Raw genomic sequence first — 115,343 nt, forward strand, 5'->3', positions numbered from 1 at the left:
AAAATTTGCAAAGCAATTGCATTGTCAATTTAACGATATACAAAAGCATAAAGAATTTATTATTATGCATGCGAGGGAAAATGCTATACCTTTTAATAAAGAAGTAGAAGAGTTTATGATGAGGATGAAGTTAGAGTCTCACGCATTTTATCGGAATAGTTTATTGTCTATTTATGGTGAAAAGGTTATGCCTTATTTGTTAGATTTAGTCATTATGGTAGAAGGCATATGCCGTGGATATTTAGAACTAATCATTTTACAAGCACCAGAAATTGACTTATCTTATGTTTCTTCTTTTATTTTGAAAAGAGTAGATGATTTAGTAGATGGATTGGTAGAATCTTCGGAAGAACCTGTGTTACATGAAGAAAAGCTTGGAGAATTTCTTTGCAAATCAGAGCTTATTAAGGAGCAGGTTAAGGAACACTTTTTAAAAGAAATTATTGTTTTTAAACGCACATTAGCTGATCAACTAGAAGATGAGGAATTGCTTGTTACATTAGATGTTTTGGAGGCAGAAATGAGATTACAAAATCCAAGGATCCCGGTCATTCAAGGGATGTTATCTAATTTAGAGATATATCCAAATTTAAAAGAATTTCGTTTGAGGCTTATGGGGTATTACAATATAAAAAGGTAACAATGATGGTTTTCATTGTTACCTTTTTTATTATGCATTCACTTTTTCTTTTGTTTGTGTAGTCTCTTCTTGCTCAATATTGATAGTTTCTTTTACGATATAAATCGGACGGTTTTTACTTTCGTCATAAATACGAGCAATATACTGACCAACGATTCCAAGACCAAGTAACTGAATACCACTAAAGAATGTAATAGCAACCATAATAGATGCCCAACCTGTTTGTGTACCGGTGCCAATAATTTTTACAGTAATTGTATATAGTAAGACGATTATTGAAATAAGAACTGATAATAAGCCTAAAGTCATAACGATACGTAACGGTTTTGTTGAAAATGCAATAATGCCATCTGATGCAAATTTAATCATTTTCTTTAATGGATATTTTGTTTCACCAGCAAAGCGCTCATCGCGTTCATATTCAACATACGTTTGACGGAAGCCAACCCAAGACATCATACCGCGGATGAAGCGATTTCGTTCAGTCATTTGATTGAACACATCAGCTACTTTACGATCGATGATTCGGAAATCACCAGTATCTTTTGGGATATCGATATCAGACATGTAGTTTAAGAATTTATAGAAATATTTAGCTGTTAAAAGTTTAAACCAAGTTTCACCTTTACGTTGTTTACGTTTCGCATAAACAACTTCATATCCTTCTTCCCATTTTGCAATAAGTTCAGGAATAACTTCAGGTGGATCTTGTAAGTCTGCATCGATAATTACAATAGCATCACCTTTTGCAGCAGCAATACCAGCTGTAACGGCTATTTGGTGTCCAAAGTTACGTGCGAAATTAACGATTTTTGTACGGTAATCATTTGCTGCAATCTCAGATAAGATTTCCATTGTACGGTCTGTGCTACCGTCGTTTACAAAGACAAACTCGTAATTAATATCATTTTGAAGCATAACGGACTTTAAACGGTTATAACATTCCTGTGCTACTTCTTCCTCGAAGTACATAGGAACTACAACCGAAATTAATTTTTGCATGTTGTATCCTCCGTATTTTTAATAAGTTGTTCAAGTTTAATTAGTAGCCTTTTCGGTTTGGTTGAATGTCCAAATTTTATTAAGGACAAAGTTTATAACCATTCCGACACCAATTGCGAAGATCTGTGCAATTAATGCATTAAAAGTAAGTTTATCTACCAATATAAATAAACATAATGTATTAAAAGCCAATACAATTAAATTTACAGTTAGAAATTTAAAGAACATTGACGTGCTTTTATTATTAGGTTTAAACACCCAATTTTTATTCCAATAGTAGCTATTGGCAACACCAATTAAATAGGCAATGGTATTCGCAATAAGGTAGTTCATCCCGAATTTTAATAATATCCAAAAGCTAATAATTGTAATGAGTGTATTAAAGATCCCTACTAAACCAAACTTTAAGAGTTTCTCCATAATAGTATCCTCAACTTTATAAAATGTATAAATAAAACAGAAATGTAAAAAGGTTATTCGTACATAACAACTATCAATTATATCATAGTTTATGCTAATATGTTATATGTTTTGGGTAGATATCATTTTAGGATATAAAATAAATCTGTTCATAATAAAAATGATTATTTTAAATTGGTATACTAGGAAATATAAAAGCAAATATGGAAATCATGATAATATTAATGTATAGTAGCTGGTAGTGTAATTTTTTAGGAAATATAATGTTTTCCCATATAAATATGTTAAGGAGTGAGTTTTTTTGGAACGTTTTTCTGGATTGTTTTCAACCTTTTCTACACGTGCCATATACGGCATTTATAGCTTTTTCGTTGCAATATTAATTTTTGATTATTTTTCAGATACTCAAAAATATAATTATGTAATGATATTAGTTGGAGTTTTATTATTATGTACAATTGGAAACTTTATACTTAGCAGTGGATCGCTATACCTTGAAAGAGTAAATGAAAAAATATGTTTTTTTGTACTGCTAATTATTTGTGTAGCAGTGAAAACAGCGTGGATTCTTACATATAAGATTGATCCGATTGGTGATTATGAAGCCTTTTTTAATACGGCAAAAGCATTAGGTGACAACTTTGTTATTCATGATAGATATGTTGCATTATTTCCACATATTTTTGGGTATGCTTCATTCTTAAGTATCTTCCTGAAAATATTTGGGGCAAACTTTATGATTCCGCCAATTATTAATGTTGTTTTAACTACAATATCGATGGGATTAATATATTTTATAGCTAGAAGAATTGGTGGAGTGAGAACAGCGATAACAGCAAGTGTTTTATGGATTCTCTTGCCATCACAAACGATGTATAACATGTTTGCACTTTCAGAACCGTTGTATTGTACAATACTGTTATTAGCCTGGGCAATTATGATAATTGTTTATGATAAAATTGAAAATATAACGATTGCAAAGGTTCTTATGTATTCAATTCTAGTAGCTGCATTACTTGTATTAATAAATATGGCAAGACCAATTGCAGCAGTGCCAATTATAGCCCTAGCAATATGGATGTTTATTATAGATACAAAGCATATTGGGAATAAAAAGCTACTTATTAACAAGGTGGCATATGTAGGGGTTATCATTATTGGATACTTAATGATGTCTTCGGCGGTAAATCATTATGTAACATTACGTTTAGGTGAAGAGATAGCAACAGTGCCGGGATACAATATTCATGTAGGATTTAATAAGGGAGCTTCAGGAACATGGAATCCAGGAGATTCAGCATTACTATATCATTATAGTGGTCAACCAGGATGGAGTGCTCAGGACGTTCAAAAGCAAATGCTTGAAGAAGCGAAAAAGAGAATAAAAAACGATGATATAGATTTCGGGAAACTAATGTATGATAAATTTATTATCTTTTTAGGGAACGATGATCAAGCTGTTAAATATGCAGATCCAATTATGGATCATAAAGTACGATATACTATAATTTCTAATGTTTTCTATTACTTTTTACTAGCTACTTCACTGTTCGGGGCGTTAGTAGCTATAAAAAATAAAAATAAATCTTCACTTCTCATTATTTGTTTATACACGATTGGGCTAACAATGGCACAAATGATAGTAGAAGTAGCACCGAGATATCATTATTCGGCTACAATACCTATGATCTTTTTAGCTGCTTTTGGCATTAATCATATTTACAATAAAAAAAGGATATAAATAAAAAGGCATGAGCTCGGTATTGCATCGAGCTCATGCCTTTTTTATTTGGCCTTATCTTATATTTTTGTAGTCTTTCTTTTAGACATGAGACGATAAACTACATATAGTCCAGAACTTTGAATGATTGTAAAGCTAGGGATGATAAAGTATCGATATCTTGTTTGATATTCAATTAAGAAGTGAATCGTTATATAACCAATTATTAATAATAAAAATAGTGTGTAATGTGTGTTATTTTGCTTAGTTAATACGAGATAAAAAGTTGCTAACGTACCAAATAACATAGTTGTAATATATATATATTTATCGTATGTCTTAAGGTCTTCTTGTAAGGTAATCATATCATTCTCTGTGTTACTTAGTGTTGCCAGACTCCATACTGGGGCAGAATCATAATCTGCCCACATAATCGTGAATTTATCACTAAATAAAGATAAAACCTTTTGTGGATCAGCTAGTCGCTCTTGAATCAATTTCTTCTCAACGGCTTCTCGTTCTTTTCCAAGCTCAAAGGACATAACATATTCTACATCTGCTGAAGAATATCCACCTCTTGTTTCGTGATTAAGTCCTACGGTGAATTTCCAGAGAGGATCCCTGTTAGATAGCGGATATTGGGTAATTCCGGCAGATATAAATGAAGAACTTATAATGTAATGAACAAGGTAAAAAATGATGAAAATCCCAGACAATTTTTTTATAGAAGTTAAAATATCCTGTTTTGATTTTCCTAATATACCTTGTAAAAAGACATAAAGAGCTACTGCAATCAAAACTAAAGCGCCAAGTGGACGCATAATATCTCCTAAAGCTAGGGAGATCCCTATAAAAATCCACATATATTTATGGGTTAGGCCTTTTGTAATTAATAAATAAAACCCAAGATAAAATAGGAATGTGGCAATATGTTGATTCGTTAGTAATGAGCTCATTACAACGCTTGGGATATATAATGCATATAGTAATCCAGCCATTCTTCCAGACCATTCATTAAAAACATATGAAGTTATTTTGTAAATTAGCAAGGTTGTTCCTGTGCAATACATTATATTTAAAAGTTTTAGAAGGAAAGGCCCTTCACCGAATAAATTAATAATGAGGGCTTGGTACATTGTAAATCCAAGTTGATAAACCCATGAAGTATAATAGTCATCTTGTGCAAAACTAAAATCGCCTTTAGTAGCTTGAATAGCACTATTGTACATCACTGAAAAATCTGATTCGATAGGAGTTGGAACGTAGAGAACCCAAATTAATCGAACAGAAAAAGCTAAAACAATAAGTGAAACGGTAAATATAAATGTAGACATATATTTATTAGAAATATAGCCAATAAGCAAAAATAGAAGGCCTATTAGAATAATAATCGGGATGATAATAAAGGAATGTGTGTCAGTTTTTTCTTGAATTACGACTATTGATTGCCACGTTATAGCAGCAGAAATAATTAGACATAGTACTAATAAGCACTTTACAAAAAATATATTAAGCTTTAGGGGGAATGTACGTTGCATTACTAAAAACTCCTTATCAAACTGTATGTTTATTTTAAAACGAAATCCCTTTACACGCTAAATAGCAGTGTAAAGGGATGTTTTTTAGGGGATTAAGAATTTTCTTGGGCCCATTTCTCTACATCCCAAGTTTTTGTTATCCACTCTTCATAAAAGTCTGGTTCGTGGCATACAAGAAGAATTGTTCCTTTGTATGCTTTCATCGCTTTTTTCAACTCTTCTTTTGCTGTAACATCAAGGTGGTTTGTTGGCTCATCAAAGAGTAGCCAGTTACTTTCTTCACCCATTAGTTTACATAAACGAACTTTTGCTTGTTCGCCACCGCTTAATTGATTCAGTGGACGAGAGATATGTTCGTTTTTTAAACCGCATTTCGCTAACATTGCACGTACTTGATGCTGGTCTAAGCTAGGGAATGTATTCCAAACATCATCAATGGGTGTTATATTATCAGCTTTTACTTCTTGCTCGAAGTATGATGGGTTTAAGAAGTCACCAAGACTTGTTTTTCCGCTTAATGGTTTAATCTTACCTAAAATCGTTTTTAACAGTGTTGACTTACCGACACCATTACATCCAACAATTGCAATTTTTTCACCACGTTCAATTGTCATTGTTAATTTCGGTAATAACGGATGTGTATATCCAATCTCTACATTTTCCCCTTCGAAGACAAATCGACTACTTGCACGACTTTCTTTAAAGGAGAACTCAGGCTTAATAGCTGTTTCAGGACGATCGATACGTTCCATGCGATCAAGTTGTTTTTGACGGCTCTTTGCACGGCCTGTTGTTGAGTAACGGGCTTTATTTTTTGCAATAAAATCTTCTTGTTTTTTGATAAACTCTCGCTGCTTTTCATAAGCATTGATATGTTGATTTTTATTGATTTCTGCCAGCTCTAAGAATTTTTCATATGTTGCTGTATAACGCGTCATTTTTGTGAATTCTAGATGGAAAATAACATCGACACATTTATTCATAAATTCCGTATCATGGGAAATTAATAGGAATGCATGTGGATATTCTTTTAAATAACTTGTTAACCAATGGATATGTTCAACGTCTAAATAGTTGGTAGGCTCATCTAATAGTAATACTTCTGGTTGCTCAAGTAGTAACTTTGCAAGTAATACTTTTGTACGTTGTCCACCACTTAATGCCGCAACATCACGATCTAGACCAATTGCATCAATTCCAAGGCCGCGCGCTGCTTCTTCAATTTTAATATCTAATAAATAGAAGCCACCTGCTTCAAGGGCATCTTGAATTTCTGCCATTTGTTCAAGAAGTTCCTCTAATTCTTCTGGTGTAGCAGTTCCCATTTTTTCTGCAACTTCATTTAAAGCTTTTTCTTTTTCAAATAAAGGTAAAAATGCATCTGCTAATACGTCACGGATCGTGCGACCAGGTGTTAAAATCGTATGTTGGTCTAAGTAACCGTAATTTGTACCAGGTGTCCATTCTACACGACCTTCGTCATGGATAAGCTGACCAGTAATTATATTCATAAATGTTGATTTACCAACACCGTTTGCTCCGACTAATCCAACGTGTTCTCCTGCGAGTAAGCGCATGGATACATCTCTAAATAATGTACGATCACCAAATGTATGGCCTAATTTTTCAACAGTTAATAAGCTCATAATGTCCTCCGTTCATTTCTAAATAGTGTCTTGAATCATGATACTAAATTCTTGGATATAATGCTATCATTTCAAAAATATATAATGTAACTGACAAGCAAGGTATGCGATTACAAAAGAATGATGGGTTGCTTTGCAAGAAATAAGCGATGCAAGAGAAATAAAAAAACAAGGTGTAACCATTTAATAAAAGTGGTTACACCTTGTTTTTTATTTTAAATATCCACGAACAATACCGCGTAAGCGATTTGCGTGGAATTTACGCTTATCATTAGAAATGTTTTGTGTCATACGGAATGTTGCGGCAGCGACAGCACGTATGAAATAAGGGAATCCATAGTGTAAGCGAATAACCCTACCAAAACCACCAGCATAAGAAATAGCACGTTTTAATGATTGTTCATTAATAATTTCCTCTTTTACAGGATGGTATACGAACAGATCTTTTCTAAATAAACCAGTGTAATTTTGTTTCATCCCACGTAGTACAAAGTCAGTTTCTTCACCAGCTCCATAAATCGTGCCAGAACCAACACCTAAATCTTCATCAAATGTACCTACAGCTTGTACAAATTGTTTTGTGAAGAATAGTGTGAAAGAAGGCCCCATGAATCCATACTTATTATTTAAAATAATGTCTGTATTCGGTGCGTGTATTAAAGAACCTGTACCTTCAACATTTGTAGTGTTTGTCGAGATGAAATGAACATCTTTATTAGAGTTGAAAGTTTCTAATATACTCTCTAAAACATTTGTTTCATAAATACAATCATCATCTGGAAAAGCGATGAAATCACCATCTGCTACTTTTAATCCTGCATTTCGAGCTCTCGATAGCCCTTTAATAGGTGTATAAATGTAGTTAATAGAAAATTTATCTTTATATTCATCAAATAAATCAGAGATTGGCGTATCATTTTGATCTACTACGATAAGTTCAAAGTTTTTGTAAGTTTGTTGTTCAAGTGATTTTAGTAAGTCAAGAATATCATCACGTCTGCCACAAGTAGCCATGATTAAAGAAAATTTCAAGTTTAACAGCTCCTTTTAGAGATTGCGTTTAAGCTTTTTTGAATCGTGCTAATATCTTTTCAAGTAGTGAAAAGAGAATTTCATCCTTTGTTATAAAGAGGATAAGGGCATACGTTAATCCACACGTTATTATGACTAGGATAACTTGTAGTATTTGTCCAGATACGATCATATCAATAACGAATGCTATGGGGACAAATGTTAGGGAATAAAATAGATATTTAAGTTTTTGTATATCAAATAACGTATAATTCACTTTTAATTTCTTTTTCACATAAATATATTCAAATGTGATTAAGAAACAATTCGCAATTGTTGTTGTGAAAATTGCGGTTGTTGGTGTAAGTATATGGAAGAATATTAATGCAATATTGGATGCCAAGTTGATAAATCCACAAATGAATAAAAATCGCACTAAAATGCTTTCTTTCTTTTTCACATAAATAATTTGATTCGATAAAATGGACTCAATACCGACTGTAATCATATAGAAGGCGAAAACAATTAATGTATTACCAGCCTCAGCAAATTGTTGTCCACCGTAAATAACAACAGCTCCATGAGCAATGAGCATTAAACCAATTGCGGCAGGGAATAGGGTAATGAAATATACTTTTGAAATTTTATTTAGTAAAGACTCATATTCCATTTCAGACGCGTTTCCTGATAAATAAGACAGTCTTGGAACGGTTACTTGTACAACACTTAACATAAGTGTATTAATAATCATCATAATTTGAAAAGCCATTACGTAATATGCAACTTCTTCTTTTCCAACATATACCCCTAAAACAAGACGATCTAATTGAGTATATAAAATATTAGCATTTGAAAAAATCAAGACTAATAGTAACGGTTTTAAATGAGGAATAATTGTTAAGTCGGAAAAATCAAATTTCACTTGGCGTTTCACATATATAAAGCTAATAGAGTGGTTTAAAAATGTCGATAATACTAATAAACCAGCATATGTTTTGTAATCGTCAACCCCATGAATGAAAGAGAAAAGAAGTACGACATAGATTAATCGAACGATAACTGTTTTTTTAGTGATGAAGTCATAATTTTCATATGCCTCATTGAACCATTCCACATAAAACATGTTAGATATAAAATTAAAACCGAAAATAAGAAGAACAGGAAATAAACTTTCATGTCCGTATCCAATATAACTAAAGAGCACAAAGCCTGATAAAGCTAAAATACTAGTTGTGAAGTTAATTACATAGAGACTTGTAAATAACTTAGAAACTTTCTTTTTATCGTTTTTAATTAAGCTAATTTCACGTAAACCATATTGATATACACCAAATACGGCGAACACGAAGAAGTAATTGAAAAAAGTTTCAGCAATGTTAACGGTTCCGATTGAATTGGCCCCTAATGTTCGATATGCGTAAGGACCAACTAAAATTGGAAGTATAATATTAAACGTGTTGAGCAGTATTTTATAAAAAATATTTGAAGCAATTGATTTCTGCATAATTTCACCTTTCCATTAAAATAATCCAGTTTTTTTACTAGAGTTAATTCTCTCAATATAATGAAGTGTAAGGTGTTTTCTACACTGTTTACAAATCCTTAAATTGTTTGTTGACCACCCGTATAAGTGTACCCTACATAAACTTTGTAAAGCAACTGTTGATGGGATCGAACCGTATTATAAAGTGAAACTTTAATCAGTGGGGGGTTGTACATTTCCTATTGATTATCAGCCCTCATCAATTGGGCGTTTACGGGCAACGGAGCTCCCGCCTAAAGTCTTTGCTCCACAAGAATTTTGACACGGTAGTTTTACAGCCCGAAAATAGCGGGATAAATGAGATTTTATCAATTAGAAAAAGTTAATAGCGAACGGGTATGTATAAAAATATTACATAATATGTGTGAAAAGGAGTAATGGTTGTATGAAGGTGTGAAATTGTTTATAAAAAATGAGCGAATATGTGATAGCTATTCGCTCAAAAGATGTTTTAATGGTGAAGGCCTATATACTCCAAGGTTTACTTAAAGTTAAAACTTCAGCCATTTCTTTGCTTTTTACACGCCCTTTTTTTCTACTTTCTGCACGCTCAGAACCAGTTGTGTGTAGCCAATGTTCTTCTTCCGTTTCAGGTAGTACTTGTGGGACAGATGAAGGTTTTCCATCTTTTAATGCAACGAATGTAATGAAACATGTTGCAGCTATTCTACGTTCGCCTGCTAATAAATTCTCTGCAATTACTTTTACGAACACTTCCATCGAAGATTTTCCTGTATAACATACGAATGCTTCGTAACAAACAGAATCTGCTTGGTGAATTGGAGTTAAAAAATCAACAGAATCGATAGATGCCGTTACGCAATGTTTACGGCTATGTCTTGCAGCTGCAATTGAAGCGATACTATCAATTTCTGCTAATAATTTTCCTCCGAAAAGTGTTTGATGATTATTTAAATCATTCGGAAAAACACGTGTTGTTTTAATTGCTTTGGATTCTCGCATGAATTTCTTTTCCATATGGTCAGCCCCTATTTTCTGTTTTCAATCAGAATGACATGTATTGTAAGTGGAGTACAAAAAATTAAAAATCAATAGATATTTAATGAAGTAAAGAATTCCAGAAGAGGGTTAGTAAAACTTCTGTATTTGTATTCATGTAACTGAAAGAAAATTTATTACTATATAAAGTGTAGTGTAAAAGAGGATTCGCTTACATTGCAAGTGAAAAAATTAGGACCCTGTATTTGTCATAGAAATTCCCTATCAGCTGTGTACCTATTCATGATAGAATCGTTTTGTTATGAATGGAAATAGAGGTGCAATGGACATATGAATCATATACAAACAAATTTTTCGTCTTTTTTTAGTAAAATAATGATTGGTGCGATGCTCGCATTTTTTGTTTATAGTTGTTGGTCAGCGTTTGAAACAAGTAAACAATTTTTTGGCGACAGTACAACAAGTGTAACAATTGTATTGGTTATTTTTGTTATTCTTATGCTGTTAGTGGCATCGATTTTACAGTATCGTTTTACAGAAAAACAATTTCTTGTTTTTCTTATGAGTACATCTATAATTGTGAGACTTAGTATGGTTCTATTTGTAGACGTTCCGATAATTGGTGATATGAAAGCTATGTTTGAGTCTGCAAAGCAGATTGCAATTGGTAATAACGTAGAGAGCATAGCGCAGTTACCTTTTATTATTTATGAATCAATAATTATTCGTGTATTTGGCGATACAGTATTCGCATTGCAGTTATTTAATATTTTATTTTGCACAGGGACTGCATTTTTCATTTATCGTATTGCAGCAATGATTTTCGGAGAAGAATGCGGCCGTATTGCGTCTGTATTTTACGCTTTATATATTCCGAATATATTTATGAGTTCCTTATTAACATCAGAATCGCTCGCAATATTTTTATTTTATTTGGCTTGCTACATACTTTTATATAAAGGTTTAGATCATCCTTATATGTGGGTACTTTCAGCAATTTTATTTGCATGCAGTAATATGATTTTCCCAATAGGATTATTTCTTCCTATTTTTATTGCTGTATATGTGTTGTTAATTGAACTCTTTCAATCAGCAATGAAGCAAAAAGTACTATTAAAGATGATAGGGATACTTATTCTATTTTATAGTGCTCATTTTGGTGTGAGTTATGGAATTCAGACAATGGGAATGTCACAATATACAATTTCAAATGAGACGTATGTTCAATCTGTTTTAATTGGAAAAAGTAAAAATGAGGAAAAAATAAAAAAGAATCAAAACGTAACAGAGCATGTTGATCAAAAGCTAAAAGAGATTGAAGAAGAAAGATTTAAACTTTTAAAGCCAGTAATTAATCAATTCTCAGGTGAGGGAATACATTCTATTCTATTTAAATGTGAAAAACTTATATATATAGCGGTAACATTATTTATGTCGATAGCTTTATTACACTTTCTTATTAAGAAACAACAAAATGAAGGATATATGTTGTTCGTTTTGTTAATTGGCGGATACGTATTGTTAAGGATCTTTCAAGTAGATATGGCATATTACAATCTTATTGTGCCAGCCTTGTTTATTTTGCAAAGCTTTGGTGTTTATATGAGTTATGTTTATTGTCAAAAAATATTCTTCAGAAAATAAAAAGAATCCAATTTGGATTCTTTTTTTATGGATGGAAGATGAGGACTAAGAGTCAGCAGAGATGAAGAATCTCTACTGACATAAGCTTCACCCTATCTATTCAGTTCTAGTTGTAAACTATCAGCTGTTAGAGCCATTTTTGAGGAATCGTCTTGAATTCCTTTCATTACTTGTGAAATGGTTTCTAACTCATTTTCAATTTTTTTATTCTGTTCTTTCGAGTTAGACATGTCTTTTACAATTTCTTGGAAGTATTGATCTGTTGCAGACATACTATCCGTTCCTTCAGATACGAGGGAGCTAATTTGTTTCACTGAAGAAGAGACACGAACAATTTGTTCATTTGTTTTTTCAACGAGCTTTGTAACGTTGAATATAGATTCTTTCGTTTGCTCTGATAACTTGCGAATTTCTCCAGCTACAACAGAAAAGCCTTTGCCAAATTCCCCAGCACGTGCAGATTCAATAGCAGCATTTAGTGCGAGCAAATTTGTTTGCTCTGCAATTGATTTTACAATGTCTATAATCTCGTTAATTTTGTTAGAAATATCGAGAAGTTCATGAGTATCTGTAATAATCGTTTCCATGTTTTTTTGAATGTATTCCATTCGTTTATTCTGTTGATTTAATTGTTCTTTCCCTTTATTCGCTTTTTCTTCTGATGTTGTAGCTAATGATGTACCTGTTTTGGCAATTTCTACAATAGTTTCAGATTTAGCGGTTAACTGTTGAATAGAAGCACTCGTTTTTTCAGATACAGATGCTAGTTCTGTTGCAATATGCGTAATGGTCATAGCTGTTATTTCTTTTTCTTTTTCATGTTCTTTTTGCATTCTTTCATATTCAGATTCATAAGCCGCAATAACGAGCTCTTGTTCAAGGGTAAATAATTTGTTTATTACGTTTATAGAATAAGAAAAATCGTCAATTGTTGTAATTTTTGTTTGCAAAATCTTCATGATAGAGCGGAATAATTCTTGATAAGCGGCAGTATACCATTTTCTATGTAAACCAATTTGTACATGTCTTTTGGCAATTCTAACACGTTGTTCAATAAAATCTTCGTGCATATCTCCGCTGAATAATTCCTTTATATGTGTTTTTAAAGTTTGCTTTAGTTTTGGAATAGAGCTATAACGTTCAATAATAGTAGTTAAATTAGGCTGCTTTGTAATATTGGCATAGAATTTTTCCGTAATCCAATCAATTTCTTCATAAATAAAGGGCTGTAGTACCTTTACGATTTGTAAATCTTCTTTTGAAATATGTAGCATATCCATTTGAATTTTCAGTTCAGAATTAGTAGGCACGTTAAAAGTGATTTTTTGATCCTTACTTAATTCAAGTATACTGGCGTTTGTTTTATTTGTATGTTTTTTAAAAAAACGAAGCATCGTTCTTCCCCCTGTGTATAAAGCGTTTTCATTTTTGGTTCTAATATAATTATATATTTTTATATACAATTACTCTATATTAGTGTATAGAATAGTATATAAATTAAGAGAATTCTGTGTAGAATTCTCTTAATGGCCTTTATTAATTTTAGCATGTGTTTTAAAGAAAACTGGGAAATGTACATTATATATTACAGTGACAACACGAATAATAAATGTTACTAATAAACAAACATAGAAAGCTAGTACGTGTGCCCCCATTGCATATGTGATTAGGAAACTAATTGCTCCTAAGATAGAAGCGATTGCGTAAATCTCTTTTCGGAATACGTAGGGGATATCTTGAGCGCAAATGTCACGCAAAATACCGCCTCCAATACCTGTAATGACTCCCATTGAAACAACTAAAAATGAGGCGTCAACATGATGTGACATTGCTGCATTTGCACCAATAGCTGTAAAAACACCTAAGCCAACAGCATCAGAAAGCATAATAACGACTTGCAGTTTATTGATACGCTCAAAAAACATACAAGTAAATAATGCTGATAATACGCTTACGAAAAAGTAAATGGGTTTAACAAATGCGACAGGAGGCAGGTTACCGATCATAATATCACGAATAATACCGCCGCCGAGCGCTGTAGCTACAGCTAAACAAAGGACACCGAATAAATCTAAATCTTTTTTTAAACCAACTAATGTACCGGAAATAGCAGCGGCGATAATGCCAAGAAACGTAAATATGTCGATTAATAACATTGCTGTAATCCCTTCCTCCTAAAGATGTTCCAGAGAAAAAATATACACTAAAGTTATGTAAATAACAATGCATTTTCTTTACATGTAGAAAAAAAGAAAAAATGAGGAAAGAAAGCGCTTGAAAATGCAAATATGCTTTTTTCTATAAGGTAAGGCTGGGGAGAAATGTGAGGCGTTTAATTAAAAAATATATGTTATAATAAATATTTGAGATAAGAAAAAAATATTAACAGTATAGATTGAAATTAGGTAATAGTTATGGAGGTTCTAGATGTTAAGCGAAAATAGTAAAAGTAATAAATTTGAAAATTTTCTATTAATCTTTATTTTGTTGCAACCAATTTTAGATTTGCTCACGGCATTCTGTATAATGGTTTTAAAAATTGATACGACCATTGGAGTTATTACACGCTTATTCGTTATGTTCCTAAGCGGGATATATATTTTAATTCAAACGAAGAAACAAGGAAATATAAAATATATATTGTATATAATCTTAGTAGGAATAGTCTTCACCATCGGATTGGTAAATAACAAGCTTACAAAAGATCCTATGGTACTTACAGAGGAAATTAAGTTTATAGCAAAAGCATTATATCCGTTTGTTATGCTTACTTGTTATGTATTTGTATTTAAGTCTTTAAAAGAGAAAAGCCATTCAAATTCAAAAATGCGTGACTATGTTACGTATGCATCGTTAATTATAGGAGTAGTCATGGTAGCTTCGATTACTACTGGAACAGATTATAATAGTTATGAATGGGTAAAGTTAGGATCACGCGGTTGGTTTTATGCAGGTAACGAGCTAGGATCTATTTTAGCCATCATGTGTCCAATTGTTATTTTGTATTCAATTGAAAGAACAAAAAGTATAGGTAAAGCGTACTATTGGATTCCTTCAATTTTAGTTGTTTATTCACTATTTGCAATTGGGACAAAGGTTGGCGTAGGAGCAATCTTTGGATCAATGGCTATCGCAGTTGTTATGTGCTTTATTCAGGCATTTACACAGCGTAAAGATGGAAAGAAACATGCCTATTTATTAAATGGTTTTCTTGCAATAACTGTATTTGTAGGCATATTGGCATATACACCTTTTTCACCGTTTATGAAAAATATGGGATTCCATTTCCAATTAATTGAACAAGAACAGAGTGCGAAAAAGGAAGAGAAAAAGAAGGAGGAAGCTAAAGAGCACAAACCTCCTGTGACAGAGCAAGAAAAAGAGAAAGAAAAAGCAAAAGAAAAAGTAGCGGAGAAGAAAGAAGAAACGCAAGCTCTTATTTTTAGTGGGCGTCAATTATTTGAACAGATGTATAAAGATTTCTATAATGAAGCCCCAATGTCTCAAAAATTATTAGGAATGGGTTATGCTGGTAACTATAAAGAACAGCCGAAATTAATTGAACGTGACTTCCACGATTGGTTCTATTCTTTCGGAATCATAGGGTTCATTTTACTTGTAATTCCATTCTTATACTTTGGTATTAAATTTATTGCATGTATATTTACTAAATTTAAACAAATATTCACAGTGAAATATGCAATGATGATTGCAGCAATACTTCTCGGATTAGGTATCTCATTCATGGCTGGTCATATTTTAATTGCACCTGGAGTGAGTTTCTACTTAGTAATAATCATGGCATATTTAATAGTTGACTTGGAAATTGAATGATAGAAAAATAAAAGCTAGCATATGTTAGCTTTTATTTTGTTATAGTAAATAAAAAGAAAAAATGGGGGATGTAAGAAATGAAAGTGTTGCATATGAATGCTGGTGCAGAAGAAGGTGGGGGGAAAACACATATTATTTCACTTTTATCTCAATTTTCAAAGGAAGAAGTGGAATTAATGGTATTTGAAGAAGGTGCGATTGCTAGAGAGGCGAGAAACCTTGGTATTCAAGTGCATGTTTTTACCCAATCATCTCGGTACGACCTATCAATTCTTTCAAAAATAAAAGCATTTATTAATGAAAATCAATTTGACATTGTGCATACACATGGCGCACGAGCAAATTTCTATCTCTCCCTCTTGAAAAAAGGTATAAAAGCGAAATGGATAATGACCGTCCACAGTGATCCAACTTTGGATTTTATGAAGAGGGGATTAAAAGGATGGGTATTTACGAAGTTAAATTTACGTTCTTTCAGGAAGGTAGATTTATTCTTTGCAATTACGGAAAACTTTAAGAGAAACATAATAAAACTAGGTGTACCAGAAGAGAAGATTTGTACGGTTTATAATGGAATCGAGTATGATAATACTCCAGCAAAACCTTATGATAAAAGTGAATTTGGCATTGATGAAGGAGTATTTACAGCTGTTCAAGTAGCGCGTCTTCATCCTGTTAAAGGTCATGATATTTTATTTGAAGCGTTACAAAAAATTAAAATTCCAAATATAAAGGTGCTCTTGCTTGGTGATGGACCTATAGAAGTAGAATTAAAAGAGATGGTGAAACAAAAGGGCTTAGAGGATAAGGTGATTTTTCTAGGTTTTCGTACAGATTCAAAAGAATTATATGCATCTGCACACATTAATTTGTTAACCTCTTATAGCGAAAGCTTCCCTCTTGTTTTATTAGAGGCGGCTAATCAACGCTTAACATCTATTGCAACAAATGTAGGTGATATGAAAAAGTTAATAGTTGATGATACGTATGGATGGATTGTACCGATTGGTGATGCGGATTCATTAGCAAACGCGTTAGAAAATGCTTATGAAAAATGGTTGAATGGTGAATTAGAAGCGATGGGAAATCGTTTATATACTCATGCATCTACTCATTTCTCGCTAAAGAATTTGTATGAAGATACTTATAATGCATATAAAAAACTTTTACTGAAATAGAGAGGATAGTTAATCATGGAAGTAAAAACGGTTGATATTCTAGGTGTTCCTTTTTCTACAATGACAATGGATGAAACGATCCAATATTTGAAGGGACAACTAGAATTGGAGCGAACTCATACTTTTCAGGTAGTAACAGCAAATCCTGAAATTGTTATGTGTGCAAAAAAGGATGAAACATTCCATAAAACATTATTAAATACAGATTTAATTACACCTGACGGTATTGGAGTTGTAAAAGCAAGTGGTATGTTAGGTACACCTGTAAAGGAACGTGTAGCAGGTTTTGATTTAATGTGTAATCTATTTGCAAAGTTATCAGAGGAGAATAAACCGGTATCTGTTTTCTTACTTGGTGCAAAACCGCATGTTGTACAAGCTGCAGCAGATCATTTAACGAAGACGTATTCAGCTGTATCTATTGTGGGTACACAAGATGGGTACTTTAAACAAGAAGAAGAAGAGAGTATCGTTTCTCACATTCAAGAAGCAAAACCAGATTTATTACTTGTCGCGCTGGGTTTCCCAAGACAAGAGAATTTTATCCAAACTAATAAGCATCGTTTAGAAACGAAGATGGCTGTTGGAGTGGGCGGAAGTTTAGATGTATGGGCTGGAGAGGTAAAACGTGCACCAAAATGGATTCAAGCGATTAACTTAGAGTGGTTTTATAGATTGTGTAGTAATCCAACGCGCTGGCGTCGTCAGTTAGTATTAGCGGAATTTTTAAAAGAAGTCATGCGTTCGAAAAAGTAGCGGAATATCGCTACTTTTTTATTTGGTCATTTTTAATAAAGTGAGGTTTTGCTCATCCACCACTGATGGTTAACCCTCACCAATTGGACGTTTAATGGTAGTTGGTCTTCAATTTAACCTTTTTGTTTCAGCTGAATTTTGAGGTAGGAGTCTTACTGCCCTCAAATAGTGTGATAAGTATTTTACTTTTGGGGAATGATGAAGGAGAATTTTTTGAACGAAAGTATTTTACTTATACAATTCACACATGTAAAATGATGTGTAAAGACAGCTGTGTAAGGAGGACTTCTTGTGGGCAAGGTGAAAGAAATTTCGAAGCGAAAGCTACTTGGTATAGCAGGGCTTGGATGGTTATTTGATGCAATGGATGTTGGAATGCTTTCATTTGTAATGGTAGCACTGCAAAAAGATTGGGGATTAAGTACGCAAGAAATGGGCTGGATAGGCAGCGTTAATTCGATTGGTATGGCAGTCGGAGCGCTCGTTTTTGGAATACTATCAGATAAAATAGGGCGGAAATCAGTCTTTATTATTACATTATTACTATTTTCTATCGGTAGTGGTTTAACTGCTTTAACGACGACACTTGCGATGTTCCTTGTTTTACGATTTTTAATTGGTATGGGGCTTGGCGGAGAGCTTCCAGTTGCATCTACATTAGTATCAGAGAGCGTTGAAGCGCATGAACGTGGCAAAATAGTTGTGCTATTAGAAAGCTTTTGGGCAGGTGGATGGCTAATTGCAGCCCTTATCTCGTATTTTGTTATTCCGAAATATGGTTGGGAAGTTGCAATGGTATTGAGCGCGGTTCCGGCACTATATGCTTTATATTTAAGATGGAATTTACCGGATTCCCCAAAATTTCAAAAGGCTGAAAAAAGACCATCTGTTATCGAAAATGTAAAGTTAGTTTGGTCTGGTGAATATCGTAAGGCAACAATTATGTTATGGATTCTATGGTTTTCTGTTGTCTTTTCTTACTATGGGATGTTCCTTTGGTTACCTAGTGTAATGGTATTAAAAGGATTTAGTTTAATAAAAAGTTTTCAGTACGTACTTATTATGACGTTAGCTCAATTGCCAGGATATTTCACGGCTGCTTGGTTTATTGAACGACTTGGTCGTAAGTTCGTTTTAGTTACGTATTTAATCGGTACAGCATGTAGTGCTTACTTGTTTGGAGTGGCAGAGTCATTAACGATATTAATCGTAGCAGGCATGTTACTATCCTTCTTTAATTTAGGTGCTTGGGGTGCATTATATGCTTATACACCGGAACAGTATCCAACGGTTATTCGTGGTACAGGTGCAGGGATGGCAGCAGCATTCGGTCGTATTGGTGGTATTCTTGGGCCGCTATTAGTAGGATATTTAGTTGCTTCACAGGCTTCACTATCACTAATATTTACGATTTTCTGTGGATCAATTTTAATTGGCGTAGTTGCTGTAATTGTACTTGGGCAAGAAACGAAGCAACGAGAATTAGTATAAGGTGAAAGTTTAATCGGTGAGGGATTTATCCCCACTGATTATTAGCCAGTACCAATTGTGTTTTTGGGGAAGTAACACTCATTTCTTCGCATTCAGTGGGTGTTACTTCCTACAAATAATGGAATGAAAGGGTAGGGGGAACCGTTGTGGTTTCCTTTTTTCTGTTTTTTTAGATAAATAATGGTATAGTAAGAAAAAGGGAATGTTTCTTATAAAAGCGAATGTATACAACAAGACATATGGACAAAAGAATTAGGTGGTTGAAGAAATGAAAATTTTACTGATCATGGAAGAAGCAGAAGAGCGAAGAAGTTTAGCTGAAAAATTTACTGAAAATATAAGGAATGTAGAATGTTTTGAAGCGAATACGGGAACAGAATCATTATTGATCATGAAAAAGCATACACCAGATTTTGTTTTCTTGAATTCAAAATTACTAGATGGAACTGGTTTTGAATATGCGAGTTTATTACGGGAAGTAAATTGTTATACGAAATTGATTTTTATGGGGGAAGATATAGAAGAGTCGATTACGGCATTTCGGTTTCAAGCATTTTATTATTTACTACGCCCATTTCGTGAGGAAGATTTGCAATTCCTTTTATATAGAATGTGTAAAGAGCAAGGCGAGAAAGCAAAGAGTTATTTGCGAAAACTACCGATAGAAGGTCAAGAGGGAATTCGGTATATTTTCCCTGAAGATATTGTATATGTAAGCAAAAATAAGGAAAACAAAACGGTTTCAATTTATACAACAAATAATCAGTATATTTCAACATATACACTTCAAGAGCTGGAAAATAAGCTAAATGTATATGATTTTTTACGTGTGCATAAAAGTTATTTAATTAATATGTCATATGTACAAGAACTAAAACCTTATTATAATGGCACATACAATCTGTATTTAGATAAATATGATGAGCAACCGATTCCAGTTAGTCGTAATTATGTGAAACGACTTCGAAATAAGATTGAATTATAGTAGGTAATGCGAATTTTTTAACATGATAAACTAAAAATCCTTCATGATAAGGAGGATTCAAATTAAATATTCAGAAAATTTAGTACAATCCCACTAAGCGATAGTATTGGGGGGATTGTATGTGAAAACATTGAAGTCGATTTTACTATGGGGAGTTATTGCAGCAGTAGGCGCAAGTGCTTTTGGTGTAATAGCTTTATCACAAGGTGAAACTATTAATGCCGTGTGGCTCTTAGTAGCTGCGGTATGTGTGTATGCAGTTGCTTACCGCTTTTATAGTAAATTTATAGCGAGAAAGGTATTTGGTTTAGATAATAATCGGCAAACGCCAGCCCATACATTAAACGATGGAAAAGATTATGTTCCGACAAATAAGTGGGTATTATTTGGGCACCATTTTGCAGCAATTGCTGGGGCAGGCCCTTTAGTAGGACCGATTTTGGCAGCGCAAATGGGATATTTACCAGGGACAATATGGATTATTGTTGGGGTAGTTGTCGCTGGAGCTGTACAAGATTTTGTGATTTTATTTGCTTCGATGAGACGGAATGGTAAATCTTTAGGAGAAATGATTAAAGATGAGATCGGTCCTGTTACAGGGCTTATTGCAATGATAGGCATTTTAGGCATTATGATTATTTTATTAGCGGTATTAGCATTAGTAGTAGTAAAGGCGCTTGTCGGAAGTCCTTGGGGAATGTTTACAATAGCAGCAACGATTCCTATTGCTATTTTAATGGGAGTGTACATGCGCTACATTAGGCCTGGCCGGGTTGGTGAAGGGTCAGTAATCGGAATTATTCTACTTATACTGTCTCTTATTGGGGGACAGTATGTAGCAGAACATCCAACGCTTGCAAGTATGTTCACGTTTAGCGGTGAAACGATTGCTATTATGCTTATTGTATATGGATTTATCGCATCGGCATTACCAGTTTGGATGCTTTTAGCACCACGTGATTATTTAAGCACATTTTTAAAAGTCGGAACAATTATTGGATTAGCAATTGGTATTTTAATTGTAGCACCAGATTTACAAATGCCAGCAGTTTCGAAATTTATCGATGGAACAGGTCCGGTTTTCTCTGGAAACCTATTCCCGTTCTTATTTATTACAATTGCTTGTGGTGCGGTGTCTGGATTCCATGCTCTCGTTTCATCAGGTACGACACCAAAGATGATTGAACAAGAGGGACACGCACAGCCAATTGGTTATGGGGCAATGTTAATGGAATCATTTGTAGCCGCGATGGCGATGATTGCAGCTTGTGTATTAACACCAGGAACTTATTTTGCGATTAATAGTCCCGCAGCGCTTATCGGTACGGATGTCTCGCAGGCAGCTCAAGTTATTTCCTCATGGGGATTTGCTATTACACCAAATGAACTAAAAGATCTCGCTGTAAACGTTGGAGAGCAAACGATTTTATCACGCACAGGTGGTGCACCAACGTTAGCGATAGGTATGGCGTATATTTTCTCACAAGTAATAGGTGGAACAGCCATGATGGCCTTTTGGTATCATTTTGCAATCCTCTTTGAAGCTCTATTCATTTTAACAACAATTGATGCTGGAACGCGTGTAGGCCGATTTATGATTCAAGATATTTTAGGACATGTATATAAGCCATTTGGGAAAACGGATTCTACATTAGCGAATGTGATAGCTACAACGTTATGCGTATTAGGATGGGGTTATTTCTTATACCAAGGGGTAGTTGATCCGCTTGGTGGAATTAATACATTATGGCCACTCTTCGGTATTGCAAATCAAATGTTAGCAGGTATTGCATTATTACTTGGAACGACAATTTTGTTCAAAATGGGGAAAAAGGCATATGTTTGGGTGACACTTATTCCAACTATCGGATTGCTTATTGTAACGATGACGGCGGGTTATCAAAAGCTATTTCATGAAAATCCTAAAATAGGATTTCTATCTCATGCAAAGGTGTTTCAGGGAGCATTAGATGAGGGAAAAGTGTTAGCACCAGCTAAAAATGTCGCTCAAATGAAACAAATTATTTTCAATGATTATATTGATGCAGCGCTTTGCGGGATTTTTATGATAGTTGTAATCGCTGTATTAATTTCTGCAATTCGAATTTGGATTCAAGTATTAAGAAATAGGCCGATGCCGCTAAAAGAGGCGCCATATATTTCTAGAGATGAAAGTGAGTCGAGGAACTATTATGCTTAAACGACTACGGAAAGTATGGAGACAAAGAAAACACTTTATTAGTTTACTCGTTGGGGTACCAAGTTATGAAACATATGTAGAGCATATGAAAAAGCATCATCCAGAAGAAGAGGTTGTATGTCAAAAACAATTTTTTGCAGAAGTGCAAGAAGCTAGGTTTAATGCAAAGGGTGGAAAGATATCACGGTGTTGTTAATAAAAAGGGCGAATTTTCGTCCTTTTTTATTTTTTGCTGTTTCACGTGGAACAGCAAAAAATAAATAAAAAGCTTTGGGAATTATAGGTATTTCGTATACAATAAAATAAGGAAAGGGATAGATAGAAAAGTAGGGAGATTATTTTATGTTAAGGGACTTATTTGTAAACACAACAATTATTCTTTCCTTTATTTTTGTTGGAGGTCAGCTTTTAAGAGATAAACCGTTAAAAGAAGGGTTCTCTTTTTGGCAGAAATGTGTAGTAGGTATTCTTACTGGAATATTAAGTGTACTGTTGATGCATTTTGGTGTACATATTGAAGATATTATGTTGGATCTACGTTATTTAGCTGTTATTTTGGCAATTATAATTGGAGGTCCGATAGCTAGTAGTATAACAGTTACTATTATATTAATTACCCGATTATTTTTTACTGAGTACTCTTTAGCCTCTGAATTGGCTTGTTATACAATTATATTGATAGGTTTTGGAATTATTTTCATTTGGCGGATGAAAGCTTCTATATTTAAAAGGTGGATCTGGTTTAATGTATATAGTTTATCTATTTTAGCGGTGCCACTTTCTATTTTATTTAAGGATATGTCTATAGTAGCATTATATTTAGTTTGTAGTGGTGTTGCAGCATATATCACATTTATAAGCGCAAATTATGTATTGCAATCCAATGAGTTATTTCAAACGATGAAGCAATACGCAACGATAGATGCACTGACAGGTTTAGGAAACGTAAGACAGTTTGATTTAGAGATGAATCGTCATATTGGTAATAAGCGTATGAAAAATGATTCACTTTGTTTACTACTTATAGATATTGATCACTTTAAGTGTGTAAATGATACGTATGGGCATCCTGCGGGAGATGAAGTATTAAAACAAATGGGACATATTTTACGAGAAGTTTCAATGTTTCCGGATTTGGCTTTTCGAAAGGGTGGGGAAGAGTTCGCGCTTTTGATACCGCAGAAAGGATTAGCTTATGGAATGCGTATGGGGGAACAAGTTCGCACGGCTGTTGAAAACCATCCATTTCAATTGCTAAATGGAACAAAAATAAAAATTACAGTTTCAGTAGGAATTTCAGTGTATGAAGAATCACCAGAGCGATTTATTCAAGCTGCTGATGATGCATTATATTACTCCAAAAGAAATGGTAGAAATCAGGTTAGTTCTGCATCTTAAAGATAAGATGACCAGAAGAGCTTATAAAAAAACACCCACAGAGAAAATATATAAACTCTGTGGGTGTTTTCATTTATATGTTAGACAAGTTCTTTTGATGCAACGAATTTACGATATGCACCGTGATGTGTTGGGCCTACGTATTCGTTGATCTTGAATGAATAACGGATAGCAGCTGTGATAAATTCTTTAGCAGTTTTTACTGCTTCTTTCACAGGTTTTCCTTTTGCAAGTTCTGCTGTAATTGCAGCAGAATATGTGCAACCCGCGCCGTGTGTATTTGTCGTATCAATTTTTTCTGATTCTAGAAGATCGAATGTTTCTCCATCATATAGGACGTCGATTGCAGTTTCCGTACCAAGCTTGCTACCGCCTTTAATTAGGACGTATTTCGCACCTAAAGCGTGGATTTTTTTTGCTGCTTCTTTCATGTCTTCAAGAGAACTAATCTTTACGCCACTTAATTGGTAAGCTTCAAACAAGTTTGGTGTTACAACTAATGCCTTTGGAACAAGAACGTCACGTAAGCAATCGTTCGTTTCAGGATGTAATGCTTCATCAGCACCTTTACATACCATAACAGGGTCCACTACTACATTTTTGAAATTATGTTTTTCGATTGTTTCAGCAACCATTTCAATAATTTCTACTGATCCAAGCATACCTGTTTTTAAAGCATCTACTCCAACACCGTCAATTGTCGTTTCTAATTGTGGTTTTAATGTAGAAGCTGGGATTGGGAATACGTTATGTGCCCAACCGTTATGTGGATCCATCGTTACGATTGTCGTAAGAGATGTCATTCCGTATACACCAAGTTCTTGGAATGTTTTTAAATCTGCTTGTATACCAGCACCGCCACTTGTGTCAGAACCAGCGATAGTAAGTGCTTTATTTAATGTCATTATGAAATCCCCCTCAAGTGATATAATGAAAACTATGCTTTCACCATTATATCAATGTTACGAATAAGTACAAAGTGAAAAGTAGATGATTTACTTTAGGGGCGATTTAAAATCTTGTGTGTAGGAGATTGTGTATGTTTCGAGATAATCGTACAAATGAATTAGTTATATTAAAAGAAATTGCAGAAACACTAAATACATCCAATGATATGTACCATGTACTGCAAGCGGTACTAGAAAAATTGCTCAGTGTAACAGGTCTAACGACAGGCTGGATTTTTCTTGCGGATGAAAATGGAAAATATACGAAGTTGATTGATTACCAGTTACCAGAGGCACTTACATATGAAAACAAACGACCGATGTGTGAAGGTGAGTGTTGGTGTTTACGTGGCTTTGTGGATGGAAAATTAGAGCGAGCGGTTAATATTATTGAATGTAAAAGAATTAATAATGCGATTGAATATAATTGGGGAGATACAGAAGGGATCCTTCATCATGCTACGGTTCCTGTAAAAGCTGGAGGAGAAAAATTTGGTGTTTTAAATGTAGCAAGCCCAGGTAAAACACATTTTTCAGAAGAAGAATTAGTATTGCTCCAATCAGTTGCTTTCCAAATTGGGACGGCCTTAAAGCGAACAAAATTATATGAAAATGAAAAGCGACGAGCACATTATTATGTGAAATTGGAGCGGTTTATTCAAGCTTTAAAAACGATTCATAAGTTTAATGTATTACCTGAAAAAGTGGTAAATCACGTAGGTGAAGTATTTCAGTGGAATCAAGTGGCATTTTTTATTAGGGAAGAAGTAGAGTTATCTTTGCGGGCTTCTTATGGTCAGAAAGAGTTACAAGAGGTTGTAAAAGAAGCGGCAAAGAATGCGTTAGAACAAGGTGAGTCAGCTCTATTAAAACATGTAAATGGAGCTGTTATTGCTACGCCAATACATATTCAAAATCATATATTTGGTGTTTTATGTGTTAGTTTAAATAATGGAGAATTTGATGTTAATACAATAGATGTAATTCAAGCATTATCGAACCACGTTTCATTAATAATAGAGAATTTGAGATTAAACGAACAGCGCCGGGAACTCGTACGAATGGAAGAAAGAAACCGATTAGCGAGGGATTTACATGATTCTGTTTCACAAAAATTATTTTCATTAACCTTTATGACAAAAGGTGCCGAGGCGGTTTTAAAAGGTCAAAATGAAAAGGTAGACCAATCTTTGCATGAGATACGTGAGTTATCGCAAGGTGCTTTAAAAGAAATGAGGACGTTAATTTGGCAACTACGTCCAGCGGGATTAGAGAAAGGACTATTACCAGCTTTAAAACAATATGGTGAAAGTTTGGGATTGAAAATTCGGGAACAAGTTACAGGTGTTCGTGATTTGCCACGCGTAGTAGAGGAAGCGCTATGGCGAATTGGACAAGAAGCTTTAAATAACGTAAGTAAACATGCGAATGTCAGAGAAGCGGCGATTTATTTCAAAGTGACGGAGAAGAATGTATCATTAGAAATAGTCGATCAAGGAAACGGCTTTGTAGAAAAGGATATAAAAGAGAAGAAATCACTCGGTATGACTACGATGCGCGAAAGAGTAGAATTAGTCGGTGGAACAATTAAAATTGTAAGTGATAAGAAAAGAACAATTGTAAAAGTAAATGTACCATTATGATGTGAAAATGAGGGAAGTTTGTGAAAATAAAAGTATTGTTAGTTGATGATCATACAGTTGTTTTAAAAGGATTAGCATTTTTCTTAAGTACACAGGAAGATTTAGCGTTAGTTGGAGAAGCAAATAATGGAAAAGAAGCGTTAGTGAAAGTAGGGGAGACGAATCCTGATGTTGTATTAATGGATTTATATATGCCCGAAATGGATGGTGTCGAGGCGACGGCGTGCATCAAAAAAGAATATCCAAATGTGAAAGTAATTGTATTAACTAGCTTTTCTGATCAGGCGCATGTTTTACCAGCGTTAAGGGCGGGGGCAAGTGGGTATATTTTAAAAGATGTAGAACCGGATCAGCTTGTTGAAGCTATTCGAAGCGCATATAAAGGTAATATTCAATTACATCCAGATATAGCAAATACTCTTCTCTCTCAAACATTACCTGTGGAAGAAAAGGAAGAAGAACCTTCTATTCAAGTGGATGTGCTAACGGCGAGAGAAAATGAAGTGTTGCAGCTATTAGCGAAAGGAATGAGTAATAAAGAGATCGCTTCTGTTTTAGTTATTACAGAAAAAACGGTAAAAGCTCATGTAAGTAGTATTTTGAGTAAGTTGAATTTATCTGATCGCACGCAAGCAGCATTATATGCAGTGAAAAATGGAATTGTATAAGACAAAAGTCGTAAGACCTAGTTCGCCTTTAGAAGGTGGACTTTTTTTATGGAAAAATACGTCTATGTGAGGACGAAATTGTCTTGATATAAAGATAAAATATGTTTGTAAGCAACAAAACAACAATTACAAGGGATACCTTTTTTGAAAGCATATAACAACAGAAGAGTGAGTACTAGGAGGAAAAACAATGGCAACAGTTTTATTTGTAAAAGCAAACAACCGCCCAGCGGAACAAGCAGTTAGTGTGAAATTATACGAGGCATTTTTAGCAAACTATAAAGAAGCACATCCAAATGATACAGTAGTAGAACTTGATTTATATAAAGAAGAATTACCATATGTAGGCGTAGATATGATTAATGGTACATTCAAAGCAGGTAAAGGATTTGATTTAACTGAAGAGGAAGCAAAAGCAGTAGCAGTTGCTGATAAGTATTTAAATCAATTTTTAGAAGCTGATAAAGTCGTTTTCGGTTTCCCATTATGGAACTTAACGATTCCAGCAGTGCTACACACATATATTGATTATTTAAACCGAGCTGGCAAAACGTTTAAATATACGCCAGAAGGTCCAGTTGGTCTAATTGGAGATAAGAAGATTGCATTATTAAACGCGCGCGGCGGCGTATATTCTGAAGGTCCAGCAGCTGAAGTAGAAATGGCTGTTAAATATGTAGCAAGCATGATGGGCTTCTTCGGTGCAACAAATATGGAAACAGTAGTTATTGAAGGACATAACCAATTCCCAGATAAAGCAGAAGAAATCATTACAGCTGGTCTTGAAGAAGCAGCTAAAGTGGCAAGTAAATTTTAATTGAAAATAGAATCGTCACTCGAAAAAAGTAGCATTAACAGGTAAACGTTAATGCTACTTTTTTTATATTTTAAGTTCATCAGACAGTTTTTCTAATTGAATTCGATCTTGTATATAATAGGTTCTTCCGTCTTTTTTTAAGTAATTTTGCTGGCAAAACTGGTTTAATACATATAACAGATGGCGGTAGCTGACATTTAAGTATTCCGAAGCCTCGGTATGTTTTTCTGTATAACTGTTATTTTGTTCTGTTAATAGAATAAACGCCGCTAATCGATTTTCGAACGGATAACTATTGTTTTTGGCGTAACTTTCTGTTCGAGTAATTGTTTTTTCACCGATAAATTTGCATAGTTTCTGTAGAAAGATAGCATCTTGCAACAAAAGATGCTGACAATCTTTAAGAGGAAGCGCTAAGCACATACAATCTTCAATCACTTCCACCGTTTTCGTAACGGATTCAACGCCAATTAACCCTAATTCTCCAATGAACGAAGGTGCTTGAATAAAGTTAATTAAGGAGACCTTCCCGTTTTTGTGATTCATATATATTTTCGCTTTTCCGGAAATTAAGTAATAAAGATAAGGAACATCAACGCCTTCATTACATATCCTTTCTCTCTTTTGAAAGGAATGTAGTTCAGCATACGGTAAGACATTAAATGAAAAAAGAGTATGGACGTTGTAAGTTTGCATGTAATGAGAGATTTCTTCGCTATTTTTGCTGACTTTCATATTTTCACCTCATGTTTAGTATGAGATATCTCCTATTATGTTTACAAGAAGGAATGATACGATTTACGTAAATTTGTTTTTGTAGGAAAGAGAGTGTGAAGAGCTTATGAAAAAATATAAAACATTGCTATTTGATGTAGATGATACATTGTTAGATTTTCAGAAGGCGGAGAAAATGGCGTTACGTATGCTGTTTGAAGAGAAAGGGATTCCTCTAACTAGCGAGGTTGAAGGGCACTATAAAAAAATTAATAAAAGTCTTTGGGATGCTTTTGAGGAAGGTGAAATGAACCGTGATGAAGTTGTAAATACGCGGTTTTCAATTTTGTTTAAAGAGTACGGGGAAGAAGTAGATGGAGTATTATTCGAAAATAATTATCGTAGCTACTTAGAAGAAGGAGACCAACTTATGCAAGGTGCGTTTGAATTTATAAGTCAAATTCAAAGTGAGTACGATTTATATATAGTGACAAACGGTATTTCTAAGACACAAGATAAACGTTTACGTAATGCAGGATTACATGCCTTGTTTAAAGATATTTTCGTTTCTGAAGATACGGGATTCCAAAAGCCGATGAAAGAGTATTTTGATTATGTTTTTGAACGAATTCCTAATTTTTCCCCTGAAGAAGGGCTCATTATTGGGGATTCGTTAAGTGCTGATATGAAAGGTGGATATGTAGCGGAAATTGATACTTGTTGGTTTAATCCAGAAAAGAAATCAAATAATAGCGAGATTGTGCCAACATATGAAGTACAAAATTTTGAAGAGTTATACGCGTTATTGAAGCAACGTGTGTAATAAAAATAGGCAGTGGAACTTTTGTCCCTACTGCCTATTTTTATTCGTTTGTAGCTTCGTTATTTTTAGGAAGTGGAAATGTATTACCAATCGCTGCGGCTCCAAGCATCGGTAATAGTAAATTGAGGGGGAAAAACATGAGTAATAGTAATGTTATAGCAATTGGTTTTCTTAATGCATAGCTTGAAATTGCTGTCGTGACGATGGCTACCGAAGCGATTGGATCTATCGGGATAATGGAAGCTATAGCATATCCGATACTAGATCCAGCAAATATGATTGGGAAAATATGTCCGCCGCGCCAACCTGTATTTAAACAAACGGCAGTAATACATAATTTTAAAATCCCTGAAAGAAGTAGTACCCAGAAGGATAAATGGCTCCATTCAACGACTAAATCTTTTAATTGATGTTCTCCTGAGAATAATGTGTACGGGAGAAAAGTTCCTGTAATTCCTAATAAAATACCACCGATAATTCCAAGTGATAGTTTGTATTCCCTGAAGGGATGGATTAATTTCTCTAATGTGAATTCAAATTTGAAATAAAAGAATCCAACTATAGCGCCAATACTAGCAAGTGGGAGAAAGGCAATCCATTCATTAAAAGAAAGAGAACCTTCTCCGAAATCAACGATAAAGGATCCGCGATTATCGAATTTACTAAGTAATAAATAAATGGAAAAACCAGCGAAAGTAGTAGCTAAATATACAATTGCTTTTTTTCCTTTAGAAAATTCGTTAATTTGCTCACCCTCATTTTCATTTGGAGCTAAATAACCGAATAATGGCGCGTTAAAAATTACACTTAAAGTAGCGCCAATTCCAACCTCTGTTAGTTCATTCATTCCTTTTAAGGCAAATGTAAAGCGATCCCCTACCCATGTACAAAGTCCACCGATAATTCCAACAAGTGCTGCTTCGGGACCTAAGCTAGCTCCAAATATTAAAACGATAATCGCAGTTAAAGTAGCTTTATGTACAAAACGGTATTCAATTCTACCAGTTTTTTTATATTCACCCATCACTTCCGGCATAAGACGTGGATATATGCCGAAGTATTTTTGGGTTAAACCAACGAGAATACCACCGATAGTTGTTACACAAATAGTGTAATACGGGGGAGAAGAGAAAATAGTAGGTAAGTATCCCCAAATAAAGTGAATGCCGATATTTATTGTAACTAAAAATAGCCAGACTGTAGCTCCTACTATAGAGCCTAAAAGAATGCCGTATAGGACGAGTATATAGTGCATGTCCTTTGTGTTTGTCATGTTATACCTCCGTTATGTAAGTTTTAATGTCGAAAGGAGTGAACTACTCACCACTTAACGTCCTTACGGACTGTTTGAAGTGGGAGCTTCTTGGGAAGTAGATACTTTTATTAGCTATCTATATTTACCAAGCTATAAGGGTAGTACCTACCCCTAAAGAAAATACCAATTACATGGCTAATTTTAGTAAGTTTATACTTGCGTTTACATCTCTATCATGATGGCTATTGCATTCAGGGCAAGTCCACTCTCTAAGGCTTAGATTCTTGACTTCCTTATTTTTATAACCACAGCAAGAACACAATTGGCTACTCGCATAATTCTTAGGTGCGATTATCAAATCGCGACCTTTCCATATTGCTTTATAGTCAAGATGCTCTCTGAATTTAGCCCAAGATACTTCACTGATTGCTTTTGCTAATTTGTGATTTTTTTGCATGTTCTTCACTTTCAAGTTCTCAATCACAATTACTTGGTTTTCGTTTGTGATTTCATTGCTTATCTTGTGAAGAAAATCATTGCGTTGATTCGCAATCTTCTCATGGAGTCTTGCAACTTGTAACCTGGCCTTGTTTCTATTGTTTGAACCTTTCTTTTTACGCGACAAAGAGCGCTGCAGAAGAGCTAATCTTCTTTCGGCTTTTCTCAACCATTTAGGGTTCTCATATTTCTTGCCATTAGACAATATTGCAAAGTCTTTTAGCCCAACATCAATACCAACTTTTGTATCAACTTTAGGAAACAATTGCTCATTTTCTTCTACTAAAATCGATACAAAGTATTTACCAGTAGGTGTTTGAGACACTGTAGTAGACTTAATTAATCCAAAGAATTGCCTGTGCTGTTTAATCTTTACCAAGGTCTTTAGTTTTGGCAGCTTAATATAGCCACTCTCAATGTAAACCGTGCCTTTTTGGTTATTTGTTGTATAACTACGATGGTTATCCTTTTTACTTTTGAATTTCGGGAATCCAACAGATTTATCACGAAAAAAGTTAGCGTATGCTTTATTCAAATTCATTTGAGCATTCGCCAATGCAAGACTATCAACTTCCTTTAGGAATGGAAATTCAGCCTTATATTGTGCAGGCGTGGGATATTTAACAGATTTATCAAGTTTATCCTGTGATTCTTGATAAGATTTGATTCTCGCTGCAAGCATCTTGTTGTTCTTTATTTGGATAGATACGATATTTGTATGATTTTAACATTGCCTACACTTCACTTTTCCCTTGATTTTCAATATATTTCTTTACTACATCCATCGGCGAACCACCCGTAGTAATCAAGCAAAAGCTTCTTGACCAAAACATTTCTTTCGAAAGTTTCTTTCTCACATGGGGAAAGTCTCTCTTGATTAGTCGAGAGCTTGCACTTTTATAAGCATTAATGAACTTTGTCATTTCTGTATTCGGATGTGCCTTGAATAAGATATGTACATGGTCTACATCATGATTCCATTAAATATGCTCCTGTGAAATGAAATGAATATATATAGTATCTTTTTGAGAGGTTGGCTTATTCAATATATTGAGGTCTCGTGAGAATTTGAAATGTATACAGGTAAACTATTTACTTAATTTTATATAGTAATCGAGGGTTTTAAAAGGTCTTTTTCAAATGAATATGGAATATATTTCTTTTGTTATGCATGTCAAATTCTTTGTGTTTAATTTAGAACATTCAGAAAAACTAATTGACATCAGGAAATTATTGCTATAAAATCAACGGTAATTGCATAGTCTTATCAAGAAAAGGTGGAGGGACAGGCCCGATGAAACCTTGGCAACAGCCGTATAACGGAATTGTGCCAAATCCTGCAGGTAATAAATCCTGAGAGATAAGAAAGAGCCTTTAGAGCGTGTTTTCAAACTGCTCCTTTCTTGTTTTCAGGAAAGGAGCAGTTTTTTATTTTGTATAAAAGAAAGGAGAATGAGAGATGGGAGAATCATGGGGAAAAGGAACAATTTGTGTGCAAGGTGGCTATACACCAAAGAATGGTGAACCGCGTGTTTTGCCACTTTATCAAAGTACAACGTATAAATACGATACTTCAGATGATTTAGCAGCGTTATTTAATTTAGAGGCAGAAGGATATATATATACGCGTATTGGAAATCCTACTTTAGCTGCATTTGAGCAAAAGTTAGCGGATTTAGAGGGTGGTGTAGGAGCTGTTGCAACGGCTTCTGGGCAGGCTGCTATTATGCTTGCTGTTTTAAATATTTGTAGTAGCGGAGACCACTTGCTTTGTTCTTCCACAGTTTATGGCGGAACGTTTAATTTATTTGGAGTGAGTTTGCGTAAGCTTGGTATTGACGTTACGTTCTTTAATCCGAATTTAAGTGCTGATGAAATTGTGGCCCTTGCTAATGATAAGACGAAACTTGTTTATGCAGAGTCTTTAGGAAATCCAGCGATGAACGTTTTAAATTTCAAAGAATTTTCAGATGCAGCGAAAGAGTTAGAAGTACCTTTTATCGTGGATAATACATTAGCAACTCCTTATTTATGCCAAGCATTCGAACATGGAGCAAATATTATCGTTCATTCTACGACGAAATATATTGATGGTCATGCAAGCTCTTTAGGCGGCATTGTCATTGACGGAGGGAACTTTGATTGGACAAATGGGAAATATCCTGAACTTGTTGAACCGGATCCAAGTTATCACGGCGTAAGTTACGTTCAAAATTTTGGTGCAGCAGCTTATATTGTGAAGGCGCGTGTTCAATTATTAAGAGACTACGGAAACTGTATGAGCCCATTCAATGCGTATATTAGCAATATCGGCTTAGAAACGCTGCATTTAAGAATGGAGCGTCATAGTGAAAATGCTCTCGCAGTTGCTAAGTGGCTTGCTAACCATGAACGTATTGAATGGGTGAATTATCCGGGATTAGATAGTAATGAAAATTACTCGTTAGCACAAACGTATTTGAAAAAAGGTGCTAGTGGTGTTTTAACATTCGGCATTAAGGGCGGATTAGAAGCAGCGAAAGAATTTATCGCAAATGTAAAACTAGCAACTCTCGTAACGCATGTAGCGGATGCACGAACTTGTGTTATACATCCTGCTAGCACAACGCATAGACAATTAAGTGCTGAAGATCAGCGTCTAGCTGGCGTTACATCAGATTTAATTCGTTTATCGGTTGGTATAGAAGATGTTTCTGATATTATTGCAGATTTAGAAGCAGCGCTAGTCGGAGGCAAAGAACATGCCGATCATAATTGATAGAGATTTACCAGCTCGCAAAGTGTTGCAGAAGGAAAATATTTTTGTAATGACGAAGGAGCGAGCAGAAACACAAGATATCCGGGCATTGAAAATTGCTATCTTAAATTTAATGCCTACAAAGCAAGAAACAGAAGCGCAATTACTTCGTTTAATTGGCAACACACCGTTGCAATTAGATGTTCACTTACTTCATATGGAATCACATTTGTCTCGCAATGTAGCGCAGGACCATTTAACGAGTTTCTATAAAACATTTCGTGATATTGAGAATGAGAAATTTGATGGACTTATTATTACAGGAGCACCAGTTGAAACTCTTTCTTTTGAAGAGGTAGATTATTGGGAAGAACTTAAACGTATTATGGAGTATTCAAAAAAGAATGTAACATCTACGCTTCATATTTGCTGGGGGGCACAGGCTGGCTTGTATCATCATTATGGTGTTCCAAAGTATCCTCTTAAGGAAAAAATGTTCGGTGTATTTGAACATGAAGTTCGTGAGCAACATGTGAAATTGTTACAAGGGTTTGATGAATTGTTTTTTGCCCCGCATTCTCGTCATACAGAAGTACGAGAGAGTGATATTAGAGAGGTGACAGACTTAACATTATTAGCAAATTCTGAGGAAGCAGGTGTTCACCTTGTCATTGGGCAAGAAGGAAGGCAAGTGTTTGCGCTCGGGCATAGTGAATATAGTTGTGATACGTTAAAGCAAGAATACGAACGGGATCGTGACAAAGGGTTAAATATTGATGTGCCGAAAAATTATTTTAAGCATAATAATCCAGATGAGAAACCACTTGTAAGGTGGAGAAGCCATGGGAATCTATTATTCTCTAATTGGCTGAATTATTACGTGTATCAAGAAACCCCTTATGTATTATAAAAAAAGATTGTGTAACACGTGGAAACGTTTTCTTTGCAAAGTTTAACTTATATTTTTCCGAATGTTCAAAAAACATTGTTTTTCAGATTTTTTACTCATATAATTTCATCTAAACACAATTTTTGAGGGGTGGACAGTATTATGAAAGAAATTCAAGTTGGTTTATTAGGTCTTGGGACAGTTGGTAGCGGTGTAGTTCGTATCATTACAGATCATCAAGAGCGACTTATCCACCAAGTAGGTTGTCCTGTAAAAGTAACGAAAGTACTAGTACAAAATATTGAAAAAGAGAGAGAAGTAGAGGTAACTTCTACTCTATTAACACAAGATGCAAATGAAATTTTAGATAATCCAAATATTGACGTTGTCATCGAAGTGATGGGTGGCATTGATGATGCAAAAGCATATATTTTGCAAGCCTTACAGAGCGGAAAGCATGTTGTGACTGCCAATAAAGATTTAATGGCGTTACATGGGGCAGAACTCTTAGCGGTAGCAAAAGATAATAAAGCAGATTTGTTTTATGAAGCAAGTGTAGCCGGAGGGATTCCGATTTTACGAAGTATCGTAGAAGGACTTTCTTCAGATCTTATTACGAAAGTAATGGGAATTGTAAATGGAACGACAAATTTTATTTTGACGAAAATGTCAGATGAAGGGAGAGCATATAACGACGTGTTAAAAGAAGCCCAACAACTTGGATTTGCAGAAGCAGATCCAACATCAGATGTGGAAGGTTTAGATGCAGCGAGAAAAATGACGATTTTGGCTACCCTTGGTTTTTCTACAAATGTAGAGCTTGGAGATGTGAAGGTAAAAGGGATTACTTCTATTACAGAAGAAGATATTGAATACAGTAAGAGTTTAGGATACACGATTAAATTAATCGGTCTTGCGAAGCGAGATGGTGAAAAATTAGAGGTGACGGTTGAACCGACACTACTTCCAAATACACATCCTCTTGCGGCCGTACAAAACGAATATAACGCTGTATATGTGTATGGTGAAGCGGTCGGAGAAACGATGTTTTATGGACCAGGTGCAGGAAGTTTACCGACAGCAACAGCTGTTGTTTCAGATTTAGTAGCTGTAATGCAAAATATTAGATTAGGTGTAAACGGAAATAGTGCGGTATCCCCGCAGTATAAAAAAGTATTAAAAGAGCGAGACGAAATTGTTGTGAAGAAATTTTTAAGACTTCATGTAAAAGATGAAATTGGTGTATTTGCAAAAATTACTTCATTATTCTCTGAGCGTGGCGTTAGCTTTGAAAAGATTATTCAAATGCCGCTTGAAGAGAAAGGGAAGGCTGAAATTGTAATTGTGACGCATCGTGCGTCTCTTGCTGATTATGATTATATTCTACATACGTTGCAAGGGTATGAAGAAATAGATTGTTTGAAAGCAAATTACCGAATTGAAGGGGATGCTAAGTAGCATCTCGTATCATAAAACAGAAAGGGCCTATTAAGCAGCTTGCTTAATAGGCTCTTTTCTATTTAAAATCTTTGTACCAATTTGAATAAATGCTTGAATAATCCAGCCTGTTGTAAAAGATAAGATAATTGTTCCAAAATAGATAGGTCCATCTAATAAAAAGCTTAACGTTAAAAATAAGAACGCTAGCGAAATTTCGGTTCTTCTAAATGTCCATTTCTTTTTCTCAGCAACCGTTAAAACGAAAGCTTCTTGAGGTGCTGCGCAAAGATTTGTAGAGACGTAAAGACCAATACCGGCTCCAACGAATAGATTTCCGCAAATAAGTGTTATATATTTTGGAAGAGAACGGATAGCGTCCATAATAGTTGTAATGGAACCAATCCAATCAACAAAAAGAGAAATAAGAACCATCGTTACAATTGTACCAATCGTTATTTGTTTTTTATTCCAAAAGAGTACGATAAGGGTAAACGCAAAGTTAATCATGAAAATCCAAAAACCGATACTAATCCCGAAATTTTGATATAGTGCAATAAAGAAGGAATCATAAGGGCTAAGTCCAAAGGAAGTAATTGTCGTCATCATATTAATGCCGATGGCGAGAATGAGTAGACCGCCAATAAAAAATATATATTCTAATTTGAGTCGAAGCATAGTTGTATATCCTTTCAAAAAGTATTTGCTAGGAAAGGATATATTGTGGAAAGCTTACCAGGTCAAGGGAGAATTTTTTGCAGGGAAGGGGAAAATGAGATGACGAATATAAGGAAGATTGCTGAGCTTGCTGGGGTATCTGTTTCAACTGTTTCACGTGTACTAAATAATCACCCATATGTGAATGAACAGAAACGAAAAGAAATTTTAGCAATTATAGAAGAATTAAATTATACGCAAAATGTGAATGCAATTCATTTAGTGAAAGGAAAAACGAATGTCATTGGTGTTTTATTACCGCACGTAAATGATCAATATTATAGCGCTATTATAGAGGGAATATCAAAGGAAACAGCAAAGAATAATTATAATATGATGCTTTGTCAGACGAATTATAGTGAGGAAAGAGAATTAGAAATTTTAAATATGTTAAAAATGAAAAAGCTTGATGGAGTTATTATATGTTCGCGGGCAAATAGTAAGGAAAAGCTTGAAGAATATACGAAATTTGGCCCAATTGTTATGTGCGAAGAAATTGACTCGAATTTCATTTCGAGTGTGCATATTGATTACTATAAAGTGTTTTCGCGCGGGATGAAGGGCTTAATAGATGCGGGCCATACAAGTATTGGTTATTGCATTGGAAGAAGTAATAGTATTAATAGTCAGAGAAGAAAACAAGCATATGAAGATTCACTTCAAGCAATTGCTGTAACACCGATAGAGGCCTGGAAGTTTAAAGGCTGTTTTACAGTGGAAGATGGGCGTAATGTAATTAGGGAATGGGCCCATATGTCATTAAAACCAACAGCGTTTCTTGTATCTTGCAACCATATTGCGGCGGGAATGGTAACGGAAGCGAAAAAACAAGGCATTCGTATTCCAGAAGATATTACAATTATCGGTTGTGATGATCAAGATGTGGCAGATATTTTAGGCATTACGACGATTTCATATTGTAGTAAAAATGTTGGCGCAACGGCATTTGAATTATTATATGAAAAGATTAATGATGAGCAAATAGATGTAAAGCACGTAGAGTTATTACCAGAACTAGTACATAGAGAAACAACATACTAGATAAGGTGTGAAAATCGCTTTTCAAAATTGCGTTTGGTATAATTATGGACAATCTATGAGGGCTAAAAGGGGTTTTGATATGAGATCAAAAGTAGTAAAAGTAATTCTACTCATTACAATTGCATCTTTCTGTTTATTTGCATATGGCTTTGTTTCAGGTGTAAATGATGTATTAAATCCAGAAGCTTCAAATTTAATTAAAAAGACCGATGTAGTGGCAAAAGAGAAAAAGAAAACGGGAACGTTACAAATCGTTAGTTTAGGTGATTCATTAACACGCGGTGTTGGTGATAAAGAAGGAATTGGCTATATTGGACGGATGAAAGAAGATTTACAAAAAGATTATAAGCAAAAGGTTGCTTTAACGAATTTAGCTGTTAGTGGAGCGAAAATGCCTGACTTATTAAAACAAATGGAGAGTAGTGGCGCTCAATATTCAATTAAGCAAGCGGATGTAATCGTTTTAACGATTGGAGGAAATGATTTATTTCCAGGGTGGGAATCGCTTGGAAAGATAGATTTAGAAACATATCGTCCTGATACGGAAACATTCCAGAATGAAGCGAAGAAAATTATAGAAGAAATTCGTAAGTTAAATACAGATAGCCCTATTTTTTGGCTAGGTTTATATAATCCTTTTGAAGATGTAGAAGATTTAAAAGGGTCTTCAAACATTGTTGTAGACTGGAATGCATCTTTAGAAAAATTGGCGATAAATAATAAAAATGTGTATATTACACCGACATTTGATTTATTCCAAAACCGTGGGAAAGATTTATTATACTCCGATCATTTCCATCCAAATGAAATAGGATATACATATATGGCGGACCGATTAGTTCAAAATGTTGCGAGTAAATTAAAACTAGAACAAGGAGGGGTAAAATGACGACGATACTTTCCGTACGAGACGTGAAGAAGGTAATTGGAAAGAAGACAATTGTAGAGAATATTTCCTTTGATGTAAAACAAGGAGAAGTGTTTGGCTTCCTAGGACCGAATGGCGCCGGAAAAACGACTACCATTCGAATGTTAGTTGGATTGATTAAAGAAACAGAAGGTACGATTTCTATCGGCGGTTATTCTATTAAGGAAAATTTCAGAGAAGCGATGCGTCAAATTGGGAGTATCGTTGAAAACCCAGAACTGTACACATATTTAACGGGATGGGAAAATTTAAAACAATTTGCCCGTATGTTAGGCGGTATATCAGATGAACGTATTATCGAAATTGCTCAAATGGTTCATTTGGATGAAAGAATTCACGATAAGGTAAAAACATACTCACTCGGTATGAAACAGCGTCTTGGCATTGCGCAAGCGCTTCTTGGAAATCCAAAATTGCTCATATTAGATGAGCCAACAAACGGTTTAGACCCAGCTGGAATTAGAGAACTTAGGGAATTTATACATAAGCTTGTGAAAGAGGAAAATATGAGTGTGTTTATTTCTAGTCATTTGCTAAGCGAAGTACAAATGATATGTGATCGGGTTGCGATTATTCATAAAGGAAAAATGATAACAGTTGCCAAGGTTGAAGAGTTAATTAAAACAGCAAGTGATCGTGTAGAATGGATTGTTACACCGATTTCTAAGGCGAAAAATATGCTAGAAGATGCTGAGGAAGTAAGAGAAGTGAGTATAGAAGGTAATCGATTACTATGCCGCATGGATATTGTATCTATAAGTAGTTGGAATAAACGTTTTGTAGAAAACGAGATAGATGTGCATAGCGTTAAGGAGCTTGTATTTACGCTAGAAGATTTATTTATTGAACTCACAAGGGGTGAGCAGCATGCGTGAATTTGCGAATCTAGTCTTAAATGAATCGGAAAAAATTTATCGTAAGAAACGTATTTTTGTTGTCATGCTTATTTTAGCAATCTTGATCCCACTTTTCGTGTATGCGCAGTATCGTGAAGTAGAAACGACACAAAAAAGGCTCGGTACGACGGATTGGAAAGTTTCATTACAACAACAAATTGTTGATTCTCAAAACCGCTTGAACAATTCTAGACTACCAGAAGAATGGCGTGATTGGCTAAAGGTAAGAGTGGAGCAGCAACAATATTATTTAGATCATGATATTAACCCGATGGCACCGGGCGCACCCACTTTTGTAAGGGCGTTTATTGAGCAAGGAATTACATTGTTTATTCCGCTTCTCGTAATGATTGTCGCTATCGATATTGTTTCAGGAGAGCGAAGTGATGGAACGATGAAGATGCTACTTACACGGCCGATTCGGCGCTGGAAAATACTTCTTAGTAAGTACGTGACGATGTTATTTTTCATTTCACTCATACTGCTTCTTGTCGGTTTGTTTGCTTACATATTATCTGGGCTTGTATTTGGATACTCGGGATGGAATTTGCCTGTTTTAACTGGGTTTGTTATTGATAAGGAAACGTTAAATACGAATTTTGTACACCTTATTCCGCAGTGGCAATACGTCTTGATGGCGTATGGGTTAGCTTGGTTTGTTGCTATCGTTGTCGGAACTATATCATTTATGGTTTCTGTTTTAATTCGAAATACACCAGCCGGTATGGGCGTTATGTTAGCCGCATTAATCGCAGGTGGCATTTTAAGCTCGTTTGCAACATCTTGGGAGGGTGCGAAATATATTTTTAGTGTGAATTTATCATTAACAGATTATCTATCAGGAAAATTACCTGCATTACAAGGCTTATCGATGGGGTTCTCTTTAATGAATTTAACGGTATGGGCAGTTGTGTCCCTTATTATTTCGTTTGTAGTATTTACAAAACAGGATATGGTGAATTAATTGGACGGGAAGTGAAAGCATGAAAAATGTTTTAAAAAATGATTGGGAGCCATTATTGGCACCAGAATTTGAGAAAGAATATTATCGTAAGCTGGCTGATTTTTTGAAAGAAGAGTACAGTACACATGTTGTTTATCCAAGGATAGAGGATATTTTTAGCGCTCTAGAGTATACAAGTTATGAAAATACAAAGGTCGTTATTTTAGGGCAAGATCCATATCATGGACCGGATCAAGCACATGGTTTAAGCTTTTCAGTACAGCCTGGTATTAAAACACCGCCGTCCTTGCTAAATATGTATAAAGAACTTCGAGATGAATATGGCTATGAAATCCCGAATAACGGTTATTTAGTAAAGTGGGCAGAGCAAGGAGTTTTATTATTAAATACTGTACTAACAGTTCGACAAAGTGAAGCGAATTCTCATAAAGGGAAAGGATGGGAGCATTTCACAGATCGCGTAATTGAGCTATTAAATGAACGTGAAAAGCCAGTTATTTTCATATTGTGGGGACGTCATGCACAGGCGAAGAAAAAGTTAATTACGAATACGAAGCATCATATTATCGAGTCTGTACATCCGAGCCCATTATCGGCAAGACGTGGTTTCTTTGGTAGTAAGCCATACTCTAAAGTAAATACGATTTTAGCTAATATGGGCGAGAGAGAAATTGATTGGGAAATTCCAAATTTGTAAATAAAAAAGGTAGTTAACAGTCGTTAACTACCTTTTTGTTATTATTGTTGTTCGTTCTTTAATTTTGCATCTAGTACAAACGTACCGAATGGGATAACTGATGAAACAAATGCCCCAAGTGCCCATGCAATTGATTTGCGGTGTACGATTGTTACTTGAATTACCGCAAAGATGAATAGAATAAATAAAACACCATGAGCCATACCTGTAATTTTAACGGCTGTTGCAAATCCTGCAAAATATTTTAATGGCATTGCTACAAATAATAGTAATAGGAAAGAAATCCCCTCAATTAAGCCGATTGCTCTTAATCGTCCGATTGGTGTAGATAACATGAAGTAGCCTCCTTTAATGTATGCTTGTATATAGTAAATTTGTATTCTTTTTCAAAATAAAATAGTCTATTTTGTTCCATTATATACAAAAAGAAAGTTTACACTACGAGAATAGTGCAAAGTTCAAAATATAGTCACAAAAGCATGAGAATTTAAATAAAAACTTATTTGAAGTGTTTGACTTCAAATAAGTTTTGTGAGTGAAAATATTAAACAAGTGCTTCTTTTTTTAGTACGAACTTCTCTACAACTTTTGCAACGCCATCGTTCATATTTGTATCTGTTACGTAGTTTGCAATTTCTTTAATATCATCGGGTGCATTGCCCATTGCAACACCAAGACCGGCGAATTCGATCATTGCCTGATCGTTATAGCTATCGCCCATTGCGATAACTTCTTCGCGCTTAATGCCAAGTTTTTGAATCAGTTTGTTTAAGCTTGTTCCTTTTGTAACACCGGCTTCAGTAAATTCTAAGAAGAATGGTTTAGAACGCATAACACTTAATTGGCCTTCTAGTTGTTTTTGTAGTTTCTTTTCTACTACAACAAGTCGTTCAGCTTCTTTGTTCATTAATACTTTTACTACAGGCTCTTTAACAGCATTTTTAAAGTCATCTACTACAACAATTGGCATACCAGTAATATCGCCCTCAATTTCAGTATAAGGATTATTTTCTTCTGTTACGATATCATCGCCAATATAAGTATGAATCCATACATCTTCAGTCTTACTAATTTCAAATAGGTTGTGAACGATTTCAGGAGATAGCGTACTACTAAAGATTTCTTCGCTTGTTTTACAGTTAATAATTTTTGCGCCATTAAAAGATAGAATGAAACTACCGTATTCTTCTAAACGAAGTTCTTTCGCTACATTGCGCATACCAAACGTTGGACGTCCAGAAGCAAGTACAACTTTTACACCTTGCTCTTGTGCAGTCATTAGAGCCACTTTCGTACGAGGTGAAATGGTATGGTCGTCACGTAATAAAGTATCATCTAAGTCTAAAACAATCATTTTATAAGTCATATTGAAAATTCCTCTCTTTGTTGAAATAGAAATAAAGTTTTATGAAGATATTGGGGAATATATAGTAAGACATCGAACTTCTTTATGTGAAGCTAGGAGAAGTTCTGTATTTTTAGTATAAATTATCACGAGCACGTTGCCCATGATAATTTATACTGCTAATGCCAGATCGATGAGAGCTAATCATTAGTAAAGATGAATAGCTCTCATTGATTAAAGTTTAACTTTATCATTATCGTAACAACTCTAAAGATAGAGTGCAATAATGGAAGTTTTCCAATTTACGATGGTTGTTTTTCTGTAGAACGAGAAAATAGTATTTCTAGCAAAATTGCCATTACAGATCCAAGAACAAGACCGTTACTTAAAAACGATGCTAGAAACGGCGGGAGTGTAGAAAATGCTCCTGCTGGAACAAACATAACCCCGACTCCTGTAAAGATCGAAAGACCCGCTACTTTAAATAATCGTTCTTTATCCTGTACTGTTTCGTATTCGCGAAAGGCAAGACCAATCATGCTTGCAAATACAGGGTAAATGGCAGCATATCCGACTGCGACAGGTATCGCCGCAAAGAATGAAGTAATCTTTGGGAATATACTAACGAAAATAATAAAGCTTGACCCTAACATAAATGGGAGTCGTTTATAAATATTAGTCGTTGCGATAAATCCTGCTGATCCAGAAATCGCGACAGGTCCAATAGCTGAAAAAAGGCCTCCTAGCAATTGATTTATTCCTGTTATAATACCGGCTTGTTTGAAACGATCTGGTGCTGCATTCTTTTCATACTTAGAGACAATCCTTTGCACAACGCGAATACTTGCTAACATATTTGTTAGAAGTAATAGTGTAACGAAAACTACCGTAATTGCCATGTTCCATTCAATACGAGGCATTCCGAAAACAAATAGAGACGGAAAACGGATTATATCTGTCACAGGCGTTACTGGATTTGATAATCCGAAGCATGCGAATAATATCCAGCCGCAGACGATACTGAAAAGAACGGAATATTGTCCAATAATAGGTAGCTTCATGATGAAAAAGGATAGTAAAATAACAATGAGTGAAAGAATAAATACGTCAGCTTGTACCTCGGTATGTTGTCCGTCAAGACCGAACATTCCCTTTAAGAAGGACCCGCTAAGTTGCGCGACGAGAAGAAATAAATATGTTCCAATTACTGTCGGTGTAAAATAGCGCACTAGTTTATCGATGAGTCCAAAAACACTAAGAATAATACAAATGATACCACTTAATAGGAAGGCGTACTGAAGTACTTTAAGCGTTTCGTTGCTGGATCCAAATAATACGACACCTAAACTTGCATAAAGAGAGAAAATGCCCCACCAAAGGCCTGCAGGACCTTCTTGAATAGGAAGTTTATGCCCAAATATAGCTTGCAGTAGGCCGGCAAAGCCAAGAACAAATAATGTTCTTTGTACGAATGCAATAGCTTCAGCGCCATCGAGACCATAATTAGTTGCGACGCTAATTGGTACAATAAGGCTCCCAGCTAAAATAAATAGCGCCCATTGTAAGGCGGAAAGAAATGTTTTCATTATATCAACCTCTTTCATAGATTCCGTATCTAGTATATATGTATTTCATTTCCACTGGCAAAGATTGTAGATAGAGAAAAGAGTTGAAACACGATATGAATGCACGGAAGCAATTATGGATAGCAGTTATATGTATGACCTTTGTTGTAATTCTAGGAACGTTAGGATTTATGGCGATTGAAGAGATTAGTTTGTTTCAAGCATTTTGGATGACGATGATTACTGTATTAACTGTTGGGTACGGAGATGCCGTTCCTGTAACACAGGCAGGAAAAGTTTTTGCGCTTCTTATCATACCGGTTGGAGTCGGTATTGTTACGTATGCAATTGGTGTAGTGGCAGCTATGATTATTGAAGGAAATTTATTTCATGCAGTACGGAGGAAGAAGATGGATAAACAAATAGCACAGTTACAAAATCATATTATCGTATGTGGTTGTGGTAGAGTGGGGCTTCAAGTTGTACATGAATTGTAAGAAAAGAAAATTCCATTTGTCGTCGTGGATAAAGATGAAAGTATATTAGAGAAGGAAAAACTTTTGTATGTACACGGAGATGCAACGGAAGACCAAGTGTTACATCATGCGGGAATTTCAAAGGCAGCCGGTTTAGTTGCTATCGTAGCAAATGATGCTGAAAATGTATTTATTACATTAACGGCAAGAGGGCTAAACGATGCAATTAAAATTGTGGCAAGGGCGGAAAAACCGGAAACTGAAGACAAATTAAAGCGTGCTGGGGCAAATAAGGTGATTAATCCATCTAGCATGGCAGGAATTCATATTGCAAAAGGTATTGCGAATCCGCTAACAGTTCATTATATTGATACAGTACTATATGGCGTGGAACAGTCATTTGTAATTGAAGAAATTGCAGTCGGCAAAGGTTCTATTTTAGCTAGTAAATCGTTACTAGAGAGTGATGTGAGAAATCAATTTGATGTAACAATTTTAGCGATTTTGAGAAATGGGGATGTTATACATAATCCAACGGGGCAGGAAAAACTACGAGAACATGATATGATAATAGTGTTTGGTTCAGTAGAGAAGCTAGGACAATTTGAGAAAGAACTACAAAGTAAGAGGTGACAAGGAATGCAAATATCGAGCGATAAGATTTTAAATAAAATGGCGAATGAAATTGCAAAGGCAAAAAGCAGTGAAGGGCAACAATCAAAAGCGCATTTATTAGTTGTGCGAGCGTTATGTGATTTATTATTAGATGAACAAGCTGAGCCTTCTATGTATAGAGAACCTGAGATTCCATCACAAGTAATTGGATCTCAGCCTATGACGACAGTTCAACCAGTTATGCCGGTTTCTGGAGAACCTGTTTATATAAAAGAAGAAGGCGCAAACGGTAATTCTTTATTTGATTTTTAGAAGATAAATCGTTTGGCTTATATGAAAAAATTGCTTATGATAAAGGTAAAAAAAGGGGAATTAAGATGAAAATTTTCTTTTTACTAGGTTGTATTGCGGCAGGGCTATCTGTTGCGTTAGGGGCTTTTGGAGCACACGGTTTAGAAAATAAAGTTTCTGCAAAAATGTTAGAAGTTTGGAAAACAGGCGTTACATATCAAATGTTTCATGCCGGTGGACTATTCGTAGTTGCTTTATTGATGGATAAAATTCAATCATCACTTTTAACTACTGCTGGCTGGCTTATGGTAGCTGGAATTATTATGTTTTCAGGCAGTTTGTATGCATTAAGTACGACAGGTATTAAGTTCTTTGGCCCAATTACACCTCTTGGTGGCGTAGCGTTTATTGTGGCATGGATCTTAGTCGGAACCGCAGTTGTAAAAGGGTTATAAAAAACAAAAGCTGGCATATGCCAGCTTTTGTTTATGGTCTTGGAGCATAAGTTGCTTGTTGACTAGGTAAATACGTAATTTCTTCTGGGAATTCCACATAATCTAAGTAAATCATTAATAGTAAATAACGTTTCCCTGATTGGGGCTCACTAATTACAATATGATCACGACCAGCCGCTTCAATAATACCTGTATACGATTGTGTACCAAGTGAGCTACCACGTTCATAAGTCATTACAACGGTCGCTTGCTTGCCTTTGTTCAAGCGAAGAATATTTTCAATATACGACTGTTCTAATGGTAACATGCCTTGAGAAATGGCATATTGAGCTTGCGCAGCTTGTTGTTGCATCGCTTGCTGTTGTTGCTGTTGCTGTGGGGTCATTTGTTGCGGTTGTACGTAAGTACCAGATGGTTGATAAAAACCTGTTCCGTAATACGGGTTTTGTTGCTGTGCCATTCAAAAATCCCTCCTCATTATCAATCCTTAATAAACGCTAGGACAATCTTCGCCAGATGGCTGGAAGAAGCAGTGCTTTTTGAAGCGACCAGAGTTTTGTTGATTATACCAAGTTGATGGACAAGGACCTTCAGGTCTAAAAAACCATAAGGCAAAATTTGCAGGCCAAAAGCGTTGTCCCTGAATCGTTCGCCTTGCTAATGCGATATCTTGTTCTCTTGCACGCTGATAAAAATACCCTTTTTGCGTTGCCTCAAAGCCGCCAGGATTTTGATAAACCATTTGACGTAAATTACGTATTTTTTTAAAATCTAAACAATTTCCGCGGACACGATTTACCCCTACGTTTCCGACCATTAACATTCCTTGTTGTCCTTCTCCTTCGGCTTCAGCACGCATCAGTCTAGCTAATAACTTTACATCTTCTTCGTTATAAGCAATAACACCCATTATGTGTCACCTCTCTTTTTGGAATACCTTGTGGAAAGAGGTTTATTTCTAGATGAAGTGTGTAACGATTACTAGTTCATACGTATGAGAAAAAGGACTCAGATATGACAACCAAACGAAGTTTTACATGGAGAGAGGAAAATAAAAAAAGCTAGCGTGAGCTAGCTTTCCATCATTAAAATACTTTAGACCATAAGTTTGAGAAGAAATCTCCGATAGAGCGCATTGTTAATACGAACCAATTTGCCTTTTCAACTTCTTCTGTCGTTTTTGCAGTAACTTTCATTTTTTTATTTCCATCTAAAAATCCGTATTTATCAGTTGGTTCTAGAACGATGGTACCTACCTTTGCATCCTTTTTAACAGGAGCGACTAAATGTCCATCTTCAGCAAGAGATTTATCTACTTCAGTCCCAATTTTATAAGGATCTTTGCTACCTTTTTTCGCAATTACTGTTATTTCTTTTTCCGGTGTAACAGTCACTTGATCTTCTTTCCCTTTTACTACAGGGATTGTATTATTTTTATCTATTTTTAATTTTTGTTTCTCAAAGTTATTAAATCCGTATTCGATTAATTCACGAGATTCTGTGAAACGCTCGTCCATTGATTTTGTTTTAATAATTACTGAAATGAGGCGTAAGTCACCACGTTTTGCTGTAATGGTGAATCCGTATCCAGCGGTATCAGAACTACCAGTTTTTAAACCATCTGTTCCTTCATAGGAAAAAGCAGCACCTGGTAACATCCAGTTCCAGTTTTCCATACGAATTGGTTTCGGATGATTATCTGGGAAGTTTCTAAATCTTTGTTTTGTATCCTCTAGCATTTCTGGATACTTTGTAATTATTGTTTTTGAAAGCATACCCATATCGCGAGCTGACATGGAATTTTCTCCATTCGGATCCGTTCCCTCAGGGTGTTTTCCCTTTAAGTCAGCGTTATTTAACCCAGTAGCGTTTACAAATTTATATTTCTTTAACCCTAGTTTTTTTGCATGTTCATTTGCAAGATTTAAGAAGTTTTTCTCACTTCCTGCAAGAAGTTCTGCTAAGGCAATACTAGATCCGTTTGCAGAGAAGATAACGATAGAATGATATAATTCTCTTACAGTATATTGACGTCCCTTTTCAAATGGAACGTTAGAGAATTCATTATTACGTGAAACTTCATAAGCGTAATCAGAAATGTTTACCTTTGTATCCCAAGTGATTTTTCCTTCTTTAATTGCTTCTAATACAGCATAAACAACAATTAGTTTTGACATACTAGCTATAGCTAGTAATTCATCTGGATTTTGTTCATGCAGTATTTTTCCTGTATCTGCATCAAATAGAAGTGCAGCAGCTGCCTCAATGTGTATTTTTTCTTCCGCATGGGATGTTGTTACTCCTAAGGAAGAAATTGACAATAAAAACACTAGTAAAATAGACAAGATTTTCTTCATATAGATTATCACCTTCGCATCGTTATTAGCATGTAGCTCGTACCATTTTAGCATAAATTTGGATATAGAAAGGTTACAATTTTGTAAGGAATTTGAAAAGAATTTGTCGATTTTTGTTCAAATTTGCGGAGAAAAGAAGTTTTTTGAAGAGAAATATAGAGGGTAATAAAAAAAGGAACGAATTTCGTTCCTTTTTCACGATTTACCTCGCTATTTGCCGGGCAGTAAGATCCCTATCTCGAAATTCAGTGAAAGCAAAGAAGTTAGGAGGGGGATCAACTGCCCGTAAAAGCCCGATTGGTGAGGGCTGATAATGAGTGGGGGATGAACAAAACCCCCCACTCATTAAAGTTTCACTTTATATGTGTAAAAATTTCTCTACCTGTTCGTCTGGTAAAATGTTTCCAACGAAAAATGTTCCGAATTCACCATAACGAGCACTTACTTCATCGAAGCGCATTTCATATATAAGTTTTTTAAATTGAAGAACATCGTCAGCGAATAATGTTACGCCCCACTCAAAATCGTCGAATCCAACTGACCCTGAAATAACTTGGCGTACTTTCCCTGCGTACTGGCGACCGATTTTACTATGACTGTACATCATTTTTTTACGTTCTTCCATAGGAAGCATGTACCAGTTGTCATCACCTTGGCGACGCTTATCCATTGGGTAGAAGCAAATGTGATTTGCTTTTGGTAGTTCTGGATATAAGCGAGCTAAGATTTGTGGGTTTTGATATGGATCTTCATCAGCTGGAAGGTAGTTGCTTAGTTCAACAACAGATACGTAAGAGTATGCAGGAACCATATATTCAGCTAATGTTGTTTTATTCAATTCTGTCTCAATTTCATTTAACTCTTCCATTGTTGGACGTAAAATCATAAGCATAATATCAGCTTTTTGGCCAACAACAGTATACATTGCATGACTACCTTTTTTCGCGGTAGATACTTCGTTCCATTTTTCAACGACATTTAAAAATTCAGACACAGCTTGTCCGCGTTCGTCGCTAGATAATGTTTTCCATGCAGCCCAATCAATAGAACGTAAATCATGTAAACAATACCAGCCATCTAACGTTGTTGTTGCTTCACTCATTCTATTCACCTCAGTTAATGATAGTTTTACACGTTAACTATAGCATATATAGTTTTAAAATCATCAATATAAAACCTTAGCGCATAAAATTGTCACATTTAAATTTACTTGAAAATAGGAGAAGATAAGGCTTAAAGGGGATTTATTTCTAGGCTGAATTTTATGAAAATATAATCATTTTCATTTTATCTATTTTTTGGGAGCTATAAGTTTAAAATATAGAGGAAAAGCAGTATTCTTAAAGATAGAGTTTTTTAACATATGTAGGAGGGTTTATTCGTGAGCAACTTATTTACAACAGTAAAAGAAAAAGTTCAAGGAAAAGGCATTTCTATCGTACTTCCTGAAGGAACTGATGAAAGAATTTTAGGCGCTGCAGAGCGTTTAGCAAAAGAAGAGTTAGTACAACCAATTTTAGTTGGTAATAAAGAAGAAATTAGCGCAAAAGCTGCTAGCATGAATTTAACATTAGCAGGCGTTGATATTTATGACCCAGCTACATACGAAGAAATGGATGCAATGGTAGCATCTTTCGTTGAACGCCGTAAAGGTAAAGCAACTGAAGAAGACGCTCGCAAAATCCTTAAAGACGAAAACTACTTCGGTACAATGCTTGTATACATGGGTAAAGCACACGGTTTAGTAAGTGGTGCAGCTCACTCTACAGCTGATACAGTTCGTCCAGCACTTCAAATCATTAAAACAAAACCAGGCGTTACAAAAACTTCTGGCGTATTTATCATGGTACGTGAAGAAGAGAAATATGTATTCGCTGATTGTGCAATTAACATTGCACCAAACAGCCAAGATTTAGCTGAAATTGGTATCGAGAGTGCGAAAACTGCTGAACTATTCGGTATTGATCCACGCGTTGCTATGTTAAGCTTCTCTACAAAAGGTTCTGCGAAATCTCCAGAAACAGAAAAAGTTGTAGAAGCAACTCGTATTGCAAAAGAAATGGCTCCTGAATTAACTTTAGATGGAGAATTCCAATTCGATGCTGCATTCGTACCGTCTGTAGCTGAGAAAAAAGCTCCAGGTTCTACAATTAAAGGTGATGCTAACGTATTCGTATTCCCAAGCTTAGAAGCTGGTAATATTGGCTACAAAATCGCTCAACGTTTAGGTAACTTCGAAGCAGTAGGACCAATCTTACAAGGTTTAAATATGCCTGTAAATGATCTATCTCGCGGATGTAACGAAGAAGAAGTGTACAAGTTAGCTTTAATTACAGCAGCTCAAGCACTTTAATTCTATAATGAATCGAAATAAAGACCGTCGCTATTATAGCGACGGTCTTTATTTTTCTAAGCCAAGTGCTTTATTGTTACGATCAATAATACGTTGTAAATTCGTCTCATATAAAGGTATTTCATCTATTGTTAATTGAGATGGTGTTAACTTTGGAGCGAATTGCTGCAGTGTTTTTAAAAGGCGCAGCATTAAATCTTGTACTGTAATAGTTTCGCCAAGTAATTCTGAAAGTGAAGCCATCGTACTCGGTACAATTTCAGGATACGTAAAGCGTGTTTCTTCTCCTTGAATGGCTAGGTTGTAGAAATCACGAACGAGTGCGGCACGCTCAGAGCCACTTCCTGTAGCGCAGAGATAAATTTGGACAGCGACACCACCGCGAATACGGCGCTGTGAAATGCCAGCAAATTTTTGATTGCGAATACTTAAGTCATAGCTACCAGGACAGTAAGAACCAACAATTTCTTTTGCCTCGATTGTAACATCGTAATCGTTTAACATTTCCTTAATTAAATGCCACATTGTATCGTATCCAAGATCAATATCGATACCTTTTTCTGTCTCTTGGAATAAAAGTGATACGTTTAAAACACCTTCATCAAGTACGACTGCAAGTCCACCGGAATTACGAACGATAACATTGAAGTTGTTTTCTTGTAAAAAGGAAATACCTTCTTCCAAGTGTGGTAGGCGTGAATCTTGAATGCCAAGAACAATTGTATTGTGATGGACCCAAGAACGCATTGTTGCAGCTGATTGACCATTTCCAATGCTTGTGCACAGTGTGTCATCCATTGCGAATGACTGCAATGCATGGAATGTTGGTCCCAAACTAGACTGATCTACAATACGCCACTCTGGCTGAGATAAAATGGAACGGGAATTGCTCATATAACTAACCCCTTATCTTTAAAATGACAATCTCTATTATAGCAAAAAATGAAGAAGGGGGTTTTCTCGCATATAAAGGGAAAGTTTAAAGATGAAAGACTAAAAAAGGATGCATTACATGCATCCTTTCTATTCTGCAATTTTTTCTAAATTACCGTTTCGATCCATTCGGAAAGATGTTTGAGAACGTTCTTCGTCATCCATGACTGCCAACTTACGAGCTCGGTTCATAATATTCATAAGTGTTTCGTAATCTTCTTGTACAGTATGAGATTGTTTTTCTAATTTTTCTAGTTTCTTTTCTAGTTCTTCATTTCGAAGGATTTGTGCTCTAATCTCTTGTTTCAATCTCGTATTCTCGTTTTCAAGAGCTGTCACTTTTATATTTGAAGATCCGACTGTTTGTAAAAAATAAATAACATCTTGCATTGTCATAGAGCTTTTTGTAGCAGGAACGGTAGTTTCTTTATATGGGATAGCTTCTTTATATTGTACAATTGATTCCTCTTGTACGAATTCTTCATAATCAGTTATCGAATCTGAAGCTGGTGGTGTATAAAGTAAACGTTTTTTCGCTTGTTCACCGCTTGCAGCGCGCATTTTATCTTTACGATGTTTTTTTGCTAGTTGAAGAGCTTGTTCATAACTATAGCGAACAACAGCATTCCAACGGAAACCACAGGCAGCCGATGTACGATTTAATTGATCACCCACTTCTTCAAATGCATTTAATTGAGTACTTCCTTCTCGAACGTGACGAAGTACAGTTTCAGCAAGTAATAAATCATCCTCATCCGTCCAAGCATCTTGTCTTACTTTCATAGATTCAACTCCCTTTCTTTTTATGAACTTCCTATTTTTATAATGGGCAAAAAAATGAGCTTTTATACAAAGCTTTTAAAAATATGGTAGATTTCGATGAAAGGTATAAATTTTGCCAAGAATGACGTAAGCTTCTGTAGGAGAACATATAAATATGTAGCATTATATGAAGAAAGAGCTTTAAAGGGAAACTTGCAACGAGCTTCAAAGAGCGGTAAAATACCATTTAGTGTTTATTTTTAAATGTACTTGAGAAAAGTTTAAAATAGAGGAAGTGTTATATAATGGGGAACGAATTTCGTGTGTGTGATGATTGTCAGGCAACGAACGTTAAAACGTTGATTCCAAAGTTAAAAAAAGTAGATTCATGTGCAACAATTGAAGTTGCATGTCAGTCTTACTGTGGTCCTGGTCGTAAAAAATCATTCGCATTTGTAAATAATCGTCCAGTCGCGGCTCCAACAGAAGATGAATTAATTGTAAAAATTGAAGCAAAGTTAAATAAGTAAGAAAAAGAAGAGTGAACAGATTACTCTTCTTTTTTTATGCCCATACGAGGAATGAGTTATTCTACGAAAATACAATTGAGTAGATTAACCTTCAATGAAGGAGGGGCATCATCTATTCATTCTAATTTCAATTTATATAAATTTATATTTCAAAATAATGGTTGACAGTCTTTTGAAGCGATAGGTAGAATAGAAAGTGTGTGATTCTGATAATCATTATCAAGAAAAGGTCAATTAACCTAATTTTTTATTACTATTTGAGAATAAATTTCATTTCATTAAATATATGTTGTTGGTTAGGATGGTTGAGGTATGGAAGCGAGCGCAAGGAGTATAGAACAGCAAGATGTGAATGTTAAAGAGATTAAGAGCAGGCCGCTCGTTGCTTCTATTATTTTAGTAGCAGGTACAGTTTTGTTAGCTTTAAGCATGGCAGTTTCTATTTCGTTTGGTGCTGCAGATATTAGTTTAAAGACTGTATGGCAAGCTGTGTTTCAGTTTGACGGTTCTATTACACATCATAACGTAATTCAAGAACTTCGCATGCCTAGAGCAATAGGGGGCGTAGTTGCAGGTGCCTTTTTAGCAGTATCAGGGGCAATTATGCAAGGTATGACGCGAAATCCACTTGCTTCACCATCGTTAATGGGAATTACAGATGGAGCTGTATTTGGAATTGCAATTATGTATGCATTCTTCCCTAATTCACCTTATTTAATGTTCGTTATCGCATCTTTTATTGGGGCTGCGTTTGGAGCGAGCATTGTATATGGAATTGGGTCTTCTTCACCAGGTGGATTAACACCTGTGAAGTTAGCTTTAGCGGGTGCAGCAATTAGTGCTTTATTAGGGGCCATTTCATCTGGAATTGCGCTATATTTCAACCTTGCCCAAGAGGTGAGTATGTGGAATGCAGGCGGAGTTGCGGGAGTGAAATGGGAAAGTATTAATATGTTAGTACCAATTGGCCTTGTTTGTCTCTTTATTGCAATTATGATGTCGAGGTATATTACAATTTTAAGCTTCGGTGAAGAAATTGCGATTGGACTTGGTCAAAATACGACATTAATTAAATTTATCGGAACAGTACTTGTTCTTGTGTTAACAGGTTCTGCGGTTTCTATGGCAGGATCGGTTGGATTTGTTGGTCTTGTAATCCCGCACATGACTCGTTTCCTTGTAGGCTCAGACTATAGATGGGTTATTCCATGTTCTGCGGTCTTAGGTGGGCTGTTAATTGAATGTGCAGATATGTTATCTCGCGTTATTAATCCGCCGTTTGAAACGCCAATTGGAGCAATTACAGCGCTAATTGGGGTTCCATTCTTCCTCTACTTAGCACGTAACGAAGGGAGAGGGAAAATGTGAGGACAAGTGTCTTAACAAAAAAGAACGTTTCTGTTTTAACAATCTTAGTAGGATTAATCGTTACTGTATTTTTAGTAAGTTTAAATACAGGGACATTTAAAATACCGCCAATGGACGTATTAAAGTCATTGGTTGGACTCGGGGCTGAAGATCAGTCTGTTATTTTATTTGAATTCCGTATGCCGCGTATGGTCATTGCTATATTAGTTGGATCTGCTTTAGCGATGTCAGGTGCGATTTTGCAAGGGTTATCACGTAATCCACTTGCTGATCCAGGTATTATTGGTATTAACGCTGGAGCGGGGTTAACAGTCGTTATCTTCGTTTACTTTTTCTTCGGGAAAGTTGGAACTGGTACATTTTTATCTGTATTTATCCTTCCTTTCTTTGCGTTAGTTGGTGCGATATTAGCAGCGGTTATTATTTATTTACTAGCATGGAAAGACGGCGTTTCATCAACGAGATTAATACTTGTCGGTATCGCTGTTGCAGCCGGGTTTGGTGCTGTTAGTTTAATTTTTTCTATGAAGATGACATCTAACGATTTCCGTTTTGCTACGATTTGGTTAGCAGGAAGTCTATGGGGCACAGATTGGAAATTCGTACTAAGTGTACTTCCATGGATGGTTATTTTCTTGCCGCTTGCTATTAGTAAGGCTCACATATTAAACGTAATGAACCTAGGCGACTCCACAGCAGTTGGCCTTGGTGTAAATGTAGAAAAAGAAAGACGTAAATTATTATTTATTGCAGTTTGTTTAGCTGGTGCATCTGTTGCTGTTGCCGGAGGAATTGGTTTTATCGGTTTAATGGCTCCGCATTTAGCGAGGCGCCTTGTCGGTGGTAAACATCAAATTATGCTGCCTACCGCTGCACTAATAGGGACGTTTTTACTTTTATTCGCAGACGTAATTTCAAGAAGTGTGTTAACAACTTCAGAAATACCGGTCGGTCTCGTTATTTCTGTAATTGGTGCACCATATTTCATATACTTACTTATGAGGACAAAATAAAGGGAGGCTTTTTGTATGGCAACTTTAGCAGTTGATGCGGTATCTGTTGGCTATAATGAAGGGTTAATTATTGATGGATTAACAGTTGAAATTCCGGAAGGGAAAATTACAACAATTATTGGACCAAATGGTTGTGGGAAGTCCACATTATTAAAAACAGCTTCTCGTATTTTGAAGGCGAAAAAAGGTACTGTTTATCTTGACGGAAAAGCAATTGAGAAACAGCCAACGAAAGAAATCGCAAAGAAAATGGCAATTTTACCACAGACTGCAGAAGTGCCAACTGGCCTTACTGTGTTTGAACTCGTTTCATATGGACGCTTTCCTCATCAAAAAGGGTTTGGAACGTTGAAAGAAGAGGATTATCGTTACATTCATTGGGCACTTGAAGTGACGGGAATGACAGAATTCGCAAATCGTTCAGCAGAGGCGTTATCAGGTGGACAACGTCAACGCGTATGGATTGCGATGGCTCTTGCACAAGGGACAGAATTACTCGTATTAGATGAACCGACAACGTACTTAGATATGGCTCATCAATTAGAAGTATTAAACTTATTGAAAAAGTTAAACGAAGAAGAAGGTAGAACGATTGTTATGGTTATCCATGACTTAAACCATGCTTCTCGTTTCTCAGATCATATGATTGCATTAAAAGCAGGTAAGTTAATGAAGCAAGGAACGCCAGACGAAGTGATGACGAGTGAAACACTTCGCAGTGTATTTGAGATTGAAGCTCAAATCGTTCCGTGTCCAGTAAACTGTAAACCAATTTGTTTAACATATGATTTAGCGATGATTAGTAATCAATTGCGTAAAAAAGCATAAATAGAATCCCCCTCGTAAAGAGGGGGCTTCTAATGGACGTTGAGCTTCTTATTAGTAAATAGGAAGTTGAACACCCGTTAGAACGGGGCATAAGCAACGATTAATCAATATATATTTATTAATTGTTAATCTTGTTTCTTATAGTTCACTGTAACTTATAAGAGAAATACAGCTAGAAGGAGTGGGAACATGAAGAATTTTAAAATGGCGTTATTAGCAATGGTACTAGTCGTTACTTCTGTACTATTTGCAGCTTGTTCTAACAAAGAAGAGAAGAAAGCAGATGCGAAGGATGCGAAGACTGAAGAGCGCACTGTACAACATGCAAAAGGGGAAATTAAAATTCCTGCAAATCCAAAGAAAATTGCTGACCTTAGTGGTTCAACAGAAGAATTATTAATCTTTGGTATGAAACCAATTATTACTGCTAATACATCTCAAGAAAAAATTGATGCACATATTGAAAAGAAATTAAAAGACGTAAAACCAGTTGGTTCTGCTTGGGGCGATAAAATTAACATCGAAGCAGTAGCTGCTGCAAAACCAGACTTAATTCTTGTAAACAATCGTCAAGAAAAGATTTATGATCAATTATCTAAAATTGCACCAACAGTTATGTTAAAAACTCCATTAGACCAATGGCGTCCGAAATTCGAAGAAGTAGGTCAAATCTTCGGTAAAGAGAAAGAAACGAAAGAATGGTTCAAACAGTATGATGAAAAAGCAAGCAAATTACATGATAAAATCGTTGCGAAAACTGGCGATGCTAAATTTATGAAAATGGCTGCATATCCAAATGCTTTCCGCGTATACGGTGACTACGGTTACGGTAGCGTAATCTTTAATGATTTAAAATTACCAGCAGTTAAAGGTACACCAACGGATAAACCACTAGTACAAGTACAAAAAGAAGCCTTAATCGATTACAACCCGGATTACTTATTCGTATTTACAACTGGTGACGGTTCTCAACGTCTAAAAGAATTCCAAGAAGAATCAATTTGGAAAAACATGAACGCTGTTAAAAACAACCACGTATTTACAATTAAAAACGAAGACGTAAACAAAGGTTACTTCCCTCTAGGTAAAGAAATGATCTTAGATGAAGTTGCTGAATTCGTTTTAGGGAAATAATGTATAAACAGAAATCACTTTTACTTCGGTAAAAGTGATTTCTGTTTATATAAGGGCAATTAATATAGTCTTTCATTTCTTTCTGTTTCCTATTTCGTTTATAATATATAGTAAGAATGCAGTAAAGAAAGGGGGATGTCGGAAGGTGGTATATTTAAACGACAAACTCAGCGAAACAAAAGTGTTTAAAGACCCGGTACATAAATATGTGCACGTGCGCGATCGTGTTATTTGGGATTTAATCGGAACGAAAGAATTTCAACGCTTGCGCCGTATTAAGCAGCTTGGAACGACATTTTTTACATTTCACGGTGCAGAGCATAGTCGCTTTACTCATTCGTTAGGTGTATATGAAATTATTCGTCGTATGATTGATGATGTGTTTGATGGCAGACCAAACTGGAATGCTGAAGATAGATTGTTATGTTTATGTGCGTCATTACTTCATGATGTCGGTCACGGCCCGTTTTCTCACTCGTTTGAAAAAGTATTTTCATTAGATCATGAGAAATTTACGCAAAAGATTATCGTTGGAGATACGGAAATTAATCGTATATTAAGCCGCGTGGATAAAGACTTTCCGCAAAAGGTAGCCGATGTAATCGCCAAAACATCTACGAATAAATTAGCGATTAGTATGATTTCCAGTCAAATTGATGCAGATCGTATGGACTATTTATTAAGAGATGCGTATTTCACAGGCGTAAAGTATGGAAACTTTGATATGGAACGTATACTGCGTGTCATGCGTCCGTACGGGAATCAAGTAGTCATTAAAAATAGTGGTATGCATGCTGTTGAGCATTATATTATGAGTCGTTATCAAATGTATTGGCAGGTATACTTCCATCCGGTAACGCGCAGTGCTGAAGTTATTTTAACGAAGATTTTACACCGTGCAAAATCATTGCACGAGAAGTATTATACATTTAAAAATCATCCGGTTCATTTCTATTCTTTATTTGAAGAAGAAGTAACAGTAGAGGATTATTTAAAGTTAGACGAGAACGTTATGTATTATTACTTCCAAGTATGGCAAGACGAAGAAGATCCAATTTTAAGTGATTTATGCCGCCGTTTTATGAATCGAAACCTATTTAAATATGTAGAGTTTACAGATAAGCACGGTTTAGATAATTGGATGGAATTAAGTAGCTTATTTAAAAAGATTGGACTTGATCCAGAATACTATTTAGTAGTTGATTCAACATCAGACTTGCCGTACGACTTTTACCGTGCTGGTGAAGAAGAAGAGCGTCTGCCAATCTTACTTCTTATGCCAAATGGAGAGCTTAGAGAGCTTTCGCGTGAATCGGATATTGTTGAGGCAATTACTGGTAAGAAGAGAAGGGATCAAAAACTATTCTATCCGCATGATTTAATCTATGAGGATGGAAGAAAAGGAAAATATAAAGAGAGAATCATCGAATTACTAGAAGGAAAAAAATAAGAAGCAGCTAAGAGCTGCTTCTTATGAAAGAACTTGAAATTATTTGTCGCTTAAGCGTTTTCCGCCAACTGCATAATGGTTTTTAGACATTTCTTCGATGAAAACAACGATGTTTTCTTCAGGAGCACCAGTTGTTTCGCTTACTGCTGCTGTTACTTTCTCAGCAAGAGCTTTCTTTTGTTCCTCTGTGCGTCCTTCTAGCATTTTCACTGTTACGTATGGCATATATAATCGCTCCTTTTATGTAAGTTACACTCTTATTATAGCGGATTATGGGGAAGAACAATCGAAAAAACAAATATTTTCTTTTTTGACATATTGAAGAGGAGATGAATCATGGATCAGTTATTTAGATACCCATTGCAACAAATTCCGTTGGTAGCAATGGCCATTATTATTGCGTTATCAGTGCATGAATTTGCGCATGCATATGTTGCATATAAATTTGGAGACGATACAGCAAAGAAGCAAGGACGTTTAACATTATCACCGATGGCGCACTTAGATCCTATTGGGATGATCGCTGTATTAATTCTTGGTTTTGGTTGGGCAAGACCTGTTCCTGTTAACCCATATAACTTTAAAAGGCCGCGTCTTGCAGGTATATTAGTTTCAATTGCAGGCCCAATTAGTAACTTAATTTTAAGTGCAATTGGTTTAATTATTTGGTATAGCCTATTAACATTTGGTGTATTAGACTCAATTCCATTTGCAGTAGCGGATACATTGGCTCAATTCTTCCGAATTTTTATTATGCTTAATATCGTATTACTTGTATTTAACTTATTGCCAATTCCGCCACTTGATGGGTATCGAGTTGTGGAAGATCTAGCACCAACAAATATTCGTGCGAAAATGACACAGTATGAAAAGTATGGAGCAATAGCGTTATTAATTCTTGTTATTACACCGCTTAGCAATTATACAATTCAACCTATTTTTAATGTTGTCATTCCATATGTATTTGTATTTTTAGACAGTATCATTGCGCCTATTTTTGGCCTTTTATAATCATTAAGTGAGGAGGAGTTTACATATGACAGAGAAAAAGAAAAAAATCGGTTTTAATATCGTGAAAAATGATTCAACAGATGGACATGGTGGTTTTGGTGTTGGAGCATTAAGTCTAGAAAACATTTCACCTGTATTTGTCGATGTACTAGAGAAAACAGCATTTGTTGATATCGGTGCAATGCATGCACGTAGTACAGTCGAAAAAGGTATTAAGTTTTTAACAAATAAAGATGAAGTTCCAAACGGAAAACCATTTTGGCTTGTGTGGGTAACGATTGAAAGAACGGCGACAGGTGCTTATTATGCAGGTGTAACAGCTTGTGAAATGACAGTTGACCGTGAAATTCGCCGCGGATATAAATCACTTCCAGAGCACGTAAACAAAATGGATAAATCAATGAAGCGTTACATTATGGTTGACCATATGGATGAATCATCTAAAAAAGTACTTGGTACATTCTTGAAAGAACATAATGAAGCGATTTGGAACGAATCTAGTGAAGAATTGCGCCGTGCATTATTAAGTGAATAAAAAATAGCTGACGGATGCCCGTCAGCTATTTTTTTTACCAAGGAAGATATTTTTTCCACCAACTTGTTTTCTTCTTTTCTTCAGTTGTCTTTTCAAATTCCTCTTTGTCATCGACATGATCCATACAATATTCAGTTGGTTCTGTACCTTTTGCGAAATACATTTTAACTGAAATGGGACAATTTTTTGTAGCGATTTTTCCGTTTTCAGGGTTAATATCGACTGCAACGACGTCACTTGGTTGTTTAAACTCTTTTTGAGGTTGTCCATTTAAGCCTTTTTCCATCGTATCGGTCCATATTTTTTTCGCATATCCTTGTTCTGCTACGTTTGAAATCGATTTAGGTTGATCGTATCCAACCCATACACCCGTTACGATTTGCGGGGTAAATCCTATCATCCAACTATCTGTTTCAGTAGAACCGGATTTTCCGGCATATGTTCTTGATAGTTTAGATAACATCGATTGACCAGTTACAGCAGCATAGCTGCTCAGTTTTTTATTAAACATGCCCGTCATCATTTCTTCCATTACAAACGCTTTGCTTTTATCGAGAACTTGTTTACTCTCCAAATGAGCATCGTATAGCATGTTTCCTTCCTGGTCCATAATGCGGCGAATAAACATCGGTTTTACTTCTTTCCCGCCGTTTGCGAACATGCTATAAGCGTTAACCATTTCAATTGGTTTTACAGGAGATGTACCGAGAGCGAGAGACGGAACATCTTTTAATGCGGTAGTAATACCGAATTGCTTCGCTGTTTTTGTAAGAATGTCTTCACCTAAAAATAAATTGGTCTTCACGGCATATACGTTATCAGAGACCGCAAGAGCTTGCGCCATTGTTACAAAATCGTCTGCATAATAGTCTTTATAGTTTTTCGGTTTATACTTTGAAACACCGTCACCTAAAGTGAACACAGTGTATTCGCTTTTTAAGCGCGTAGCAGGGGTGAATCCTCGTTCTAATGCCGCGTAATACAGGAATGGCTTAAACGTAGATCCAGGCTGTCGAGCGGCCTGTGTAGCCCTGTTAAATTGACTCGTATTATAATCAGTTCCACCAACAAGGGCAGCTACTTCACCTGTTTTTGGATTCATAGAGACGAGCGCAGTTTGTATGTTTGTTGTGTCAGGTATGTGATCTTTTACAGCTTGCTCTGCAACAGATTGTAATTTAGGGTCTAGTGTTGTATAAATACGCAGGCCACCCTTTTGTAAGGCTTGTTCATCTAATCCGATATCACGAAGAAGAGAAGCTTGTACAGCATCTTGGAAATAAGGTGCAATCTCTGCCACTTTTTTTGTATCTAATGAGGCAAAAGTTAGTGGCTCTTTTTTTGCTGACGTTGCTTGTTTCTTCGTAATGTAACCTTGTTCTACCATTTCGTCTAATATGAGAGATTGTCGTCCTTTCGCACGATCCTCTTTTAAAAAGGGAGAGTAGACACTAGGTCCTTTCGGGATACCTGCGAGCATACTAGCTTCCGCTAATGTTAATTCTTTTGCTGTTTTATCGAAATATAGACGAGACGCAGCTTCGATTCCGTAAGCACCATGCCCGTAATAAATTGTATTTAAATATCCTTCTAAAATATGATTTTTATTATAGTTCACTTCAAGGCGAATTGTGTACATCGCTTCTAATAGTTTACGTTTCCACGTTTTATCATGATCTAAGTATAGGTTACGAGCATACTGTTGTGTAATCGTACTAGCACCTTGGACCTTTGCCATCGCTTTTAAATCGGCAACAATAGCACCAGCAATACGTTTCATATCAAAGCCATGATGTTTGTAAAATCGTTGATCTTCGATAGAAAGTGTCGCCTCTTTTACATAAGGAGAAATTTCATTGAGAGATACATTGTAACGTTTTTGCATTTCATTACTTTGTCCGATAACAGTGTCATCATTAGCGTAAAAGACACTTGTTTGTGGGACAGCAACAGGAGGAGGTCCCATAATTTTTGCAACTATAATAATAACAAAAAAGGAAAAAACGAAAAAAAGAACAGAAGAAAACATTACGGTGAAGAAAAGACGTTTATATTTTTTAAGTTTCGGATTCATAGTTTGATCCATCTTTTTCAGCCCCTCAATACTAATACAAACATTATTGTATTAGTATTGAGGGTTTTCGGTTATTTTAAACAATGAAATTTCGAAAACAAAAAGCTCCTTCAATTAAGAAAGGAGCTCAAAGGCACGTGCTGGCCAATCGGTAATAATGACATCTACGCCATAGTCAATCATAGTTTGTAAATCTTTGTATTCGTTAATCGTATAAGGGCGGAAAACGTACCCTTGATTTTGTGCAAATTGGACAAATTCTTTTGTTAATAATTGAAAGTTTGGGTGTAAACCAGTTGCGTTTCTATTTTTTGCTTCAGCAATCGGATCAGCAAGTGGTGTGTCATATAAAATTGCTCTCGGGATTTCAGGAGCTATTTCTGCTAATAATGAAACAGAGTCGTGGTTAAATGATGAGAATATAATTTGATTAGATAGATGGTATTCACGAACGAGAGCAACAGCTTTTTCTTCAATAGTTGGATAGTGGATAACATCTGTTTTTAACTCAATATTGAGCTGTAAATTTGTCGTAGATAACCAAATGAATACTTCACGTAACGTTGGGATTTTTGCTTCATGGAAAGAAGGTTCTTTATGGCTACCAGCATCTAAAGCTTGTAATTCCGCTACCGTTTTTTCAGAAACAAGACCTATGCCATTTGTTGTGCGATCTACTGTTTCATCGTGAATCACGACAAGTTCACCATCTTTTGATAGGTGGACATCAAGCTCAATGCCGTGGGCACCAATGCGTTCTGCTTCTTGGAAGGCAATCATCGTATTTTCTGGATGTGTTCCTTTTACCCCGCGGTGGGCGAAAATAAGTGGTTTATTCATACGGAAATCTCCTTATCGTTTCTTTTCTTTCATTATGAAACTGCTTTTGGAAAAATACAATTGAATGGGATAAACATTTACAAAAGTCTAACAGTTGCACAAAAGTTAACGTTAACGTAAAATGTAATAATTGAGTGAAGGGAGGAATAAACATGTATAAAATTGATGAAGTCACAAAGCAAGTTGGTTTAACAAAACGTACACTTCGTTATTATGAGGAAATTGGTTTAATTCATCCCCCTGAACGTAGTGAGGGGAACATTCGCCTGTATACGGACGAGGACATCGCCAGAATTAAAAGGATTGTAGAAGCGAAAGAAGTGTTAGGGATTACACTTCAAGAAATGCAACATTTTTTATCGTTAAAAGAAAGAATGGAGCAAAGAAGAAATAGTGAGAATCCTCGTGACCGCGAAGTGATTCAAGAAATTAAAGAGATGCTTGAAAAACAAGTGCAAACACTAGACGAGAAAATGGATCAAATGCAGCGTGTAAAGGCGGAACTCGAAGATAGCCTACATCGTGCAGCGACATTTTTAGAGAGTACAAAAGGAGAATGATCAAAATGGAGAGCAAACAAAAATTAGGGAGATTGATTACAGTGGTGGCTACCTTCCTTGCCTTTTCGGGTATAGGGGTAGTCGACCCAATCTTACCAATTATTGCTGAGCAAATTGGTGCATCGCATTGGCAAGTAGAGATGTTATTTACAGCATATATTTTAACGATGGCAATTATGATGTTACCAGCTGGAATATTCGCATCAAGATTTGGTGATAAACGAATGATGACGATCGGTCTTGCGATTGTAACTGTATTTGCGTTTATATGCGGTATATCGCAAACGATTGCCCAATTATCTATTTTCCGCGCGGGGTGGGGATTAGGAAATGCGATGTTCTTCGCAACGGCGATGACATTATTGATTGCATTAAGTAAAGAAGTTCATGAAGCAGTAGGACTATATGAAGCAGCTATCGGTTTAGGGATGGCAGGCGGACCGTTATTAGGCGGGATATTAGGTGGACATTCTTGGCGTTACCCATTTTTTGCGACGAGTATTTTAATTTTCTTAGCATTTATTTTAGTTTTCTTTTTTGTAAAAGAACCGGAGCGAAAAGTGAAACGTAAGGCGGCAGGCGTAGGGGAATTACTTAACCTGGTGAAATATAAGCCGTTTATGCAAGGTGCGATTTCAGGAATGTTATACTACTACGGATTTTTCGTTGTGCTAGCATATTCACCACTTATTATGCATTTATCTGCTATTCAATTAGGGTTTGTATTTTGCGGATGGGGATTAGCGTTAGCTTACGGTTCTGCAATTTTGGCTCATAAGCTAGAAGGGAAATATGAACCGAAAGCATTGTTGAAAGGTAGTTTACTCGTATTTGCCCTTTTCTTAATCGCACTATTCTTCGTGAAAGTTATGTGGTTACAAATTGTATTAATTGTTCTATCGGGATTAGCATCTGGGTTAAATAATGCATTATTTACAAGTTATGTAATGGATATTTCACCTTATGAAAGATCTGTTACATCAGGTGTTTATAACTTCGTTCGTTGGTTAGGTGGCGCAATTGCTCCAATCTTATCAGGAATCATCGGCCACACTGTTTCACCGCAAAGTCCGTTTTTAGTCGGTGGAATTGTTGTGTTAGTCGGTTGTGTAATGATTTTAATTCCGGTTCGAAAGCCGGTAGAAGTAGAGACAAAAGCCCTTTCTTAAGAAAGGGTTTTCTTTCCTATTACAGGGCAATCCCTTTTCGTACATATGTTAGAACCCTCTGACTAAAATATATTTTCGGTATTTTTGTACTTTTAACTATACTTTTTGGATGTTTTGTTTTATTTTTGTTAGGGGACATTAATGATGTCCCTATTATAAATTTGCATTGAAAGGCGTGATTGTACGATGGAACTATGGTTCACTGAAAAACAAACAAAACATTTTGGGATTACGGCGCGTATTAACCGCACATTACATACGGAGCAAACAGAATTCCAAAAACTTGATATGGTTGAAACGGAAGAGTTCGGAAACATGCTTATTTTAGATGGCATGGTTATGACAACAGAAAAAGATGAGTTCGTTTATCATGAAATGGTAGCGCACGTACCTTTATTTACACATCCAAACCCTGAAAACGTATTAGTTGTAGGTGGTGGCGATGGCGGTGTTATTCGTGAAGTGTTAAAACACCCAAGCGTAAAGAAAGCAACTCTTGTTGAAATCGATGGAAAAGTAATTGAGTACTCTAAACAATACTTACCATCAATTGCAGGCGCACTAGATAATGAGCGTGTAGAAGTAAAAGTAGGAGACGGTTTCCTACACATTGCAGAAAGCGAAAATGAATATGACGTAATTATGGTAGATTCTACTGAGCCAGTAGGACCAGCAGTAAATCTATTTACAAAAGGCTTCTACGCTGGAATCTCTAAAGCGTTAAAAGAAGATGGTATTTTCGTTGCACAAACGGACAACCCTTGGTTCACACCAGAACTAATTACAACTGTGTTTAAAGACGTAAAGGAGATTTTCCCAATTACTCGTTTATACACAGCGAACATTCCAACTTACCCAAGTGGTCTTTGGACGTTCACAATTGGATCTAAAAAACATGATCCATTAGAAGTGAGTGAAGAGCGTTTCCACGAAATCGAAACGAAATACTACACAAAAGAATTACACAATGCAGCATTCGCATTACCGAAATTTGTTGGCGATTTAATTAAGTAAGAGCGTTAAATTGAAATAAATAAAGTGTAAGTGACTCATTTAAGGTGTTTGTCTAGAAGGCTTGAACATGCTAGTTACTTACACTGCTACAAATGAAGTAGTCTTCTTGTAAGAAAAAGAAGGCACAGGTAAATCGAGAAAGAGGAGTTATAGGCTCCAAATTTGAGAAATAATGAAAGGTTGGGATACCTTAAGTTCCACACAAGGAGGAAAAGAGTATGCGTTTTGATGAAGCTTATTCAGGTAAAGTATTTATTAAAAGTCATCCAAGTTTTGAAGAGTCAGAGGCAGTTATTTACGGGATGCCAATGGATTGGACAGTAAGCTACCGTCCAGGTTCTCGTTTTGGCCCTGCACGTATTCGTGAAGTGTCAATCGGTCTTGAAGAATATAGCCCATATTTAGATCGTGAACTAGAAGAGGTAAAATATTTTGATGCGGGTGATATTCCATTACCATTTGGAAATCCACAGCGTAGCATAGACATGATTGAAGAGTATGTATCAAAACTTTTAGATGCCGATAAGTTTCCACTAGGTCTCGGCGGTGAGCACTTAGTGTCTTGGCCAATTTTTAAGGCAATGGCAAAAAAATATCCGGATTTAGCAATCATCCATATGGATGCTCATACTGATTTACGTGAATCGTATGAAGGGGAGCCTTTATCCCACTCTACACCTATTCGTAAAGTGTGCGATTTAATTGGTCCGGAAAACGTATATTCTTTCGGTATTCGTTCTGGAATGAAGGAAGAATTCGAATGGGCAAAAGAAGTAGGTATGAACTTATATAAATTTGACGTATTAGAACCGTTAAAAGAAGTATTACCGAAACTTGCAGGACGCCCAGTTTATGTCACAATCGACATTGACGTATTAGACCCAGCTCACGCTCCAGGAACAGGAACGTTAGAAGCTGGAGGTATCACATCTAAAGAATTATTAGATTCCATCGTGGCAATTGCAAATTCAAATATAAATGTAGTTGGAGCAGACTTAGTAGAAGTAGCTCCTGTCTACGACCATAGTGATCAAACACCAGTCGCAGCAAGCAAATTCGTGCGGGAAATGCTGCTCGGTTGGGTGAAATAAAAGCGGAAGTGGCTCGTTTAGAATGTGAGGGGGAAGAAGCGAAGCCACCGATCATTCTAGCCGCTATAGCTGGATAAAATAAGAGCCTCCTATATGAATAGGGAGCTCTTATTTTGTCGTTATGTGTCGGTAAGTCGATATATTAAAAAAATCGCTGATATAATTTCATTTACCGTTACACGACAAGAAAAAGAGCTACTCTCAAACAATGAGAATAGCTCTTTTTCTTATGCAACTTTCTCTTCCGAGGTAATGCCGCGAATTTCATCAGCAGAACGAATTGGATATTTGCGGAATACGATTGATCCGATGTATCCAACAATAGTGGTAACGATTCCACACAGTACAGCAGCAATTGTTACTTTTACAACGTCATTAAATCCGAATAAGACAAGAAGTCCTGGGATTGGTGATGCTGTTCCTGGTGCATTATTAACGAGCTGGAACAGAGATGTAATAATACCAGCAAGTGCACCGCCAACGAAGTTTGTCGCATAAATTGGAATTGGATTTGCTGAAACAACATCGGCTTGTGTTAAAGGCTCGATTGCTACAGCGATTGTGTCTTTTTTTGAGCAAATTTTTAGTCGCTTAAAGAAAATAAAGTTCATCGGGGCTGAGGCTGCTACGGCAAGACTACCAATTGCCATTGGTAAACCTGTTAATCCAAGCATTGCAGTTAGTGCCATAGAACTTAATGGAGAAGTAGAAATAACTGTTATTAATCCACCAAGCATAATACCCATAATGATAGGACTTTCTGTAGTTGCAACTGAAATCATAGAACCGATTTTACCGAGCGTTGCATTCACGAGCGGATCCATAAGCATGGCCATTCCGCGTGAGATTGGTGCGGCAATAAATAAAATTGCTAAAAACTCTACACCAGCCGGTAATTTCTTTTCGAGAAATTTCACGACGAAGGCGCAAACGTATCCAGCGAAAAATCCTGGTAAAATACCGAATCCGCTAGTAGCGATACCGATTAAAACAGCATATACGGGTGAAACACCGATTGCTAGTGCGACTAAAATTGCCGCTGCGACACCGCTCATACTACCAGAAGCTTCTCCTACTGATTGTAAAAAGTCATTATGAAACATCTCTCCACCGATATAACGGTGAAATGCTTCAATAAGAAAACTTGCGATTGCTGCATTAGCTAAAGCACCCATTGCTTTCATTCCGTAAGGAGCACGGTAACTAAAAAGTGTAAATAGACAAAGTGCAACAAGTAATAGTGCTAAACCTTGCAAGATAGCCATTTGAAAACTGTCTCCTTTGATTTTTGTAATAAAAATTTGTATCATTCAATAATAATATAAAAGTTCATGAAACGGAAAAATTTTTTATTGGGAAATTGCTATAAGTTGAAAAACCCTTACAATAATGTAAGGAAAGTGTAAGACTTTTCAATAGAGTATGGTATGCCTTTTTCCGTATAATACAGGTATAGACATAAGATTAGTGAGAAAGAAGTGCAAACAGGAGGCGCATGTATGAAATTGGTAATTAAAGTTTTAGCTGTATTCGCCATTCTTTTAGGTGGAACAGCGTACTATTTAAACACGAAAACAGAAGGTGTGCATGCTTTTGTAGACAACTTCTTTTCAAATAAAGAAATACAAGATTATTATGCGGTTATAAATAAAGGTGAGAAAAAAGACGGTGAATACTTGTATACATTTAAAGGGTATACAGAAGACGGAAAGTTACAAGTTGTGAAAAGAATGATGAACCGTGAATTGCATACGGGGGCGTTTATAAAAATTTATGCAAAAGGTATGCAAGGAAAAGGATGGGCTGAAATCCCAAAAGAATCAATTCCGCAAAAAGCGTTGGAAAAAATAGAAAAACCGTAAAAGGAGCGAATCGTTCGCTCCTTTTTTAGTGCGTTAAAATGGTGATAGCTGAATTCTCTTTATTAGAAATGATTTTTGCACGTCCACCAATTGGGAAAGTGAAAATCGGGGTTGTATGCCCGAAACTTGCGTTTGCAATGATAGGTATATGTGTAAGTTCAGGCTTTGAAGCAATCATTTCTTGAATGTCTTCTATCGTACATTCTGCACCTTTTTGCATCTTTCCTATAACGATGCCTTTTACATGTTCAAAGTCAGGTTGCTGCATAAGAGAATGTAAATAACGATCAAAAGTGTTAAGGGTAGCTTTTCCAGTTAAACTATCCTCCTCAAGAAATAATATTTTCCCCTGTAAGTTTGGCATATATGGTGTACCTTGTAGTAAATTCAATGTGCTCATATTACCACCGATAATCTCTCCAGTTGCTTCGCCTTCATGAATCGAAATATAACCTTCATTTGTAATGAATTCTCGATTTTCCTGATCTATATACCAAGAATCATCGCTCCAAGTTTCAGATGGCAGGACTTCAATAGACTTATTAGAAGTTAAGCATTGTAAAAAGTAATCAGTCGTATATTCGAGACCTTTCTCCATTCCAAATGAAGAGAAATGGGGTCCTGAATATGTAATAAGTCCTGTTTTTGTGTAAATTGCATTATTTAAAGCGGTAATATCAGAATAGCCACAGAAAAATTTCGAGTTTTCTCGAATTAAATCATAATCGAGATGTTTCAATAAACCATTAGAGTTGTATCCGCCAAGTGTTGTCAAAATGGCTTTTACATTAGGGTCTCTAAATGCTTCATGAAGATCTTGAACACGTGAAGAAATAGAAGAGGAAGCAAATCGATCTATCTCATCAGCATATGTTGAGAATGTAACTTGAAAGTCCATGTCGGTTAATCTTTTTATAGCAAGCTTTCTGTTTTCAGTTGAGACAATACTTAAGCTACAAGACGGTGAAATAACTCTAATTTCATCACCCTTTTTTAATTTTGTCGGTAGCACATAACTCACCTCTTTAAATGAAAGAATATTTAGATTTAAAAAACATTTTATCATATGAAATAAAGTGAAAGTGAATTATTTTTTGAAATGGAGTTTTCCTGATTTTTCAGCAGACAGACAGAGGTTTTTTTTGATATGATAGGAAAAGTGATTTATTATAAGTAGTATTTAATATCTATAACATTTGAAAGGTGTGCAAGACGTGGAGAAACAACTTGCAGGCTTGCCGGTACACGTTCATTTCGTAACAGAAATCCGTGAAGGGGCGAGGAAGGAAACCGTTGCTTTTGAAGCAAATGGTCAATACTATGTAAAAGGTCAAGGTACATATGTAACATTCCAAGAGCCGAACGAACAGGGCGAAGTGAAAACAATTATTAAAATTCAAGATGAACAAGTTCTCATTATGCGTTCAGGTGCTGTTTCAATGCGTCAAACGCATGTGAAAGGTGAATGGACAACTGGTACGTATACGAGTGAACTTGGTACGTTTGCATTGCAAACGAAAACTGATAACGTTCTTTTTAAATGGTCGGATGAAAAGAAAAAAGGACAACTCTTCTTAACGTACGCATTGCTTCTAAGTGAACAAGAAGCTGGCAGATATACAATTACACTTAATTTGAAGGAGGCAAAATAATGAATTCTTTAGAACAAGTAAAAGGATTAATTAAAGAAGAAATTCAAGCTGCTGTATTAAAGGCAGAATTAGCGACAGAAGAACAGATTCCAAACGCTGTATTAGAATCTCCAAAAGATAAAACAAATGGTGACTTCTCTACAAATATGGCAATGCAACTTGCACGCGTTGCGAAAAAAGCACCTCGTATGATTGCAGAAGAATTAGTTGCAAACTTCGATAAAGCAAAAGCTTCTATTGAAAAAATTGAAATCGCAGGACCTGGTTTCATTAACTTCTACATGGATAATAGCTACTTAACAGACTTAATCCCAACAATCGTTAACGCTGGCGAAGCTTACGGTGAAACGAATACTGGTAAAGGTGAAAAAGTACAAATTGAGTTCGTATCTGCGAACCCAACAGGTGACCTTCACTTAGGACATGCACGTGGTGCGGCAGTAGGTGACACTTTATGTAACGTATTAGCAAAAGCAGGATACGATGTATCTCGTGAGTACTACATTAATGACGCTGGTAACCAAATTCATAACTTAGCTCTTTCTGTTGAAGCTCGTTACATGCAAGCTTTAGGCCTAGAGAAAGAAATGCCAGAAGACGGATACCATGGTGCGGACATTATTGGAATCGGTAAGCGTTTAGCTGAAGAGTTTGGCGATCGTTATGCAAAAGCTGATGCTGAAGAAAGCTATGAGTTCTATCGTTCATACGGTTTAAAATATGAGTTAGCAAAACTTCAAAAAGACTTAGAAAGCTTCCGTGTTAAGTTCGATGTATGGTTCTCAGAAACATCATTGTACAAAAACGGAAAAATCGATGCTGCACTTGCAGTATTAAAAGAGCGTGATGAGATCTTTGAAGAAGGCGGTGCAACTTGGTTCCGTTCTATGACTTACGGTGACGACAAAAACCGTGTATTAATTAAAAACGACGGTTCTTACACATACTTAACGCCAGATATCGCTTACCATCGTGATAAATTAGAGCGTGGTTTCGATAAGTTAATCAACATTTGGGGTGCTGACCACCACGGTTACATTTCTCGTATGAAAGCGGCTATTCAAGCACTTGGTTACGATAAAGAAACACTTGAAGTAGAAATCATCCAAATGGTACAACTGTACCAAAATGGTGAAAAAATGAAGATGAGTAAGCGTACAGGTAAAGCAGTTACACTTCGTGAGCTTATGGAAGAAGTAGGCGTGGACGCAATGCGTTACTTCTTCGCAATGCGTAGCGGTGATTCTCATTTAGACTTCGATATGGACTTAGCTGTATCAAAATCTAATGAAAACCCAGTATACTATGCACAGTATGCTCATGCTCGCGTATGCAGTATTCTTCGTCAAGGTGAAGAGTTAGGATTAGCTGTAGGCGGAGACGTGAATTACAAGCTTGTTACTTCGGAGAAAGAAGTAGAGTTACTGAAAAAACTTGGTGAATTCCCAGCTGTAGTTGCGGATGCAGCGCAAAAACGTCTGCCACACCGCATTACAAGCTATGCATTTGAATTAGCAGCAGCATTACACAGCTTCTACAATGCAGAAAAAGTATTAAACCAAGACAACTTAGAATTAAGTAAAGCTCGCTATGAGTTAATGAAAGCAGTACGCACTACACTTCAAAATGCATTAGCAATCGTAGGAGTATCTGCACCAGAAAAAATGTAATAAAGAAAAGCAGAAGCGGCTCGTTCAGAATAGGAGGAAGGCGCGAAGCCACCGAGTATTCTAACCGATTTTTCGTTTTCAGTAAAAGGCAATCACACGATGTTGTGATTGCCTTTTTGTATGGAGATAATAAAAAAATAAAATTTTATCAAACAAAAGGAGAATTTGCGTCGTCTTATATAAATGACAGGAGGTTTAAGATGGAAGAAAAGGTAGAAGAATTAATTGATATATATAAGCAGCAAATATATTCCTTATGCTATAAATTAGCGAAAACGAAAGAAGATGCAGAAGATATTTTTCAAGAGACTTGGATAAAAGTTTTTTCATTTAGGCACCAGCTTTCTTGCGTGGAAAATTATAAAAAATGGATTACTACAATTTGTGTTCGTACGTTTTATGACTTTTATCGTAAGAAGAAAAGGTGGAAAGATCGCGTATTGGATTTGTTTCATAAAGAGGATGGTGGAGAAATCGATTTCGCAGATGAAGTGAATATATCAGAAGAATTTATTCAAAAAGTGGAATCGGAAATGATACGAGAAGTTATACAGCTATTGAATGAAAAATATAAAACCGTGCTCGTACTCTACTATTATGAACAATACTCTTATAAAGAAATGAGCGAAATATTAAATATACCGATTGGTACGTTGAAATACCGCCTTAATTATGCGAAGAAGCAAATGCGGGAACATTTGGAGGGGTTCGTTTATGACGGAAGATAAGTTTAATCAAAAGATAAAAAGTAGCTTGGCGGGAGAGGTAATTCCTAGCGCAGAGCTGTTAAACAAAACAAAAGATGGTGTGCGAAAAGCTCGGAAATTAGAGAAAAGATGGTTTGTTTGTATACATATTACTTGGATTGTCTTATTAACAATTATGGTAGAACAGTTTGTTGTTCATTTAGACAATAAAAAACCTATCATAATAGCACTTGTTATAGTGATGCACTTATACATTCCTATATATATTGTCATACATTCATTTTTAAAGAAGGAGTATAAATTACATGATAGAGTTCGCTAATCCATTTGTAGTATTTGAGATAGCTGGGATTACAATGCTTTTGACTTTTATAGCACTTTTAGTATGTGTAGCATCATGGGTATATACAGATGCAAAAACGCGTGGAATAAGTAAGTGGTGGAGTGTTATAGCGATTGTATTGCCATTTTTTATTGGGGTTTTGTTATATATGATACAAAGAAGTAAAAAGAAAATAGAAGGAGAACATACAATGAAGGCTATGAAAAAACAAAAGATAACATTAGTTGTCATATTTGTAAGTGCGATGTTTGTATTGCTGAGTGGCTTTGCTTTCGTTCAAACGTTAGATGATATGTGGAAAGCCGGTGATATATATTTAGAAAGTGAGAAGCAAGGAGAGACAAGTTATGAAGCAAAATTCTCATCATGGGATATTGCTGGGAAAGATATTGAAATTCAGTACGAGAAAGATACAGAAGTGACATTTTCTTATGAGACAGATGCAAAACGCAGTAATTTATGCTTTAGCTTGTATGAAAGACAAGGGGAAGGGATAAAAGAGTTAAAAGAAATTTGTGAATCGAAAAAAGGTGCTTTTACAGTTACATTAAAAGCGAATGAAAAATATGTGTTTAATATAAGTGGTGTAATGGTGAAAGATGGATATGTGAAAGTGAATTGGGAAGCAAAATAAAGAGCCTTGAGAAAGGCCCTTTATTTTATTGGATAGTATAAGTAACAGAAAAGCTGACAGGACTATAGTAAACGAAAGGTGCATGAAATTGAACGTACATATTTCCATCTATTTTTGCAGTGAAAATTCTGCCGTACCCATCAGAATAACGCCCGATAAGGTTATGATTTGAGTCATAAACACTGTAACTAGGAGTTTTGCTGTTAGGTTGAATAGTTAGTTCCTGTCCTTTTTGAAGGAAAATAGGTTCTTGTTCAGAACTACTTCCAGTTTGCAAAGAATAAAATTTTGTAAAGCTTTGCTCTTGAGTGGCAGCAGCGACTTTTGTTTCAGGAATAAAAGCGGTAGCTCCAGTAATTCCTGCTAAAGTTAACGCACCGGCTAAAATCATTTTTTTCATAGTAGAAAAAGCCTCCTTATTAGTTGTAATCATTTTTGTTACAGTTAATATTGTATAGGATAATGAGCAGGAGGAAATATGCTTTTATGCATATATGTATTTTCTCAATAAAATGTCACCACTTTAAAGTGGGTGATTTTTACTATAACTAATTGTTTTTTCTTTTGGACTGACAAAACAAGACGGATAAAGACTTTATTATATGTTTTTTATTTTAATTAATTTATATTGAGAAATAGAAAAGTAAAACCTGAATTATTTGCATATTTTTAATGAGGATACAGATGTTATTACTTTTAAAAGAAAGGTGGGTTTTTCTGAAAAACATAAATATATAATGCTTTGTAAATTAAGGAGAATTCTATGAGGGTGGTGAATCTTAGCCAGAATATGATATGTAAAATAGGATAATCGGTTAACCTAAAGACGCCTTATAATAATGAAGTGAAAATGGGGAACAACAATTAACTATTGATTTTTGGTAACAATTCTAGAATAATAGACTATGGAAAAAATTTGTTGTTTTTTGGGGGAATTACGAAAAAAGGCATGTCTGTATTATTTATTGATGAAAAGCTAATAGGGAATGTTGTAATTGCTTTAAATCATGTTATTACATTCAAGGTAAGTGTACTTAAATTTATAATCTACCTAACAACTTAGTAGGTAATCCTCAAAACTTCTTATTTATTTAAAGAGTTAGGGATTTGGTGCTAATCAACTTGGTTTTTTAGATTCGATAAAAATAATGAGGCGATATACATCTCTTATTTATGATTTAACATCACTTATACTTATATATTAATACATAAATATATATAAGTATATATAAATATTTTATTATTCGTAAAGAAATTAAAAATTTTTAGCGGATAGATAATATGTAGGTTTATTTTAATTTTTTAGCATAGCTCTAGAATCAGATCCATCAGGAGAAACCCTTTTTCTCGACACCCATTTATATACTCCAAAAATGAAAAGACTGATTCCCGTATTTCTGCAAAATTCATCTGAAATTAGTTGAAAATCAAAAACGTTTTTAGTTACCCCAAAACTTGTTCCACTTTATTCAGATTTGGAGAATATTTCTTTTATCTTCATAGACAAACAATACTTCGTTCGTAATATTTTAACTCGTTCCACATTTATAAGCTTTTTTGCTGGTATGCTGAATGCGACTATGATCCGTAATTTTCGTTATTTTTTCAGAACGATAAGTATGGAAGTTGATAGGATGCATATTTGCTGTGAAGTAGTTAGTCTATGTTTGCCCGCACTAAAGTCTTTTACACACAGAATAATCATTTTATAATCCCTAAGGCACAAAAGAAGAATGGTTGTCATGTATTCCATTATCTGTCACCTATATATATTTATTATTTAAACTTCGTTATCAAAGTTTATCTATGTTTCTATTAAAAATATAGGTCAAAAGTACATAATTGTAGGCATGTTGAAAATGTTAGATAGACTTATAAAAAATCAAGTTTCAAGTTGTTAAGTAGTAGTGAAGGAGGGAAGAAATCATAGTAGCTATTAAAAATACGCAGGTGAAATAGTTGGATAACAGAATTTTCGTCATAACATGTTTGTACCAGAAACTATTTATATTTTAAATTATGAGGAGGCTAACATAAAGTATGTATTTAAAGAGAATAACTTCGATTTTTTCGATTATAATGATTTTTATGTTTACTATAGGTCAGAGTCTTTTGCCTATAGTGGCTAATGCACAAGAATTAAATAACACAGGGATTGTAGATAGCTTTACGTTCGATAAAGAAAAATTAGGTTACTACGAACGAATGGGAATAAAAGTGGAGTTTAGTGAAAAACCTGGAAATAGGATAAAGCCTGGGGACACACTAACGTTAACGTTACCTCCAGAATTACAAGGATTTAGTGACACGATTCAGTTAGATGATTATGGTACTTGTAAAGTAAATGCAGGTACTGTGGTATGTACATTTAATGACAAGGTGGAATCAGAGAAAGATATTCAAGGCCATTTTTATTTTACAGTTCAATCCACTTATGCGGAAATAGATCAAGAGAATAAGGTTGAGACAAATTTAGGTACAAATTTAGATAAGCAATCTGTCACAGTTACTGGTCCAAGCGGTGGCGGTGGTACAGATCCTGGAAAGGGACCTTTTTCCTACAAAGCCGGTGAGATCCGACCAGAAAACACTAATGAAGTGAACTGGTATTTAATTGTAAACTATAACAAAGAAGTCTTAAGTAATAATATTGATTTGACTGATACCTTGCAGGGAGGCCAAACGCTTAATAAGGATAGCTTCTATTTTGATTATGATAACGGTAATCCCGAAGACCGTAAAAATTTATCATTAGAAAAGTTCGTAGCTGAAGGTTATGGAAAGATTCAGTTTAATAGTGACGAAACCTCTTTTAGCGTTGAGATTAATAAGGATAAAGCAAGTGGTAACACAGTTACAATTGGTTATAAAGCTAATATAACTGAAAGCGGAAAGAACCAAAAGGATCTTGAGAATAAGTATACGATTAAATACCAAGTTAAAGATGAGGATTTAATTACTAATTCGGATGGTTCCGTAGTTGAAAATATAATATCTGGTGGCGGCGCTGGAGGTAATAAGACTATATCAGTTTCAGGAACGAAGAAATGGAACGATAACAATGCAACAGATCGTCCAGCAACAATCAAAGTAGACTTACTACAAAGTGGTAAAGTAGTAGACACGAAAGAAGTAACAGCAGAAAAAGATTGGAAGTATGAATTTAAAGAATTAGCGGCATATGATGCCGAAGGTAAGGCATATGAGTATAAAGTGAAAGAACAACCGGTAGCAGGATATGAATCCAAAGTAGAAGGTTATGACATCACAAATACAAAAGTAGTACAAACGACAAACATTTCAGGAACGAAAAAATGGGAAGACTACAACAACAAATTCAACACACGTCCAGGAAGCATCAAAGTTGAATTGCTTCAAGATGATAAAGTGATACAAGACACGACAGTGAAAGCTGATGAAAAAGGAAACTGGAATTTCAGCTTCAAAGATCTACCGAAGTATGATGAAAAAGGAAATGAAATCAAGTACACAGTAAGTGAAGTGAAAGTAGACGGCTACGAGACAAAAGTAGAGGGAACAACAATCACGAACACGTACAAAAATACAGACAAAACAGAAGTAAATGGTAAGAAAGTCTGGGAAGACTACGACAACAAATTCAACACGCGTCCAGGAAGTATCACAGTACAATTGCTTCAAGGTGATAAAGTGATACAAGACACGACAGTGAAAGCTGATGAAAAAGGAAACTGGAATTTCAGCTTTAAAGATCTACCGAAGTATGATGAAAAAGGAAATGAAATCAAGTACACAGTAAGTGAAGTGAAAGTAGACGGCTACGAGACAAAAGTAGACGGAACGACAATCACGAATACTTATAAGAATACGGACAAAACAGAAGTAAGTGGTAAGAAAGTCTGGGAAGACTACGACAACAAATTCAACACACGTCCAGGAAGCATCAAAGTTGAATTGCTTCAAGATGATAAAGTGATACAAGACACGACAGTGAAAGCTGATGAAAAAGGAAACTGGAATTTCAGCTTCAAAGATCTACCGAAGTATGATGAAAAAGGAAATGAAATCAAGTACACAGTAAGTGAAGTGAAAGTAGACGGCTACGAGACAAAAGTAGAGGGAACAACAATCACGAACACGTACAAAAATACAGACAAAACAGAAGTAAATGGTAAGAAAGTCTGGGAAGACTACGACAACAAATTCAACACACGTCCAGGAAGCATCAAAGTTGAATTGCTTCAAGATGATAAAGTGATACAAGACACGACAGTGAAAGCTGATGAAAAAGGAAACTGGAATTTCAGCTTTAAAGATCTACCGAAGTATGATGAAAAAGGAAATGAAATCAAGTACACAGTAAGTGAAGTGAAAGTAGACGGTTACGAGACAAAAGTAGAGGGAACAACAATCACGAACACGTACAAAAATACAGACAAAACAGAAGTAAATGGTAAGAAAGTCTGGGAAGACTACGACAACAAATTCAACACACGTCCAGGAAGCATCAAAGTTGAATTGCTTCAAGATGATAAAGTGATACAAGACACGACAGTGAAAGCTGATGAAAAAGGAAACTGGAATTTCAGCTTTAAAGATCTACCGAAGTATGATGAAAAAGGAAATGAAATCAAGTACACAGTAAGTGAAGTGAAAGTAGACGGCTACGAGACAAAAGTAGAGGGAACAACAATCACGAACACGTACAAAAATACAGACAAAACAGAAGTAAATGGTAAGAAAGTCTGGGAAGACTACGACAACAAATTCAACACGCGTCCAGGAAGTATCACAGTACAATTGCTTCAAGGTGATAAAGTGATACAAGACACGACAGTGAAAGCTGATGAAAAAGGAAACTGGAATTTCAGCTTTAAAGATCTACCGAAGTATGATGAAAAAGGAAATGAAATCAAGTACACAGTAAGTGAAGTGAAAGTAGACGGCTACGAGACAAAAGTAGACGGAACGACAATCACGAATACTTATAAGAATACGGACAAAACAGAAGTAAGTGGTAAGAAAGTCTGGGAAGACTACGACAACAAATTCAACACACGTCCAGGAAGCATCAAAGTTGAATTGCTTCAAGATGATAAAGTGATACAAGACACGACAGTGAAAGCTGATGAAAAAGGAAACTGGAATTTCAGCTTTAAAGATCTACCGAAGTATGATGAAAAAGGAAATGAAATCAAGTACACAGTAAGTGAAGTGAAAGTAGACGGCTACGAGACAAAAGTAGACGGAACGACAATCACGAATACTTATAAGAATACGGACAAAACAGAAGTAAGTGGTAAGAAAGTCTGGGAAGACTACAACAACAAATTTGGTACACGCCCAGAGAGCATCAAGGTTGAATTGCTTCAAGATGATAAAGTGATACAAGACACGACAGTGAAAGCTGATGAAAAAGGAAACTGGAATTTCAGCTTTAAAGATCTACCGAAGTATGATGAAAAAGGAAATGAAATCAAGTACACAGTAAGTGAAGTGAAAGTAGACGGCTACGAGACAAAAGTAGAGGGAACAACAATCACGAACACGTACAAAAATACAGACAAAACAGAAGTAAATGGTAAGAAAGTCTGGGAAGACTACGACAACAAATTCAACACACGTCCAGGAAGCATCAAAGTTGAATTGCTTCAAGATGATAAAGTGATACAAGACACGACAGTGAAAGCTGATGAAAAAGGAAACTGGAATTTCAGCTTTAAAGATCTACCGAAGTATGATGAAAAAGGAAATGAAATCAAGTACACAGTAAGTGAAGTGAAAGTAGACGGCTACGAGACAAAAGTAGACGGAACGACAATCACGAATACTTATAAGAATACGGACAAAACAGAAGTAAGTGGTAAGAAAGTCTGGGAAGACTACAACAACAAATTTGGTACACGCCCAGAGAGCATCAAGGTTGAATTGCTTCAAGATGATAAAGTGATACAAGACACGACAGTGAAAGCTGATGAAAAAGGAAACTGGAATTTCAGCTTTAAAGATCTACCGAAGTATGATGAAAAAGGAAATGAAATCAAGTACACAGTAAGTGAAGTGAAAGTAGACGGCTACGAGACAAAAGTAGAGGGAACAACAATCACGAACATGTACAAAAATACAGACAAAACAGAAGTAAATGGTAAGAAAGTCTGGGAAGACTACGACAACAAATTCAACACACGTCCAGGAAGCATCAAAGTTGAATTGCTTCAAGATGATAAAGTGATACAAGACACGACAGTGAAAGCTGATGAAAAAGGAAACTGGAATTTCAGCTTTAAAGATCTACCGAAGTATGATGAAAAAGGAAATGAAATCAAGTACACAGTAAGTGAAGTGAAAGTAGACGGCTACGAGACAAAAGTAGACGGAACGACAATCACGAATACTTATAAGAATACGGACAAAACAGAAGTAAGTGGTAAGAAAGTCTGGGAAGACTACGACAACAAATTCAACACACGTCCAGGAAGCATCAAAGTTGAATTGCTTCAAGATGATAAAGTGATACAAGACACGACAGTGAAAGCTGATGAAAAAGGAAACTGGAATTTCAGCTTTAAAGATCTACCGAAGTATGATGAAAAAGGAAATGAAATCAAGTACACAGTAAGTGAAGTGAAAGTAGACGGCTACGAGACAAAAGTAGACGGAACGACAATCACGAATACTTATAAGAATACGGACAAAACAGAAGTAAGTGGTAAGAAAGTCTGGGAAGACTACAACAACAAATTTGGTACACGCCCAGAGAGCATCAAGGTTGAATTGCTTCAAGATGATAAAGTGATACAAGACACGACAGTGAAAGCTGATGAAAAAGGAAACTGGAATTTCAGCTTTAAAGATCTACCGAAGTATGATGAAAAAGGAAATGAAATCAAGTACACAGTAAGTGAAGTGAAAGTAGACGGCTACGAGACAAAAGTAGAGGGAACAACAATCACGAACACGTACAAAAATACAGACAAAACAGAAGTAAATGGTAAGAAAGTCTGGGAAGACTACGACAACAAATTCAACACACGTCCAGGAAGCATCAAAGTTGAATTGCTTCAAGATGATAAAGTGATACAAGACACGACAGTGAAAGCTGATGAAAAAGGAAACTGGAATTTCAGCTTTAAAGATCTACCGAAGTATGATGAAAAAGGAAATGAAATCAAGTACACAGTAAGTGAAGTGAAAGTAGACGGCTACGAGACAAAAGTAGACGGAACGACAATCACGAATACTTATAAGAATACGGACAAAACAGAAGTAAGTGGTAAGAAAGTCTGGGAAGACTACAACAACAAATTTGGTACACGCCCAGAGAGCATCAAGGTTGAATTGCTTCAAGATGATAAAGTGATACAAGACACGACAGTGAAAGCTGATGAAAAAGGAAACTGGAATTTCAGCTTTAAAGATCTACCGAAGTATGATGAAAAAGGAAATGAAATCAAGTACACAGTAAGTGAAGTGAAAGTAGACGGCTACGAGACAAAAGTAGAGGGAACAACAATCACGAACACGTACAAAAATACAGACAAAACAGAAGTAAATGGTAAGAAAGTCTGGGAAGACTACGACAACAAATTCAACACACGTCCAGGAAGCATCAAAGTTGAATTGCTTCAAGATGATAAAGTGATACAAGACACGACAGTGAAAGCTGATGAAAAAGGAAACTGGAATTTCAGCTTCAAAGATCTACCGAAGTATGATGGACAAGGAAAAGAAATTCAATACAAAGTAAGTGAAGTGAAAGTAGACGGTTATGAAACAAAAGTAGATGGAACGACAATCACGAATACTTATAAGAATACGGACAAAACAGAAGTAAGTGGTAAGAAAGTCTGGGATGATAACAATGCAATAGATCGTCCACTATCCATCAAAGTAGACTTATTACAAAACGGAAAAGTTATTGACACGAAAGAAGTAAGCATGGCAACAAACTGGAAGTACACGTTCGAAAAGCTCCAAGCATACGATGCAAACGGAGTGGCGTATAAGTATGAAGTGAAAGAACAACCAGTAGCGGGATACAACTCCGAAGTAAATGGTTATAACATCACAAATACAAAAATCAAGGACGAACAACATACAGATCCAAAAGACCCAAGTACAGATCCAAAAGATCCAAGCACAGATCCAAAAGATCCAAGTACAGATCCAAAAGATCCAAGCACAGATCCGAAAGACCCGAGCACAGATCCGAAAGACCCAAGTACAGATCCAAAAGATCCAAGCACAGATCCGAAAGACCCGAGCACAGATCCGAAAGACCCAAGTACAGATCCAAAAGATCCAAGCACAGATCCGAAAGACCCGAGCACAGATCCGAAAGACCCAAGCACAGATCCGAAAGACCCAAGCACAGATCCGAAAGACCCAAGTACAGATCCGAAAGACCCAAGTACAGATCCAAAAGATCCAAGCACAGATAAAAATAGCGATTCACAGGTCCCACCTACTACAGAAAAGGATAAACCAACATTACTTCCTAACACAGGAGGAACATCAACAGAAATGATTTCTATTTTTGGAGGTATGCTATTGTTCCTTTTAGGTGGAAGTCTAATCGCTCGTCGACGAATAAAATAATAAAAGCTTTAGATCATTGATTACACCGTAATCTTAGTAGGACAAATAAAAAAATTACTATTAATATTACTCCCTTCAGGCAAGTATTCAAAAACACTTCATGATAAAGTGAATGGAAGAATGCTACCTGAAGGGTATTTTTATAGAAAAAGAGAAATAGTTTCAAGATAGGCTCTATGAAGGCTATTATCCAATAAAATCAAGCTTAGAATACGGTGCCTCATGTAATTTAGGATTAACGTTTTGTTCCATTCAGTTCTTGTTGAATGCATTGTCACTTTTATAGTTAATTTAGAAATAATATTCCGTAAAGCTGTTTTCTTCTGTAGTCGCAGCCATGTTTATTTCAGGAATAAAAATATTAGTTCCTGAAATAAACATTAAATTTAACGCAACTGTCGGAGTAATTTTTTCATGATAGAAAATCTTATTTGTTAGATGTAAAATTTTTGTTTTACATGCTAATATCATTTAATGGTATAGTTGAATGATTATAGTACAATTTGTATTATAAGAGATAAGTCGTATTAATATACATGCAATTATGCATATATTATAATTTTTAATAGGGTAATATTGTTATGTAATAAAAAACTACCGATTAATCGGTAGTCTGAAATAGTATTAAGCAGCTTTCTGTTCAGTTTGAGCAACAGATTTTTGAAGTGTATTATAAACTCCTGTCCCGATAACTTCTAATGCCATTTTCATACGTTCAGGCGAAATGTTTTCTAACACATTATCTTGAGGCGTATGGTATACCTTCTCAATATGATAGATTAATGGATTCCAACTATCGACACCCATCCAAATAAATAGGGCGGCAGGAATACCAACTTCAGCAAATGGCACGTGATCACTAGAGCCGAATTTCCCTTGCAGTACGAGGTCATTATTTAATTGTTTACCTGCTTGTAAGGCTGCGTCTGTTACAAGGTTTGGAGAACCGTTAGGCGTCATAGCATATAAATTCTTTGCTTTATCGTAATTTGTTGCAACCATGTCTGCGTTAAAGACACCTAAAATTCGATCGCGTTCTTTTTTGGATAGACTATTAACGTAATAATCGGAACCAAGTAAGCCAGTCTCTTCAGAACCAAAAGCAATAAAACGAATTTCTTTATCAGTTTCTACATTTTGAAAAGCACGAGCTAATTCTAATATTAATCCTGTACCAGAAGCATTGTCGTTTGCTCCAGGTGCTCCAACGACACTATCATAGTGCGAACTTACAACGACAGCTTTTTCATTACCTGTACTATTTTTTGGTTTCTTTTTAGCGATGACATTAAGTGATGTTAAGTTAGATTCATATCTCGCTTTTAGAGAAAGAAGAGTGGTCCCTTTTTTAGCGATTTCCTCTTTAAATGCATTTCCTTGTGCATAAGCAAGACCAAAGACAGGGATAGACTGCTTTTTCGTTAGGCGAGGATTGAAGGTTTGTCCATAATTTCCGCGTCCGCCAATTAAACTGTATAAAAGGACACCTTTTGCTCCTTTGCTAACAGCATTTTCAACTTGTTTATTATAGTCTGCAACTGTTGTTCCTCTTTCAAATAGAACAATTTTTCCGTTTACTTCATTTGGGATATCCTCTAATTTTGTTCCACCTTGAACAAAGATAAGAGGAGCTGTAACAGCTTCTGTAGAAATTAGTGCGTTAGGGGCAGCGCCGGCTTGCCAATTACGTTTTGTGGATAATGGTGATTCAATAAATCCAACGTATTGATCCGGTACTTGAAATGGTTGATATTCTACTTCATAGCCCATTGATTTAAGCTGCATACCAACGTAGCGAGAAGCCCATTCTTCTGATTTTGTCCCACCAGGGCGAGGACCAATTGTTTCGGATAAGAAACGGATGTGTTCGATAGCGCGGCTTGCATCAACTTGTTTTGTGATAGGTGAAGTCTGTGCGATTTCTGACGTGGAATCAGCTTTGGCTTGTCCAATTGGAGCTAAGCTAACAGCGAGTGATACAGCAAGCAAAGAGCTTACTATTTTTTGTTTCAAAGATTTTTTCATTTTTTCCTCTCCTATTCTTCTATTCTCTCTGACTGACAAAAGAAGACGGATAACGACTTTATTTTACCGTCATCTTCATTATTTTTCAATATTCTGACATTGAGAAATAAAAAAACGCTATATGCATATTTGCATATTTTTGATGGAGATATGTATGCTATCATTTTAAATGAAGGTTCGCTTTCTGCTTGGAAAGCTCCTACATTGCATGAATCTAGTGTACCCAAACTTTAGGTTATGTAGAGAAAAGAATCCTATAGGATTTCTTTTCTCATGTTTGAATCATGTGATGATAAATATGTTTCCGCATTTCATACTTATTATCAGTGATATATGTAAGGCATCCATATGAAAATACGAGGCTGTTCAAAGGTTTTCCGTACTTTTGGGCAGCCTCACCCCGTTAAAAGGACGATACTCTATGTATCGTCCTTTTTTGGCATAAAAAAACACCTAATCAAATGTTCACTTGATTAGGTGTGAAAAACTATTAATAATATTTTTTTCGTTTTGTAGCTAAAATACTTAACAAACCAGCTAGTAGAAGTACGATGCCTACTGTTTGAGTAGGATCATTTTTGTGACCTGTATTTGGAAGTTCTTTACCCTTATTTCGGTCATCTTGCTGTTTGTTTATTTGTGTGTCAGGGTTTTCTTTTTCTAGTTCTTCAGAAGTTCCTTTACCATGTGTGTCAGGATTTCCTTTTTCTAGTTCTTCGGAAGTTCCTTTACCATGTGTGTCAGGATTTCCTTTTTCTAGTTCTTCGGAAGTTCCTTTACCATGTGTGTCAGGATTTCCTTTTTCTGGTTCTTCAGAAGTTTCTTTCCCTGTTTCCTCTTCTTTATTAGGAGGAGTAATTTGTTTATCATCTCCACCGGATGAAGAATCGATTTTTTTATTTGAAACTGTAATTTGTAGTGGTGCAGCTTGAGCTTTTTCAATTGTAAAGTTTATTGGTGATGCATCTAATTGATAACCTTTAGGAGCCTTCGTTTCAATAAACTGATAGTCTCCCGGACGTAAATCAGAAACAGAAATTTTGCCATCTTTATCAGTAGTTAAATCAGTGCGAACGTCGTGCCCGTTCATATCGACGATTTTAAATACTGCATCTTTAAGGACAGAACCGTCAAAGTCATCCACTTTAGAAAGTTCAACAGCGCCTTTCGTTAAGCTATTCGTAGCGGGAACGGAAGCGATTTTTTCTTGTCCTTTTTTAACTGTGAACTTAATAGGTGTTTCGTTTAAGTCATAGTGATTAGGAGCTTTTGTTTCGATAAACTCATAGTCTCCTGGTGGTAAGTCATCCACAACTAAACGGCCGTTTTTATCGGTAGTTAAATCAGTACGGACATCGTGTCCATCCTTATTAACAATTTTAAATACCGCACCTTCAAGTGTTGTGTTTTCTTCAACATCGTCAACTTTAATTAACTCCACACTACCTTTCGTTAAGCTGTTCGTAGCTGTAACGAAGACATGTTTTGTTTGACTTCTTTCAATTGTGAACTTAATCGGCTCTTCATTTAAGTCATAATGTTTCGGAGCTTTCGTTTCAATAAATTGATAGTCTCCAGGTTGTAAGTCTTTAGCTATGATTTTTCCATCTTTATTGGTAACTAAATTCGTACGAATATCGTTACCGTTCATATCAGTAATTTTAAATACCGCACCTTCCAGTGTCTCTTTCGCATCTAGAGAGTCAACTTTCGTTAATTCCACGCCACCTTTAGTTAAGCCATTTTTAGCAGTAACGGAAACGTGAGCTGGTTGGCTTTTCTCGATAGTGAAAGGAATCGGCTTTTTATTTAAATCATAATCTTTTGGAGCTTTCGTTTCAACGAATTGATAATCTCCTGGACGTAAATTAAAAGCAGAAACTTTCCCGTCTTTATCAGTAGTTAAATCCGTGCGAACAACTTTACCTTTCGCATCAATGATGTTAAATACCGCATCAGAAAGTTTTGTGTCTGGATTTATATCATCCACTTTAATTAACTCTACTGCACCTTCAATTAAGCTGTTAGTAGCAGTGATTTGTAGCTTCTCTGCTTGGCTTTTCTTAATTGTAAATTTAAGCGGTGTACTGTCTAATTTATAGTGTTCAGGAGCTTTCGTTTCAATAAACTGATAGTCCCCTGGACGTAAATCAGGAACAGAGATTTTTCCATCTTTAACAGTAGTTAAGTCAGTACGAACATCATTGTTTTTGTCATCAACAATTTTAAATACTGCGCCTTCAAGAGCTGTACCGTCGATATCATCCACTTTAGAAAGCTCTACCGCACCTTTTGTTAAACTATTTTTAGCAGTAACAGAAATCGGTTCAGCTTGTCCTTTTTCAATTGTGAAAGGAATCGGTTCTTTATTTAAATCGTAATGTTTCGGAGCATTCGTCTCGATGAATTGATAATCACCAGGACGTAAGTTAGAAACGCTAATTTTACCTTGTGAATTTGTAGTAAGCTTCTCGCGAATTACAGTACCCTTCATATCAACAATGTTAAATACTGCGCCTTCAAGAGTAGTACCATCGATGTCGTCCACTTTAGTAAGGTCCACGCCGCCTTTTGTTAAACTATTTTTCATAGTAACAGTAGCGATATCTTTCTGGCTTTTCTCAACTGTAACTACAATTGGCTTTTTGTCTAAATCATAATGTTTCGGAGCCGTTGTTTCGACAAATTGATACGTACCAGGACGTAAGTTTTCAACAATGATTTTTCCTTCACTGTTCGTTTTTAAATCCGTTTTAAGTACTTTCCCGTTTTGATCTAGTAAATTAAACACAGCATCGGCAAGTTTTGTTTGATCGTTTAAATCATCAACTTTAATTAATTCGATACTACCTTGTTTTAAACTATTTTTAGCAGTTAAAGAAATAGTTTTCTTCTGTCCTTTTTCAATAGTGAAATGGATTGGTGTTTCATCTAAAACGTAATGCTTAGGAGCTTCTGTTTCGATGAATTGGTAATCACCAGGACGTAGGTCGTTAATTTCGATCTTCCCTTTACTATTTGTAACAAGGTCTTTATGAATTACAGTACCCTTCATATCAACAATGTTAAATACTGCACCTTCAAGGGTAGTGCCATCGATGTCATCTACTTTAGAAAGTTCCACTGCACCTTTTGTTAGGGCGTTTTTAGCCGTAACATGAAGAGTTTCAGTTTGGCTTTTCTTAATTGTAAATTCGATCGGTTTTTTATTTAAATCGTAATGTTCAGGAGCTATTGTTTCCACGAATTGATACGTACCAGGACGTAGATTTTCAACAGTAATTTTTCCTTCATCATTTGTTTTTAAGCCTTCTTCAACTAGTTCTCCGTCTGCATCTAATAAATTAAATACAGCATTAGCGAGCTTTGTATCAGTATCAATATCGTCAATCTTTGTTAATTCCACGCTACCTTTTTTTAACGTGTTTTTACCTGTAACAGTAATTTTTTTCGTTTGGTTTCGTTCAATTTTAAATGGAATCGGTGTCTCATCTAACACATAATGTTCAGGAGCAGCTGTTTCAATAAACTGATAGTCTCCTGGACGTAAATTAGAAACAGAAATTTCACCATTGTCGTCTGTAACAAGGTTTGTGCGAACTTCTTTACCGTCCATATCAACAATTTTAAATACTGCATCTTTCAGCATTTTACGATCGATGTCATCAATTTTCGTTAATGTGACTGCACCTTTCTTTAAGCTGTTAGTAGCAGTAACGGTAATGTTTTCTTGTTGACTTTTTCCGATAGTGAACGGAATAGGGCTTTTGCTTAAATCATAGTCTTTTCGAGCTTTTACTTCAATAAATTGATAGTCACCCGGGCGTAAATCAGAAGCAGAAACTTTACCCTGTTCATCAGTAGTTAACCCTTTACGAACGACCTTTTTCGTATCATGAGCATCAACAATTATAAATTCTGCACCTTTAAGTGTAACGCCATCAACGTCATCTACTTTAGTTAAAGTAACGCCACCTGTAAGTAAACTGTTTTTTACAATTACAGGGACTGGCAGATCATCCTTGCTACCTTTTTTAATCGTGAACTTAATAGGTGTTTGATCTAATTTATAATGTTCAGGAGCAGCTGTTTCAATAAATTGGTAATCTCCTGGTGCTAAATCAGGAATAACTAGTACTCCATAATCATCTGTTTTTAAATCTTTCGCAATTTCTTTGCCAGTTGCGTCTTGTAATGTGAACACCGCGCCGGCAAGAGCAATACTACTTTCCACATCATCTTCTTTAATAAGTTTAACTTTTCCTTTCGTTAAACTATTTTTAAATGTAAGTGGAAGAAGTTTTTGTTGTCCTTTTTCGATTGTAAATTCAATTGGTTCTACATTTACATCGTAATAAGTTGGGGCCTTTGTTTCGATAAGTTTATAGTTACCAGGACGTAAGTCATCTACAACTAACATTCCTTTACTATTTGTAACAAGTTCCGTACGAACAACTTCATTCGTATCTCTATTAACAATTTTAAATACTGCACCTTCAAGTGTTTCCTTTTCATCCGCGGCATTCACTTTTGTTAATTCAATACCGCCTTTTGTTAAGCTGTTTTTAGCAGTAACAGTAATTGGTGAAGTTCCTTGACTTTCTTTAATTGTGAACTCGATAGGCGTTGTATTTTTATCGTAATACTTTGGTGCTGTTACTTCGATAAATTTATAATCGCCAGGGCGTAAACCAGTAGCGATAGCTTTACCATCCACACCAGTTTTTACATTTTCGCGAATGACTTTCTTTTCATCATTAGCATCAACAATTTTAAATACAGCACCTTCAAGAGTTGTACCATCGATATCATCAACTTTCGTTAATTCAACATCTCCTGGTTTTAAAGCATTTTCAGCTTTCACAAGTAGAGTTTCTTTCTGACTTCTATCGATTGTAAATTCAATAGGTTCTGCTCGTAAAACGTAATGTTCAGGAGCAGATGTTTCAATAAATTTATACGTACCAGGACGTAAATTACTAACTTTAAATTTCCCTTTTTTATCGGTAGTTAAGTTAGTGTGAGGGGGAACTTCATTATTATTAGCATCGACAAGTTTGAATACTGCACCTTCTAGCGGCTTTTTCTCACCAAACTCATCAACTTTTAATAATTCGACTTCGCCTGTTTTTAAACTGTTTGTTGCCGTAACAGTAGCAAAAGACTTTTGGCTTTTATCGATTGTAAACTCAATAGGGTTTGCATTTAACACATAATCCTTAGGAGCTTCTGTTTCAACAAATTTATACGTACCAGGCTCTAAGTCTTTAACAGTTACTTTACCATCTGCGCCAGTTTCTACATTTTCACGAATGACTTTCTTTTCATCATTAGCATCAACAATTTTAAATACAGCACCTGCAAGAGTAGTTTTATTATCGATATCATCAATTTTTGTTAAAGTGACGCCACCTTTAATGAGGTGATTCGTTGCTGTAACAGTAACTGCTTTCTTTTGACTTTTTACAATTGTAAACTCAATTGGTTTTTTATCTATGTCATAGTGTTCAGGTGCTTTTTCTTCAACAAATTGATAGTCTCCAGGACGTAAATCTTTTGCTTCGATTTGTCCTTGATCATTTGTCGTTAATTTTCTATAGCCAGGGATTATTTTGTTATTTCGGTCTCTTACACTGAACTCCACGCCTGCTAAAGTTTTTCCATCTTTATCGACTTTTGTTAAAATGGCCGATCCTGGAATCAAACTGTTTGTTGCAGTTCGGTTTATTACTGTTGTTTGATCTTCCTCGATTTTAACCTCAATCAGTCGATCATCTAATTTATAATGTTCAGGAGCCTTTGTTTCTTTTAAGTAGTACGTTCCTGGTTTTAAATTATCTACAATAATTTGTCCTTTGTCATTTGTTGTTAATTCTTTATGTTCAGGAATGACTTGTTTGTTTTGATCTAGTAAAGAGAAAACAGCATGTTCAAGTTTTTTCCTACTCTTAGCATCAGTCTTTGTAAGTACTACTTTCCCGACAAACTTCTTATTTGTAAGGGTATATTTTGTAATTTCGTCAGAACCTAGCTCAACAAGTATACCTTCTCTTAATTCTTTACTAATTACATAACCTTTAGGTGCTTTCGTTTCTTTAATCATATATTTATCGCGTCGTAAGTTGTTAAACTTAGCGACACCGTCATCACCTGTTGTAATTGGTCGAATAGCGGTTGTACCTGTTTGATCATATAAAGTAAATTCTGCTCCGGCTAATGGCACTGTTTGATCTTTATCATCAACCTTTATAATTTGAAGGCTTCCGCGTCCTTTACTAGCAGAACCACCTCCAGATCCAGAAGATACTTTAACTTCAACGAACTTAACATCTTCCACTTTCGTTAATGTTAAACGATGACCAGTAATCGTCGCTTTATTACTTACCCTTTCATTATGGTCTGCATTAATGAGTGAGCGGTATTCTAAAATATAAGCTTGATCAATGGTATGAAGGAATTCAACTTTAAACTGTTGTTTCCCCGTATCGTTGTCTGTTATTACTTTGAGTTTATAGTCTGTTCCTTCTTTTAATTCATTTGCTGTATCTTTTGTTAAAGTTCCATCTACGGCTACCGTTGTCGGATATAGATGGAATGACTTTTCATCTAGCATTTGATTATCTGTCGGCTCATCTGTTACGACAGCATTTTCAATAGTTGACTGACTGGCATTAATAGAAACACTCCAATCAATATACTTGTCATTTTGTTTCGCTGTTTTCGTAACACCGCTACCACCGTTTGTAATCTCAAACGCACCATGGATAGTAGTAACAGTTTTCGATCCATCTTTTAAATCGGCATAATTATCGTAGCGCTTATTAATTTGTTCACCTGCAAGTGAAGTTTTAAAGCTAATATGGTAAGCCGTTTTAATTTCATTTTTAAAATGAATCGTTAATGTATTGTTATTATCTTTTGTTGGAGTTTCTATCGTATATTCGCTAGATGGAACAGGATCACCTACTTCAAATCCATGTGCACCACCAGTTAATTTCATATGTCGAACTTCAATAGATTCTGGTATTAATTTTTGGTTATCTCTTAATACGTCAACGATAGAAGGGTCCTTAATCGTCATATTATTATAGTTAAAACCTATGTCCCATTTAATTTCTTTCGTTTGGGCATTATAAGAACCGTATTTAAAGCCGTTTCCTTTTGTATAGCCGTCAGGATTGAATGTATCATCGGATGAACTCTTTTTATTGTCACCATTTACATCTTTCCATGATAAATTTGCTGTATTTTTGAACGATTTATTATCCTTCTCTTTGGATAGATTCTCGTAATTAAAGTCTGTTGTGTATGTGATAGTTAAAGTTTTATCCATATTAGACTTGTAAATACCAGCTAGTTTCACTTCGAATCCTTTATCGGTTACATGAAGTGTGTAGTCATGCCCTAATTTAAGTTCATTTGATCCGTCAGTAATCTTGAAACTATTTTCCTGTAACGTTAGACCACCAAAGTCAAACGTATCTTTGATAACAGCATCGTTTAACACGTAGTTGTTATCATTTACAATAATTGTCCATTTTGTTGTTTTCGCATTGTAATCTGTATCGCCTGCATTTTTATTATGTTTCTTTATGATGTTTTGTTGTTGTAATGTAACTTTGTTTGTTTTACTTGAACCACCATCTGCAATAATTTTATTTTCGATTTCGCCATCTGCGATGACATCACCCGCGGCCTTTGATGTGTAAGTAATTACGTAGGCACTATCAATATCAGTAGTAAACTGTAAATCAAATCCCTCAGTCGTTTCTTTTACTGTGAAGTTTGTAGCATCGTCACCAGTGACAATTTGTCCACTATCATTATAAGAAGCGTTTTTTACAACAATAGAACTTTGATCAATTTTATGACCCTTATCTAGAATATCTTTTAAAAGAGCAGCCTCTTTTTTGATTTTTCTTTGGTCACCGTTGTAAGTGATTGTCCATTCAATTGTTTGTGTTTTTGGGTTGTACTTACTAGTTTTCTCTAGATGTGTCCCACGTGAAACAGTTACAGTGGCATTTGCTGATACACTATTTTGATTATCACTAGTTACTTTTGCGTTGTTTTTGAAAGTTGTAACACTTTCATCTGTAATCTTTGTCGCATATTCAATTTCATATGCTTTATTCGTTTCTTTTTTAAAGGCGATATTTAATTTATCAGAGGATGAAGTAAGTTCATATTCTTCCTTAGGAACTTCTGCTCCCCGAGTTGTCTTCCCGTTAATATCTACCTCTAAATAATAAACCTTAATAGAATCTTCATTGAGACTCGCTCCATTTGGAATGTTATCTTGAAAGACTGCATTTGTAAGCTTATCTTTTGTCTTGTTCATTTCTACTTTCCAATTAATTTGATTCGTATTAATTGGTCTATCAGGTACACCTTTTTTATCTATAGATTGTGTTACTTTAGGTTTGAAATCAAGTTCGATAATAACGTCTTTTTCTTTAATAGGGAATGGGATTTGTTTTTCGGTAGTCCCTGCAATTTTTACTTCATTAAACTCCGTACGAATGTTTAAATGTCCAGCTATATCAGGATGATCTTCAACATATTCGTTAAAAGTCATCGTTACTTTGCCATCTGGCGTAACAACGAATGATCCAATCGTATGTCCTTTTCCATCTATTAAATCTTGTGTAATTGTATTGTGGACAATAAAGTATTCTGGGAGTTGGAAAGTAAAGTAATCACCTTCTTTGACGTTCAGCGATTTCAAGACTTCCCATGTAAAATCGATTTGGGTAATAGAATTTGGATTTGGACGATTATCCGTATCATTAAATGGCTTACCGTCTTTATCCGTTAATGTGACACCTGTTAAAATATTTTCTGTAATTTGCTTAGGTGATGGATCTGGATTCTCAACAGGCTGTTCTGTTGTTTTATCACCAGGATTCTCCGTAGGCTGCTCTGCATCACCGTTCTGTTGCTCTACCGCAGGTTGCTGAGCATCGCCATTCTGTTGCTCTACCACAGGTTGCTGAGCATCGCCATTCTGTTGCTCTACCACAGGTTGCTGAGCATCGCCATTCTGTTGCTCTACCGCAGGTTGCTGAGCATCGCCATTCTGTTGCTCTACCGCAGGTTGCTGAGCATCGCCATTCTGTTGCTCTACCACAGGTTGCTGAGCATCGCCATTCTTTTGCTCTACCGCAGGTTGCTGAGCATTGCCGTGCTTTTGCTCTACCGCAGGTTGTTGAGCATTGCCGTTCTTTTGCTCTACCGCAGGTTGCTGAGCATCACTATTCTTTTGCTCTTCCATAGGTTGTTGGGCAGTATCCTTATTCGTAGTAGGGGAAGCTGGGTTATCTACTTGAACAGGAACTGAAATAGACTTAGCTGTTGTGCCTAGAGGGAATGAGAGTTGAACAGATTTTGCACCAGGTTTTAAATCAGGATTGAATACTGTATCAAAATTGATTTTTCCGTTAGCACCTTTGGAATCTTTTACTTGATCATTAAATACTAGTTTCATTTTGTTATCATTTGCTGTAACAAAATATTGACCAATAATTTGTTGATCTGCCATCAGATTTCCTTGTTGATTATTTTTAACTTTTAATGCGTTAGGTATTTGGAACACTGCTGAGTCTGTTTGATGATCTTTTATTGACCAAGCATATTCTAGCTGAATGTTTGATCCTACTTGTATTAAGTTTTTAGGATTTGTTGCTTCGTCAATAATCTGATTCGTTGCATCTTTCATTTCAACAGTGTCAAATAATGAATTGCCTGTTAATGTTTCCGCTTTTACTTGATTGTATGGAAAACTAGCAAGCTGTGAAAATAGTACAAATACAATTAAACATATATTGAAAAGTTTTTTCATTGTGCCTCCTTTATGAATCCTTTTATTGCATAAAAATGCTTTGTGAAGGGATTGTTTGTCATGGATCAATGGGACTGACGTGATGCCTCCTTTACTGCGTATACTCTTTAGGTAAAGTATTCATATTTGATGCTTTGTAACGTAAAACAAAATGTATATTCTAATAATATAGGGAATGAATATACAAATTTCGACAAAAAATGTCGAATGAAATACTGATAAGGAATGATATCAGACCTTTATAGGGTACGACTTGTTACGTGGTTCTTTATAAAATAGGAACATACAAAAAATATGCAGTGAAATGCTTAAACTATTTATATTGATTTATATTCTTGCAATGTGCAAAGAATCGTTATAAAGGTAAGTTTTACGATACATGCTAACCAAAATAATGTATCCTATTGTAAAAAGTTCTTTCGTATTGAGGTAGTAATAAAATGTAGCTTGAATTTGGTCAGGATGAAGAAAATATGTACTGTCTAAAAGAGTATACAATTCGTAGATTAAAGCGAGGACAGCATTTTATAATAAATAGAATGCGTTACTTTAATCGATGCTATTAAATAAAAAAAGAAGGTACGCCCTTGATCATCTTTTATGAGAGATAATCATCAATAACCTTCGTTAAAAATTATATACGTAAATGAAAAAGAGTTCAACCGTATTGCCTCTTTTCAAAAAAGTACGTAAAAAAGAACCGCTTCCTACTAAGAAGCGGTTCTTTTTTATATTTCTGTTAAGATTATCGGCTCGCCGCGTGTTACGACAACTGTATGTTCACATTGTGCAACAAGGCTTTTATCAGGTGTAACGAATGTCCAACCATCATCGCCACGTTCGATAATGTGATCAGCTTTCATAGAAATGAATGGTTCTACAGCGATAACAAGACCGTCTTTTAGAAGCGCATTATCCATTGGGTCAAAGTAGCTTAAAATGTGGTTTGGTGCTTCATGTAAGCTAAGACCAATACCGTGACCAGTTAAGTTTTGAATTACATTATATCCATTTTTATGTGCAAAGTTTGAAACAGCACGACCAATTTGGTTTTGTTTGGAACCAGCTTTCACCTTTTTCATTGCTGCCCAAAATGCATCAACCGCTGCTTGGCAAAGCTTTTCTTTTGCTTCATCTTCTCCAAGTACAAATGAAATACCTGTATCTGCATAATAGCCATCAAGTGCAGCAGATACGTCGACATTTACTAAATCGCCTTCTTTTAATACGCGATCTCCTGGAATACCGTGAGCAACTTCTTCGTTTACACTAATACAAGTTACGCCTGGGAAATCATATTCTTTTTCAGGTGCAGAAATAGCACCATGCTCATCTAATACTTTTTTACCGATCAAATCAAGCTCTTTCGTTGTCATACCTGGCTTCGCTTCTTTTTTCATTTCTTCACGTGCAAGTGCAACGATGCGGCCGATTTTTCGTAAGCCTTCTAAATCTTGTTCATTACGAATAATCATGAAAACCACTGTCCTTCCTCGAATATATATCTTACCCGATTGTATCATGTTTATTTTCGTCCTGCTACTCGCTTGCGGTATGTAGGTTGATTCCTCTCATAAGGAATATATGACAATTGTCATATCGATGTCATGACGCATCATACTGTTTCCTAAGTTTTCCAAGTAATACAATGTAAATATAAGAAACAGCGGGGGTGGAGAGATGGAAAAGATTATAGAAGTAAATGGTGTTTCTAAAACATTTAAATATAAAAAGGCAGTAAATAACGTCTCATTTTATGTGAATAAAGGAGAAATTGTAGCACTACTTGGACCGAATGGTGCAGGGAAAACGACGACGATGTCGATGATGCTGGGATTAAAGGATCCGACGGAAGGAACTGTTTCTATATTTGGAAAGAGTCCCAAACATAGAGATGTTCGTAATAGCCTCGGTGCGATGTTACAAGAAGTAAGTGTCATTGATAGCATTACGGTGGAAGAGGCAATTGAGTTATTCCGTAGTTATTATACGAATCCGGTAGCGAAAGAAATGTTGCTACAGTTATCAAATTTAGAATCGGAGCGAAAGCAAAGATGTGAGAAATTATCAGGAGGTCAAAAGAGAAGGTTAAATTTTGCACTCGCACTTGCAGGAAATCCAGATTTGCTATTTTTAGATGAGCCGACGGTTGGAATGGATATTACGTCCCGAAGAATGTTTTGGGAAACGATTCGAAAGTTAGCAAGTGAAGGGAAAACAATTATTTTAACGACGCACTATTTAGAAGAAGCGGATGCATTGGCGAATCGTATTTTATTGTTTGCAAATGGAAAGATTATCGCAGACGGTACACCAGATGAGATGAAAGCGACGATTTCACGAAAAACAATTACATTTTATTCGAAGGAACGTATTCCTGCAAAATTATTAAAAGAGTTACCAAGCGTAACAGAAGTACAATCAAACGAAGGCCACTTCACTTTAATAACTGAAGATACGGATGCAACCTTAAAAGCAATTTATGAAAAGAACTTACCTGTAACAAATATTTCAGTTGAACGTGGAAGTTTTGATGAAGCATTTGAACAGTTTGTCGCAAATCAGAAGGGGGAAATCGCATGAAAGCTTTATGGATGCAATGCAAAATAGAAATTTTACGTACGTTCCGCAATAAATTATTTATCTTTTTCTCATTATTAATGCCAGTTATGTTTTACTACATTTTCACTAATGTTATTCAAGTGCCACAAAACGGAGATGCTTGGAAAGCGCATTATTTAATCTCAATGGCGACGTTTAGTATTGTAGGGACAGCACTTTTTAGTTTCGGTGTAAGGATTTCTCAGGAAAAAGGGAAAGGGTGGACACATTTGTTGAAAATTACACCACTTCCAGAGGGAGCGTATATAACAGCAAAGATCATCGCTCAAACAGTCGTGAATGCTTTTTCAATCTTAGTTATTTTTATCGCAGGAATATTAATTAATCATGTTGAGTTAACAGTAGGGCAATGGATTGGTGCTGGATTATGGTTGTTGTTAGGTGTAACACCATTTTTAGCATTAGGAACAGTAATAGGTTCTATTAAGAAGGCGGATGCAGCAGCGGGTTTAGCGAATATTTTAAATATGAGTTTAGCTGTAATTGGCGGTCTATGGATGCCAATCGAAGTATTCCCGAAAATATTAAGATCTATCGGTGAATGGACACCAACATATCACTTCGGAAGTGGTGCATGGGATATTGTAGCTGGAAAATCGGTTGGTTGGGAAAATATCACGGTATTAGGAGGTTATTTCCTTATATTTGTTGTAATATCAATATATATAAGAAAAAGACAGGAAGCGGTATAAATGATAGAGAAGAAGAGGATTGAGATTTTTCCGAAACATATGGGTTTCTTTCCGTATATGTTTCTCGTGTATTTATTATTTCCGATTTACCATTTATCGCAGGCATCAGGGTGGAAGCTTGTAATTGGAAGCGGTATGTTGATAGTTTTTATTATCACATACCGTCAGCTTTATTTTGTGCAGAGAACGTTTGTTTTTTGGGCATGTATTCAAATGGTACTCATTTTTTTATTTGCTTTATTTTACAACCCCTTCATGATATTTTTTGGTTTTTTCACAGCAAGTGCGATAGGGTTTGCACCAAATAAGAAAGTGTTTCGAGTGTTGTTAAGTTTGTTAGCTGTAATGCTTGGAAGTTTTATATTTGTAAATATGAATCAAATAACAACTACGAGTTTAGTAAATATTGTTCCGATGTTTATTTTAATGCTACTTACACCATTTGGAATGCGTAATTTTAATCAAAAAAAGATGTTAAGAAATCAATTAAACGAAGCGAATGAGCAAATTAAAGATTTAGTGAAACGTGAAGAGCGGCAACGAATTGCAAGAGATCTTCATGATACGTTGGGGCATACGTTATCACTCATTACTTTAAAGAGTCAGCTCGTGGAGAAATTAATTGTAAAAAATCCGGAGCGTGCAAGTGCGGAAGCAAAGGAAATTACACAAACATCTCGTACTGCTTTAAAGCAGCTAAGAGAATTAATTTCGGATATGCGTATGATTACAGTAGAGGAAGAGCTAGAGCAAATAAGGGCGATCTTACAAGCGGCTAATATCGAATTAGAAGTAAAGCAGGAAGCGAGTTCGAGTTCGTTATCACCTATTGAACAAAATATTTTAGGAATGTGTTTACGTGAGGCTGTGACGAATGTTGTAAAACATAGTAAGGCGACAAATTGTACAGTTTCTGTAATAGAATCACAAGGTGAGCTAATTTTGAAAGTAGAAGATAACGGAATCGGTTTAGCAGATCAAAACCACGATGGAAATGGCATTCGTGGTATGAAGGAGCGCATCGCTCTTATTGATGGGTTTGTTGAACTGGCCACAATCAATCCAGGGACACTATTAATAGTAAAAGTACCGGTTGTTATTCGAACAGGAAAAGATGAGGTGAGGGCATGATTCGAATTATTATTGCAGAAGATCAGCGGATGCTTCGTGGTGCATTAGGAGCCTTGCTTGATCTAGAAGATGATATCGAAGTAATTGGGCAAGCTGCGAACGGGGAAGAGGCACTAAAACTAATTGAATCGTTACAACCTGATGTAAGCATTATGGATATTGAAATGCCAATTCAAAGCGGATTAGATGTTGCGGAAACATTAAAGAAAGAAAAATCAGCATGTAAAGTAATGATTTTAACAACATTTGCGCGTCCTGGTTATTTTGAACGAGCAATGAAAGCTGGCGTACAAGGATATTTATTAAAGGATAGCCCGAGTGAAGATTTAGCTGCATCGATTCGTAACGTAATGAAAGGAAAGCGAGAAGTCTCTCAAGATTTAATGTTCGGCTTATGGCAGGAGCAAAATCCGTTATCAGATCGCGAAAAGGAAGTATTGCTACTTGCGAAAGAAGGAAAGACTGCAAATGAAATTGCGAAGACACTGTATCTTTCACCTGGCACAGTGCGTAATTATATTTCTGAAGTATTAACGAAGCTCGATGCGAAAAATAGAATTGAGGCCATTACAATTGCAGAAGAAAAGGGATGGATATGAAAAGAAGTTTACCTATGAGTGGTAAACTTCTTTTTTCTTATAAACAACGGTTTCATTAGAGAATTCCGTCTCAGATGAATCGATTGGAATTTGAAGAGTAGTACGTAATGAAGATTTTACTTCATTTTTCGACAAAAAATTTGTTATAGTTAGATTAGGGTATTGGTCTAAATCTTGGACAACCTTGCCACTAACAGTTGTAATTACTCCATTTTTATCTACTTTTCTATATGTTTTATAGTTTTTGTAAGTTTGTGCAAGGCGAACTTCGGTTTAATTTTCTTTTGTTTCTTTATTTGTAGGTTGGGAATCTACATTCATTTCAGTTGTCATTCACCCTTGTTGAGCTTTAGCCTCGTTTATCTCACCCCTTAAATACTTTTTCGCCATATTTTTCGTATCATTTTGAGGTTGTGTAATTTTTTAAGCGTTAAACTAGGCTAAGCAATTTCAATTTTTACTTCATTTTTATCTAGTTCTTGGGTGTGAATAGCTTCTGCTGATAAAGGATAAAGAAGACCGAATGTAACGAAGGCACGGGCAAATTTTCTATAATTTATCTATAAAACTACTAATCTATTATTGTATGTGAGATGGATTGTATGAAGAATTTGCCGAATTTTATATATATTATGCATTATTTCATATCAAAAATTGTCGAATTCACATTATGGTAGTGGTATGACAACTTAACAAATTAGATTGTTATAATGGGATGGTGAGTAAGTATGCACGCAGAAAAATTAGGAAGTGAAATTAAGAAGATTAGGGTAATGAGGGGATTAACACAAAAACAGTTATCCGATAACATATGTCATCAATCGGAAGTGAGTCGAATTGAATCGGGCGCGGTATACCCAAGTATGGATATATTACAAGGTATCGCAGCAAAATTACAAGTTCCCATTATTCACTTTTATGAGGTACTTATTTATTCTGATATTGAAAGAAAAAAACAGTTTAAAGATCAAGTCATTATGCTGTGTAAGCAAAAAAAATATAAAGAGATTTATAATAGAGTATGGAATGAGCTAAAAAAGGAAGAATATCATCCTGAATTCCAGCAGTTTCTTCAATGGCAATATCATGTAGCAGCATACATATTGAAGAAAATTGATTACGAATATTGTATTTTAGAATTGAAAAAATTGTTAAATCAACAATTAGCTGGAATAGACGTATACCAAAATCTCTATATAGAAAATGCAATTGCAAATATTTATGCTGAAAATAATTATTTTAAGAAAAGTATAGAGTTATTTGAAGATATATTAAAACAATTAGAGACATTGCATGATAATGAAGAATTCGACGTGAAGGTAAGATATAATCATGCAAAAGCATTATACTTAGACGAGCAATATGAAGGGTCACTTTATCAAGTAAATAAAGCAATTGAAATATCATGCCGAATTAATAGTATGGCATTAATTGGACAGCTATATTATCAAAGAGGCGAATGCCTAGGAAAATTGGGGTATGATGAGGCAGAGATTGAAGATGCATATAAAAAGGCAAGTTTCTTTTTTGATATATTAGAAATGCATGCATATAAAGAAGCGCTCGCAGATAAAATCAGTAGATAGATAACCTAAAAAATGGATATGCATAATTGCATAGGATATGGATAAATTTTCATGATATATTAAAATAAAAAATGTGGGTGATGGAATATGAAGAAACTACTTATTGGTAGTCTATTAACGTTAGCAATGGCATGGGGTATTTCATTAGGTGATACAGCATTAGAGAAAAGCCAAGTAATTTCTCATAATGATCAAGAGGTACAATTAGCTGGAGATCTACCTTTTGAATATTAAAAAACAACCGTCTTACTTAGACGGTTGTTTTTTTGTGTAGTAACATCCAAACGTCTTTACTAGAAACAGGCTTGCTAATAAGGAATCCTTGAATGTGGTCACAGTTTTGTTCATATAAAAACTTCCATTGTTCTTCCGTCTCTACACCTTCTGCAATAACTTCTAAATTTAGTTCTTTAGACAGTGTAATGATGGAGGAGATAATCGCTTCCTCTAAAGGACTATTTGTAATTCCGCAAATAAACTCTCGAGCAATTTTTAATGTGTTGATTGGGTATTTTGTTAAATAAGCTAAAGAACTATAACCAGTTCCAAAGTCATCGATTGAAATTTGAATACCGAGATTTTGAAGCTGTTCTAGTTTGGAAATGACAGATTGATTTTGATTAATTGCGATACTTTCTGTGATTTCGATATCTAGTGCTTCTGATTTTAGTTCGGTTTCTTCTAACACTTTTGAAATAGTAGGGATTAAATCTGCATGGTTAAATTGAACAACAGATAAATTCACACCAACTTTTAAGTGAGAAAAACCTTGATTATGCCATCTTTTTGCCTCTAAGCAAGCCGTACGTAAAATCCAATTTCCAAGTTCAATAATAAATCCGGTTTCCTCCGCTAGAGGAATGAATTGGGCAGGAGACACGATGCCGAGTTTTGGGTGCTTCCAACGAATTAATGCTTCAAAACCGATAATTTGTTTTGTTTTCGTGCTTACTTGTGGCTGATATTCAAGGAAAAATTCATTTTGTTGTAATGCTTTTGCAAGTTCGCCTTCTAAGAATTGAATTTCATTTTGGGCGATACTCATTTCTTTTGAGAAGAAAACAAATCTGTTTTTCCCATTTGCTTTCGCGCGATACATAGCCATATCGGCATTTTTCATTAATTCAGTAACATCGGTTCCGTAATCAGGATACATGGCAATACCGATACTCGGTGTAATAGATAGTTCTTCGTCTTTAATGAAGAATGGTTTGTTTAAAATGGTTAAAATTTGTTCAGCTATAAAAGCAGCACTTTTTTCTGAGTACATATCTGGTAATAGAATTGTAAACTCATCTCCGCCTTGGCGAGCAACGATATCCTTCGAACGCAAGCAACTGCGTAACCTTTTTGCTACTTCAATTAATAATAGATCTCCGACGTCGTGACCAAGTCTATCGTTAATTTTTTTGAATCGATCTAAATCAAGGAACATGACGGCAACATCATTTGCGCTAGTTTGAGCTATATTTAAAATGTTCTTTAAATCTTTTTCAAACTTTCGGCGATTTGGTAATCCAGTCAGTGCATCATGAAAGGCTAAATGTTCTACTTGTTTTTGTTTTTCATATAAAGTTGTAATATCACGTGCTATGCCGAACATCCCAACAACTTCTTTGTTTATGAAAGTAGGGATGAGTGTAACGTGAAGGTAATAGTAGTAGCCTTCTTTTTCTTTTGTGCGAACTTCTAAAGTTTGTGGTCTACCTTCTTTTGTTATTTGTAAAGCTTTCTTTAGTAGATCATGGTCTTTTGAGTCAATAAAGTGTAGAAGAGAATAGCTTTCTACTTCACAATAGTAGGCAGTAAATAAGCTTTCACAAGCTGTATTAGATTGTTGGAAAATACCATCCATATTTAAAGAGAAAACGGCATCAGGATGATCTTCGAATAATGATTTATAGCGTTGTTCACTCTTTGATAACGCAGATGCACCCTCTTCTACTTTGCCTTCTAGTTGTGTAGTCAACTGTTCATATGTATCGATTAGTGCTTGATTATCTTTCCACATGTAAAGTTGTCGTAGGAATAATAAGATGAGTGATAATACTAGACCGATTAGCATGAACTTATCATCCCAAGGTTGAATAAGAATAAAGGAAAAAGTAATGATTATACTGAAATAGGGTAATATAAAGCGCACATAATCAAATCGATAATACTTTGTTTTCGTTTCATGCTGCATTGGTTTGTCCAAAATGTATAGTATGGAAGATAAACCAATTAATAAAATTGAAGCAGTATGTACTAAATAAGAGACTTCAGAAGAAGTTTTCATCCCCATGTTTAGTTGGAACAGATGTATATACCCGTACACAAGTATGATAGTAAAACCGATAATTAATGAAATTCTGCTAGCAGAATATTGTTCTCGTCTATATAGGCTAATAACGGCGTAAATTACTAATGCTTGTGCAATAAAATATCCAATTAAAACCCAGTGATCTGTTGTTAACATACGAAAGCTTGAGAGGTCCAAAATAAAAGTTAAGGTAAAATAAATATTCATAATAACAATAAAGATGCTATCGAATGAAAATTGAGCAAGGCCTCTAATAGAGTAATGTTTTATGAATTTGATAGCAAACCCAGAAAAGAGCAAAATATATTGTATGATGAAAAAGGGCAATGCCTTATATGAGAATATGACTTGATCATATATAGAAAGTGAATGAAGGAATAAAGTTATTTCCATAGTTAGTCCGCATATGCAAGTGCAGAGTAATAAAACCCAAAATAATTTATCACTACGCTTCATTTTCTTAATAGCTTTATATAAGCAATAGCAAGAAAAGAGTGCAGCAAAACAAAATAAGAAGAGAATTCCAATTTCTTTTATATTCAAGTCCTTAGGGATAAGAAATATCCAAAGGGAAAATATAATTATATACATCGTGACAAAGTGTACATATTTTTTTTGATTAATCATATTATGGCTCCGTTTCAATAAAGTTGAATCGCAGGTGGAAAATGCTAATTCCAATCATAGCATATACAATAGGTTGTTTTTTACTATAAAAATTACTTTTTTTGAAAAAAATAGCTCAACATTACAATTTACCATTGTAATGTTGAGCTATTTACTCTTTTTATCCCTCTTATAGAGGATAATTCATGTATTAATTGCAACATTGCTAAATCTTTCTGTTTACTTTCAATCATAATATCGAAATTATGGTTGATTTTTTTTGCAATGTGTAAGAAAGGCTTAATAAACTCTAAATCAATATATTCAGAGTGAGCCCTAAATTCTTTTTTTGATTTAGGGGAGGAAATGTGAACTTTAGGAGGGACATTTGTATGTGACCAAGTTTCAAAAATTGCAGGGAGTAACACTTCTAGCGGTTCCTCGCAAAGGTTTGCCATGTGATGATGATAATCAAATACAAATGGAATCTTTTCTTTTTGGCAAATCGATAAAGTTTCAACAGTTGTATATGTTTTATCATCATTTTCAAGCGTCATTTGCTCTTTTATATGTGCAGGAAGTTTTTTTATGTTTTCATGGAAACGTCCAACTGCTTGTTCTTTATTTCCATAGGCACCACCTACATGGATGTTAATATAAGAAGAATCTGCAATTCCTATTGCATCTAATACTTTATAATGATAGGCCATATCTGTAATAGCGTTAGTTGTAATATGTGGCTTGTCGCTTGTAAATAGCGTAAATTGATTTGGATGAAAACTTACTCGTAAATTGTGTTCTTTAATTAATGCCCCAATTTTACGCCAAAGCGGTGTAAATGCCCCGATATAATCAAACTCGACTTCGGGATGCGTTGCAAGTGGGACGATGGAAGAAGATAAGCGATATAATGGAATTTCATGCGCTATATTGTAATGAAGAATACGTATTGTATGCTCGAGATTTTGCTGTGTAACATCGTATAATTTATCTTCTCGTTCTTGTTTATTAAGCTTTTGAAAGCTTGTAAATGTCATCGTTTTAGCCGGAGAACAGTCCCAGAGTGCCATTGCATGTGAGACATATCCGAAACGCATAATCATAATGAATACATCTCCTTTATCCATTATCTTTCCTATAGAAAGAAAGCAAGTATCGTTCCTACGCATTCTTTTCCCCTATCAATAAGAGAATGCGGGCTAACATCTTTAAAGGAAAGTAATGACGCATTTTCTAAATCTTCATGGAATTTGTTTTTTACTGTTTGTATAAAATGTTTATCATATAAAAGGCAGTTGATTTCATGGTTAATATATAAACTTCTCATATCAAAGTTTGCAGTTCCAATATCACAAATATAATCATCGACTATAATAACTTTAGCGTGAAAAAAACCTTGTTGAAATGCGTAAATATTACACCCAGCTTGTATTAACTTTCGACAATATGGGAATTTTGCTTCGCGAACAAGGGCGTGATCCGCTTTTTCTGGAACGAGAACCGTGATTTGGACCCCACGTTTTCGCGCTTTTAATAATGCATTCATAATTTTCTTCCCAGGAATGAAATATGGTGTACCGATAAAGAGTTCTTTTTCCGCACTTTCGATTAAATGTAAAAATGTATTTTGCAAATAGGCACCATCAGTAGGGATAAAACGATGTAGAATGATTCCTGGTTGTTGCTTAGGAAAATAAAGAGGTGAATCTAATAAATTTTGGTTCGTATCGTCGAGCCAATCATGTAAAAATTGCTTTTGTAAATCTTGTATTCCTTCTCCTGTAAGGCGTAAATGATAATCGCGCCATAATCCTAATTTTTGATTATGCCCTAAATATTCTTCTCCAATATTAAACCCACCAATATAACCAATTTTCCCGTCAATAACTGTAATTTTTCTATGGTTTCTTTGATTTGCAGAAAAGAACGGAAAAGGAAATTTCACTTTATGACAAAATGAAAAAGAGACGCCGTGTTTTTGTAGGGAACGAATTGCCTCGTTTGATAAATAATGGCTTCCCAATCGATCGAGTAAAAGTCTTACTTCAATTCCTTCCTGTGCCTTATTGATAAGTAACTTTAAAAATTCACGACTGATTTTATCGTTTTTTACAATGAAGAATAAAACGTGCACATGGTGCCTTGCTTGTTGTATATCAGTAAATAAAGCATCATATAAATCTTGCCCGTATGTATAAAGGTGAAAATTACTTTGACGTAAAGGGAAAGTACGAGAGCGCACACGCTTTAAATGAAGAATCCTCCCATATAAAAGGTCAATTGTGATCCAAAGAGTAACGCATATTAACAAGAGAGATAAGAAGAACATAAGTGAATTCCCTCCTTTGCATTCTTTTCGCCTTCATTTTACTGGCTGCCCGGAAAATCCCGATTGGCTTCACCTTATCCCATATTAAGGGGCGGTAAGCCTCCTACTTAAAAATTAGGCTTACTTAAAGGAATCAGGCGAGAGGAAACAACCCCCTACGGATTAAAGTTTCACTTTATAGTTTCACCGAAATAAACAGCTTTATTAAAAAATATGTTGTTGTATAACAAAAAACTGTTGACTGAATGCTCACTCATTATATAATGAAGACAGGGGATAAAATTCAGAAAATTATATGTTTTCGAAGATTCTAAAAAAAAGAAAGAGGGCTTACAAAGAGAGGGGTAGCATAAAAATGAATAGCTTACTGATCATTAATTGGCTGGCTGCCATTGCTGTTATTGCTTATGCGGGATATTTGTTTGTGTATCTTATACGGACGAGGATGGCCTACATACAGTTAGGAAAAAAGATTGAATTTGACCGTCGTTTTAAAGAGCGTTGGGATCTCCTTAAGGTCAATGTTTTCGGTCAGAAAAAGCTGCTGAAAGATAAGAAGAGCGGCATTATTCACGTTATGTTCTTTTACGGATTTATTCTTGTCCAATTTGGAGCAATTGACTTCGTTTGGAAAGGACTCGCACCAGGATCACATCTTCCACTTGGACCACTATACCCTGCATTTACATTCTTCCAGGAAATTGTCACACTTGTTATTTTAATTGCAGTCTTTTGGGCTTTTCATAGACGTTATGTTGAGAAGCTAGTTCGTTTAAAACGTAATTTCAAATCAGGCCTTGTTCTTATCTTTATTGGTGGCTTAATGATTTCTGTGCTACTCGGTAATGGGATGGGAATTATATGGCACGGCGAGGAGCTTTCATGGAGTGAACCGATCGCTTCTGCAATCGCTTACGTTTTCTCGGGAATAAATGAAACCGCAGCCATTTCTGTGTTCTATTTCTCTTGGTGGGTGCATCTACTAATTTTGTTAACGTTTTTAGTGTATGTTCCACAATCAAAACACGCGCATTTAATTGCGGGACCAGTTAACGTTTTCTTCGGACGTCTTTCAAATCCAGGGAAACTTGAAAAGATTGACTTTGAAGATGAAACGCAAGAAACATTTGGTGTTGGTAAAATCGAAGACTTTAGACAAAATCAGCTTATTGATTTATACGCTTGCGTAGAGTGTGGTCGCTGTACAAATATGTGCCCGGCAACAGGGACAGGGAAAATGTTATCGCCGATGGATTTAATTTTAAAACTTCGCGATCATTTAACTGATAAAGGAGCAGCAGTGACATCAAAAGCACCGTGGGTTCCAGTAGTTGCTTTTAATAATACACAAGGAAATCAGTTAGCGATGATGACAGCTGGGAAAGGGCAACAAGAATCAGCAGCTACAACGCTTGCTTACGATCCGAGTTTAATCGGAGATGTTATTACAGAGGAAGAGATTTGGGCTTGTACAACGTGCCGTAACTGTGAAGATCAGTGTCCGGTTATGAATGAGCATGTTGACAAAATTATTGATTTACGCCGCTATCTCGTTCTAACAGAAGGAAAGATGGACGCGGAAGCGCAGCGTGCGATGACAAATATCGAGCGTCAAGGGAATCCGTGGGGACTGAACCGTAAAGAGCGTGAAACTTGGCGCCAAGGTGATGATGAAGTAACGGTTCCAACTGTAAAAGAAAAATCGAAAGCTGGCGAGGAGTTCGAATATTTATTCTGGGTTGGTTCAATGGGATCATATGATAATCGTAGTCAGAAGATTGCGATATCGTTTGCGAAGTTAATGAACGAAGCAGGCATTTCATTCGCGATACTTGGTAATAAAGAAAAGAATTCTGGAGATACACCGCGACGTCTTGGAAATGAATTTGTCTTCCAAGAGATGGCGACAAAGAATATCGAGGAATTTGAAAAAGCAGGAGTGAAGAAAATCGTTACGATTGATCCTCACGCTTATAACACATTTAAAAATGAGTATCCAGACTTTGGCTTGCAAGCAGAAGTCTATCATCATACAGAATTGTTAGCTCAGTGGGTGAAAGAAGGACGCTTAAAACCTGTTCACGCTATTGAGGAAACAGTTACGTACCATGATTCCTGTTACTTAGGAAGATACAACGAAGTATACGAAGCGCCACGCGATATTTTGAAAGCAATTCCTGGTGTGAATCTTGTAGAAATGGCACGTAACCGTGAAACCGGAATGTGCTGTGGCGCAGGTGGTGGCTTAATGTGGATGGAAGAGACAGCAGGTTCACGTATTAACGTTGCTCGTACAGAACAAGCACTAGCTGTGCAGCCATCCATTATCGGTACAGGTTGTCCATATTGCTTAACGATGATTAGTGATGGGACGAAAGCGAAAGAAGTAGAAGAGAACGTTCAAACGCTTGATGTAACAGAGATTTTAGAACGCTCTGTTATCGGACAGAAGAAAGAAGCTATGTAATCTGCAAGCATGAATACAACTTTAGAGAGAGGTGCAATCATTGCACCTCTTCTCAACGTAACAATGCTGAGCGAGCGCTCGGTTCTAAAAAAAGAAATGGGGGAAAGAAACATGAGTAAAACAGTTATTTTAAGTGCTGCAAGAACACCGGTTGGGAAATTTGGAGGGTCTTTAAAAGACGTGAAAGCAACAGAACTTGGAGGAATTGCAATTAAAGCAGCGCTTGAAAGAGCAAATGTTTCTGCTAGTGATGTTGAGGAAGTTATATTTGGAACGGTTATTCAAGGGGGACAGGGGCAAATTCCATCGCGCCAAGCTGCGAGGGCTGCTGGAATCCCTTGGGAAGTACAGACGGAAACAGTGAATAAAGTTTGTGCATCAGGGCTTCGTGCGGTTACGTTAGCGGATCAAATTATTCGTACTGGCGATCAATCACTAATTGTAGCTGGCGGTATGGAGTCGATGAGTAACAGTCCTTACATTTTACGAGGTGCAAGATGGGGATACAGAATGGGGAACAACGAAATCATCGATTTAAACGTTGCTGACGGCTTGACATGCGCATTTTCAGGTATACACATGGGTGTTTATGGCGGAGAAGTTGCGAAGGAAGATGGAATCTCTCGCGAAGCGCAAGATGAATGGGCATATCGTAGCCATCAGCGTGCGGTTTCAGCGCATAAAGAAGGACGTTTTGAAGAGGAAATCGTGCCAGTAACGATTCCGCAAAGAAAAGGCGATCCTATTGTCGTTGCAAAAGATGAGGCGCCACGCGCGGATACAACGATTGAAAAATTAGCGAAATTAAAGCCTGTATTTGATAAGACGTCGGCAGTGACAGCGGGTAATGCTCCTGGACTAAATGATGGCGGTGCTGCGCTCGTATTAATGAGCGAAGACAGAGCAAAGCAAGAAGGAAGAAAGCCATTAGCGACAATTTTGGCACATACAGCAATTGCAGTGGAGTCTAAAGATTTCCCAAGAACGCCAGGTTATGCAATTAAAGAATTGTTGAAAAAAACAGGCAAGACAATTGAAGATATCGATTTATTCGAGATTAATGAAGCATTTGCAGCGGTAGCAATTGCAAGTACAGAGATTGCAGGAATTGACCCAGATAAATTGAATGTAAATGGCGGTGCAGTGGCAATGGGACATCCAATTGGAGCAAGTGGAGCGCGTATTATCGTTACACTTATCCACGCACTGAAGCAGCGCGGCGGCGGAATTGGAATTGCTTCTATTTGTAGCGGTGGCGGTCAAGGTGACGCAATTATGATTGAAGTTTGTTAATTTACGTGTAGGTGATTTTTGATTTATTAACAATTTATATTAAGGGGGAAGAAAGAATGGGTGTACAAAAAATAGTTGTAATTGGTGCAGGACAAATGGGTTCGGGAATCGCACAAGTATGTGCAATGGCAGGATATGATGTGAAGGTACAAGATTTAAAACAAGAGCAATTAGACAGAGGATTGGCTATTATTACGAAAAACTTAGCGCGTCAAGTAGAAAAAGGGCGCATGAAGGAAGAAGAAAAGGAAGCGACGTTAAATCGCCTTACAGTAACGCTTGATTTAGATTGTGTGAAGGAAGCGGATCTTGTTATTGAAGCGGCTGTTGAGAAAATGGACATTAAAAAGAAAATTTTCGCGAATCTAGATGAAATCGCTCCAGAACACGCAATTTTAGCGACGAATACGTCCTCTCTACCAATTACTGAAATTGCAGCGGTAACGAAACGCCCAGAAAAAGTAATCGGTATGCATTTTATGAATCCAGTTCCTGTTATGAAGCTTGTTGAAATTATTCGTGGATTGGCTACAGATGATGAGGTGTATGAAACAATTGAAGATATTACGAAAAAAATCGGGAAAGTGCCAGTCGAAGTAAATGATTTCCCAGGATTTGTATCGAACCGTATTTTATTACCGATGATTAACGAAGCGATCTATACGTTATATGAAGGTGTAGCGACGAAAGAAGCGATTGATGAAGTAATGAAACTAGGTATGAATCATCCGATGGGACCACTTACATTAGCTGATTTTATCGGTTTAGATACATGTTTATACATTATGGAAGTGTTGCATGAAGGATTAGGAGATAGTAAATATCGCCCATGTCCATTATTACGCAAGTATGTGAACGCAGGATGGTTAGGACGTAAAACAGGCCGTGGTTTCTACGTTTACGAATAAAGTCCTCCTTTTATTAAAATAGTGGTCTTACCAAATTATTAAAAAGATATATAGCAAACGGAGGCGGAGTACATGAACTTTCATTTTACTGAAGAGCAACAAATGATGAGGAAAATGGTTCGAGATTTTGCGCAGAAGGAAATAGCTCCCTTTGTTCCTAGTATGGAACAAGGGGTGTTCCCAAAAGAGATTTTGCAGAAGATGGGTGAGCTTGGACTAATGGGTATTCCAGCGCCTGCAAAATATGGCGGGGCAGAAATGGATTTTATTTCTTACATTTTAGCAATTGAGGAAATTTCAAAGGTAAGTGCAACGGTTGGTGTAATTTTAGCTGTACATACGTCAGTTGGAATGAACCCGATTTTATATTTTGGAACAGAAGAACAGAAGCAGAAATATGTTTCTAAACTTGCGACTGGTGAATATTTAGGTGCATTTGCATTAACAGAACCAAATGCAGGATCAGATGCAGGGAGTTTGAAATCAAGAGCTGTAAAGAAAGGCGATCACTACATTATTAATGGATCGAAAGTATTTATTACAAATGGCGGTGAAGCAAGTACATACATTGTATTCGCTTCTACAAATCCAGAGGCAGGAAAAAGTGGGATTTCTGCATTTATAGTAGAGAAAGATACACCAGGCTTAATTATCGGCAAAGATGAGCATAAAATGGGACTTCTTGGTTCTCGCACGGTACAACTTACGTTTGAAGATATGAAAGTGCCGGCCGAGAATTTACTTGGTGAAGAAGGACAAGGATTTAAGGTGGCAATGGCGAATTTAGATGTTGGACGAATTGGAATCGGAGCGCAGGCATTAGGAATCGCGGAAGCGGCGCTTGCATGTGCGATTGATTATGCGAAAGAGCGTGAGCAATTCGGCAAGCCAATTGCGGCGCAGCAAGGAATCGGATTCAAACTTGCAGATATGGCGACTAGTGTAGAAGCAGCGCGATTACTTGTATACAGAGCGGCATCGCTAAGAGCGCAAGGATTACGATGCGGTAAAGAAGCTTCTATTGCGAAATTATTCGCTTCTAAGACGGCTGTTGAAGTTGCGATTGAAGCGGTGCAAGTATTTGGTGGTTACGGTTATACGAAAGACTATCCAGTAGAACGATTTTTCCGTGATGCGAAAATCACGCAAATATATGAAGGAACGAGTGAGATACAGAAACTTGTTATTAGTCGAGCTTTATAAAAGGACAAGGGGGAGACGGGAATGCATTTTAAACTATCAGAAGAACATGAAATGATAAGAAAAATGGTTCGGGATTTTGCTAAGAACGAAGTAGCACCGACGGCAGCTGAGCGTGATGAAGAAGAGAGATTTGATCGTGCACTATTTGATCAAATGGCAGAGCTTGGTTTAACCGGCATTCCGTGGCCTGAAGAATACGGCGGAATTGGAAGCGATTACTTAGCATATGTAATTGCTATCGAAGAATTATCTCGTGTTTGTGCTTCAACAGGTGTAACGCTGTCTGCACACACTTCACTTGCTGGTTGGCCAATTTTTAAATTTGGAACGGAAGAACAAAAGCAAAAGTTTTTACGACCGATGGCAGAAGGAACGAAAATTGGTGCATACGGTTTAACGGAGCCAAGTTCTGGTTCAGATGCTGGTGGAATGAGGACAACTGCGAAACGAGATGGAGACCATTACATTTTAAATGGATCGAAAATCTTTATTACAAATGGTGGTATTGCTGATATTTATGTTGTTTTTGCGTTAACTGATCCCGAATCGAAGCAGCGTGGTACGAGCGCGTTTATTGTGGAAAGTGATACACGAGGATTTTCAGTTGGGAAGAAGGAAAGCAAGTTAGGGATTCGCTCTTCACCAACAACTGAAATTATGTTCGAAGATTGCCGTATTCCTGTAGAGAACCTACTAGGGGAAGAGGGCCAAGGATTTAAAGTTGCGATGCAAACATTAGATGGCGGCCGTAATGGTATTGCCGCGCAAGCAGTCGGTATTGCGCAAGGGGCTTTAGATGCTTCTGTAGAGTATGCAAGAGAGCGTCATCAGTTTGGGAAACCTATTGCGGCGCAGCAAGGAATTGGCTTTAAACTTGCAGATATGGCAACGGATGTGGAGGCGGCGCGTCTTCTAACATACCAAGCGGCTTGGCTTGAATCGGAAGGGCTTCCGTATGGGAAAGAGTCAGCGATGTCAAAGGTATTTGCAGGCGATACAGCGATGAAGGTGACGACTGAAGCGGTACAAGTATTTGGTGGTTACGGTTATACGAAAGATTATCCAGTAGAGCGTTATATGCGCGATGCAAAGATTACACAAATATATGAGGGAACACAAGAGATTCAAAGGCTTGTAATTTCTCGTATGTTAACGAAGTAGGAGCAAAGGCGTAGGTATTTTCCTACGCTTTTTCCTTCCAAAAAATAATAGAGAGAGGTGAAGGGGATGGTTAAACATAATGTACATGCGTCCGTGAAAGATGAAAAATTAGTTGCGTTAAGACGTGAACAAATGATTAAAGGTGCGGTGCAATTGTTTAAGCAAAAAGGGTTCCCACGTACAACAACGAGAGAGATTGCGAAGGCGGCTGGGTTTAGTATTGGAACACTTTATGAGTACATTCGTACAAAAGATGATGTTTTATATTTAGTTTGTGATAGTATTTATGAACATGTAAAAGAAAGATTAGAGGAAGTAGTGTGTACAGAGAAGGGAAGTATAGAAAGCTTAAAGATAGCGATAAAGAATTATTTTAAAGTGATGGATGAATTGCAAGAAGAAGTATTAATTATGTATCAAGAGGTACGTTTTTTACCGAAAGAATCACTCCCATATGTATTAGAAAAAGAGTTTCAAATGGTCGGAATGTTTGAGAATATTTTAGAGCAGTGTACAGAAAATGGGACATTTACATTAAATAAAAAAGAGATACAGCTTCTTGCACATAACATTTTCATACAAGGACAAATGTGGGGATTTAGACGTTGGGCCCTGCAAAAACTGTATACGCTTGAAGAATATACAGAAATGCAAATTAGGTATGTACTGCAAGGAGCGCATATGTTTCCGAAATAAGGAATAGACAAATTATAATTTTATTATCATATTAAAGTTTCCCGTTTTTTTTGTAGCATATTTGTGCGACTTTTGTTTATAATGAATAGTATGGATTTTTTTAAGCAGACCGTTATATATAAGGTTATATTTGAAGAAAGGAAGTGCCGCATAAGTGAATTTTAAGCAATATTCACCAGAAGAGCTAAAAGAATGTTCAATGATTGAAGTTGTACATAGCGTTTTAGGGGATAAAAGACAAGCAACGACATTCAACGAGTTGGTTCGAGAAATCGCTCAAGTGCTGGGACTATCTCAAGAGCAAGTTAATGCGAAACTCGCACAATTTTATACAGATTTAAACATCGATGGACGTTTCATTAATTTAGGAGAAAATCGTTGGGGACTACGTAGCTGGTACCCATATGAGCAAATTGATGAAGAAATCTTACCTCAGCCAAAACCGAAGAAGAAACGTAAAGTTGAAGAGGACGGTTTTGACGACTACATCGAAGAAGATGAAGACTTCGACGATGCAGACGCAAATGAAGAAGAGGTAGAAGATTTGGACAAGGTTCTTGAAGAAGAAGACGGAGACGACGATGATCTTGATGATTTAGATGAAGATGATGACGATGACTTCGCCGAAGAAGAACTTGAGTACGATGAAGCTGAAGCTGAAGAAGAAGAAGAGGAAGAACTGTAGTTCTTGACTTTTCATTATCGTCCATGTAGAATCATTTTTGGGCTCTTTAAAAAAGGACGATAATACTTTTAAAGTGTAAATATAAAAGAAAATTGCTCCCTACTTATTACTTTATGTGATGAGGGGAGCAATTTTCTTTTTTGTTTTTTGTTTAGAAAATAAAAAGAGTCTAACAATAAGATGGATACAGTGTTATCTACATACGTTGCGCTTTGCAACGGTGATTATATAACAGCAAAATAGGAGGGAGCTTTTTCATGACTAAGTATATTTTTGTAACAGGCGGTGTAGTATCGTCTTTAGGAAAAGGTATTACAGCAGCATCTCTTGGAAGACTTTTAAAAAA

Annotated in this window: 93 protein-coding genes, 5 pseudogenes and 1 riboswitch (2 of these 99 cut by a window edge); of the genes and pseudogenes, 60 read left to right on the plus strand and 38 right to left on the minus strand. The window is 35.8% G+C overall.

From position 1 onward, the window contains the following. Positions 1-640, plus strand: partial view of a TetR/AcrR family transcriptional regulator gene (locus QCI46_RS00290; RefSeq protein ID WP_327958543.1) — the 3' portion only. 233 nt of this gene lie to the left of the window's left edge; only the last 640 of its 873 coding nucleotides appear in the window; its start codon lies beyond the left edge, outside the window; the stop codon is at positions 638-640. Positions 641-670: 30 nt separating this feature from the next. On the opposite strand, the gene QCI46_RS00295 is transcribed toward QCI46_RS00290, so the two are convergent. Both QCI46_RS00295 and QCI46_RS00300 read right to left on the minus strand, forming a co-directional pair. Then, positions 671-1,642, minus strand: coding sequence for a glycosyltransferase family 2 protein (locus QCI46_RS00295; protein WP_001170707.1), 972 nt, complete (start codon positions 1,640-1,642; stop codon positions 671-673). 36 nt (positions 1,643-1,678) lie between these two features. Continuing rightward, entirely contained in the window at positions 1,679-2,062 is a 384-nt protein-coding gene (locus tag QCI46_RS00300; protein WP_000413281.1) for a GtrA family protein, read from the minus strand. Between the two features lie 301 nt (positions 2,063-2,363). Between QCI46_RS00300 and QCI46_RS00305 the strand changes: the two genes are divergently transcribed. Next, entirely contained in the window at positions 2,364-3,803 is a 1,440-nt protein-coding gene (locus tag QCI46_RS00305) for a glycosyltransferase family 39 protein (RefSeq protein WP_088065071.1), read from the plus strand. Positions 3,804-3,862: 59 nt separating this feature from the next. Here the strand turns inward: QCI46_RS00305 and QCI46_RS00310 are convergent, their stop codons facing one another. The 5 genes from QCI46_RS00310 to QCI46_RS00330 all read right to left on the minus strand — a co-directional run bounded on the left by QCI46_RS00310 (position 3,863) and on the right by QCI46_RS00330 (position 10,498). Then, the gene (locus tag QCI46_RS00310; RefSeq protein WP_353839352.1) at positions 3,863-5,320 is read right to left on the minus strand and encodes an ArnT family glycosyltransferase; all 1,458 of its coding nucleotides are present in this window, start codon (positions 5,318-5,320) and stop codon (positions 3,863-3,865) included. Positions 5,321-5,412: 92 nt separating this feature from the next. After that, positions 5,413-6,966, minus strand: a complete 1,554-nt coding sequence (locus QCI46_RS00315; RefSeq protein WP_087981892.1) for an ABC-F family ATP-binding cassette domain-containing protein — start codon at positions 6,964-6,966, stop codon at positions 5,413-5,415. Between the two features lie 210 nt (positions 6,967-7,176). Then, positions 7,177-7,998, minus strand: coding sequence for a glycosyltransferase family 2 protein (locus QCI46_RS00320; RefSeq protein ID WP_087981893.1), 822 nt, complete (start codon positions 7,996-7,998; stop codon positions 7,177-7,179). 28 nt (positions 7,999-8,026) lie between these two features. Next, positions 8,027-9,481 carry an oligosaccharide flippase family protein gene (locus tag QCI46_RS00325; protein ID WP_087981894.1) on the minus strand — a complete coding sequence of 485 codons (1,455 nt, stop codon included), beginning with the start codon at positions 9,479-9,481 and terminating at the stop codon, positions 8,027-8,029. Between the two features lie 504 nt (positions 9,482-9,985). Then, on the minus strand, positions 9,986-10,498 hold the full coding sequence (locus tag QCI46_RS00330; RefSeq protein WP_000412135.1) for an acyl-CoA thioesterase: 513 nt from the start codon (positions 10,496-10,498) through the stop codon (positions 9,986-9,988). Between the two features lie 312 nt (positions 10,499-10,810). Here QCI46_RS00330 and QCI46_RS00335 point away from each other — a divergent pair, with 312 nt between their 5' ends. Then, positions 10,811-12,124, plus strand: a complete 1,314-nt coding sequence (locus tag QCI46_RS00335; RefSeq protein WP_353839353.1) for an ArnT family glycosyltransferase — start codon at positions 10,811-10,813, stop codon at positions 12,122-12,124. 92 nt (positions 12,125-12,216) lie between these two features. Here QCI46_RS00335 and QCI46_RS29835 read toward each other — a convergent pair whose 3' ends face one another. From QCI46_RS29835 to QCI46_RS00345, 3 genes and pseudogenes are all read right to left on the minus strand, one after another. Next, positions 12,217-12,957 carry a methyl-accepting chemotaxis protein gene (locus QCI46_RS29835; protein WP_483299025.1) on the minus strand — a complete coding sequence of 247 codons (741 nt, stop codon included), beginning with the start codon at positions 12,955-12,957 and terminating at the stop codon, positions 12,217-12,219. A gap of 63 nt (positions 12,958-13,020) precedes the next feature. Beyond that, positions 13,021-13,518, minus strand: a pseudogene (locus QCI46_RS29840) (protoglobin family protein); the annotation flags it as partial. Between the two features lie 129 nt (positions 13,519-13,647). Then, positions 13,648-14,280 (minus strand): trimeric intracellular cation channel family protein, encoded by a 633-nt coding sequence (locus tag QCI46_RS00345; RefSeq protein ID WP_000924376.1) that lies wholly within the window; start codon positions 14,278-14,280, stop codon positions 13,648-13,650. A 271-nt stretch (positions 14,281-14,551) separates the two neighbouring features. Here QCI46_RS00345 and QCI46_RS00350 point away from each other — a divergent pair, with 271 nt between their 5' ends. The 8 genes from QCI46_RS00350 (at position 14,552) to QCI46_RS00385 (ending at position 23,966) form a co-directional block, all read left to right on the plus strand. Continuing rightward, positions 14,552-15,958, plus strand: a complete 1,407-nt coding sequence (locus tag QCI46_RS00350; RefSeq protein ID WP_088065068.1) for an O-antigen ligase family protein — start codon at positions 14,552-14,554, stop codon at positions 15,956-15,958. 77 nt (positions 15,959-16,035) lie between these two features. After that, positions 16,036-17,136, plus strand: coding sequence for a glycosyltransferase family 4 protein (locus tag QCI46_RS00355; RefSeq protein ID WP_353839355.1), 1,101 nt, complete (start codon positions 16,036-16,038; stop codon positions 17,134-17,136). A 15-nt stretch (positions 17,137-17,151) separates the two neighbouring features. After that, on the plus strand, positions 17,152-17,892 hold the full coding sequence (locus QCI46_RS00360) for a WecB/TagA/CpsF family glycosyltransferase (RefSeq protein ID WP_353839356.1): 741 nt from the start codon (positions 17,152-17,154) through the stop codon (positions 17,890-17,892). A gap of 291 nt (positions 17,893-18,183) precedes the next feature. Then, a complete protein-coding gene (locus QCI46_RS00365) occupies positions 18,184-19,383 on the plus strand; it encodes an MFS transporter (protein WP_087981899.1) in 1,200 nt (399 codons plus the stop codon). Positions 19,384-19,651: 268 nt separating this feature from the next. After that, positions 19,652-20,368, plus strand: coding sequence for a LytR/AlgR family response regulator transcription factor (locus QCI46_RS00370; protein ID WP_048542790.1), 717 nt, complete (start codon positions 19,652-19,654; stop codon positions 20,366-20,368). Positions 20,369-20,489: 121 nt separating this feature from the next. After that, entirely contained in the window at positions 20,490-22,568 is a 2,079-nt protein-coding gene (gene cstA / locus QCI46_RS00375; protein ID WP_353839357.1) for a carbon starvation protein CstA, read from the plus strand. Then, complete coding sequence (locus QCI46_RS00380; RefSeq protein WP_048542785.1) at positions 22,561-22,764, plus strand: YbdD/YjiX family protein; 204 nt, start codon at positions 22,561-22,563, stop codon at positions 22,762-22,764. The genes cstA and QCI46_RS00380 overlap by 8 nt, the downstream gene beginning before the upstream one ends. 146 nt (positions 22,765-22,910) lie before the next feature. After that, complete coding sequence (locus tag QCI46_RS00385) at positions 22,911-23,966, plus strand: diguanylate cyclase (RefSeq protein ID WP_353839358.1); 1,056 nt, start codon at positions 22,911-22,913, stop codon at positions 23,964-23,966. 80 nt (positions 23,967-24,046) lie between these two features. Here QCI46_RS00385 and pdxK read toward each other — a convergent pair whose 3' ends face one another. After that, on the minus strand, positions 24,047-24,871 hold the full coding sequence (gene pdxK / locus QCI46_RS00390; protein WP_353839359.1) for a pyridoxine/pyridoxal/pyridoxamine kinase: 825 nt from the start codon (positions 24,869-24,871) through the stop codon (positions 24,047-24,049). A gap of 134 nt (positions 24,872-25,005) precedes the next feature. On the opposite strand from pdxK, the gene QCI46_RS00395 reads away from it, so the two are divergent. The 3 genes from QCI46_RS00395 (at position 25,006) to QCI46_RS00405 (ending at position 28,041) form a co-directional block, all read left to right on the plus strand. Next, positions 25,006-26,556: a GAF domain-containing sensor histidine kinase gene (locus QCI46_RS00395; RefSeq protein ID WP_353839360.1), complete on the plus strand. Its 1,551-nt coding sequence runs from the start codon at positions 25,006-25,008 to the stop codon at positions 26,554-26,556. Between the two features lie 20 nt (positions 26,557-26,576). Then, on the plus strand, positions 26,577-27,224 hold the full coding sequence (locus QCI46_RS00400) for a response regulator (RefSeq protein ID WP_000695794.1): 648 nt from the start codon (positions 26,577-26,579) through the stop codon (positions 27,222-27,224). Positions 27,225-27,414: 190 nt separating this feature from the next. After that, entirely contained in the window at positions 27,415-28,041 is a 627-nt protein-coding gene (locus QCI46_RS00405) for an FMN-dependent NADH-azoreductase (RefSeq protein ID WP_000246726.1), read from the plus strand. 63 nt (positions 28,042-28,104) lie between these two features. Here the strand turns inward: QCI46_RS00405 and QCI46_RS00410 are convergent, their stop codons facing one another. Continuing rightward, positions 28,105-28,776, minus strand: a complete 672-nt coding sequence (locus tag QCI46_RS00410; RefSeq protein ID WP_353839361.1) for a transcriptional regulator YeiL — start codon at positions 28,774-28,776, stop codon at positions 28,105-28,107. A 106-nt stretch (positions 28,777-28,882) separates the two neighbouring features. Between QCI46_RS00410 and QCI46_RS00415 the strand changes: the two genes are divergently transcribed. Then, positions 28,883-29,578: a YjjG family noncanonical pyrimidine nucleotidase gene (locus tag QCI46_RS00415; RefSeq protein ID WP_353839362.1), complete on the plus strand. Its 696-nt coding sequence runs from the start codon at positions 28,883-28,885 to the stop codon at positions 29,576-29,578. A gap of 40 nt (positions 29,579-29,618) precedes the next feature. Here QCI46_RS00415 and QCI46_RS00420 read toward each other — a convergent pair whose 3' ends face one another. The 3 genes and pseudogenes from QCI46_RS00420 to tnpA all read right to left on the minus strand — a co-directional run. After that, entirely contained in the window at positions 29,619-30,851 is a 1,233-nt protein-coding gene (locus tag QCI46_RS00420; protein WP_353839363.1) for a chloride channel protein, read from the minus strand. A 169-nt stretch (positions 30,852-31,020) separates the two neighbouring features. Continuing rightward, positions 31,021-32,062 (minus strand): annotated as a pseudogene (gene tnpB / locus QCI46_RS00425) (IS200/IS605 family element RNA-guided endonuclease TnpB). A 3-nt stretch (positions 32,063-32,065) separates the two neighbouring features. Beyond that, positions 32,066-32,311: pseudogene (gene tnpA / locus QCI46_RS00430) on the minus strand (IS200/IS605 family transposase); the annotation flags it as partial. Between the two features lie 281 nt (positions 32,312-32,592). Beyond that, positions 32,593-32,698: riboswitch (SAM riboswitch) on the plus strand. 92 nt (positions 32,699-32,790) lie between these two features. Between tnpA and QCI46_RS00435 the strand changes: the two are divergent. From QCI46_RS00435 to QCI46_RS00445, 3 genes are all read left to right on the plus strand, one after another. Next, positions 32,791-34,089: a bifunctional O-acetylhomoserine aminocarboxypropyltransferase/cysteine synthase gene (locus QCI46_RS00435; RefSeq protein ID WP_000504750.1), complete on the plus strand. Its 1,299-nt coding sequence runs from the start codon at positions 32,791-32,793 to the stop codon at positions 34,087-34,089. Then, the gene (metA, locus tag QCI46_RS00440; protein WP_353839364.1) at positions 34,073-34,978 is read left to right on the plus strand and encodes a homoserine O-acetyltransferase MetA; all 906 of its coding nucleotides are present in this window, start codon (positions 34,073-34,075) and stop codon (positions 34,976-34,978) included. Before QCI46_RS00435 ends, metA begins: the two co-directional genes overlap by 17 nt. 141 nt (positions 34,979-35,119) lie before the next feature. Next, on the plus strand, positions 35,120-36,415 hold the full coding sequence (locus QCI46_RS00445) for a homoserine dehydrogenase (RefSeq protein WP_353839365.1): 1,296 nt from the start codon (positions 35,120-35,122) through the stop codon (positions 36,413-36,415). A gap of 30 nt (positions 36,416-36,445) precedes the next feature. On the opposite strand, the gene QCI46_RS00450 is transcribed toward QCI46_RS00445, so the two are convergent. Then, positions 36,446-37,072, minus strand: coding sequence for a YczE/YyaS/YitT family protein (locus tag QCI46_RS00450; protein WP_353839366.1), 627 nt, complete (start codon positions 37,070-37,072; stop codon positions 36,446-36,448). A 99-nt stretch (positions 37,073-37,171) separates the two neighbouring features. Here QCI46_RS00450 and QCI46_RS00455 point away from each other — a divergent pair, with 99 nt between their 5' ends. Genes QCI46_RS00455 through QCI46_RS00475 form a run of 5 tightly spaced genes read left to right on the plus strand, consistent with a single transcriptional unit; the run spans position 37,172 to position 41,637 of the window. Continuing rightward, positions 37,172-38,152: a LacI family DNA-binding transcriptional regulator gene (locus QCI46_RS00455; protein WP_353839367.1), complete on the plus strand. Its 981-nt coding sequence runs from the start codon at positions 37,172-37,174 to the stop codon at positions 38,150-38,152. Positions 38,153-38,159: 7 nt separating this feature from the next. Then, a complete protein-coding gene (locus QCI46_RS00460) occupies positions 38,160-39,041 on the plus strand; it encodes an SGNH/GDSL hydrolase family protein (protein WP_353839368.1) in 882 nt (293 codons plus the stop codon). Then, positions 39,038-39,955, plus strand: coding sequence for an ABC transporter ATP-binding protein (locus QCI46_RS00465; protein ID WP_088065055.1), 918 nt, complete (start codon positions 39,038-39,040; stop codon positions 39,953-39,955). The genes QCI46_RS00460 and QCI46_RS00465 overlap by 4 nt, the downstream gene beginning before the upstream one ends. Further along, positions 39,948-40,940 (plus strand): ABC transporter permease subunit, encoded by a 993-nt coding sequence (locus QCI46_RS00470; protein WP_048542758.1) that lies wholly within the window; start codon positions 39,948-39,950, stop codon positions 40,938-40,940. Before QCI46_RS00465 ends, QCI46_RS00470 begins: the two co-directional genes overlap by 8 nt. A 19-nt stretch (positions 40,941-40,959) precedes the next feature. Then, complete coding sequence (locus QCI46_RS00475) at positions 40,960-41,637, plus strand: uracil-DNA glycosylase (RefSeq protein WP_353839369.1); 678 nt, start codon at positions 40,960-40,962, stop codon at positions 41,635-41,637. A 41-nt stretch (positions 41,638-41,678) separates the two neighbouring features. On the opposite strand, the gene QCI46_RS00480 is transcribed toward QCI46_RS00475, so the two are convergent. From QCI46_RS00480 to QCI46_RS00490, 3 genes are all read right to left on the minus strand, one after another. Beyond that, the gene (locus QCI46_RS00480; RefSeq protein WP_000953389.1) at positions 41,679-41,972 is read right to left on the minus strand and encodes a DUF3817 domain-containing protein; all 294 of its coding nucleotides are present in this window, start codon (positions 41,970-41,972) and stop codon (positions 41,679-41,681) included. Between the two features lie 209 nt (positions 41,973-42,181). Continuing rightward, complete coding sequence (locus QCI46_RS00485; RefSeq protein WP_353839370.1) at positions 42,182-43,003, minus strand: Cof-type HAD-IIB family hydrolase; 822 nt, start codon at positions 43,001-43,003, stop codon at positions 42,182-42,184. Between the two features lie 281 nt (positions 43,004-43,284). Continuing rightward, positions 43,285-44,568 (minus strand): purine/pyrimidine permease, encoded by a 1,284-nt coding sequence (locus tag QCI46_RS00490; RefSeq protein ID WP_046955487.1) that lies wholly within the window; start codon positions 44,566-44,568, stop codon positions 43,285-43,287. Positions 44,569-44,663: 95 nt separating this feature from the next. On the opposite strand from QCI46_RS00490, the pseudogene QCI46_RS00495 reads away from it, so the two are divergent. The 3 genes and pseudogenes from QCI46_RS00495 to QCI46_RS00505 all read left to right on the plus strand — a co-directional run bounded on the left by QCI46_RS00495 (position 44,664) and on the right by QCI46_RS00505 (position 46,384). After that, positions 44,664-45,656: pseudogene (locus QCI46_RS00495) on the plus strand (potassium channel family protein). Between the two features lie 6 nt (positions 45,657-45,662). Beyond that, positions 45,663-45,950: a YwdI family protein gene (locus tag QCI46_RS00500; protein WP_001167358.1), complete on the plus strand. Its 288-nt coding sequence runs from the start codon at positions 45,663-45,665 to the stop codon at positions 45,948-45,950. Positions 45,951-46,015: 65 nt separating this feature from the next. After that, positions 46,016-46,384, plus strand: a complete 369-nt coding sequence (locus tag QCI46_RS00505; protein ID WP_000688322.1) for a DUF423 domain-containing protein — start codon at positions 46,016-46,018, stop codon at positions 46,382-46,384. Positions 46,385-46,415: 31 nt separating this feature from the next. Here QCI46_RS00505 and gerQ read toward each other — a convergent pair whose 3' ends face one another. The 4 genes from gerQ to hemQ all read right to left on the minus strand — a co-directional run bounded on the left by gerQ (position 46,416) and on the right by hemQ (position 49,843). Continuing rightward, positions 46,416-46,844 (minus strand): spore coat protein GerQ, encoded by a 429-nt coding sequence (gene gerQ / locus QCI46_RS00510; RefSeq protein ID WP_101167373.1) that lies wholly within the window; start codon positions 46,842-46,844, stop codon positions 46,416-46,418. 27 nt (positions 46,845-46,871) lie between these two features. Next, the gene (gene cwlJ / locus QCI46_RS00515) at positions 46,872-47,294 is read right to left on the minus strand and encodes a cell wall hydrolase CwlJ (RefSeq protein ID WP_000538161.1); all 423 of its coding nucleotides are present in this window, start codon (positions 47,292-47,294) and stop codon (positions 46,872-46,874) included. Between the two features lie 175 nt (positions 47,295-47,469). After that, a complete protein-coding gene (locus QCI46_RS00520) occupies positions 47,470-48,741 on the minus strand; it encodes a serine hydrolase (protein WP_353839371.1) in 1,272 nt (423 codons plus the stop codon). Positions 48,742-49,099: 358 nt separating this feature from the next. Further along, the gene (gene hemQ, locus QCI46_RS00525; RefSeq protein ID WP_098094034.1) at positions 49,100-49,843 is read right to left on the minus strand and encodes a hydrogen peroxide-dependent heme synthase; all 744 of its coding nucleotides are present in this window, start codon (positions 49,841-49,843) and stop codon (positions 49,100-49,102) included. A gap of 279 nt (positions 49,844-50,122) precedes the next feature. On the opposite strand from hemQ, the gene pta reads away from it, so the two are divergent. Beyond that, complete coding sequence (gene pta / locus QCI46_RS00530; RefSeq protein ID WP_000067226.1) at positions 50,123-51,094, plus strand: phosphate acetyltransferase; 972 nt, start codon at positions 50,123-50,125, stop codon at positions 51,092-51,094. Between the two features lie 48 nt (positions 51,095-51,142). On the opposite strand, the gene lipL is transcribed toward pta, so the two are convergent. Together lipL and QCI46_RS00540 are read right to left on the minus strand one after the other, a co-directional pair. After that, complete coding sequence (gene lipL, locus QCI46_RS00535) at positions 51,143-51,988, minus strand: octanoyl-[GcvH]:protein N-octanoyltransferase (protein ID WP_353839372.1); 846 nt, start codon at positions 51,986-51,988, stop codon at positions 51,143-51,145. Positions 51,989-52,117: 129 nt separating this feature from the next. Continuing rightward, entirely contained in the window at positions 52,118-52,810 is a 693-nt protein-coding gene (locus tag QCI46_RS00540; RefSeq protein WP_087981931.1) for an RsfA family transcriptional regulator, read from the minus strand. Positions 52,811-53,094: 284 nt separating this feature from the next. Here QCI46_RS00540 and QCI46_RS00545 point away from each other — a divergent pair, with 284 nt between their 5' ends. From QCI46_RS00545 to QCI46_RS00570, 6 genes are all read left to right on the plus strand, one after another. Beyond that, the gene (locus QCI46_RS00545) at positions 53,095-53,319 is read left to right on the plus strand and encodes a YuzB family protein (protein ID WP_000526075.1); all 225 of its coding nucleotides are present in this window, start codon (positions 53,095-53,097) and stop codon (positions 53,317-53,319) included. A gap of 312 nt (positions 53,320-53,631) precedes the next feature. Further along, a complete protein-coding gene (locus QCI46_RS00550) occupies positions 53,632-54,687 on the plus strand; it encodes a FecCD family ABC transporter permease (RefSeq protein WP_000388283.1) in 1,056 nt (351 codons plus the stop codon). Continuing rightward, a complete protein-coding gene (locus QCI46_RS00555; protein ID WP_001260777.1) occupies positions 54,684-55,700 on the plus strand; it encodes a FecCD family ABC transporter permease in 1,017 nt (338 codons plus the stop codon). The genes QCI46_RS00550 and QCI46_RS00555 overlap by 4 nt, the downstream gene beginning before the upstream one ends. Positions 55,701-55,715: 15 nt before the next feature. Further along, entirely contained in the window at positions 55,716-56,528 is an 813-nt protein-coding gene (locus QCI46_RS00560; protein WP_000212066.1) for an ABC transporter ATP-binding protein, read from the plus strand. A gap of 189 nt (positions 56,529-56,717) precedes the next feature. Further along, complete coding sequence (locus tag QCI46_RS00565) at positions 56,718-57,662, plus strand: ABC transporter substrate-binding protein (RefSeq protein ID WP_087983731.1); 945 nt, start codon at positions 56,718-56,720, stop codon at positions 57,660-57,662. Between the two features lie 145 nt (positions 57,663-57,807). Next, positions 57,808-59,112: an HD domain-containing protein gene (locus QCI46_RS00570; RefSeq protein WP_000262747.1), complete on the plus strand. Its 1,305-nt coding sequence runs from the start codon at positions 57,808-57,810 to the stop codon at positions 59,110-59,112. Positions 59,113-59,151: 39 nt separating this feature from the next. Here QCI46_RS00570 and QCI46_RS00575 read toward each other — a convergent pair whose 3' ends face one another. Continuing rightward, entirely contained in the window at positions 59,152-59,337 is a 186-nt protein-coding gene (locus QCI46_RS00575) for a 2-hydroxymuconate tautomerase (RefSeq protein ID WP_001147171.1), read from the minus strand. 111 nt (positions 59,338-59,448) lie between these two features. Here QCI46_RS00575 and QCI46_RS00580 point away from each other — a divergent pair, with 111 nt between their 5' ends. Both QCI46_RS00580 and QCI46_RS00585 read left to right on the plus strand, forming a co-directional pair. After that, positions 59,449-60,123, plus strand: coding sequence for a site-2 protease family protein (locus QCI46_RS00580; protein ID WP_000372469.1), 675 nt, complete (start codon positions 59,449-59,451; stop codon positions 60,121-60,123). Between the two features lie 25 nt (positions 60,124-60,148). Then, complete coding sequence (locus QCI46_RS00585; protein ID WP_087983730.1) at positions 60,149-60,658, plus strand: YwhD family protein; 510 nt, start codon at positions 60,149-60,151, stop codon at positions 60,656-60,658. 34 nt (positions 60,659-60,692) lie between these two features. Here the strand turns inward: QCI46_RS00585 and QCI46_RS00590 are convergent, their stop codons facing one another. Both QCI46_RS00590 and QCI46_RS00595 read right to left on the minus strand, forming a co-directional pair. Then, positions 60,693-62,744: a transglycosylase domain-containing protein gene (locus tag QCI46_RS00590; RefSeq protein ID WP_353839373.1), complete on the minus strand. Its 2,052-nt coding sequence runs from the start codon at positions 62,742-62,744 to the stop codon at positions 60,693-60,695. Between the two features lie 102 nt (positions 62,745-62,846). Next, a complete protein-coding gene (locus QCI46_RS00595; protein ID WP_353839374.1) occupies positions 62,847-63,572 on the minus strand; it encodes a glycerophosphodiester phosphodiesterase in 726 nt (241 codons plus the stop codon). Positions 63,573-63,724: 152 nt separating this feature from the next. Between QCI46_RS00595 and QCI46_RS00600 the strand changes: the two genes are divergently transcribed. From QCI46_RS00600 to speB, 4 genes are all read left to right on the plus strand, one after another. Continuing rightward, positions 63,725-64,132, plus strand: coding sequence for a MerR family transcriptional regulator (locus tag QCI46_RS00600; RefSeq protein ID WP_088065047.1), 408 nt, complete (start codon positions 63,725-63,727; stop codon positions 64,130-64,132). A 5-nt stretch (positions 64,133-64,137) separates the two neighbouring features. Further along, positions 64,138-65,301: an MFS transporter gene (locus QCI46_RS00605; protein ID WP_327958568.1), complete on the plus strand. Its 1,164-nt coding sequence runs from the start codon at positions 64,138-64,140 to the stop codon at positions 65,299-65,301. 186 nt (positions 65,302-65,487) lie between these two features. Next, positions 65,488-66,315, plus strand: coding sequence for a polyamine aminopropyltransferase (gene speE, locus QCI46_RS00610; protein WP_000424696.1), 828 nt, complete (start codon positions 65,488-65,490; stop codon positions 66,313-66,315). Between the two features lie 218 nt (positions 66,316-66,533). After that, a complete protein-coding gene (gene speB, locus QCI46_RS00615; RefSeq protein WP_001209823.1) occupies positions 66,534-67,406 on the plus strand; it encodes an agmatinase in 873 nt (290 codons plus the stop codon). 227 nt (positions 67,407-67,633) lie between these two features. On the opposite strand, the gene QCI46_RS00620 is transcribed toward speB, so the two are convergent. Next, positions 67,634-68,671 carry a PTS sugar transporter subunit IIC gene (locus tag QCI46_RS00620; RefSeq protein WP_353839375.1) on the minus strand — a complete coding sequence of 346 codons (1,038 nt, stop codon included), beginning with the start codon at positions 68,669-68,671 and terminating at the stop codon, positions 67,634-67,636. 234 nt (positions 68,672-68,905) lie between these two features. On the opposite strand from QCI46_RS00620, the gene QCI46_RS00625 reads away from it, so the two are divergent. Further along, positions 68,906-69,268, plus strand: coding sequence for a YxeA family protein (locus QCI46_RS00625; protein ID WP_353839376.1), 363 nt, complete (start codon positions 68,906-68,908; stop codon positions 69,266-69,268). A gap of 25 nt (positions 69,269-69,293) precedes the next feature. Here the strand turns inward: QCI46_RS00625 and QCI46_RS00630 are convergent, their stop codons facing one another. After that, positions 69,294-70,280 carry a S66 family peptidase gene (locus QCI46_RS00630; protein ID WP_353839377.1) on the minus strand — a complete coding sequence of 329 codons (987 nt, stop codon included), beginning with the start codon at positions 70,278-70,280 and terminating at the stop codon, positions 69,294-69,296. Positions 70,281-70,482: 202 nt separating this feature from the next. Here QCI46_RS00630 and QCI46_RS00635 point away from each other — a divergent pair, with 202 nt between their 5' ends. The 5 genes from QCI46_RS00635 to QCI46_RS00655 all read left to right on the plus strand — a co-directional run bounded on the left by QCI46_RS00635 (position 70,483) and on the right by QCI46_RS00655 (position 74,274). After that, a complete protein-coding gene (locus tag QCI46_RS00635) occupies positions 70,483-70,920 on the plus strand; it encodes a YwiB family protein (protein ID WP_000414868.1) in 438 nt (145 codons plus the stop codon). After that, complete coding sequence (argS, locus tag QCI46_RS00640; RefSeq protein WP_353839378.1) at positions 70,920-72,590, plus strand: arginine--tRNA ligase; 1,671 nt, start codon at positions 70,920-70,922, stop codon at positions 72,588-72,590. Before QCI46_RS00635 ends, argS begins: the two co-directional genes overlap by 1 nt. Positions 72,591-72,790: 200 nt before the next feature. Further along, positions 72,791-73,318 (plus strand): RNA polymerase sigma factor, encoded by a 528-nt coding sequence (locus tag QCI46_RS00645; protein ID WP_353839379.1) that lies wholly within the window; start codon positions 72,791-72,793, stop codon positions 73,316-73,318. After that, positions 73,305-73,619, plus strand: a complete 315-nt coding sequence (locus QCI46_RS00650; RefSeq protein WP_353839380.1) for an anti-sigma factor — start codon at positions 73,305-73,307, stop codon at positions 73,617-73,619. The genes QCI46_RS00645 and QCI46_RS00650 overlap by 14 nt, the downstream gene beginning before the upstream one ends. Further along, positions 73,603-74,274 carry an ABA4-like family protein gene (locus QCI46_RS00655; protein WP_353839381.1) on the plus strand — a complete coding sequence of 224 codons (672 nt, stop codon included), beginning with the start codon at positions 73,603-73,605 and terminating at the stop codon, positions 74,272-74,274. The genes QCI46_RS00650 and QCI46_RS00655 overlap by 17 nt, the downstream gene beginning before the upstream one ends. Before the next feature lie 25 nt (positions 74,275-74,299). Here QCI46_RS00655 and QCI46_RS00660 read toward each other — a convergent pair whose 3' ends face one another. Next, complete coding sequence (locus tag QCI46_RS00660; protein WP_353839382.1) at positions 74,300-74,674, minus strand: hypothetical protein; 375 nt, start codon at positions 74,672-74,674, stop codon at positions 74,300-74,302. Positions 74,675-76,314: 1,640 nt separating this feature from the next. Between QCI46_RS00660 and QCI46_RS00665 the strand changes: the two genes are divergently transcribed. Further along, positions 76,315-82,851 carry a Cna B-type domain-containing protein gene (locus tag QCI46_RS00665; RefSeq protein ID WP_483299004.1) on the plus strand — a complete coding sequence of 2,179 codons (6,537 nt, stop codon included), beginning with the start codon at positions 76,315-76,317 and terminating at the stop codon, positions 82,849-82,851. A gap of 624 nt (positions 82,852-83,475) precedes the next feature. Here the strand turns inward: QCI46_RS00665 and QCI46_RS00670 are convergent. The 3 genes from QCI46_RS00670 to map all read right to left on the minus strand — a co-directional run bounded on the left by QCI46_RS00670 (position 83,476) and on the right by map (position 96,240). After that, positions 83,476-84,876, minus strand: a complete 1,401-nt coding sequence (locus QCI46_RS00670; RefSeq protein ID WP_353839383.1) for a M28 family metallopeptidase — start codon at positions 84,874-84,876, stop codon at positions 83,476-83,478. Positions 84,877-85,366: 490 nt separating this feature from the next. Then, positions 85,367-94,717, minus strand: a complete 9,351-nt coding sequence (locus tag QCI46_RS00675; protein ID WP_353839384.1) for a SpaA isopeptide-forming pilin-related protein — start codon at positions 94,715-94,717, stop codon at positions 85,367-85,369. Positions 94,718-95,445: 728 nt separating this feature from the next. Next, positions 95,446-96,240, minus strand: a complete 795-nt coding sequence (gene map / locus QCI46_RS00680; RefSeq protein ID WP_002096176.1) for a type I methionyl aminopeptidase — start codon at positions 96,238-96,240, stop codon at positions 95,446-95,448. A gap of 157 nt (positions 96,241-96,397) precedes the next feature. Between map and QCI46_RS00685 the strand changes: the two genes are divergently transcribed. From QCI46_RS00685 to QCI46_RS00700, 4 genes are read left to right on the plus strand one after another with little or no spacing between them, the layout of a single operon-like run. After that, positions 96,398-97,300, plus strand: coding sequence for an ABC transporter ATP-binding protein (locus QCI46_RS00685; protein WP_353839385.1), 903 nt, complete (start codon positions 96,398-96,400; stop codon positions 97,298-97,300). After that, positions 97,297-98,031, plus strand: coding sequence for an ABC transporter permease (locus tag QCI46_RS00690; RefSeq protein ID WP_353839386.1), 735 nt, complete (start codon positions 97,297-97,299; stop codon positions 98,029-98,031). Before QCI46_RS00685 ends, QCI46_RS00690 begins: the two co-directional genes overlap by 4 nt. Beyond that, on the plus strand, positions 98,032-99,162 hold the full coding sequence (locus QCI46_RS00695; protein ID WP_353839387.1) for a sensor histidine kinase: 1,131 nt from the start codon (positions 98,032-98,034) through the stop codon (positions 99,160-99,162). It abuts the gene before it with no gap. After that, positions 99,159-99,761: a response regulator transcription factor gene (locus QCI46_RS00700; RefSeq protein WP_098670904.1), complete on the plus strand. Its 603-nt coding sequence runs from the start codon at positions 99,159-99,161 to the stop codon at positions 99,759-99,761. Before QCI46_RS00695 ends, QCI46_RS00700 begins: the two co-directional genes overlap by 4 nt. Positions 99,762-99,776: 15 nt before the next feature. On the opposite strand, the pseudogene QCI46_RS00705 reads toward QCI46_RS00700, so the two are convergent. Next, positions 99,777-100,321 (minus strand): annotated as a pseudogene (locus QCI46_RS00705) (M4 family metallopeptidase); the annotation flags it as partial. Positions 100,322-100,489: 168 nt separating this feature from the next. On the opposite strand from QCI46_RS00705, the gene plcR reads away from it, so the two are divergent. Then, complete coding sequence (gene plcR / locus QCI46_RS00710; protein WP_088123792.1) at positions 100,490-101,347, plus strand: transcriptional regulator PlcR; 858 nt, start codon at positions 100,490-100,492, stop codon at positions 101,345-101,347. 87 nt (positions 101,348-101,434) lie between these two features. Beyond that, a complete protein-coding gene (locus tag QCI46_RS00715; protein WP_000734732.1) occupies positions 101,435-101,581 on the plus strand; it encodes a quorum-sensing peptide PapR in 147 nt (48 codons plus the stop codon). A gap of 16 nt (positions 101,582-101,597) precedes the next feature. Here the strand turns inward: QCI46_RS00715 and QCI46_RS00720 are convergent, their stop codons facing one another. The 3 genes from QCI46_RS00720 to cls form a co-directional block, all read right to left on the minus strand. Beyond that, positions 101,598-104,276 carry a DUF4084 domain-containing protein gene (locus QCI46_RS00720; RefSeq protein ID WP_088608227.1) on the minus strand — a complete coding sequence of 893 codons (2,679 nt, stop codon included), beginning with the start codon at positions 104,274-104,276 and terminating at the stop codon, positions 101,598-101,600. Between the two features lie 128 nt (positions 104,277-104,404). Next, complete coding sequence (uvsE, locus tag QCI46_RS00725; protein WP_353841815.1) at positions 104,405-105,358, minus strand: UV DNA damage repair endonuclease UvsE; 954 nt, start codon at positions 105,356-105,358, stop codon at positions 104,405-104,407. A gap of 32 nt (positions 105,359-105,390) precedes the next feature. Then, complete coding sequence (gene cls, locus QCI46_RS00730) at positions 105,391-106,584, minus strand: cardiolipin synthase (RefSeq protein WP_353839388.1); 1,194 nt, start codon at positions 106,582-106,584, stop codon at positions 105,391-105,393. A gap of 355 nt (positions 106,585-106,939) precedes the next feature. Here cls and QCI46_RS00735 point away from each other — a divergent pair, with 355 nt between their 5' ends. The 8 genes from QCI46_RS00735 to pyrG all read left to right on the plus strand — a co-directional run. Continuing rightward, the gene (locus QCI46_RS00735; protein WP_353839389.1) at positions 106,940-109,051 is read left to right on the plus strand and encodes a (Fe-S)-binding protein; all 2,112 of its coding nucleotides are present in this window, start codon (positions 106,940-106,942) and stop codon (positions 109,049-109,051) included. A gap of 9 nt (positions 109,052-109,060) precedes the next feature. Further along, the gene (locus tag QCI46_RS00740) at positions 109,061-110,344 is read left to right on the plus strand and encodes an acetyl-CoA C-acetyltransferase (protein WP_353839390.1); all 1,284 of its coding nucleotides are present in this window, start codon (positions 109,061-109,063) and stop codon (positions 110,342-110,344) included. Between the two features lie 56 nt (positions 110,345-110,400). Continuing rightward, a complete protein-coding gene (locus tag QCI46_RS00745) occupies positions 110,401-111,252 on the plus strand; it encodes a 3-hydroxybutyryl-CoA dehydrogenase (protein WP_000538863.1) in 852 nt (283 codons plus the stop codon). Between the two features lie 72 nt (positions 111,253-111,324). Further along, positions 111,325-112,455 carry an acyl-CoA dehydrogenase gene (locus QCI46_RS00750; RefSeq protein WP_353839391.1) on the plus strand — a complete coding sequence of 377 codons (1,131 nt, stop codon included), beginning with the start codon at positions 111,325-111,327 and terminating at the stop codon, positions 112,453-112,455. A 21-nt stretch (positions 112,456-112,476) separates the two neighbouring features. Beyond that, a complete protein-coding gene (gene acdA, locus QCI46_RS00755) occupies positions 112,477-113,616 on the plus strand; it encodes an acyl-CoA dehydrogenase AcdA (protein ID WP_353839392.1) in 1,140 nt (379 codons plus the stop codon). 66 nt (positions 113,617-113,682) lie between these two features. After that, positions 113,683-114,312: a TetR/AcrR family transcriptional regulator gene (locus tag QCI46_RS00760; protein ID WP_048542708.1), complete on the plus strand. Its 630-nt coding sequence runs from the start codon at positions 113,683-113,685 to the stop codon at positions 114,310-114,312. A 154-nt stretch (positions 114,313-114,466) separates the two neighbouring features. After that, positions 114,467-114,997, plus strand: coding sequence for a DNA-directed RNA polymerase subunit delta (gene rpoE, locus QCI46_RS00765; RefSeq protein ID WP_048542705.1), 531 nt, complete (start codon positions 114,467-114,469; stop codon positions 114,995-114,997). A 257-nt stretch (positions 114,998-115,254) separates the two neighbouring features. Further along, positions 115,255-115,343, plus strand: partial view of a CTP synthase gene (gene pyrG / locus QCI46_RS00770; RefSeq protein ID WP_000170450.1) — the 5' portion only. It continues 1,519 nt past the right edge of the window; only the first 89 of its 1,608 coding nucleotides appear in the window; it begins with the start codon at positions 115,255-115,257; its stop codon lies off the right edge, out of view.

Origin of the sequence: Bacillus cereus group sp. RP32 (genome assembly GCF_040459735.1) — a bacterium.
Lineage (GTDB): Bacteria > Bacillota > Bacilli > Bacillales > Bacillaceae_G > Bacillus_A > Bacillus_A wiedmannii.

Excerpts from the sequence above, each read along its gene's own strand:
- QCI46_RS00685 (WP_353839385.1), top strand. The coding sequence starts at position 96,398 with ATGGAAAAGATTATAGAAGTAAATGGTGTTTCTAAAACATTTAAATAT.
- argS (WP_353839378.1), top strand. The coding sequence starts at position 70,920 with ATGAATTCTTTAGAACAAGTAAAAGGATTAATTAAAGAAGAAATTCAA.
- QCI46_RS00330 (WP_000412135.1), bottom strand. The coding sequence starts at position 10,498 with ATGGAAAAGAAATTCATGCGAGAATCCAAAGCAATTAAAACAACACGT.
- QCI46_RS00435 (WP_000504750.1), top strand. The coding sequence starts at position 32,791 with ATGGGAGAATCATGGGGAAAAGGAACAATTTGTGTGCAAGGTGGCTAT.
- QCI46_RS00445 (WP_353839365.1), top strand. The coding sequence starts at position 35,120 with ATGAAAGAAATTCAAGTTGGTTTATTAGGTCTTGGGACAGTTGGTAGC.
- QCI46_RS00335 (WP_353839353.1), top strand. The coding sequence starts at position 10,811 with ATGAATCATATACAAACAAATTTTTCGTCTTTTTTTAGTAAAATAATG.
- QCI46_RS00665 (WP_483299004.1), top strand. The coding sequence starts at position 76,315 with ATGTATTTAAAGAGAATAACTTCGATTTTTTCGATTATAATGATTTTT.
- map (WP_002096176.1), bottom strand. The coding sequence starts at position 96,240 with ATGATACAATCGGGTAAGATATATATTCGAGGAAGGACAGTGGTTTTC.
- QCI46_RS00355 (WP_353839355.1), top strand. The coding sequence starts at position 16,036 with ATGAAAGTGTTGCATATGAATGCTGGTGCAGAAGAAGGTGGGGGGAAA.
- QCI46_RS00480 (WP_000953389.1), bottom strand. The coding sequence starts at position 41,972 with ATGTTATCTACACCAATCGGACGATTAAGAGCAATCGGCTTAATTGAG.
- QCI46_RS00490 (WP_046955487.1), bottom strand. The coding sequence starts at position 44,568 with ATGAAAACATTTCTTTCCGCCTTACAATGGGCGCTATTTATTTTAGCT.
- acdA (WP_353839392.1), top strand. The coding sequence starts at position 112,477 with ATGCATTTTAAACTATCAGAAGAACATGAAATGATAAGAAAAATGGTT.
- cwlJ (WP_000538161.1), bottom strand. The coding sequence starts at position 47,294 with ATGGGTGTTATTGCTTATAACGAAGAAGATGTAAAGTTATTAGCTAGA.
- QCI46_RS00575 (WP_001147171.1), bottom strand. The coding sequence starts at position 59,337 with ATGCCATACGTAACAGTGAAAATGCTAGAAGGACGCACAGAGGAACAA.
- QCI46_RS00350 (WP_088065068.1), top strand. The coding sequence starts at position 14,552 with ATGTTAAGCGAAAATAGTAAAAGTAATAAATTTGAAAATTTTCTATTA.
- QCI46_RS00620 (WP_353839375.1), bottom strand. The coding sequence starts at position 68,671 with ATGGCTATCTTGCAAGGTTTAGCACTATTACTTGTTGCACTTTGTCTA.
- QCI46_RS00690 (WP_353839386.1), top strand. The coding sequence starts at position 97,297 with ATGAAAGCTTTATGGATGCAATGCAAAATAGAAATTTTACGTACGTTC.
- QCI46_RS00715 (WP_000734732.1), top strand. The coding sequence starts at position 101,435 with ATGAAGAAACTACTTATTGGTAGTCTATTAACGTTAGCAATGGCATGG.
- gerQ (WP_101167373.1), bottom strand. The coding sequence starts at position 46,844 with ATGGCACAGCAACAAAACCCGTATTACGGAACAGGTTTTTATCAACCA.
- QCI46_RS00560 (WP_000212066.1), top strand. The coding sequence starts at position 55,716 with ATGGCAACTTTAGCAGTTGATGCGGTATCTGTTGGCTATAATGAAGGG.
- QCI46_RS00395 (WP_353839360.1), top strand. The coding sequence starts at position 25,006 with ATGTTTCGAGATAATCGTACAAATGAATTAGTTATATTAAAAGAAATT.
- QCI46_RS00735 (WP_353839389.1), top strand. The coding sequence starts at position 106,940 with ATGAATAGCTTACTGATCATTAATTGGCTGGCTGCCATTGCTGTTATT.
- QCI46_RS00310 (WP_353839352.1), bottom strand. The coding sequence starts at position 5,320 with ATGCAACGTACATTCCCCCTAAAGCTTAATATATTTTTTGTAAAGTGC.
- metA (WP_353839364.1), top strand. The coding sequence starts at position 34,073 with ATGCCGATCATAATTGATAGAGATTTACCAGCTCGCAAAGTGTTGCAG.
- hemQ (WP_098094034.1), bottom strand. The coding sequence starts at position 49,843 with ATGAGTGAAGCAACAACAACGTTAGATGGCTGGTATTGTTTACATGAT.
- lipL (WP_353839372.1), bottom strand. The coding sequence starts at position 51,988 with ATGAGCAATTCCCGTTCCATTTTATCTCAGCCAGAGTGGCGTATTGTA.
- cls (WP_353839388.1), bottom strand. The coding sequence starts at position 106,584 with ATGTTCTTCTTATCTCTCTTGTTAATATGCGTTACTCTTTGGATCACA.
- QCI46_RS00565 (WP_087983731.1), top strand. The coding sequence starts at position 56,718 with ATGAAGAATTTTAAAATGGCGTTATTAGCAATGGTACTAGTCGTTACT.
- QCI46_RS00580 (WP_000372469.1), top strand. The coding sequence starts at position 59,449 with ATGGATCAGTTATTTAGATACCCATTGCAACAAATTCCGTTGGTAGCA.
- QCI46_RS00600 (WP_088065047.1), top strand. The coding sequence starts at position 63,725 with ATGTATAAAATTGATGAAGTCACAAAGCAAGTTGGTTTAACAAAACGT.
- QCI46_RS00315 (WP_087981892.1), bottom strand. The coding sequence starts at position 6,966 with ATGAGCTTATTAACTGTTGAAAAATTAGGCCATACATTTGGTGATCGT.
- QCI46_RS00465 (WP_088065055.1), top strand. The coding sequence starts at position 39,038 with ATGACGACGATACTTTCCGTACGAGACGTGAAGAAGGTAATTGGAAAG.
- QCI46_RS00550 (WP_000388283.1), top strand. The coding sequence starts at position 53,632 with ATGGAAGCGAGCGCAAGGAGTATAGAACAGCAAGATGTGAATGTTAAA.
- QCI46_RS00670 (WP_353839383.1), bottom strand. The coding sequence starts at position 84,876 with ATGAAAAAATCTTTGAAACAAAAAATAGTAAGCTCTTTGCTTGCTGTA.
- QCI46_RS00500 (WP_001167358.1), top strand. The coding sequence starts at position 45,663 with ATGCAAATATCGAGCGATAAGATTTTAAATAAAATGGCGAATGAAATT.
- QCI46_RS00750 (WP_353839391.1), top strand. The coding sequence starts at position 111,325 with ATGAACTTTCATTTTACTGAAGAGCAACAAATGATGAGGAAAATGGTT.
- QCI46_RS00410 (WP_353839361.1), bottom strand. The coding sequence starts at position 28,776 with ATGAAAGTCAGCAAAAATAGCGAAGAAATCTCTCATTACATGCAAACT.
- QCI46_RS00385 (WP_353839358.1), top strand. The coding sequence starts at position 22,911 with ATGTTAAGGGACTTATTTGTAAACACAACAATTATTCTTTCCTTTATT.
- pdxK (WP_353839359.1), bottom strand. The coding sequence starts at position 24,871 with ATGACATTAAATAAAGCACTTACTATCGCTGGTTCTGACACAAGTGGC.
- QCI46_RS00590 (WP_353839373.1), bottom strand. The coding sequence starts at position 62,744 with ATGGATCAAACTATGAATCCGAAACTTAAAAAATATAAACGTCTTTTC.
- QCI46_RS00505 (WP_000688322.1), top strand. The coding sequence starts at position 46,016 with ATGAAAATTTTCTTTTTACTAGGTTGTATTGCGGCAGGGCTATCTGTT.
- QCI46_RS00380 (WP_048542785.1), top strand. The coding sequence starts at position 22,561 with ATGCTTAAACGACTACGGAAAGTATGGAGACAAAGAAAACACTTTATT.
- QCI46_RS00655 (WP_353839381.1), top strand. The coding sequence starts at position 73,603 with ATGATAGAGTTCGCTAATCCATTTGTAGTATTTGAGATAGCTGGGATT.
- QCI46_RS00645 (WP_353839379.1), top strand. The coding sequence starts at position 72,791 with ATGGAAGAAAAGGTAGAAGAATTAATTGATATATATAAGCAGCAAATA.
- QCI46_RS00745 (WP_000538863.1), top strand. The coding sequence starts at position 110,401 with ATGGGTGTACAAAAAATAGTTGTAATTGGTGCAGGACAAATGGGTTCG.
- QCI46_RS00450 (WP_353839366.1), bottom strand. The coding sequence starts at position 37,072 with ATGCTTCGACTCAAATTAGAATATATATTTTTTATTGGCGGTCTACTC.
- speB (WP_001209823.1), top strand. The coding sequence starts at position 66,534 with ATGCGTTTTGATGAAGCTTATTCAGGTAAAGTATTTATTAAAAGTCAT.
- QCI46_RS00405 (WP_000246726.1), top strand. The coding sequence starts at position 27,415 with ATGGCAACAGTTTTATTTGTAAAAGCAAACAACCGCCCAGCGGAACAA.
- QCI46_RS00455 (WP_353839367.1), top strand. The coding sequence starts at position 37,172 with ATGACGAATATAAGGAAGATTGCTGAGCTTGCTGGGGTATCTGTTTCA.
- QCI46_RS00695 (WP_353839387.1), top strand. The coding sequence starts at position 98,032 with ATGATAGAGAAGAAGAGGATTGAGATTTTTCCGAAACATATGGGTTTC.
- QCI46_RS00420 (WP_353839363.1), bottom strand. The coding sequence starts at position 30,851 with ATGACAAACACAAAGGACATGCACTATATACTCGTCCTATACGGCATT.
- QCI46_RS00720 (WP_088608227.1), bottom strand. The coding sequence starts at position 104,276 with ATGATTAATCAAAAAAAATATGTACACTTTGTCACGATGTATATAATT.
- QCI46_RS00595 (WP_353839374.1), bottom strand. The coding sequence starts at position 63,572 with ATGAATAAACCACTTATTTTCGCCCACCGCGGGGTAAAAGGAACACAT.
- QCI46_RS00470 (WP_048542758.1), top strand. The coding sequence starts at position 39,948 with ATGCGTGAATTTGCGAATCTAGTCTTAAATGAATCGGAAAAAATTTAT.
- QCI46_RS00300 (WP_000413281.1), bottom strand. The coding sequence starts at position 2,062 with ATGGAGAAACTCTTAAAGTTTGGTTTAGTAGGGATCTTTAATACACTC.
- QCI46_RS00370 (WP_048542790.1), top strand. The coding sequence starts at position 19,652 with ATGAAAATTTTACTGATCATGGAAGAAGCAGAAGAGCGAAGAAGTTTA.
- QCI46_RS00540 (WP_087981931.1), bottom strand. The coding sequence starts at position 52,810 with ATGAAAGTAAGACAAGATGCTTGGACGGATGAGGATGATTTATTACTT.
- QCI46_RS00415 (WP_353839362.1), top strand. The coding sequence starts at position 28,883 with ATGAAAAAATATAAAACATTGCTATTTGATGTAGATGATACATTGTTA.
- QCI46_RS00325 (WP_087981894.1), bottom strand. The coding sequence starts at position 9,481 with ATGCAGAAATCAATTGCTTCAAATATTTTTTATAAAATACTGCTCAAC.
- QCI46_RS00585 (WP_087983730.1), top strand. The coding sequence starts at position 60,149 with ATGACAGAGAAAAAGAAAAAAATCGGTTTTAATATCGTGAAAAATGAT.
- QCI46_RS00675 (WP_353839384.1), bottom strand. The coding sequence starts at position 94,717 with ATGAAAAAACTTTTCAATATATGTTTAATTGTATTTGTACTATTTTCA.
- QCI46_RS00345 (WP_000924376.1), bottom strand. The coding sequence starts at position 14,280 with ATGTTATTAATCGACATATTTACGTTTCTTGGCATTATCGCCGCTGCT.
- QCI46_RS00475 (WP_353839369.1), top strand. The coding sequence starts at position 40,960 with ATGAAAAATGTTTTAAAAAATGATTGGGAGCCATTATTGGCACCAGAA.
- QCI46_RS00295 (WP_001170707.1), bottom strand. The coding sequence starts at position 1,642 with ATGCAAAAATTAATTTCGGTTGTAGTTCCTATGTACTTCGAGGAAGAA.
- QCI46_RS29835 (WP_483299025.1), bottom strand. The coding sequence starts at position 12,957 with ATGCAAAAAGAACATGAAAAAGAAAAAGAAATAACAGCTATGACCATT.
- uvsE (WP_353841815.1), bottom strand. The coding sequence starts at position 105,358 with ATGATTATGCGTTTCGGATATGTCTCACATGCAATGGCACTCTGGGAC.
- QCI46_RS00520 (WP_353839371.1), bottom strand. The coding sequence starts at position 48,741 with ATGAAGAAAATCTTGTCTATTTTACTAGTGTTTTTATTGTCAATTTCT.
- QCI46_RS00660 (WP_353839382.1), bottom strand. The coding sequence starts at position 74,674 with ATGAAAAAAATGATTTTAGCCGGTGCGTTAACTTTAGCAGGAATTACT.
- QCI46_RS00360 (WP_353839356.1), top strand. The coding sequence starts at position 17,152 with ATGGAAGTAAAAACGGTTGATATTCTAGGTGTTCCTTTTTCTACAATG.
- QCI46_RS00485 (WP_353839370.1), bottom strand. The coding sequence starts at position 43,003 with ATGACTTATAAAATGATTGTTTTAGACTTAGATGATACTTTATTACGT.
- QCI46_RS00545 (WP_000526075.1), top strand. The coding sequence starts at position 53,095 with ATGGGGAACGAATTTCGTGTGTGTGATGATTGTCAGGCAACGAACGTT.
- speE (WP_000424696.1), top strand. The coding sequence starts at position 65,488 with ATGGAACTATGGTTCACTGAAAAACAAACAAAACATTTTGGGATTACG.
- plcR (WP_088123792.1), top strand. The coding sequence starts at position 100,490 with ATGCACGCAGAAAAATTAGGAAGTGAAATTAAGAAGATTAGGGTAATG.
- QCI46_RS00650 (WP_353839380.1), top strand. The coding sequence starts at position 73,305 with ATGACGGAAGATAAGTTTAATCAAAAGATAAAAAGTAGCTTGGCGGGA.
- QCI46_RS00700 (WP_098670904.1), top strand. The coding sequence starts at position 99,159 with ATGATTCGAATTATTATTGCAGAAGATCAGCGGATGCTTCGTGGTGCA.
- QCI46_RS00605 (WP_327958568.1), top strand. The coding sequence starts at position 64,138 with ATGGAGAGCAAACAAAAATTAGGGAGATTGATTACAGTGGTGGCTACC.
- QCI46_RS00625 (WP_353839376.1), top strand. The coding sequence starts at position 68,906 with ATGAAATTGGTAATTAAAGTTTTAGCTGTATTCGCCATTCTTTTAGGT.
- QCI46_RS00760 (WP_048542708.1), top strand. The coding sequence starts at position 113,683 with ATGGTTAAACATAATGTACATGCGTCCGTGAAAGATGAAAAATTAGTT.
- QCI46_RS00740 (WP_353839390.1), top strand. The coding sequence starts at position 109,061 with ATGAATACAACTTTAGAGAGAGGTGCAATCATTGCACCTCTTCTCAAC.